This window comes from Bacillus sp. FSL P2-0099, from assembly GCF_038007445.1.
Lineage (GTDB): Bacteria > Bacillota > Bacilli > Bacillales > Bacillaceae_G > Bacillus_A > Bacillus_A mycoides.
This window is the reverse complement of record NZ_JBBOXE010000001.1, coordinates 4629623-4744162: the sequence shown is the minus strand read 5'-3', so window position 1 is coordinate 4744162 and position 114540 is coordinate 4629623. Positions and strand designations below refer to the sequence as shown.

131 protein-coding genes, 2 pseudogenes, 2 riboswitches and 1 other annotated feature (2 of these 136 only partly in view) are annotated in these 114540 nt (G+C 36.5%); of the genes and pseudogenes, 83 read left to right on the top strand and 50 right to left on the bottom strand.

The window, feature by feature from the left end:
* Positions 1-363, top strand: partial view of an ABC transporter ATP-binding protein gene (locus MKY90_RS24640; protein WP_098167647.1) — the 3' end only. It extends 399 nt beyond the left edge of the window; 363 of the gene's 762 nt are visible here — the last part of the coding sequence; its start codon lies off the left edge, out of view; it ends in the stop codon at positions 361-363.
* 15 nt (positions 364-378) lie between these two features.
* Positions 379-2226 carry an FtsX-like permease family protein gene (locus MKY90_RS24635; RefSeq protein ID WP_215551523.1) on the top strand — a complete coding sequence of 616 codons (1848 nt, stop codon included), beginning with the start codon at positions 379-381 and terminating at the stop codon, positions 2224-2226.
* A 217-nt stretch (positions 2227-2443) separates the two neighbouring features.
* Here the strand turns inward: MKY90_RS24635 and MKY90_RS24630 are convergent, their stop codons facing one another.
* The 3 genes from MKY90_RS24630 to hpt form a co-directional block, all read right to left on the bottom strand.
* The gene (locus MKY90_RS24630) at positions 2444-2623 is read right to left on the bottom strand and encodes a cold-inducible protein YdjO-related protein (protein ID WP_002015777.1); all 180 of its coding nucleotides are present in this window, start codon (positions 2621-2623) and stop codon (positions 2444-2446) included.
* 149 nt (positions 2624-2772) lie between these two features.
* Entirely contained in the window at positions 2773-3675 is a 903-nt protein-coding gene (locus tag MKY90_RS24625) for a diacylglycerol/lipid kinase family protein (protein WP_098167645.1), read from the bottom strand.
* A 150-nt stretch (positions 3676-3825) separates the two neighbouring features.
* Positions 3826-4353 carry a hypoxanthine phosphoribosyltransferase gene (gene hpt, locus MKY90_RS24620; RefSeq protein ID WP_000687586.1) on the bottom strand — a complete coding sequence of 176 codons (528 nt, stop codon included), beginning with the start codon at positions 4351-4353 and terminating at the stop codon, positions 3826-3828.
* Between the two features lie 160 nt (positions 4354-4513).
* Here hpt and MKY90_RS24615 point away from each other — a divergent pair, with 160 nt between their 5' ends.
* The 6 genes from MKY90_RS24615 to MKY90_RS24590 all read left to right on the top strand — a co-directional run bounded on the left by MKY90_RS24615 (position 4514) and on the right by MKY90_RS24590 (position 9224).
* Positions 4514-4729 carry a hypothetical protein gene (locus tag MKY90_RS24615; RefSeq protein WP_078184698.1) on the top strand — a complete coding sequence of 72 codons (216 nt, stop codon included), beginning with the start codon at positions 4514-4516 and terminating at the stop codon, positions 4727-4729.
* A gap of 184 nt (positions 4730-4913) precedes the next feature.
* On the top strand, positions 4914-5246 hold the full coding sequence (locus MKY90_RS24610; protein ID WP_000410949.1) for a hypothetical protein: 333 nt from the start codon (positions 4914-4916) through the stop codon (positions 5244-5246).
* A 186-nt stretch (positions 5247-5432) separates the two neighbouring features.
* Positions 5433-5921, top strand: a complete 489-nt coding sequence (locus MKY90_RS24605) for an LPXTG cell wall anchor domain-containing protein (RefSeq protein WP_341092789.1) — start codon at positions 5433-5435, stop codon at positions 5919-5921.
* Positions 5922-6010: 89 nt separating this feature from the next.
* The gene (locus tag MKY90_RS24600) at positions 6011-6631 is read left to right on the top strand and encodes a class D sortase (protein WP_002129602.1); all 621 of its coding nucleotides are present in this window, start codon (positions 6011-6013) and stop codon (positions 6629-6631) included.
* A 53-nt stretch (positions 6632-6684) separates the two neighbouring features.
* Positions 6685-7374: a response regulator transcription factor gene (locus tag MKY90_RS24595; RefSeq protein WP_000041840.1), complete on the top strand. Its 690-nt coding sequence runs from the start codon at positions 6685-6687 to the stop codon at positions 7372-7374.
* Positions 7371-9224: a sensor histidine kinase gene (locus tag MKY90_RS24590; protein ID WP_215599261.1), complete on the top strand. Its 1854-nt coding sequence runs from the start codon at positions 7371-7373 to the stop codon at positions 9222-9224. The genes MKY90_RS24595 and MKY90_RS24590 overlap by 4 nt, the downstream gene beginning before the upstream one ends.
* 206 nt (positions 9225-9430) lie before the next feature.
* On the opposite strand, the gene thiT is transcribed toward MKY90_RS24590, so the two are convergent.
* Complete coding sequence (gene thiT, locus MKY90_RS24585; RefSeq protein WP_098167641.1) at positions 9431-10090, bottom strand: energy-coupled thiamine transporter ThiT; 660 nt, start codon at positions 10088-10090, stop codon at positions 9431-9433.
* 86 nt (positions 10091-10176) lie between these two features.
* Positions 10177-10278, bottom strand: a riboswitch (TPP riboswitch).
* 194 nt (positions 10279-10472) lie between these two features.
* Here thiT and MKY90_RS24580 point away from each other — a divergent pair.
* From MKY90_RS24580 to MKY90_RS24570, 3 genes are read left to right on the top strand one after another with little or no spacing between them, the layout of a single operon-like run.
* On the top strand, positions 10473-10700 hold the full coding sequence (locus MKY90_RS24580) for a FeoA family protein (RefSeq protein WP_000060512.1): 228 nt from the start codon (positions 10473-10475) through the stop codon (positions 10698-10700).
* Positions 10697-12685 (top strand): ferrous iron transport protein B, encoded by a 1989-nt coding sequence (gene feoB, locus MKY90_RS24575; RefSeq protein WP_215599262.1) that lies wholly within the window; start codon positions 10697-10699, stop codon positions 12683-12685. Before MKY90_RS24580 ends, feoB begins: the two co-directional genes overlap by 4 nt.
* 16 nt (positions 12686-12701) lie before the next feature.
* Complete coding sequence (locus MKY90_RS24570; protein WP_033708410.1) at positions 12702-12869, top strand: FeoB-associated Cys-rich membrane protein; 168 nt, start codon at positions 12702-12704, stop codon at positions 12867-12869.
* A gap of 35 nt (positions 12870-12904) precedes the next feature.
* Here the strand turns inward: MKY90_RS24570 and MKY90_RS24565 are convergent, their stop codons facing one another.
* A complete protein-coding gene (locus MKY90_RS24565; protein WP_131935006.1) occupies positions 12905-13483 on the bottom strand; it encodes a lipoprotein BA_5634 family protein in 579 nt (192 codons plus the stop codon).
* Between the two features lie 402 nt (positions 13484-13885).
* Between MKY90_RS24565 and MKY90_RS24560 the strand changes: the two genes are divergently transcribed.
* The 5 genes from MKY90_RS24560 (at position 13886) to MKY90_RS24540 (ending at position 16862) form a co-directional block, all read left to right on the top strand.
* On the top strand, positions 13886-14551 hold the full coding sequence (locus MKY90_RS24560; RefSeq protein WP_002015754.1) for a PspA/IM30 family protein: 666 nt from the start codon (positions 13886-13888) through the stop codon (positions 14549-14551).
* A gap of 230 nt (positions 14552-14781) precedes the next feature.
* Complete coding sequence (locus MKY90_RS24555) at positions 14782-15186, top strand: DUF350 domain-containing protein (RefSeq protein WP_061674546.1); 405 nt, start codon at positions 14782-14784, stop codon at positions 15184-15186.
* Between the two features lie 21 nt (positions 15187-15207).
* Entirely contained in the window at positions 15208-15714 is a 507-nt protein-coding gene (locus MKY90_RS24550; RefSeq protein WP_002015752.1) for a DUF4178 domain-containing protein, read from the top strand.
* 13 nt (positions 15715-15727) lie between these two features.
* Positions 15728-16546 (top strand): DUF4247 domain-containing protein, encoded by an 819-nt coding sequence (locus tag MKY90_RS24545; protein WP_098167638.1) that lies wholly within the window; start codon positions 15728-15730, stop codon positions 16544-16546.
* A 97-nt stretch (positions 16547-16643) separates the two neighbouring features.
* The gene (locus MKY90_RS24540) at positions 16644-16862 is read left to right on the top strand and encodes a hypothetical protein (RefSeq protein ID WP_098167637.1); all 219 of its coding nucleotides are present in this window, start codon (positions 16644-16646) and stop codon (positions 16860-16862) included.
* A 138-nt stretch (positions 16863-17000) separates the two neighbouring features.
* On the opposite strand, the gene MKY90_RS24535 is transcribed toward MKY90_RS24540, so the two are convergent.
* Entirely contained in the window at positions 17001-17873 is an 873-nt protein-coding gene (locus MKY90_RS24535; protein ID WP_002138778.1) for a YitT family protein, read from the bottom strand.
* A gap of 245 nt (positions 17874-18118) precedes the next feature.
* Between MKY90_RS24535 and MKY90_RS24530 the strand changes: the two genes are divergently transcribed.
* Positions 18119-18445 (top strand): zinc ribbon domain-containing protein, encoded by a 327-nt coding sequence (locus tag MKY90_RS24530; RefSeq protein ID WP_098167636.1) that lies wholly within the window; start codon positions 18119-18121, stop codon positions 18443-18445.
* Between the two features lie 47 nt (positions 18446-18492).
* Here MKY90_RS24530 and MKY90_RS24525 read toward each other — a convergent pair whose 3' ends face one another.
* Complete coding sequence (locus MKY90_RS24525; protein WP_098167635.1) at positions 18493-19527, bottom strand: YdcF family protein; 1035 nt, start codon at positions 19525-19527, stop codon at positions 18493-18495.
* Between the two features lie 708 nt (positions 19528-20235).
* Between MKY90_RS24525 and MKY90_RS24520 the strand changes: the two genes are divergently transcribed.
* Positions 20236-20469 (top strand): spore germination protein, encoded by a 234-nt coding sequence (locus tag MKY90_RS24520; RefSeq protein WP_002015747.1) that lies wholly within the window; start codon positions 20236-20238, stop codon positions 20467-20469.
* Positions 20470-20638: 169 nt separating this feature from the next.
* Here MKY90_RS24520 and cydB read toward each other — a convergent pair whose 3' ends face one another.
* Both cydB and cydA read right to left on the bottom strand, forming a co-directional pair.
* Positions 20639-21667 (bottom strand): cytochrome d ubiquinol oxidase subunit II, encoded by a 1029-nt coding sequence (gene cydB, locus MKY90_RS24515; protein WP_215599265.1) that lies wholly within the window; start codon positions 21665-21667, stop codon positions 20639-20641.
* Positions 21657-23006 carry a cytochrome ubiquinol oxidase subunit I gene (gene cydA / locus MKY90_RS24510; RefSeq protein ID WP_341092778.1) on the bottom strand — a complete coding sequence of 450 codons (1350 nt, stop codon included), beginning with the start codon at positions 23004-23006 and terminating at the stop codon, positions 21657-21659. Before cydA ends, cydB begins: the two co-directional genes overlap by 11 nt.
* Positions 23007-23230: 224 nt before the next feature.
* Between cydA and MKY90_RS24505 the strand changes: the two genes are divergently transcribed.
* Positions 23231-23794 carry a beta-class carbonic anhydrase gene (locus MKY90_RS24505; RefSeq protein WP_002015742.1) on the top strand — a complete coding sequence of 188 codons (564 nt, stop codon included), beginning with the start codon at positions 23231-23233 and terminating at the stop codon, positions 23792-23794.
* Here the strand turns inward: MKY90_RS24505 and yidD are convergent.
* Positions 23791-24027, bottom strand: a complete 237-nt coding sequence (gene yidD, locus MKY90_RS24500; protein ID WP_002112460.1) for a membrane protein insertion efficiency factor YidD — start codon at positions 24025-24027, stop codon at positions 23791-23793. The two genes, MKY90_RS24505 and yidD, sit on opposite strands and share 4 nt — an antisense overlap.
* Before the next feature lie 128 nt (positions 24028-24155).
* Here yidD and luxS point away from each other — a divergent pair, with 128 nt between their 5' ends.
* From luxS to MKY90_RS24480, 4 genes are all read left to right on the top strand, one after another.
* Positions 24156-24629, top strand: coding sequence for an S-ribosylhomocysteine lyase LuxS (gene luxS / locus MKY90_RS24495; protein ID WP_001141371.1), 474 nt, complete (start codon positions 24156-24158; stop codon positions 24627-24629).
* Between the two features lie 236 nt (positions 24630-24865).
* The gene (locus MKY90_RS24490; RefSeq protein ID WP_002034457.1) at positions 24866-25627 is read left to right on the top strand and encodes a MerR family transcriptional regulator; all 762 of its coding nucleotides are present in this window, start codon (positions 24866-24868) and stop codon (positions 25625-25627) included.
* Positions 25624-26319, top strand: coding sequence for a DMT family transporter (locus tag MKY90_RS24485; RefSeq protein ID WP_002129582.1), 696 nt, complete (start codon positions 25624-25626; stop codon positions 26317-26319). The genes MKY90_RS24490 and MKY90_RS24485 overlap by 4 nt, the downstream gene beginning before the upstream one ends.
* Position 26320: 1 nt before the next feature.
* A complete protein-coding gene (locus tag MKY90_RS24480; protein WP_002129581.1) occupies positions 26321-26635 on the top strand; it encodes a DMT family transporter in 315 nt (104 codons plus the stop codon).
* Between the two features lie 27 nt (positions 26636-26662).
* Here the strand turns inward: MKY90_RS24480 and MKY90_RS24475 are convergent, their stop codons facing one another.
* From MKY90_RS24475 to ytzI, 6 genes and pseudogenes are all read right to left on the bottom strand, one after another.
* Positions 26663-26893: a YczI family protein gene (locus MKY90_RS24475; RefSeq protein ID WP_002129579.1), complete on the bottom strand. Its 231-nt coding sequence runs from the start codon at positions 26891-26893 to the stop codon at positions 26663-26665.
* A gap of 11 nt (positions 26894-26904) precedes the next feature.
* Positions 26905-27127: pseudogene (locus MKY90_RS24470) on the bottom strand (hypothetical protein).
* A gap of 29 nt (positions 27128-27156) precedes the next feature.
* The gene (locus MKY90_RS24465; protein ID WP_002129577.1) at positions 27157-27390 is read right to left on the bottom strand and encodes a hypothetical protein; all 234 of its coding nucleotides are present in this window, start codon (positions 27388-27390) and stop codon (positions 27157-27159) included.
* Positions 27391-27730: 340 nt separating this feature from the next.
* Complete coding sequence (locus MKY90_RS24460) at positions 27731-27961, bottom strand: DUF3953 domain-containing protein (protein ID WP_201056989.1); 231 nt, start codon at positions 27959-27961, stop codon at positions 27731-27733.
* A gap of 13 nt (positions 27962-27974) precedes the next feature.
* A complete protein-coding gene (locus tag MKY90_RS24455) occupies positions 27975-28205 on the bottom strand; it encodes a DUF3953 domain-containing protein (RefSeq protein ID WP_048517047.1) in 231 nt (76 codons plus the stop codon).
* Positions 28198-28347 carry a YtzI protein gene (ytzI, locus tag MKY90_RS24450; protein WP_002129575.1) on the bottom strand — a complete coding sequence of 50 codons (150 nt, stop codon included), beginning with the start codon at positions 28345-28347 and terminating at the stop codon, positions 28198-28200. Before ytzI ends, MKY90_RS24455 begins: the two co-directional genes overlap by 8 nt.
* Positions 28348-28429: 82 nt before the next feature.
* Here ytzI and MKY90_RS24445 point away from each other — a divergent pair, with 82 nt between their 5' ends.
* The 3 genes from MKY90_RS24445 (at position 28430) to MKY90_RS24435 (ending at position 29961) form a co-directional block, all read left to right on the top strand.
* On the top strand, positions 28430-28747 hold the full coding sequence (locus tag MKY90_RS24445) for a hypothetical protein (protein WP_002089150.1): 318 nt from the start codon (positions 28430-28432) through the stop codon (positions 28745-28747).
* Between the two features lie 84 nt (positions 28748-28831).
* Entirely contained in the window at positions 28832-29311 is a 480-nt protein-coding gene (mutTA, locus tag MKY90_RS24440) for an antimutator 8-oxo-(dGTP/GTP)ase (protein ID WP_002015736.1), read from the top strand.
* Positions 29312-29424: 113 nt separating this feature from the next.
* A complete protein-coding gene (locus MKY90_RS24435; RefSeq protein WP_098167632.1) occupies positions 29425-29961 on the top strand; it encodes a DUF3267 domain-containing protein in 537 nt (178 codons plus the stop codon).
* 108 nt (positions 29962-30069) lie between these two features.
* Here MKY90_RS24435 and MKY90_RS24430 read toward each other — a convergent pair whose 3' ends face one another.
* Positions 30070-30744 carry an HAD family hydrolase gene (locus tag MKY90_RS24430; RefSeq protein WP_341092773.1) on the bottom strand — a complete coding sequence of 225 codons (675 nt, stop codon included), beginning with the start codon at positions 30742-30744 and terminating at the stop codon, positions 30070-30072.
* Positions 30745-30837: 93 nt separating this feature from the next.
* Here MKY90_RS24430 and MKY90_RS24425 point away from each other — a divergent pair, with 93 nt between their 5' ends.
* The gene (locus tag MKY90_RS24425) at positions 30838-31956 is read left to right on the top strand and encodes a hypothetical protein (protein WP_016102904.1); all 1119 of its coding nucleotides are present in this window, start codon (positions 30838-30840) and stop codon (positions 31954-31956) included.
* Positions 31957-32182: 226 nt separating this feature from the next.
* Positions 32183-32410, top strand: a complete 228-nt coding sequence (locus MKY90_RS24420) for a hypothetical protein (RefSeq protein ID WP_002129567.1) — start codon at positions 32183-32185, stop codon at positions 32408-32410.
* 34 nt (positions 32411-32444) lie between these two features.
* Here MKY90_RS24420 and MKY90_RS24415 read toward each other — a convergent pair whose 3' ends face one another.
* From MKY90_RS24415 to MKY90_RS24405, 3 genes are read right to left on the bottom strand one after another with little or no spacing between them, the layout of a single operon-like run.
* Positions 32445-33251 (bottom strand): ABC transporter permease, encoded by an 807-nt coding sequence (locus MKY90_RS24415; RefSeq protein WP_002138764.1) that lies wholly within the window; start codon positions 33249-33251, stop codon positions 32445-32447.
* Positions 33244-34008: an ABC transporter ATP-binding protein gene (locus MKY90_RS24410; protein WP_201031953.1), complete on the bottom strand. Its 765-nt coding sequence runs from the start codon at positions 34006-34008 to the stop codon at positions 33244-33246. Before MKY90_RS24410 ends, MKY90_RS24415 begins: the two co-directional genes overlap by 8 nt.
* Positions 34009-34019: 11 nt before the next feature.
* Positions 34020-35027: an ABC transporter substrate-binding protein gene (locus MKY90_RS24405; protein WP_002089139.1), complete on the bottom strand. Its 1008-nt coding sequence runs from the start codon at positions 35025-35027 to the stop codon at positions 34020-34022.
* A 120-nt stretch (positions 35028-35147) separates the two neighbouring features.
* Here MKY90_RS24405 and MKY90_RS24400 point away from each other — a divergent pair, with 120 nt between their 5' ends.
* The 3 genes from MKY90_RS24400 (at position 35148) to MKY90_RS24390 (ending at position 36482) form a co-directional block, all read left to right on the top strand.
* A complete protein-coding gene (locus tag MKY90_RS24400; RefSeq protein ID WP_002034469.1) occupies positions 35148-35444 on the top strand; it encodes a DUF3986 family protein in 297 nt (98 codons plus the stop codon).
* Between the two features lie 11 nt (positions 35445-35455).
* Positions 35456-35686, top strand: coding sequence for a hypothetical protein (locus MKY90_RS24395; protein WP_002034470.1), 231 nt, complete (start codon positions 35456-35458; stop codon positions 35684-35686).
* 193 nt (positions 35687-35879) lie between these two features.
* Entirely contained in the window at positions 35880-36482 is a 603-nt protein-coding gene (locus MKY90_RS24390) for a YwbE family protein (RefSeq protein WP_151305078.1), read from the top strand.
* Positions 36483-36525: 43 nt separating this feature from the next.
* On the opposite strand, the gene MKY90_RS24385 is transcribed toward MKY90_RS24390, so the two are convergent.
* Positions 36526-37779, bottom strand: a complete 1254-nt coding sequence (locus MKY90_RS24385; RefSeq protein ID WP_341092768.1) for a glycosyltransferase family 39 protein — start codon at positions 37777-37779, stop codon at positions 36526-36528.
* 291 nt (positions 37780-38070) lie between these two features.
* Here MKY90_RS24385 and MKY90_RS24380 point away from each other — a divergent pair, with 291 nt between their 5' ends.
* Both MKY90_RS24380 and MKY90_RS24375 read left to right on the top strand, forming a co-directional pair.
* Positions 38071-40137, top strand: a complete 2067-nt coding sequence (locus tag MKY90_RS24380; RefSeq protein WP_341092766.1) for an LTA synthase family protein — start codon at positions 38071-38073, stop codon at positions 40135-40137.
* A gap of 152 nt (positions 40138-40289) precedes the next feature.
* On the top strand, positions 40290-40574 hold the full coding sequence (locus MKY90_RS24375; RefSeq protein ID WP_341093296.1) for an ABC transporter permease subunit: 285 nt from the start codon (positions 40290-40292) through the stop codon (positions 40572-40574).
* A 49-nt stretch (positions 40575-40623) separates the two neighbouring features.
* On the opposite strand, the pseudogene MKY90_RS24370 reads toward MKY90_RS24375, so the two are convergent.
* Together MKY90_RS24370 and MKY90_RS24365 are read right to left on the bottom strand one after the other, a co-directional pair.
* Positions 40624-41434, bottom strand: a pseudogene (locus tag MKY90_RS24370) (alpha/beta fold hydrolase).
* Between the two features lie 21 nt (positions 41435-41455).
* On the bottom strand, positions 41456-43483 hold the full coding sequence (locus MKY90_RS24365) for a catalase (RefSeq protein ID WP_341092763.1): 2028 nt from the start codon (positions 43481-43483) through the stop codon (positions 41456-41458).
* 172 nt (positions 43484-43655) lie between these two features.
* On the opposite strand from MKY90_RS24365, the gene MKY90_RS24360 reads away from it, so the two are divergent.
* From MKY90_RS24360 to MKY90_RS24345, 4 genes are all read left to right on the top strand, one after another.
* A complete protein-coding gene (locus tag MKY90_RS24360) occupies positions 43656-44885 on the top strand; it encodes an ATP-binding protein (protein WP_341092761.1) in 1230 nt (409 codons plus the stop codon).
* 25 nt (positions 44886-44910) lie between these two features.
* Complete coding sequence (locus MKY90_RS24355) at positions 44911-46128, top strand: ATP-binding protein (RefSeq protein ID WP_033731483.1); 1218 nt, start codon at positions 44911-44913, stop codon at positions 46126-46128.
* A 317-nt stretch (positions 46129-46445) separates the two neighbouring features.
* Positions 46446-46769 (top strand): iron-sulfur cluster biosynthesis family protein, encoded by a 324-nt coding sequence (locus MKY90_RS24350; RefSeq protein WP_063218861.1) that lies wholly within the window; start codon positions 46446-46448, stop codon positions 46767-46769.
* A gap of 113 nt (positions 46770-46882) precedes the next feature.
* Complete coding sequence (locus MKY90_RS24345; protein ID WP_063218862.1) at positions 46883-47788, top strand: DMT family transporter; 906 nt, start codon at positions 46883-46885, stop codon at positions 47786-47788.
* Between the two features lie 28 nt (positions 47789-47816).
* Here MKY90_RS24345 and MKY90_RS24340 read toward each other — a convergent pair whose 3' ends face one another.
* On the bottom strand, positions 47817-48038 hold the full coding sequence (locus MKY90_RS24340; RefSeq protein WP_002034446.1) for a hypothetical protein: 222 nt from the start codon (positions 48036-48038) through the stop codon (positions 47817-47819).
* A 292-nt stretch (positions 48039-48330) separates the two neighbouring features.
* On the opposite strand from MKY90_RS24340, the gene MKY90_RS24335 reads away from it, so the two are divergent.
* Positions 48331-48714: an ATP synthase subunit I gene (locus tag MKY90_RS24335; protein ID WP_002129542.1), complete on the top strand. Its 384-nt coding sequence runs from the start codon at positions 48331-48333 to the stop codon at positions 48712-48714.
* A 1042-nt stretch (positions 48715-49756) separates the two neighbouring features.
* On the opposite strand, the gene pckA is transcribed toward MKY90_RS24335, so the two are convergent.
* Positions 49757-51343, bottom strand: coding sequence for a phosphoenolpyruvate carboxykinase (ATP) (gene pckA / locus MKY90_RS24330; RefSeq protein ID WP_002034448.1), 1587 nt, complete (start codon positions 51341-51343; stop codon positions 49757-49759).
* 228 nt (positions 51344-51571) lie between these two features.
* Positions 51572-51693, top strand: a riboswitch (SAM riboswitch).
* A 169-nt stretch (positions 51694-51862) separates the two neighbouring features.
* On the opposite strand from pckA, the gene metK reads away from it, so the two are divergent.
* Positions 51863-53062 (top strand): methionine adenosyltransferase, encoded by a 1200-nt coding sequence (gene metK, locus MKY90_RS24325; RefSeq protein ID WP_002015707.1) that lies wholly within the window; start codon positions 51863-51865, stop codon positions 53060-53062.
* A 192-nt stretch (positions 53063-53254) separates the two neighbouring features.
* Here the strand turns inward: metK and MKY90_RS24320 are convergent, their stop codons facing one another.
* Positions 53255-53437: a hypothetical protein gene (locus MKY90_RS24320; RefSeq protein WP_002067721.1), complete on the bottom strand. Its 183-nt coding sequence runs from the start codon at positions 53435-53437 to the stop codon at positions 53255-53257.
* A 169-nt stretch (positions 53438-53606) separates the two neighbouring features.
* Between MKY90_RS24320 and MKY90_RS24315 the strand changes: the two genes are divergently transcribed.
* Both MKY90_RS24315 and MKY90_RS24310 read left to right on the top strand, forming a co-directional pair.
* A complete protein-coding gene (locus tag MKY90_RS24315; RefSeq protein WP_063218864.1) occupies positions 53607-54116 on the top strand; it encodes a MogA/MoaB family molybdenum cofactor biosynthesis protein in 510 nt (169 codons plus the stop codon).
* Entirely contained in the window at positions 54113-54715 is a 603-nt protein-coding gene (locus tag MKY90_RS24310; protein ID WP_063218865.1) for a molybdenum cofactor guanylyltransferase, read from the top strand. Before MKY90_RS24315 ends, MKY90_RS24310 begins: the two co-directional genes overlap by 4 nt.
* Positions 54716-54996: 281 nt before the next feature.
* Here MKY90_RS24310 and MKY90_RS24305 read toward each other — a convergent pair whose 3' ends face one another.
* The 3 genes from MKY90_RS24305 to MKY90_RS24295 form a co-directional block, all read right to left on the bottom strand.
* Complete coding sequence (locus tag MKY90_RS24305) at positions 54997-56139, bottom strand: glycosyltransferase family 4 protein (protein WP_063218866.1); 1143 nt, start codon at positions 56137-56139, stop codon at positions 54997-54999.
* 12 nt (positions 56140-56151) lie between these two features.
* On the bottom strand, positions 56152-56682 hold the full coding sequence (locus MKY90_RS24300) for a phosphatase PAP2 family protein (RefSeq protein WP_002167520.1): 531 nt from the start codon (positions 56680-56682) through the stop codon (positions 56152-56154).
* A 145-nt stretch (positions 56683-56827) separates the two neighbouring features.
* Positions 56828-57340: a gamma carbonic anhydrase gene (locus MKY90_RS24295; RefSeq protein ID WP_002015678.1), complete on the bottom strand. Its 513-nt coding sequence runs from the start codon at positions 57338-57340 to the stop codon at positions 56828-56830.
* A gap of 74 nt (positions 57341-57414) precedes the next feature.
* On the opposite strand from MKY90_RS24295, the gene MKY90_RS24290 reads away from it, so the two are divergent.
* Entirely contained in the window at positions 57415-58218 is an 804-nt protein-coding gene (locus MKY90_RS24290) for an alpha/beta hydrolase (RefSeq protein WP_002129529.1), read from the top strand.
* A gap of 37 nt (positions 58219-58255) precedes the next feature.
* Complete coding sequence (locus tag MKY90_RS24285) at positions 58256-59320, top strand: tetraprenyl-beta-curcumene synthase family protein (protein ID WP_002089107.1); 1065 nt, start codon at positions 58256-58258, stop codon at positions 59318-59320.
* Positions 59321-59354: 34 nt separating this feature from the next.
* On the opposite strand, the gene MKY90_RS24280 is transcribed toward MKY90_RS24285, so the two are convergent.
* The 6 genes from MKY90_RS24280 to MKY90_RS24255 form a co-directional block, all read right to left on the bottom strand.
* The gene (locus tag MKY90_RS24280; protein WP_078177749.1) at positions 59355-60656 is read right to left on the bottom strand and encodes a PepSY-associated TM helix domain-containing protein; all 1302 of its coding nucleotides are present in this window, start codon (positions 60654-60656) and stop codon (positions 59355-59357) included.
* A 155-nt stretch (positions 60657-60811) separates the two neighbouring features.
* Positions 60812-61486 (bottom strand): aspartate/glutamate racemase family protein, encoded by a 675-nt coding sequence (locus MKY90_RS24275; protein WP_341092757.1) that lies wholly within the window; start codon positions 61484-61486, stop codon positions 60812-60814.
* Between the two features lie 24 nt (positions 61487-61510).
* Positions 61511-62191 carry a hypothetical protein gene (locus tag MKY90_RS24270; protein WP_002067629.1) on the bottom strand — a complete coding sequence of 227 codons (681 nt, stop codon included), beginning with the start codon at positions 62189-62191 and terminating at the stop codon, positions 61511-61513.
* Between the two features lie 18 nt (positions 62192-62209).
* Positions 62210-63043 (bottom strand): ABC transporter ATP-binding protein, encoded by an 834-nt coding sequence (locus MKY90_RS24265; RefSeq protein ID WP_341092755.1) that lies wholly within the window; start codon positions 63041-63043, stop codon positions 62210-62212.
* Positions 63044-63228: 185 nt separating this feature from the next.
* The gene (locus tag MKY90_RS24260; protein ID WP_002129524.1) at positions 63229-63801 is read right to left on the bottom strand and encodes a class I SAM-dependent methyltransferase; all 573 of its coding nucleotides are present in this window, start codon (positions 63799-63801) and stop codon (positions 63229-63231) included.
* Positions 63798-64757, bottom strand: coding sequence for a TIGR01212 family radical SAM protein (locus MKY90_RS24255; RefSeq protein ID WP_002167527.1), 960 nt, complete (start codon positions 64755-64757; stop codon positions 63798-63800). The genes MKY90_RS24260 and MKY90_RS24255 overlap by 4 nt, the downstream gene beginning before the upstream one ends.
* Positions 64758-64868: 111 nt before the next feature.
* On the opposite strand from MKY90_RS24255, the gene MKY90_RS24250 reads away from it, so the two are divergent.
* The 9 genes from MKY90_RS24250 (at position 64869) to leuS (ending at position 75019) form a co-directional block, all read left to right on the top strand.
* Complete coding sequence (locus MKY90_RS24250; RefSeq protein ID WP_002089099.1) at positions 64869-65132, top strand: YtzC family protein; 264 nt, start codon at positions 64869-64871, stop codon at positions 65130-65132.
* 15 nt (positions 65133-65147) lie between these two features.
* Positions 65148-65297: a hypothetical protein gene (locus tag MKY90_RS24245; protein WP_001129345.1), complete on the top strand. Its 150-nt coding sequence runs from the start codon at positions 65148-65150 to the stop codon at positions 65295-65297.
* A 129-nt stretch (positions 65298-65426) separates the two neighbouring features.
* Entirely contained in the window at positions 65427-66188 is a 762-nt protein-coding gene (locus MKY90_RS24240; protein WP_002129519.1) for an ABC transporter ATP-binding protein, read from the top strand.
* 16 nt (positions 66189-66204) lie between these two features.
* Complete coding sequence (locus tag MKY90_RS24235; RefSeq protein ID WP_341092753.1) at positions 66205-68064, top strand: ABC transporter permease; 1860 nt, start codon at positions 66205-66207, stop codon at positions 68062-68064.
* Between the two features lie 347 nt (positions 68065-68411).
* Positions 68412-68978 (top strand): tyrosine-type recombinase/integrase, encoded by a 567-nt coding sequence (locus MKY90_RS24230; RefSeq protein ID WP_098167621.1) that lies wholly within the window; start codon positions 68412-68414, stop codon positions 68976-68978.
* Between the two features lie 41 nt (positions 68979-69019).
* Positions 69020-69517 (top strand): cation:proton antiporter regulatory subunit, encoded by a 498-nt coding sequence (locus MKY90_RS24225; RefSeq protein WP_098167620.1) that lies wholly within the window; start codon positions 69020-69022, stop codon positions 69515-69517.
* A 3-nt stretch (positions 69518-69520) separates the two neighbouring features.
* A complete protein-coding gene (locus MKY90_RS24220) occupies positions 69521-70744 on the top strand; it encodes a cation:proton antiporter (RefSeq protein ID WP_098167619.1) in 1224 nt (407 codons plus the stop codon).
* Between the two features lie 190 nt (positions 70745-70934).
* Positions 70935-72128, top strand: coding sequence for an MDR family MFS transporter (locus MKY90_RS24215; RefSeq protein ID WP_098167618.1), 1194 nt, complete (start codon positions 70935-70937; stop codon positions 72126-72128).
* Between the two features lie 198 nt (positions 72129-72326).
* Positions 72327-72545: a binding site (T-box leader), on the top strand.
* A 65-nt stretch (positions 72546-72610) separates the two neighbouring features.
* Positions 72611-75019, top strand: a complete 2409-nt coding sequence (gene leuS / locus MKY90_RS24210; protein WP_002129511.1) for a leucine--tRNA ligase — start codon at positions 72611-72613, stop codon at positions 75017-75019.
* 27 nt (positions 75020-75046) lie between these two features.
* On the opposite strand, the gene MKY90_RS24205 is transcribed toward leuS, so the two are convergent.
* The gene (locus MKY90_RS24205) at positions 75047-75475 is read right to left on the bottom strand and encodes a GNAT family N-acetyltransferase (RefSeq protein WP_215551559.1); all 429 of its coding nucleotides are present in this window, start codon (positions 75473-75475) and stop codon (positions 75047-75049) included.
* Between the two features lie 155 nt (positions 75476-75630).
* On the opposite strand from MKY90_RS24205, the gene MKY90_RS24200 reads away from it, so the two are divergent.
* On the top strand, positions 75631-76674 hold the full coding sequence (locus MKY90_RS24200) for a VrrB protein (protein ID WP_341092749.1): 1044 nt from the start codon (positions 75631-75633) through the stop codon (positions 76672-76674).
* Between the two features lie 44 nt (positions 76675-76718).
* On the opposite strand, the gene MKY90_RS24195 is transcribed toward MKY90_RS24200, so the two are convergent.
* The 5 genes from MKY90_RS24195 to MKY90_RS24175 all read right to left on the bottom strand — a co-directional run bounded on the left by MKY90_RS24195 (position 76719) and on the right by MKY90_RS24175 (position 81808).
* Positions 76719-77141 (bottom strand): HAD family hydrolase, encoded by a 423-nt coding sequence (locus MKY90_RS24195; protein WP_341092747.1) that lies wholly within the window; start codon positions 77139-77141, stop codon positions 76719-76721.
* 98 nt (positions 77142-77239) lie between these two features.
* Entirely contained in the window at positions 77240-77425 is a 186-nt protein-coding gene (locus MKY90_RS24190; protein ID WP_002129504.1) for a hypothetical protein, read from the bottom strand.
* Positions 77426-77515: 90 nt separating this feature from the next.
* Entirely contained in the window at positions 77516-78595 is a 1080-nt protein-coding gene (locus MKY90_RS24185; protein ID WP_016095960.1) for a Ger(x)C family spore germination protein, read from the bottom strand.
* Positions 78571-79665 (bottom strand): spore germination protein, encoded by a 1095-nt coding sequence (locus tag MKY90_RS24180; RefSeq protein ID WP_341092745.1) that lies wholly within the window; start codon positions 79663-79665, stop codon positions 78571-78573. The genes MKY90_RS24185 and MKY90_RS24180 overlap by 25 nt, the downstream gene beginning before the upstream one ends.
* Before the next feature lie 16 nt (positions 79666-79681).
* Positions 79682-81808 (bottom strand): spore germination protein, encoded by a 2127-nt coding sequence (locus tag MKY90_RS24175; RefSeq protein ID WP_341092743.1) that lies wholly within the window; start codon positions 81806-81808, stop codon positions 79682-79684.
* Between the two features lie 152 nt (positions 81809-81960).
* Here MKY90_RS24175 and MKY90_RS24170 point away from each other — a divergent pair, with 152 nt between their 5' ends.
* Positions 81961-83085, top strand: a complete 1125-nt coding sequence (locus MKY90_RS24170) for an alpha/beta fold hydrolase (protein WP_341092742.1) — start codon at positions 81961-81963, stop codon at positions 83083-83085.
* A 48-nt stretch (positions 83086-83133) separates the two neighbouring features.
* On the opposite strand, the gene MKY90_RS24165 is transcribed toward MKY90_RS24170, so the two are convergent.
* Complete coding sequence (locus MKY90_RS24165; protein WP_002015640.1) at positions 83134-83316, bottom strand: hypothetical protein; 183 nt, start codon at positions 83314-83316, stop codon at positions 83134-83136.
* Between the two features lie 199 nt (positions 83317-83515).
* Between MKY90_RS24165 and MKY90_RS24160 the strand changes: the two genes are divergently transcribed.
* From MKY90_RS24160 to MKY90_RS24135, 6 genes are all read left to right on the top strand, one after another.
* The gene (locus tag MKY90_RS24160) at positions 83516-83821 is read left to right on the top strand and encodes a rhodanese-like domain-containing protein (RefSeq protein WP_000141214.1); all 306 of its coding nucleotides are present in this window, start codon (positions 83516-83518) and stop codon (positions 83819-83821) included.
* Positions 83822-83897: 76 nt separating this feature from the next.
* Positions 83898-84122, top strand: coding sequence for a spore germination protein (locus MKY90_RS24155; RefSeq protein WP_000512595.1), 225 nt, complete (start codon positions 83898-83900; stop codon positions 84120-84122).
* Positions 84123-84142: 20 nt separating this feature from the next.
* Positions 84143-84466: a hypothetical protein gene (locus tag MKY90_RS24150; RefSeq protein WP_002167540.1), complete on the top strand. Its 324-nt coding sequence runs from the start codon at positions 84143-84145 to the stop codon at positions 84464-84466.
* A 121-nt stretch (positions 84467-84587) separates the two neighbouring features.
* Complete coding sequence (locus MKY90_RS24145; protein WP_341092741.1) at positions 84588-87371, top strand: BclA-related collagen-like exosporium protein; 2784 nt, start codon at positions 84588-84590, stop codon at positions 87369-87371.
* Between the two features lie 197 nt (positions 87372-87568).
* Entirely contained in the window at positions 87569-88582 is a 1014-nt protein-coding gene (gene moaA, locus MKY90_RS24140) for a GTP 3',8-cyclase MoaA (RefSeq protein WP_002138702.1), read from the top strand.
* Positions 88583-88598: 16 nt separating this feature from the next.
* Entirely contained in the window at positions 88599-89612 is a 1014-nt protein-coding gene (locus MKY90_RS24135; RefSeq protein WP_002067678.1) for a molybdopterin-synthase adenylyltransferase MoeB, read from the top strand.
* A gap of 42 nt (positions 89613-89654) precedes the next feature.
* On the opposite strand, the gene moaC is transcribed toward MKY90_RS24135, so the two are convergent.
* Positions 89655-90140: a cyclic pyranopterin monophosphate synthase MoaC gene (gene moaC, locus MKY90_RS24130; RefSeq protein WP_341092739.1), complete on the bottom strand. Its 486-nt coding sequence runs from the start codon at positions 90138-90140 to the stop codon at positions 89655-89657.
* A gap of 83 nt (positions 90141-90223) precedes the next feature.
* Between moaC and MKY90_RS24125 the strand changes: the two genes are divergently transcribed.
* The 7 genes from MKY90_RS24125 (at position 90224) to MKY90_RS24095 (ending at position 94906) form a co-directional block, all read left to right on the top strand.
* Complete coding sequence (locus MKY90_RS24125) at positions 90224-91513, top strand: molybdopterin molybdotransferase MoeA (protein WP_341092738.1); 1290 nt, start codon at positions 90224-90226, stop codon at positions 91511-91513.
* Complete coding sequence (gene mobB, locus MKY90_RS24120; RefSeq protein WP_033709510.1) at positions 91477-91998, top strand: molybdopterin-guanine dinucleotide biosynthesis protein B; 522 nt, start codon at positions 91477-91479, stop codon at positions 91996-91998. The genes MKY90_RS24125 and mobB overlap by 37 nt, the downstream gene beginning before the upstream one ends.
* Complete coding sequence (moaE, locus tag MKY90_RS24115; protein WP_341092737.1) at positions 91995-92459, top strand: molybdopterin synthase catalytic subunit MoaE; 465 nt, start codon at positions 91995-91997, stop codon at positions 92457-92459. The genes mobB and moaE overlap by 4 nt, the downstream gene beginning before the upstream one ends.
* A gap of 2 nt (positions 92460-92461) precedes the next feature.
* Entirely contained in the window at positions 92462-92695 is a 234-nt protein-coding gene (gene moaD, locus MKY90_RS24110; RefSeq protein WP_002089064.1) for a molybdopterin converting factor subunit 1, read from the top strand.
* Positions 92696-92794: 99 nt separating this feature from the next.
* Positions 92795-93217: a DUF3888 domain-containing protein gene (locus MKY90_RS24105; RefSeq protein WP_002089063.1), complete on the top strand. Its 423-nt coding sequence runs from the start codon at positions 92795-92797 to the stop codon at positions 93215-93217.
* A 33-nt stretch (positions 93218-93250) separates the two neighbouring features.
* Complete coding sequence (glcU, locus tag MKY90_RS24100) at positions 93251-94108, top strand: glucose uptake protein GlcU (protein WP_002129475.1); 858 nt, start codon at positions 93251-93253, stop codon at positions 94106-94108.
* A gap of 12 nt (positions 94109-94120) precedes the next feature.
* Positions 94121-94906, top strand: coding sequence for a glucose 1-dehydrogenase (locus MKY90_RS24095; protein WP_002015659.1), 786 nt, complete (start codon positions 94121-94123; stop codon positions 94904-94906).
* A gap of 74 nt (positions 94907-94980) precedes the next feature.
* Here MKY90_RS24095 and MKY90_RS24090 read toward each other — a convergent pair whose 3' ends face one another.
* The gene (locus MKY90_RS24090; RefSeq protein WP_002089061.1) at positions 94981-95460 is read right to left on the bottom strand and encodes a CarD family transcriptional regulator; all 480 of its coding nucleotides are present in this window, start codon (positions 95458-95460) and stop codon (positions 94981-94983) included.
* Between the two features lie 280 nt (positions 95461-95740).
* Here MKY90_RS24090 and MKY90_RS24085 point away from each other — a divergent pair, with 280 nt between their 5' ends.
* Both MKY90_RS24085 and MKY90_RS24080 read left to right on the top strand, forming a co-directional pair.
* On the top strand, positions 95741-95977 hold the full coding sequence (locus MKY90_RS24085) for a DUF2553 family protein (protein ID WP_002089059.1): 237 nt from the start codon (positions 95741-95743) through the stop codon (positions 95975-95977).
* A gap of 1 nt (position 95978) precedes the next feature.
* Positions 95979-96161 (top strand): sporulation protein Cse60, encoded by a 183-nt coding sequence (locus MKY90_RS24080; protein ID WP_000621751.1) that lies wholly within the window; start codon positions 95979-95981, stop codon positions 96159-96161.
* A gap of 34 nt (positions 96162-96195) precedes the next feature.
* Here MKY90_RS24080 and MKY90_RS24075 read toward each other — a convergent pair whose 3' ends face one another.
* Positions 96196-96423, bottom strand: a complete 228-nt coding sequence (locus MKY90_RS24075) for a DUF3973 domain-containing protein (RefSeq protein WP_002129470.1) — start codon at positions 96421-96423, stop codon at positions 96196-96198.
* A gap of 424 nt (positions 96424-96847) precedes the next feature.
* Between MKY90_RS24075 and MKY90_RS24070 the strand changes: the two genes are divergently transcribed.
* Entirely contained in the window at positions 96848-97279 is a 432-nt protein-coding gene (locus MKY90_RS24070; protein WP_002015664.1) for an SRPBCC family protein, read from the top strand.
* Positions 97280-97603, top strand: a complete 324-nt coding sequence (locus tag MKY90_RS24065; RefSeq protein WP_002015665.1) for an ArsR/SmtB family transcription factor — start codon at positions 97280-97282, stop codon at positions 97601-97603.
* A gap of 40 nt (positions 97604-97643) precedes the next feature.
* On the opposite strand, the gene MKY90_RS24060 is transcribed toward MKY90_RS24065, so the two are convergent.
* Positions 97644-99086, bottom strand: coding sequence for an MDR family MFS transporter (locus MKY90_RS24060; RefSeq protein WP_341092736.1), 1443 nt, complete (start codon positions 99084-99086; stop codon positions 97644-97646).
* A 212-nt stretch (positions 99087-99298) separates the two neighbouring features.
* On the bottom strand, positions 99299-100570 hold the full coding sequence (locus MKY90_RS24055; RefSeq protein ID WP_098167608.1) for a BaiN/RdsA family NAD(P)/FAD-dependent oxidoreductase: 1272 nt from the start codon (positions 100568-100570) through the stop codon (positions 99299-99301).
* A gap of 283 nt (positions 100571-100853) precedes the next feature.
* Between MKY90_RS24055 and MKY90_RS24050 the strand changes: the two genes are divergently transcribed.
* Complete coding sequence (locus MKY90_RS24050; RefSeq protein WP_002129465.1) at positions 100854-102506, top strand: putative polysaccharide biosynthesis protein; 1653 nt, start codon at positions 100854-100856, stop codon at positions 102504-102506.
* A gap of 41 nt (positions 102507-102547) precedes the next feature.
* Positions 102548-103276: a pseudouridine synthase gene (locus MKY90_RS24045; RefSeq protein ID WP_002034388.1), complete on the top strand. Its 729-nt coding sequence runs from the start codon at positions 102548-102550 to the stop codon at positions 103274-103276.
* A gap of 82 nt (positions 103277-103358) precedes the next feature.
* Here MKY90_RS24045 and MKY90_RS24040 read toward each other — a convergent pair whose 3' ends face one another.
* Positions 103359-103580, bottom strand: coding sequence for a DeoR family transcriptional regulator (locus MKY90_RS24040; protein WP_000805512.1), 222 nt, complete (start codon positions 103578-103580; stop codon positions 103359-103361).
* A 357-nt stretch (positions 103581-103937) separates the two neighbouring features.
* Between MKY90_RS24040 and pepV the strand changes: the two genes are divergently transcribed.
* The 4 genes from pepV to MKY90_RS24020 all read left to right on the top strand — a co-directional run bounded on the left by pepV (position 103938) and on the right by MKY90_RS24020 (position 109315).
* Positions 103938-105344 carry a dipeptidase PepV gene (gene pepV, locus MKY90_RS24035; protein ID WP_002034386.1) on the top strand — a complete coding sequence of 469 codons (1407 nt, stop codon included), beginning with the start codon at positions 103938-103940 and terminating at the stop codon, positions 105342-105344.
* Positions 105345-105447: 103 nt separating this feature from the next.
* Positions 105448-105993 (top strand): RNA 2',3'-cyclic phosphodiesterase, encoded by a 546-nt coding sequence (gene thpR / locus MKY90_RS24030; protein WP_098167606.1) that lies wholly within the window; start codon positions 105448-105450, stop codon positions 105991-105993.
* A gap of 137 nt (positions 105994-106130) precedes the next feature.
* Entirely contained in the window at positions 106131-108272 is a 2142-nt protein-coding gene (pulA, locus tag MKY90_RS24025) for a type I pullulanase (protein ID WP_098167605.1), read from the top strand.
* Between the two features lie 245 nt (positions 108273-108517).
* The gene (locus tag MKY90_RS24020; protein WP_002034382.1) at positions 108518-109315 is read left to right on the top strand and encodes a phosphotransferase family protein; all 798 of its coding nucleotides are present in this window, start codon (positions 108518-108520) and stop codon (positions 109313-109315) included.
* 3 nt (positions 109316-109318) lie between these two features.
* On the opposite strand, the gene MKY90_RS24015 is transcribed toward MKY90_RS24020, so the two are convergent.
* A complete protein-coding gene (locus tag MKY90_RS24015) occupies positions 109319-109597 on the bottom strand; it encodes a YtzH-like family protein (RefSeq protein ID WP_002015625.1) in 279 nt (92 codons plus the stop codon).
* A 232-nt stretch (positions 109598-109829) separates the two neighbouring features.
* Here MKY90_RS24015 and trmB point away from each other — a divergent pair, with 232 nt between their 5' ends.
* Together trmB and MKY90_RS24005 are read left to right on the top strand one after the other, a co-directional pair.
* Positions 109830-110483 (top strand): tRNA (guanosine(46)-N7)-methyltransferase TrmB, encoded by a 654-nt coding sequence (trmB, locus tag MKY90_RS24010; protein ID WP_002015624.1) that lies wholly within the window; start codon positions 109830-109832, stop codon positions 110481-110483.
* A gap of 70 nt (positions 110484-110553) precedes the next feature.
* Positions 110554-111408: a YtnP family quorum-quenching lactonase gene (locus MKY90_RS24005; RefSeq protein WP_445661553.1), complete on the top strand. Its 855-nt coding sequence runs from the start codon at positions 110554-110556 to the stop codon at positions 111406-111408.
* A gap of 128 nt (positions 111409-111536) precedes the next feature.
* Here the strand turns inward: MKY90_RS24005 and MKY90_RS24000 are convergent, their stop codons facing one another.
* Entirely contained in the window at positions 111537-111848 is a 312-nt protein-coding gene (locus tag MKY90_RS24000) for a PepSY domain-containing protein (RefSeq protein ID WP_002015622.1), read from the bottom strand.
* A gap of 148 nt (positions 111849-111996) precedes the next feature.
* On the opposite strand from MKY90_RS24000, the gene MKY90_RS23995 reads away from it, so the two are divergent.
* The 4 genes from MKY90_RS23995 to MKY90_RS23980 all read left to right on the top strand — a co-directional run.
* Positions 111997-113070 (top strand): M42 family metallopeptidase, encoded by a 1074-nt coding sequence (locus MKY90_RS23995; protein WP_002167551.1) that lies wholly within the window; start codon positions 111997-111999, stop codon positions 113068-113070.
* A 164-nt stretch (positions 113071-113234) separates the two neighbouring features.
* A complete protein-coding gene (locus MKY90_RS23990) occupies positions 113235-113744 on the top strand; it encodes a DUF84 family protein (protein WP_002089045.1) in 510 nt (169 codons plus the stop codon).
* Between the two features lie 83 nt (positions 113745-113827).
* On the top strand, positions 113828-114142 hold the full coding sequence (locus tag MKY90_RS23985; RefSeq protein ID WP_002015619.1) for a thioredoxin family protein: 315 nt from the start codon (positions 113828-113830) through the stop codon (positions 114140-114142).
* A 79-nt stretch (positions 114143-114221) separates the two neighbouring features.
* Positions 114222-114540, top strand: the 5' portion of a protein-coding gene (locus MKY90_RS23980) for a DUF1444 domain-containing protein (protein WP_002089043.1). The gene runs 494 nt beyond the window's last position; only the first 319 of its 813 coding nucleotides appear in the window; the start codon lies at positions 114222-114224; the stop codon falls past the right edge of the window.

Here is a 114540-nt window from a genome sequence, read left to right as displayed (position 1 = left end):
TTAGGGATTTCAGAGATTCTTCAAAAATATCCGTCCGAAGTATCTGGTGGACAAAAACAACGTTCGGCAGCGGCCCGTGCACTTGTACATGAGCCAGCCATTATTTTAGGAGATGAGCCAACAGGAGCGCTTGATTCTAAAAATGCGAAAAGTTTATTAGAGTCGATGACCAACTTAAATGAAGAACAGGATGTTTCGATTATGATGGTTACACATGATCCATTTAGTGCGAGTTACTGCCGACGTATTTTATTCATCCAAGACGGAGAACTGTATAAAGAAATTCATCGCAGAGGTACGCGTGATGAGTTCTATAAAGAAATTTTAGATGTGCTTGCGGATTTAGGCACACAAAAAGCATAAGAAAGAAGGTTCAACATGTTATTCAAACTTTCCATGTCGGGACTAAAAAGTAAACGAAAAGACTATATGGTCTTATTAGTTGGGCTTATTATGTCTATTTCAATTTTTTATATGTTTCAAACGTTAGCGTTAAATAAAACGTTTATTGAAGGGAATTCTATGGATGGGATTTTTTCCGTCTTTCAAACGGGCTCATTTTTATTAGGATTTATTACATTATTTTATATTTTATACGCCAATTCATTTTTATTATCACTTCGGCAAAAAGAATTTGGTATGTATATGGTATTAGGGGCAAAAAAGCATAAAATTACATTGCTCATGTTTATTGAAACAATTGTATTAGGAATAGTATCTCTTATAGTAGGTGTGATAGTCGGTATAATCTTGGCACAAGGTGTTGGACATTTACTGATGAAGGAGCTGGAATTTACTGGCGGTGGTTATCATGCATTTTATGTACCATCAATCGTTGTTACTTTCATCTTTTTCATTGCACTATTTATGTTGTCCGCAATTATGAATGGTATGAAACTAGTGCGTAATTCGCTATTACAACTCGTTCACTCCAATAGTAAAACAGAGCGTACGTCTACTAAAGGGAAACTAACAAGTATAGTAGCACTTTTATCAATTATTTTATTAGTAGTTGGTTATGTTTCGATGATTTATATGAAGGAGCTAAAGGAATCAGGATTTATCATTGCTACAATTACAGTAACATTAGGAACTTACATGCTATTTGCATCATTTCTGCCGATTATTATTAACAGACTGAAAGCGAATAAAAATCGTAGTAAAAAAGGAATCAATGTGTTTACGTTTGCACAGTTAAGTTTTTCTATTAATAGCTTAACGAAAGTATTAGCGACAGTTGCTATGTTAGTGGCTCTCGGCGCGGGTGCAATCTCCAGTGGTATGGCGTTTAAAAATAATGTCACAAATATGGTGGAGAGTGCAGAATACTATGATGTCGAAATTAAAAATCCCACAGCAGAAGAAAAGAAAATACTAGATAGTATTACATTTAAAGAAAAGAATGAATATCGATACAAAGTAGATGAGCAGTTTATTTATCAATTGAAAGAAGATTTGGAAAGAAATCGTCCGCTAACACGTACTGGAAAGGACGAGAATAGTAGCCGATTCGTTCCTGTTTCGAGGGAACTAATTGCGGGATCCGTTTTAAGGCATAGCCAAGAAAAAAATGAGAATAATACCAATGTAATTCCAGAAGAGTGGGGAAATGTTTTACGGTCTCTTCAAAAGACATATATGAATCCTAGTCAAAAGATACAAATTGTAGATCAAAAGATGTATGACGGGATACAAGGTAAAGAAGAAATTATAATACTGGGGAAAACGGACAATTTTATAACGTATAAAGAAGAATGGAAAAAAATCGATGAATTAGAACTAGCTAAATATAAAGATATGAAAGAAGTACATCTTTTGAGTAAATATATGCTGTATGAAGGATATTACAGTACTTACAGTGGAACAGTATTTATGGGATTTTTCTTAGGCATAGCTTTCTTAGCAATGTTGGCAAGTTGTTTAATGTTTAAAATTCTTTCTGGTGCTTCAAAAGATATTATTCGCTATCAAATGCTTCGTAAAATTGGTGTACGTTATGAGCTATTAACGAAATCAATTTATAAAGAGTTACTTTTCATTTTCTTGTTCCCAGCGATCGTAGGTATAACGCATGTATTAGTCGGAATGAACATGTTCTCGTTCTTAATAGATAATCCATATTTCCGTATTTGGCTGCCGATTATTATTTTCTTAGTCATTTATGTGTTTTATTATTTCATTACAGTTCAATTGTATAAAAAAATTGTTCTTCCGAAAGAAGTGTAGTATGTAGTGAATAAGGGGGATGATGAATCGAGCTAAATTTAGGGGAATATTATATGGAATTTATAGCGATGAAGAAGTTAAATAATGAAAGAAGCAGCTACTACGTAGAATAGCTGCTTCTTTCATTATTTATAATTAGGAAGCAACTTGTACTGTAGATAAGGAGAAATAAAATCCTCTATCTTTTCAGTATATAAAAGATAAAGAGGGAAAAGTATTATAATTTCTGTAGTAATCGTTCGCCGCTTTTCATGTCGCCTTTACACAACGGGCATTGTGGCTTATCTTCTAAAGAAAAGTTTTTACGCATCCATCCAAGGCAGTCGTCTGCTTCGCATTCCCACACAGCAATTGCTTCTGGTTCTTCTACAGGTTTATCATTTTTTCTCCAATACATGTGATCGCTCCTTTAAATTGAAAAGTTTTTTAGAAAAAACAAAAAAGGTTGTTAACGTTTTTGTTAACAACCTTTTATTTATTCATCATACTATATTTTTTTGAAAAATGCGAAGTTTAGTAATTATTAAAGTTATATTGAAATAGTGATTATAAAAGCTTAGGATTATAAATCATCGTAAAGTGTCCTTGTAATAGTTCAATATGACACGGTGTATGAAGCGAGCATTCTCCGTCTGTATCTACTTCTTTTTCTTCTTCTGTTTCAATATGAATTGATTTTGCTTTTACATGGAAGATGTCATTTTCATTTGAGTCTTCAAATAGTTTCTTTCCGATGTAATCTTTAAACGCCTGGATGCCTGTTGATTTTACAACGAAAATATCAAGTGTTCCGTCGTCACATTTTACGTTCGGAATAAAGGAAGGAATACCGCCAAGATATTCACCGTTTCCAACCATAACAAGGACAGCTTCGTCTTCATATACTTGTCCGTCGTAAGTTATTTTTACTGGGAATGTTTCAGCATTTTTAACAGTTCGAATGGTGCTTAAATAGTAACCAATTTTACCAAGCTTTGCTTTCTCTTCTGCATCAATATTGTTTGATACTTCAGATACGAGTCCAATGCCCCAAAAGTTTAAGAAGTGTTGTCCATTTGCTTTTGCGACATCGATTGGTTTTATATGTCCTTTTGTAATGAGTTTTGCTGCTTCTGCAATATTTTGCGGAACGCCGAGTGTGCGAGAGAAGTCGTTGCAAGTTCCGCCTGGAATGATTGCAAGTGTAGGTCTGGTTTCAAGAGGGGCTAAGCCGTTTGTGCATTCAAATACAGTTCCATCACCACCAAAGACGATAATTAAATCTACTTTACTAGCAAACTCCTGACAATATTTTGTTGCATCACCTTGCTTTTTCGTATGAAGGATATGTAAGTCAGGAAAAGCTGCGGCAAGTGGTGGTACGATTTTTGTTAAGTTCGTATGTAAATCGCCTTGTCCTGCTTTCGGATTTACGATGAGGAGTACTTTTTCAAATTTTGTTTTTGTCATTCTTCATCTCTCCCTTTGTTTTTATAAATTACGGTAGAAATAAAACTTCCACCAATAATGCATGGAAGCTTATTTGATCCCGCTATTTGTGGGCCAATAATCATTGGGAATGGACAAAAATCCCAATGATTAAGGTTTCACTTTATTATATTATTCCGTTACAACTGAAGCGATAAATGGTAAGTTACGATATTTTTCTGCGCAGTCGATACCGTAGCCAACGATAAATTCGTCTGGAATTTGGAAGCCAACATACTCAGCTTTTAAGTCCACTTTACGGCGTTCAGGTTTATCAAGTAACGTACAGAACTTCAATGCTTTTGGTTTATGCATGAAGAAGTGATCTTTTAAGAAGTGAAGTGTTAAACCAGAATCGATAATGTCTTCTACGACAATTACGTTTTTTCCAGTAATGTTTACATCGATATCTTTTAATAGTTTTACTTTTCCAGTTGTTTCTGTTTGATTTCCGTAGCTAGATGCAGAGATAAAGTCGATAGTTACTTCGTTTTTAATATGGCGAATTAAATCAGCAGCGAATACGAAAGATCCTTTTAATACAGCGATTACAACGATTTCTTCTCCTTCAAAATCACGTTCGATTTGAAGCGCTAGTTCTTTTACTTTTTCTTGTAATTGTTCTTCAGAAATTAAAGTGTCTTTTATTTCAATTTTCATTTGAATCCTCCTACAGTGTAAAACTTGTGAACATTTCGACTGTAAAGGATAGAAAGAAAAAAGTCAAAGAAGATATAAGGTTTTTACAGAAATCCCCACAAAATAGTCAGATGATATGATATACTGATAATATTAAGAAAACGCTTCCAAAAGGGTGATTATGATGAAAAAGAAACAGTATACAAGTGTAACATTTATAAAAGCATTGTTTTTAACAATTGTTCTTGGTATGTTGGCTTACATAATTGATGTACCTGCAATTCGCATTTCACTAATTGGAATGACTTTAGTATTAGGCGCAATTTCCCACGGTATGATGTCGCAGCTGCAAGAGGCTGGACTTGATGATATGAAAGATTCTAGAGATAAGAAATGAGAAACCTTCACGTATATAGAGTGAAGGTTTTTCGTTTCTTACAAAAATGTAAGGTGATTTGTAAGACAAATCGATAGTTGCATAGTAGTGTTTTGGATAAACTATAAGTGTAAGGTAAAGGGCAAGCATATTTTAGGTAAATTAAGTTTTAGGCACTCTATATGTGAAAAAGGAGTAGGAGGGCATGGAGAAACATTGGACGACCTTTTCTTTTTTAGCAACTAGTAACACCGTAATGCTAGCTGGAGAAATGGATTTTTTGCATACGTTTGATCGAGAAGACGATCATTCTTCTTCTAAATTTACAATGAAATGGAGTAAGTGGAGCGATAGTTGTAAATTGGAAGAAGAGGCCCCTAACGAAAGGCAAAAAATTATTTTAACAAATCCTATTAAAGCATGGGTCGTTCAATGTCGTAAGTGTAACGTCAAAAATCACTTCAAGAAAACTGAGCCGAGACAATTAGTTATCACTCCGGCCCTTTCTACTTCTCAATCACGCGAAAGTAACAAATAAATATCGAGACACACACCCGAAAAAACATCGTATATATTACGGTGTTTTTTTATTTTTCTAAAATGAAATCTTTAACAGAATTCCATTTCATCTGCATCTTATATTTACATCTCTTGTTTATTCTAATAATACATCCGGTGCGACGTGATGTGTTACTAGAATAAAGTATAAAAGGAGAGAAATAAAATGAAAAAAAAACTATTACCAATTTGTGCAATGGCACTTTTAACAGTAGGATATTCTTCAGTAGCGAGCGCTTCTACTGGAACATTAACAAAAGAGGAATCAGCGCAAATGCAGCAAGATAAAGCTAAAAAAGAAGAAGCAATTAAGGAACAGCAAAAGAGCGAAGTAGAGAAAAAAGAAGCAGCACAAGTACAAGAAAAAAGTGATATGGCTAAAAAAGAGGAAGCAATAAAAGCAGGGCAAAAGAATGATACAGCGAAAAAAGAAGTAACACCACAAGTGCAAGAAAAGGAAGCTCTTGCAAAAAAAGAAGCAGCAATTAAGGCAGGGCAAAAGAATGATGCAGCGAAACAAGCTGTACAAGCTGTACAAGGTGAAAAATTACCAAACACAGCATCAAATAATGTAGCAATGATGGCATTAAGCGCATGTCTTGTAGCGATAGGGACATTATTTGGTTTGAACCGTCGTAATAAGATTAAGGCATAAATAAAATATTGTTCTATAAAGAATGGGATAATTTCATATATTAAAAATGGTAGGTTACTCCTACCATTTTTTGCATGGAGGGATTCACAGTGACAGTTCTAAATCGTATTGGATTTACGTTAATGATAGTAGGCTTATTAATGGGAGCCTATTACGCTTTTGAATGGTATAAAGGAAAAAGTTCTGCACAAGATTTAACGACAGAAGAAATTAAAAATTTTGAACAACAAACATCCAAGCAGCATTCTAGCGAAGTACCAGTAAATGCACAAGTACCTTCTTCTCAAATACAACATAAAGAAGGAGAAAAGATAGCTATGTTAAATATACCGAAAATAAAGAAGAAATTTTCTGTTTATTGGGGAGCGAATGATGCAACATTGAAAAAAGGAGTCGGTATGTTTGTTAGTGATTTAACGACAACTCCATCTGGAGGAGGACATACTGTACTCAGTGGGCATCGAGATACTGTATTTACAGATTTAGGAGAGTTAAAAGAAAAGGATAACCTTATTTTGGAGTATGATAATAAAACTTACACATACGAAATTCAAAAGACATGGATTACACATGCGGATGATCGTACCGTTATTGTTAAAAAAGAAGAACCTACATTAACATTGACGACTTGTTATCCATTTGATTATATAGGGGATGCACCGGATCGATATATTATCGAAGCAAAGTTAATTACGAGTAATTCAAAATAAATTATAGAGCTTTGAATAGTAATTTCTTAAAGCGAGAGGGGGAGACATAGATTATGTCAAAAAACATTTTGATTGTTGAAGATGAAGATATTTTACGCGAAATATTAAAGGATTACTTTTTGAGTGAACAATATAAAGTGCTTGAAGCGAGAGATGGAAAAGAAGCTTTAGTCTTATTTGAAGAAGAAGAGGTCGATTTAGTTATACTTGATATTATGTTGCCGGAACTTGATGGATGGTCTGTTTGCCGAAGGATTCGTAAGACGTCGGGGGTTCCAATTATTATGCTGACGGCACGTGTAGATGAAGATGATACATTACTTGGGTTTGAGCTTGGGGCAGATGATTATGTTGCGAAACCATATAGTCCGCCTATTTTATTAGCGAGAGCGAAACGATTATTAGAAAGCAGACAAGCATCAAAGAAACCTTTGGAAAATGAAGATGATACGTTATCAATTCATGGCATTCACGTCCATTTTCCGTCACGTACTGTTACTGTTGATGAGGCAGACATTACTTTAACACATACAGAATTTGAAATATTAGCTTATTTCATGAAAAATCAAGGGATTGTACTAACAAGAGAACAGTTAATTTCAAGAATTTGGGGGTACGAATTTGCTGGCGATGATCGAACGGTTAATAGTCATATTCGTAATTTGCGAAATAAATTAGGAGAGAAAGCAAAGTACATTACAACTGTAGTGCGAACCGGTTATAAATTCGAGGGGAACATATGAGAAAAGGGATTGTACTTAAATTATTTACCCTTACAACAGCTCTATGTATGTTGATTTTAGCGACGATATTTATTGGTCAAACGATATTTTTTAAACAATATTATGCGAACCGAAAAGTAGAAGATATTAAAGTGAATTTAAATTCCTTTGAGAAGAATTATTTGAATTATGTAGGAAATGCAGAAGGAATTCAGAAGCTGGAGCAAGATTTTTTAAGAGAAAATAATACGTGGATTACGATATTAGATCAGAATGGGAATTTAAAACATGTGGATGATTTTTATTTTGAAGTAACGATAGACCGTAGGCAACAAAAGAGCTTTGGACAACAAATATTCAAGATTCCCTTAGGTAATCTCGTCAATATAGAGGAGATTGATAATAAATTATCAGAGAAGTTTTTAGGACAAGAAATTTATTTTTCTGGAGTGAGAAAAGAAGAAAGTTTTATTCCATTCTCTTTCTCGTTAGGTAAGCAAAATTTAAGTGGATCTAATAAACCGTTAGAAAAAGCATTTAATGAGAAAATGCTTAAATTAGATCAGGAGAAAAAGAAAGCAGCTGAGGAACAAGTTGTTAAGGAAAAGAAGCCGGCCGTTCAGGAGCAAGCTGCTCAGGAATTAGATGCTTTCATAGTAGGACGTGTTACGAAAGTACAGTTCCCCGATGTAAAAGGTCCTGTGAATCCAATTTATAAAAATAGTTTATTCTTAGATAGCATAAAGGAATTTCAAACTGATTTATTATTAAAAGAGAATAATCATATACAGTATTCAACACAAATAATGGACTATGAAAAAAATGATATAAAATATAAATTATTAATTAAACCAAAAAAAGAAAAAGACGGATCGGTAACATATATATATGCGATGGCTTCTTTACAGCCTGTAGATGAGGCTGTACAAATGGTGCAAGATTATTACATCTATATTGTTGCATTTGTAGTCATTCTAATTTTTCTAGCTTCGTTTTATTACTCAAAACAAATTGCAAAACCGCTACTAAAAATAAATGATACAACGAAGAAAATAGCTCATTTGGATTTCACAGAAAAAATTCCGATTACTTCAAAAGATGAAATTGGTGATTTATCGCAAAATATTAATACATTATCTAATAAACTACATTCACATATTGGACAGTTAGAACAAGATATTGAAAAAGAAAGAAAGTTAGAAAACACAAGGAAAGAATTTATTGCGGGTGTATCGCATGAACTAAAAACGCCGCTGAGTATTATGAAAAGCTGTATTTCCATTTTAAAAGATGGGGTAGCTGAACATAAGAAAGACTACTATTTTCAGGCGATGGAAAAAGAAGTAGACAAGATGGATATACTAATTTTGGATATGCTTGAATTAGCTAAATTTGAGTCTGGCACATATAACATGAAGATGGATTCTTTCTATATAGATGGAGTGATTGAAGAAATATGTGAACAGCTTTCAGCGGAGATAGAGAAAAAAGAACTGAGTGTGCACAAACATATATGTCCAGCAGAAGTGATTGGGAATCAAAATAGAATTGAACAAGTAATTGTGAATTTTATTACGAATGCAATACGTTATACACCAGAAAAAGAAGATATTATTATTTCCACAATAGACGGGAAGAATCATATAAAAGTGTGTATTGAAAATAAAGGTGCTCACATTGAAGAAGAACAATTAGATAAAATTTGGGATCGTTTTTATCGTGTGGATGCGGCACGGAAACGTTCACAAGGTGGAACAGGGCTTGGCCTTGCGATTTCAAAAAATATTTTAGAACTGCACAATGCTGAATATGGGGTGAAGAATACCGAAGATGGTGTGTTATTTTACTTCTATTTACCGAAAAAAGCGTAGACAATCATGTTACGCTTTTTTAATTTGTTTTCATATTATCTTTACCTAATCTTTATTTTGGAGCAGTATAATTTGGATAGAAAATGAGGTTATGTAAGGAGTCGATGAACCGTGCATAGCAATTGGCTAAGTATAATGGTATTTATTTTCTTTTGTGCATTTATTGTATTTTTAATTGATATTACGATATGAAAAAAGAGCGCTAATTAAGCGCCCTTTTTTTGTGTATTCATTTGATAAGCACCGATGCTTTTGAATAAGCGTGGTGAAGTTGTAAATAAAAGAATTAGTAATACAGTACATAGTATGAAAGAACCGATCATGGTACTGCCGTTTATAATTAATGAATATAGCACAGCTGATTGTCCTTTAGGTGCATATTGACCAAAGAAAATAATACCAGCAATAAAATGACAGAAATAGCGTGCAAAGCTGCCGACAAATGTGGCAAGGATAATGTAAACGAGTGCTTTTTTTCCTTTGTTTTGTTTTGGTTTATCTTTGCGATTACCAAAACTTGAATGCTCTGCATTACTGTTGTCTGAGGCAAGTGCTTTTTGAATTGGACGATAGAATAAACCAGCAAAGCCGATAAAGGCAAAGGCAATGAAGTACTCAATGAATGCTTGAACTGGTGTTAGAATGTAAGCATCGCCTACGACAATTTGTAAAAGCCCCCAAATTAAGCCTCCTAAGAAAGCCCTTTTGAAGCCCCAGCGGTATGCGATAATAAAAATAGGAATCATAGCAAATGAGATGGAACCGCCTGTCGGAAGTTTAATTGATAATGGTAGAATGTCGATAATCAAGGCGAAGGCTGCAAGAATAGCAGATTCGATCATCGCTTGTAAATTGGTGTTACGCATGTTGTCTCCCCCTAAATCCAAGTTGCACAAAAAAGAACATTATCATAGGAGGATACGAAATACGTAAATAAAAAAAGAGGTGTGTATTTCGGACGTTTGCACAATTCCTGCGTTAGCATTAACTAACAGGTTCAAAGGGTCGGAACGAATTGTTCCCTCTCAGCGGTAAGGCTCCCCCTGTGATAACGAGATTCTTTATTTGTTATTGTTTATTGTAAGCGAAATGGATGAGAATGGCAAATGCACTTTGTATGACAATTATTGAAATATAATTGTATTGAAATATTAATAAATATGAAGCAAAAAGATATAGTCCAAGTGAAATAGGGTGTGATATAATTTTTTTGAAAATAATTATCATTCTCTTCTGAGGGGGAAGGTTATGAGCTTAGTAGATATTAAAATTGGTGAGAAAGTGTTAGTAAAAAGTATTCAGTCGTTAGATCAATTATTGAAGCGTAGACTGGCTGCTTTCGGTCTGGCGGAAGGAAGCGAACTTCGCTTGAAACAGAAAGCGATGTTTAAAGGTCCTTGTACATTGGAGTGTCGTGGACAGTTAATTAGTATTCGTCATTGTGACGCGAAAATGATAAAGGTGGAATTAGCGTGAATAAGGTTGCTTTGCTAGGGAATCCGAATACAGGGAAAACATCATTATTTAATGCACTTACCGGTTCTTATGAATATGTAGGAAACTGGAGTGGTGTAACAGTAGAAAAGAAGGTTGGTAAATTAAAAGATAAGCAAGGAACATTAATTGATTTACCAGGCGTTTATGATTTGAATCCAGTTTCACGTGATGAAGGTGTCGTTACGAATTTTCTACTAACAGATGAATTTCATCATATGTTAAATATAGTGGATTCTTCTCAATTTGAGCGAAATATGCATTTAACATTGCAATTACTTGAATTTGGTAAGCCCGTTTCAATTGGTTTAAATATGATTGATGTGGCAAAGCAAAGAGGAATTGTGATTAATGTAAAACGGCTATCAGAAATATTAGGTGTAACAGTCGTTCCTGTCATCGCAAGAACCGGAAAAGGCTGTGAAGAATTACTTACTACTCTTCATGAAGAGAAACAAAAAGAGAAAAAGCCATTCATTATTTCATATGGTGTACAAATGGATGAAGGGATTGGAGAGGTAATCGCTCTTTTAGAGACAGCGGATTATGAGCATCCGAGATGGTTAGCCCTTCAATTTTTAAGCAATAACGAAGTAGTAGAAAAAGAAATGAAAGCATTACCAATTTATAAGGAACTTATAGCCATTCGATCTCGTTTAGATGGAAAACTTGATTGTACGTTGGAAGAGCACATTTACAAGACTCGTGAAGCGTATATTGAAAAGTTAAAAACAAATGTTATGCAACATGAGAAAGAAGGAAAAATTCCTTTTTCAGAAAAAATTGATAGGTTAATTACACATAAAATTTTAGGACTTCCAATCTTTTTAGCAGTTATGTTTTTTATTTTTCAGGTTACGTTTACGTGGATTGGTACACCTTTATCTGATATGCTTGATGGATTTTTTGGCGGACAACTTACTGATTGGGTTACAGCTGGGCTCACAAGTGTTGGGGCTTCTGACTTTATTCAAGCACTCGTTACAGAAGGTATTATTGCTGGTGTTGGTGCGGTATTAGTATTCGTTCCACAAATCTTTGCACTATTCTTCTTCATTTCATTATTAGAAGACTCAGGATATATGGCACGAATTGCAGTTGTTATGGATAGAATTATGGAGTTTTTCGGTTTAAACGGAAAAGCATTTATTCCCATGATTATCGGCTTTGGATGTAACGTTCCAGGTATTATGGCAGCGAGAACGATTGAACAAGAAAAAGAAAGGTTACTTACAGTTCTTGTAACACCATTTATGTCTTGTTCGGCACGTTTACCTGTATATGCACTATTTGCGGGAGTTTTCTTCCCTCATAGTCAGGCGACTGTTGTGTTCTCTTTATATATCGCAGGGATTGTTCTTGCATTACTCGTTACAAAAATTATGTCTCTTACTATTTTAAAAGCAGAAAAATCTATTTTTGTAATTGAACTACCACCTTACCGTGTGCCGCAAGCGAAAACGTTATGGCTCAGCACGTGGGAGAAAGGTAAAGGATTTGTTCGTAAAGCGGGTACATTCATCTTCGGTGGTTCTGTTGTCATTTGGTTATTAAACTATGCAGGTCCATCAGGATTTGGTGTTGATATGGGAGACAGTTTCTTAGCGATGATTGGTGGATTTATCGCACCACTATTTGCACCGCTCGGTTTTGGAACGTGGCAAGCTGGGGCATCCCTTCTAACAGGATTTTTAGCGAAAGAAGTTGTCGTTTCTACAATGGCAATTATTTATGCGGTTAAAGAAGATGTGCTAGGAAATGTAATGGGAGCACATTATACTGCGCTATCAGCATATGCATTTATGTTCTTTGTTTTATTATATGTTCCGTGCTTAGCGACAGTAGCTGTTATTAAACGTGAAACAGGATCGATGAAATGGACAGTTTTCTCTGTCGTTTATCCGCTCGTTGTTGCTTATGTATTAACGCTCATTATATACCAAGTTGGGTCCTTACTCGGATTCTAGAAGGAGATGTATCGCGGTGATGGTCAATATTATAATTGGAGCTATCATTTTTGGTTATGCAGCATATACGTTAGTTAATTTTGTAAAGAGAAGTAAAAAGGGAAAATGCGCAGCATGCTCTTTAAGTAAGTCATGTCAGTCGCAAACTTGTAGTCCAGATATGGAGCAAATTGCTCAGAAATAGAAAAAAGCTTTGCGAATTTCGCAAAGCTTTTTTGTTTACTTTTTAATTTTTACAAGTTGTGATGCTTCTACGCCGTTGTAGCCAGGGAATTCTTTACTAGGGTCTTTATCGAATTTTAATACCCCAACAGATTTTTCATCGCCTTTTACATTTACGTAAGTTGCATCATCAACAATCGCGAACATGTCGGCATATGCACGGCCACTTCCGATAATTGTATTGCCTTCGTATTTTAATTTTGCTCCATCAAGTGTAGCATTTTCTACTTTTTCTTTAGCAAATAATACACCTTGCTCTGCTGTTACAGCTGGTAATTTATCAAGTGGTTTCGTGTCGTCTTTTTCATTAACTTTGCTAAGTAACTCTTTCTTCACCAGTTCTTCACCAGTTTTCTTATCCATGACAAGAACTTTTTTACCCTCTAATGTTGTCATTTTCATTTTATAGAAGTCTTTTTCTTTCACTTCTTTTTTATTTTGATCTGTAATTTTCTGAACTTGCTCATCTGTTCCATATAGTACAAAGCCGTTCGCTTTCTCTCCTAATAAAGAACAACCTGATAATGCTCCGAATGAAATTGCTGCTGCTAATCCGATTCCTACTAATTTTTTCATGATGATTTCTCCTTTTATATGTTTTATAGTAAATACATTTTTGTATTAGTTCTGAAATGATGAGAAGCTTGTTCGTTGCTTCTGGTATTAGTGTATAAGAAATATTGCAACGTAACTATCGAGTTAGCTTACAGTAATATTACAATAATGTAATTTAGTGAAAGTGCATAAAAATAAGTCAATTCTGAAGAGGGTTAATGAGAATATATTAGGAATACAATGTTTTATCTAGAATGTCATATTATATTGGCTGTATTTTGGAAATAACATGTAAGGACATATTAGTTTTGTTATAATAAACACATAGGCTGTAAAAATGAATATTCTTTACTGTTAAGGGAGATTTTTCAGTTTTCCAAGTAGTGAATTTGAAATATGAGGTATATCATAGGAGGAATTTGGATGTCTGTATTTAAACGATTAAGAGATTTAACAATGTCGAATGTGTATTCATTAATTGAAAAAGCTGAAGATCCAGTTAAGATGACGGATCAATATTTACGCGATATGCAAGCGGATGTACAAGAAGCTGAGAAAAGTGTAGCAGCTCAAATCGCACTTGAGAAGAAATTCAAAATATTATTTGAAGAGCAAGAAGCACTTGTGAAAAAACGTGAAGAGCAAGCTCATATGGCTGTTCAAGCTAGCAACTTAGATCTTGCGCGCCGTGCTTTAGAAGAAAAACAAAATGCAGAGCAAAAGATGAATGAGTATAAAGCGAGCTATGAGCAAAACAAAGCAGCTGCTGATAACCTTCGTCTTAAGCTAGAAGAAATGCGTAAGCAATTAACAGAGCTGAAAAATAAACGTGAAACACTTGTTGCACGTGTAAATGCAGCGAAAGCACAAAAGAATATTAATCAGGCGATGTCTGGATTTGATTCAAATTCAGCAAAAGCTGGTTTAAGCCGTATGGAAGAGAAAGCACTTCAATTAGAGGCTGAAGCAGAAGCAAGCGGCGAAATTTACAAGAAAGAAAAGTCGTTAGATGATGAATTCGCAAGCTTAAACAAAAATTCTGTTGTTGACGATGAATTAGCTCGTATTATGAAGCAGTATGAGAAATAATATAGAATAGACAAAGAAACCGACATGTCTGAAGAGAATTCATGTCGGTTTTCTATTATCCCGCTATTTGCGGGCAAAGACTCCCACCTCAACATTTTGTGAAAGCAGAGAGGTTGGTGGGAGTCGGGCTGCCCGTAAATGCCCGATTGGTGAAGGCTAATAATCAGTAGGGGATGGAAAACTCCCCACTGATTAAAGTTTCACTTTACTTTTTTAGAGGAGGTTTTGTAATGACGTGGATGAATGTTTTAGCTATGCTTGTATGGACTGGAGCGAGTGCAGTACTTTTATTTGCAATTATGTGGGTTGATTCGATTTTTACAAAATACAATGATTTAAAAGAAATGAAAAATGGAAATACAGCAGTGACAACGCGTTTCGTTATGAAATTATTTGCGCAAGGGTACATTTTATCTCAATCTATAACGAAAGCGAATGACTTATGGCAAGCGCTTCTTGCCTCAGCAGTTTCATTCGTTATTTTATTAATTGTAGAAATGTTCATTGAGTTTGTGTTAAAGAAAGTGTCTGGTTTAGATTTAGAAGAAGGAACGAAAGAAGGCAGCGTAGCACATGCGTTGTTAGCTGGTTCATTACATATCGTTGGTGCACTTATTTTAGGTGCTTGTTTATAAAGAGAAAAGGAGGGGTAGATTGTGAGTTTATTTAAACGTATTAAAAATATAATGAAGAGTCCGGAGCCGCCGAAGCCAGAAAAGAGTCTTTTAACGTTGGCTCCTGGCGATATGATTGAAGTCTCGTTAGTCATGTACGAATTAACTGGGAAAACGAGCATGCATTCTCGCAAGGAGATTATTTTAACTTTGCAGGATGGGAAAGATATTCGTTATTTGAAAATTGAAGACCGTGAAAATACGTATTACAAATTGTATACACCGATTGATGGTCGTTTAGATTCAATCGATGAAATTCCGACGACGATTGAAATGGATGATATAGAGTATCATATGGAAGAACAATATAATGGACGTGTTGTTGTTATGGGGAAAACACCATTCGCTGCTTCAGAAGAACAGTACGTATGGGAATTCCAATCTGATAACCGCAAATTATTACGTGTTGAATGGCAAAATGGTCGCACAATGATGTATGAGGGAGAAGTAATTATTCCTGCTGATGTACAAATCATAAGAGCAACATAAGGGGGGCGTAATCATGTCAAACCGATTGTTTACCATGATTAAATCGTTCGTGATCCCTATACTTGCTATCGTTACATTACTTGTTATTGCCGGTTATGCTTTATCGGGCTGTCAAAGTGGTCAGGCGAAGTCAATTCAGGACCGTTACCCACTAGAGTCTGTCGCAAAGGATGGTAAACAAGAATCTTACGTGTATAGGGCCGCCAATCGGTCGGTTCCTGAAGTTGCAAAGGAACTTATAGCCGAAAGGAAACCGAAGCAAGCATCTAAAGAAGACGAAAATCAAATGTTCCTCGTTTATTCTGATAAAATGTATAATTTACAAAAGGATAAAGAGAAACCATCTGATACGTTAATTGAAATAAGCAATGAAGAATTTGTCCGTCAAAATTACCAACCATCCTTCTTACAAGGATATATTATGGGGAGTATAATAAACGATATATTCGGTTCACGCAAATCATCATACGGTGATTATCGCGGATATAATGACAGACAAAATCATAAACCGGTGATCCCGGAAAGACCACCTACGAAAGAGGAAAAGAAAACCCCGCCTCCAATTACGAAGGAAGGGAAAGGATCTATTATTAAGCGAGGCGATAATGTAGATCCGAAATCATCTGTAGGTGATAAAGGAAGTATTACGGAAAAAGGAAGTAAAACGACGCCACCGCCTTCTACCGGAAGCAAAGGGAAAATTACGAAAAACCCGGGTGGCTCGAGTGGATCTGATGTGAAGCCGAAATCATCCATTAAAAGCCCACCAAAGAATACGTCGCCCCCGAAAACAAGGGTTGGCGGTTCAGGGAAAATTATGAAGAGAAGATAGTATAGAGACTGAAAAGTGAAATTTGCTTTTCGGTCTTTTTATTATGGGAATTAATTCCTTATAGCTGGTACAATTAAGTTATAAGGAGGAGATTATTATGACTATATATAAAAGGTTTAGTTTGATTATGTTCCTCGTCTTATTCCTCAGTTTGTTTATTAGCACAACGATGAAATTTCACTTTATAGTAGGTATTCTATGGATACTGTGTACATGTACTCTCTTTCTATATGTTCCGCTTCGCTTTCAGCATGAAGTGCCCGCCTTTCAAAAGTACGTCGATTGGATTAAAAGCAGGGGAAGATGGGGGGAGTAAAATATATCAACGGTTTTTCGATTATATCTATCGTAGCTCAAAATATATCAACGATTCGAAAAGGAATATCGATTTACCAACTTCATAATAAAAAGAGGCTGCACCAATATTTTGGCACACCCTCTTTTTTCATAATGATTAATGAATATCACGTTTCTTAAAGTTACCGCCTTTTACTTCAGCTACGTCATAAACTGTAATAAAGGCATTAGGATCGATTTCATTAATCAGGTCCTTCATTTTACTTTCTTCTAAACGGTTAATTACACAAGAAATTTCTTTGAATTTCTCTCTTGAATAACCACCGTATACTTCGTTATACGTTGCGCTTCGGCCTAAACGATCGCGAATTGTTTCTACCATTAATTCAGGCTCTTTCGTGATGATTTTAAATGTTTTCGAACCACTTAAACCAACTTCAACGATATGAATCACTTTCGAAGCGATAAAGTAAGCAATTGCCGAAAGGATAGCCCCTTGAAGACCAAATACTGTTGAAACAAAAATAAAGACAAACATATTTAAGAATAAAATAAGGTCACTTGTTCCAAAAGGTAACTTACGAGAAAGTAATACAGCTAGCATATCGATTCCATCTAATGCGCCGCCGTTACGTAAGGCTAGTCCCATACCGAAACCGATAATAATACCACCAACAACTGTAACGAGTAGTGTATCGCCTTCAATAATAGTTGGTATTCCGTGCATGACAACGGTACCTATTGCTAATGAAGCAATCCCGATGATGGAATAAATTGCAAAGCTTTTACCGATTTGTTTATATCCTAACCAAACGAAAGGAATGTTAATAACTGCGATTAGAGCTCCTAATGGCAATCCAAATAATCTTGAACTAACGATACTTAAACCAGTCACACCACCGTCGGATACGTTATTTGGAATTAAGACAGCTTCTAATCCGTACGCTGTGATAAATGCCCCAATAATAATCATCAAAGCTTTTGAAGCAATTTTCAGCTTATTGGGCTTACTCTTGACAATTTTCTTCATGTAATTTCCTCGTTTCAAACTAGTTTCTTATTTGTTACGTAATTCACACCTAAATTCCATTTTAACATTTAATTTGAAAAAATTCTCCTTTAATGGATGTATGCAGGGGATATTATCACCATATTATTAATTTAAATACGCCTGTAGCTGATAAGTGAGTGGTCATAATTTGATATAAACAAGTGGGAATGAACAGTATGGATATGTACACTTGAGACGTTGATCTTAAGGAGGGATTCTGTGAGATACTGTACGCGAAATGTGGAAATGAAACGAACGATGGTAATAAGTTTTGTGGACAGTGTGGAGAGAGTCTTAGTTATGCAATAGTTAAGGGGAATCCAGTAAATCGTCATTCAAATAGTGATATAGAGGTGTTTTCATTAGTTGGTTTTATAACAGGATTAATATCTTGGTTTATTAATTTGTGGGGACTTGTTGGCAGTATAGCTATCGTTTTTTCTATATTAGGTTTAAATAAAAAGGTGACAGGGACTAGTAAAGTGTTTGCTATCATAGGAGTTGTTTCTGGAATTATTAATGTTCTGTATGCGTTTATGTTAATTATTTAACTAAAAAAATGCCCCTCTTTCATGAAAGAGGGGCATTTTTTTAGTTATTAAGAAACAATAAAACTAAGCACGGATACGAATAAAGCAAATCCTAAAACCGTTCCGCAAACTTTCATATGACGTTTACGTCCCATTACGACAATCGCAACATATTCACGAATCATTGCATTAGGCCAGTAATAAAATGCAGTTTTGGATCCAATTCCTTGGCTATTAAGACCAGCTTGTCTTGCATATATACCAGCACGGAAAAGGTGGAAATTATTCGTTGTAAAAATACTTTTATACTTACCTTCAGGCTTTAAAGAATCCATAATTTTTTTAGAGAACGACATATTTTGATATGTGTTTACAGAGCGATTTTCTTGCACTGTATGTTCAAGAGGAATTCCGTTTTCAACAGCGTACTTTTGCATCGCTTCTGCTTCTGGAAGGCCTTCATCCGGACCTTGTCCACCAGAGAAAATGATTGTTGGTGGTGTATTCACAGCAGCTTGTTTCCAATAAAAGTCGATTGCTTTATTAATACGACTTGCAAGTAAAGGCGGTACTTTATCATTAATTAAGCCGCTACCAAGAACGATGATGAAATCTTGATTACGTCTTGGTCTGTTGAATTGGTATAAAAAATAAGCGGTTAAGAAGTTAGATAAGTGTATAAAGAAATATAAAGTTATAAGAGAAATACCAGCGAAAATAGGCCTTAAATGTGATGAGAATAAACTTGCTGGATTTATAATAGGGAGTAACATCAAGAATAAAATCCCTAAAGCAGCAATGAGTGTTAAACAGTTAGTAAAACGTCTTCCTTCTCGTTTCATTAAAATTCTTGCGTTAAGAAATAACCCAAACATTAAAGCAACAATACCGAAAGGAATCATAATGATAAGTGCTAAAATAGGTAAAAACATGATGTAGTATAGATTAGCATTACCTGAGTCATAAGCTGCAAGCATACAAAAAATAAGGAAAAAACAGAAAAAGGCATTAAATAAAAAGCCGTTTATTATTTTTCGTGGATCCTTTAAGTAAGAGATAAGAAAAATAATAAACAATATAAGAGGAATAATTCCGAAATACATAAGTAGTGCACACCTCAATTTTTATAAAGTTTTATAATACTTTCTATATTACATGATTTTATAATTGTTTAATTAAAAAATAAGGATTTTGAATTTTCTCAATAAACGTTATAGATAAATATGGTAAAATGTATTCAAGGTGAGATGTTAAAAGTAAAATGGTTGAAGAGGCACTCTGTGGGGTGTCTTTTTTTGTATGTAATTATGCATATTATGTTTATTTTCAAGGGAAGAGGATTAAAATATAAGTTGTGGATACACGCTATAAAGCAGAATTTTATATTAATATTTACCTCTACTCTTTTTGTACCTAACAATCTTGTAACAATTCATGATTCTGTTTTCTAGTGTGTGTTTACAAAAAGCGGGATGGGGTATATATAAACAGGGGAAAGGACGTCTTCTTGAAAGGCGTCTTTTTGTTTTTTAGTATAGATAATTTCCACTATTAACGTAGTGCAAACTATCTATACTAAACATTAGCAATCTTCCGTATAAAGATTATCAATTTACTATATATTCCAGCGGTGTTAAGCTACATATGAAAGGCTTTCTTTTTCAAAATATTACCCCTAATAAAATTTTGAAGAAGTCAACTGTCTCCAAACTTGCCATTAATGCTTAGAGAAAAAGCACTCAATTTGAGTGCTTTTTCTTATTGAAACATGCTATTTTTGTAGGCGATGTTCATAAAATAAAAGTAACGAAATGAAAGTAGGTGATAAAATGCCAGCTATTGTGGAAGGGGTTATTATTGAGAACTGTAACGGGACAATTAACTTAGGTGATAAATATAACGTACATCCAATTGAAAAAACGAAAGCTTATAATGGATCGGGATCTTCAAATACCGGATTAAATGTGAGGACATTCAGTGGTATTAGTACGGCAGATGTAACGGATAACGATGTGTATGACCAAGTAATTCAATCTACGTTATAATTTTTATATGTAAAATTGCATAAAATGATGTGCTTGCCCTGTGATACAATTTAGTTGTGAGCTGTTAGTGATTCTTCTTTATCATAGTTGTTAGATTAGAAATGTAACATCTTATCGAAAATCATACGTAAAATAAAAAAGACACTTCGCTCGAAGTGTCTTTTTTATTTTAGTGATATCCTTTAGCAGAGTCTTTATGAATTTTATTTTTAAATATGCTGTAGCTCCAAAGCTGATATCCAATAACGATTGGTACCATGACGATTGCAACGAAGAACATAATTTTTAAATTTAATTGACTACCAGCTGCGTTGTATAACGTTGTACTATAAGCGTCGTTAATACGAGATGGTAACATTCTTGGGAACATACCTACAAAACCAGTTGTCATAAACATTGCGATTGTTAAGCAAACGAATGTGAATGCAAGGCCGATTTTATGTTTGTACACCATAATAAGTGTGAGTACACTCATTAACATTGCAAGTACTGGAAGAATGAATAGTACAGGATATTCCGTGAAGTTTTGGAATAAATTTGTACGATTTGCAGTTGCGACATAGAAGATAGCTAAAATGATAGCAGCTGCCATTGAAAATGGTCTTGCAATTTTATAAGCACGATCAGATACTTCGCCAGTTGTTTTAATCATAATCCAAAGGGCACCAGATACGACGAATATAGCAGTGAAGAAAAGACCGCCTAAAATACCATAATGGTTTAGTAAGCTAAGTAAAGTTCCTTCATAACCATCTTTTCCGATTTGCAGCCCGTAATACAGGTTAGCGAATGTAACACCGAATAAGAAGGCGATTAGGAAACTACCAATTGTAAATGCCCATTTACAAGTTTTTTGCCAAATTGGTGAATCGTCTTTATGCATAAATTCAAGTCCAGCGGCACGAGCAAATAGTGCAAGTAGTACTAAAAATAGTGGTGTATATAGGTAGCTAAACATATTTGCATATGTGACTGGAAAGGCAGCAAATGTTGCACCACCAGCTGTAATTAACCATACTTCATTACCACCCCAGAACGGGCCGATAGCTTCTTGTAATTGATTTCGTTCTTGTCGGTCTTTCGCAACGAATGGGAAAATCATTCCGTTACCGAGTGCGTAGCCATCAAGAATGAAGTACACTGTCCAAATTACGCCCCATAAACCGAACCAGATAATTGCAAGCATATCATGAGACATGAGCCGCACCTCCTTCAGTAGCAGGTTCTTCTAATGCAGCGGGTCCTTTTTTCGCGAACTTCAGCATTAAGTATACGTCTGCAATTAAGAGTAAAGTGTAGAACAATATTAAACTAATTAATGAGAACCAAATTTGTGGAACTGATATAGGTGACACGGATTCTGCTGTACGCATTAGTTTATAAACTGTCCACGGTTGACGACCTACTTCAGCGACAATCCAGCCAGCATTAATTGCAATATATGGAAGTAAAACAGACCAAATTGTAATTTTTAAATAACGTTTTGAGTTTTCTAGTTTTCCTTTTCGGTTTAAATAGAAACCGTACCAAGTTAATGCCATAAAGAACATGCCAAGTGCAACCATTAAGCGGAAGCTATAGTACACGAGGTTAACATTTGGACGATCTTCTTTTGGAATATCTTTTAAACCAACAATTTCTCCATCAAATGAGTTTGTATAGAAGAAACTTCCGAGCTTTGGAATAGTAAGTAGTTCAAAGTTTTTTTCATTTTTCACATCAGGAATTTGAATGATTGAGAAGCCTTGTCCTTTTCCGGTTTCCCAAACAGCTTCCATCGCAGCTCCTTTTGCTGGTTGATATTTAGCAGCTGATACACCGGATTGATGGCCCATAAATGGTGTAATTGTTGCGGCGAATAAACCTAACATTAAACCAAATTTAAATGATTTTTTGAAGAATTCCACTTCGTTTTTACGTAGTAAGTGATAGGAACTAATTGCCATAACGAAGAAAGCACCGACAATATAACAACCAATTACAGTGTGGAAGAACATATTCCATGCATATGGATTTGTAACAAGTGCCCAGAAGTCATTTAATTCAGCGCGGCCGTTACGTACTACGTACCCAACAGGATTTTGCATGAATCCGTTTGCAGTAATAATCCAAAGGGCAGAAATATTTGTTCCAAGTGCAACCATCCACATACAGAAAGCACGGAATTTTGGTGAGATTTTGTCTTTACCGAATAACCATATTCCCATGAAAGTAGATTCTAAGAAGAAGGCAACGAGTGCTTCGATTGCGAGAGGTGATCCGAAAATATCCCCCATATATTTGGAGTACTCAGACCAGTTTGTTCCAAATTGGAATTCCATCGTAATCCCAGTTATAATCCCCATTACGAAGTTAATTGTAAAAAGTTTTCCCCAGAAATTTGCCATTTTGCGGTATGTTGGATTCAATGTGCGGGCGTATTGAGTTTCCATACATGCTACTAAAATAACAAGTCCGATTGTCAAAGGTACAAATAAAAAGTGATAAAAAATAGTAATTGCAAATTGAAAACGACTTAGTAACAGAACGTCGGACATAATAAATATTCACTCCTTTTTTACATTATCTACAATCAGTTTATAGTGAAAAAACGTTTAAAGTATGTGAGACTTGTTACAAAGGTGTGTGTATATTTTGAAAGAATTATGTCGATTATCTGAAAATATCCTATTTTTACTATAAAGCAATATCCTTTTTGAGTTTTTCAAATTTTGGTACACTACATATGTAATGTAAATGAGAGAAAAGAGGGTTCTTTACTATGAAGTCATTAGAAGAGATTTTACAATACAATGAAAAGTTCGTTGAAGAGAAAAAATACGAAGAGTATGAAACAGGAAAATTTCCAAATAAAAAAATGGTAATTATCTCTTGTATGGATACTCGTCTTGTTGAATTATTACCGAAAGCAATGAATATGCGTAACGGTGATGTGAAAATTATTAAAGTAGCAGGCGCTGTTATTTCACATCCATTCGGAAGTATTATGCGTAGTATTTTAGTCGCTGTATATGAGCTTGGAGCTGATGAAGTATGTGTTGTCGGTCATCATGATTGTGGTATGGCAAAAATTCAAGCAAGCAGTACAATTGAAAAAATGAAAGAGCGCGGCGTAACAGAAGAGAAATTAGATACACTTCGTTATTCTGGAATCGATTTAGAAAGATTCTTACAAGGGTTCTCTAGTGTAGAAGAAAGTGTAGAACATAGTGTGTCAATACTCCGCAACCATCCGTTACTTCCGGAAGAAGTACCTGTTCACGGTCTTGTTATAGATCCTGACACAGGAAAATTAGATTTAGTTGTAAATGGTTACGACAATTAAGAATTTACTTTGTCATCCTTTTTATCTGGGACAGGATCAAATCCTCCTGGATGGAAAGGGTGACATTTTAATATACGCTTACATGTAAGCCAAAATCCTTTGAAGGCACCGTGTTTTTGAAACGCTTCTAATCCATAATGAGAGCAAGTCGGATGAAAGCGGCACGTTGGCGGTGTCATCGGAGAAATGAACTTTTGATAAAAGCGTATAATACCGATAAAAATCTGTTTCATAATGGTCTCCTTTTCAGCATAGTCTTAAAGTATTATAGCACGACAGTACATAATACTTTACTAATGTGCATTTCCGTTATATCATATTGGATATAACGGAATTAAATTAAAAGCGGGAGAGATGTTGTATGCCATCAGTAGAAAGCTTTGAATTAGATCATACGATTGTAAAGGCACCTTATGTAAGACATTGCGGAGTTCACAACGTAGGTAGCGACGGTATTGTAAATAAATTCGATATTCGTTTTTGCCAACCGAATAAACAAGCAATGAAACCAGATGTTATTCATACGTTAGAACATTTATTAGCATTTAATTTACGTAAATATATTGATCGTTATCCGCATTTTGATATTATCGATATTTCACCAATGGGTTGCCAAACAGGATATTATCTTGTAGTAAGCGGAACACCGACGGTTCGAGAAATCATTGATTTATTAGAACTAACATTAAAAGATGCGGTTCAAATTACAGAAATTCCAGCTGCAAATGAAACACAATGTGGCCAAGCGAAGCTTCACGACTTAGAAGGAGCACAACGCTTAATGAACTTCTGGCTAAGCCAAGATAAAGATGAACTTGAAAAAGTATTTGGATAAAGAAAAACTGCCTGTGAAAGGGCAGTTTTTTTATTTGTAAAAGAGAAAGGTACAGATTTTATATAAAAACAATGAGTTTCACTTATGAGCATTTTTAAGAAATGAAAGGCAGTAGGTGAATATATTAATGAGAGCTCCTGTTTAAAAAACAGGAGTTTTTTGTGTGAATGGAGTATTGACTTTAACGTATACGTCAAAGTTTATAGTGAAGATAAATAAGGCGTAAGGAGGAAACGATGGATAAGTATAGCATTGGTGAAATTTCAAAAGAAACGAATGTAACGACGAGAACACTTAGATATTATGAGGAAATTGGATTATTAAAACCGTCGTACGTTGCCGAGTCAGGATATCGTTACTATTCAAAAGATGATGTAATTACATTGCAACAAATAACAACGTTTAAAAAGCTTGGTTTTAAGCTTTCGGAAATAAAAAAAGTGTTAAAAGAGGAAAAGGGAAATTCAGAAGAAAGATGGAAAAGTGCAATTCAAAATGAGATTCGAACAATACAAGCAGAAGTAAAAAGATTACAGGACTTAGAAAAACTATTATATACAACATTTCATTCCATTGAATTAACAGGGGAGCTTAAAACAGAAGATTTAATGTTATTTATAAAATCCGTACAGGGAATTGATCAGAGGGAGAAATTTTGGAAAAGGTATTTTAATGAGGAAGAGCAGCAGATTATTCAGGGCTTACCAACATTTGAAGAAAACGATAAAAGAACGAAAGAGTGGTTGCAAGTATTAAGAGAAATTCGTGAGCGTATAAATGAACCAGTAGATTCACCAGAAGTTCAACAATTGGCGGAAAAAGTAGTGGATTTTTCCATGCACGTATTTCAAGAGGATGAACAATTAATAAATAAGTATTGGGAATTAATTAGACCTGAAGAGGGGGAGATTGCAAAAGTATATGGACTTGATTCGGAAACAATGGAGTATATAGATGAAATGGTAGAGTATTATTTGAAAAAGGAGGAAGATAAATGACAGCTATGCAAAAAGAGAAGCTATATGGAAAGGAGCACGCACGATTAGAGCGGCAATACTTTTATAAACATGTGAGCATTTTCATTCTTGCACAGCTTTTATTTATTTTTGTAATAGGGCTTGTACCAGCTCAAGAGTTACCAAGTGGATCTTATATTCTTCATATGAAAGAATGGATTTTGAATAAACAAATAGGCTTTTATAAAAATGAAACTATTAATACCATTGTCAGTGTTTGGACATCGGTACTTATGATTCATTTTATATGGGCGATGTCTTACATTCTTTTTCCGAAAAAGAAACGTAGCTCTTCAAAACAAGAAATGCGACAAGAGGTAAAAGAAGAAGTGAAAAAGAAAAAGGAGATTAGTACAAATAGGGCGTGGCTGTATTTAGTATTTGGAGGCTTAATCGAAATATATTGGGCAACAGGATTAAAAACAAATTCGATGAGTATTTTGACACTTATTGCAATTTTATCTAGCTTTCATCTATTAATTGAAGCAACTAAAAGAATCCCAATTGGAACGGCATATGCAGTATTTACTGGAATTGGGACAGTGGGAACGATAGTAGTAGATATTTTATATTTTAAAGAGCCATTTTCGTTTATTAAAATTTTCCTTGTTTGTTTATTAGCATTATTTATTATCGGATTGAAATTTAGTGGCGACAAGGAAGAGGTGAAATAAAATGGCATGGATGTATTTAATTATAGCTGGGCTCTTTGAAATTGTCGGTGTAATTGGGATAAAGAAAGTAGCAAAAAATAATAGTTGGACGAATAATATTATTTTAATAGGTGGTTTTATTATTAGTTTTCAATTTTTAACGATGGCGCTTCAAGAAATTCAGTTATCCATCGCATATGCAGTTTGGACTGGAATCGGAACGCTCGGGGCAGCAGTTGTCGGTATTTTATTCTTTCAAGAACCTAAAAACGCTTTTCGGATTATTTGTATCGTTGGGATTATGGGGACGATTATTGGATTGAAAGTAGTGAGTTAAAGAAGAGCAAAATCTGCTCTTCTTTTTTTATGAAAGTAGACTAGACACCCCAACATATAAAATAAAGGCAGAACCGAGAAAATAAACAAATGCTTTTGCTTTTTGCCGCTCTTTTATTTCATCAATTCCAAAAAGGATAAACATAATACTTAAAAGGATAAATACGAATGGTAAAAGCATAGAGAAGTTTGAAAAGAGGCTAAATAGGGCGAGAATAAGAGCGATAGTCGCTATTATAATTCGAATGTTTTTTAACATGAAATCCTCCTTTAGAAGAACAGTATAAATGGAATGACAAAAATAATGGTAAACATACTTAAACCGATGCTAATAGCTCCAATTTGCTTTTACTGCTTTTGAATCATCTCAATTCCTACTAAAATGCCATACAAATGGTAGGTGAAAAGATTTGTATGGCATTGTAAATGTACTGTATAAACATAGAATCAAAGTAATAAAAACGATGATTAGTTGTATTTGTTTTATGTGCATTTTAGCCCCTTTTAAGTAGAAAGAGTTAGTTACCTGGAGATAATAATTATAATAGCGACGATTAAAGTAAATACGCCAGAAAAGAAGGAGAGTGTACTATGTACTTTCTTTCCTTTCTGTTTTTCTTCTGCGCTCATGATGAAAGTCATAATAGATAAGGCAATAAGCATATAGGGCATCGTAACAAGCGGGTTTGTAGATATTCCATATAGAGCGAGAGAGATGACAATAAGAGCGGATATGATGCGAAATGTTTTTAGCATACTACCACCTATCTTCTTGTAGTTTTAAATTAGCCTTCAATGTAATAACAGTTCGTAGTTGGTATTTAAAGTTTCATTCTACATGTAACGAAGGTAGTTCGATATTACAATGAAGAGCATAAGAATAGAAACGAAAAAATGCGAGATACCCATTGATTTTCTTCCGGATTTCAGTTCATTAATTCCTAGAAGAATAAAGAAACAACTGAGAGCAAATTGCATGTATGGGAGAAGTGTGAAATTATCGGTAGCAAGAGAATAAGTGCAAAGAGAGATTGTGAGAAGCATGAAAAAATAGCGTATTCCAGTTAGCATCGAATTCCTCCTTTAAATAGACTATTTATCGAAATATTTCTGAGAAGCCAAGAAATAAAGCAACAGCTCCTGCTAACAGAGCAAGTATGCTACCACTTTTTTGCTGTTTTAAGATTTCCTCTATACTAATAATGAAAGCCATCCCCCCTAAAAAGATGAACATATAAGGCATGATTTCCCTATTACCAGTAAAAAAGCTATAGATTGCTATAGATAAAGCAATAAGTGATAAAGTAATCCGTAATCCTTTCAGCATAAAAGACCCTCCTCTATTTTATGTAGGTAATGATAAAAACAAGCCAAATGAAAGCACCAGCAACAATGCAAATAAATCCGGTTCCTGAATCCTTCTTTTTTATTTGCTCAATTGCGATGAGAAACATTAAAGCTCCTAATAGAAATTGTGAAAGTGGTAGAAAGTTATTTTGACCTGTCAGTAAACTAATAGCGGATATGATGATGACACTGAGTGCGATTAAAATGCGTAGTATATTATGAATGCTCTTTACTGTTTTTTGTATAAGGGTTATCTTCTGGTTTATCAATCGAATGTTTGTAAGAATAGCCTTTATTAATCGTCATAACGGAGAGTACTAATACGATCAGTACGATTATAATGCCGATAATTAATATTTTGAGCATGAAATCCCTCCTTTTTTTATTTTACATAATTTTGTAATTGATGAAAACAATAGAAATTAAAAGGATGAAAGAAGGGTGTTACATGGAGAATAAAAAAACATATTATATATCAGTTGGAAATGGTCAAATTTCGCAAGTGAAGACGGCGGATACGTATAATTTTGAAATTTATGCAAATGACGAAGAGATTACGGAGTTAAGAGAGTATTTTGATCAAGCGTATGAAGAGGACTTAGGTTCGTATGTACGCTCCCACGTTCCATTCGTTGAGTATCATCACGATTCGAATAATGATCGATATGATGAACAACTACAAAAAGCATATAAAATGATTTATGATCTAGGGAATCATGAAACGAAAGAATTAGTCGCACAAATGGGAATAATCAATGGATTGTAATTGGATAATATTATGCAGAAAAGCGAGAATATGCTACAATTTGTGGTAGGAAAAACTTGTAATCATCAATAGGGGAGTAATGGCATGTACAAATTTAAAGATTATTACCACAACACTGTACAATTATCGTTTGAACGTTACCCATTTTCTCCTGAGCCAAAGCATGTTTGGGTTGTATGCCGGTACGGGGATCAATGGTTATTAACGCATCATTTACGCCGTGGTCTTGAATTTCCAGGTGGTAAAGTAGAACTCGGGGAAACACCGGAAGAAGCGGCAGTTCGAGAAGTTCATGAGGAAACCGGCGGCATAGTTTCTGATTTAACTTACTTAGGGCAATACAAAGTATCCGGAAAAGACAAAATAATCATTAAAAACATTTATTTTGCAACAATTAGTGCAGTAGAGCAACATACGCATTACGAAGAAACGAAAGGGTCTGTTTTATTAAAAGACATTCCTGATAATATTAAAACTGATAGAAAATTTAGCTTTATTATGCGCGATGATGTATTAGCGCGTACGATGAAACATATAGAAGAAATCGGCTGTTTTACGAAGTAAAATGGCCGGTTTCTTTTTTTATGTGTAAGAATGAATGTAAATACATCTTCATATTGTTTTAGATATATTATACAATTTCACAAAGGTATATTTACATTTTAGGAGGTGAAAAGGTGGATAACAGAAAAGAAACAACTGTCTCTGTTTCAATGGTTAAATTAAATGTTTATTCATTTTTTATAATATTCGCTCTGGCGATTGGAATTGGTTATTTACATGCGCTTTTTTCAGGCGAGTTTCAAATTGAAATTACATTGCCGATTATGTTTCTTTTGATTATTGGAATGATTATCCTCGTTTGTATTCATGAGGCAATACATTTAATTGGATTTCGTTATATCGGAGGTGTTCCGTGGAGTGAACTAAAATGGGGCGTCAATTGGAAATTAGGTGCTGCATATGCTCATTCTAAACAGGTGATTACAGTAAAGCAAATGAAGACAGTGTTAATGCTTCCGTTTTTACCAACTGGAATTTTACCAATTGTATTGGGATTATCTATGAATTTGGAGCCACTCTCATTTTTAGGGATTCTACTAACAGCAGGTTGTATCGGTGACATTGCTTTATATAAAAAAGTTTCAAAGTTTCCAGATGATGCGCTAGTTAAAGATCATCCGAGCAAACCGCAGTTTACAGTATATGAATAATAAAGGAAGAGGAGGCGTTTTTGAAAAATGGCCTCTTTTTTGTTTGTCAGCTTTTGTCGGTAAGCCGATGTTTCTTGTTGAATCGCTGATAAAGTGAAGTTTCATTTACTATTGTCTTGTTTTTCTCTCCACCTCTAAAAACGAAAGCACCTCTAATAAATCATCCACCACACGTGAATGTTCAAAGTCACCCCAAAATGAATCTCTCTTCCAAACGCCAAGAATGCCTATTTGTTCAGCCCCTATTACGTCATTTTCTGGATGGTCTCCAACGTAAAGGCATTCTTCTGCTTTTACGTTTAGCTTTTGCAAAGCTCGTTCGAAAATCTCAGGATGTGGTTTTTTCATTCCTTCTGCTTCTGAAATGAAAATTGTGTTTGTATACGTATGTATGTTTAGTGCTCGAAGGTTGCTCATCTGAAATTTAGTAAAGCCGTTTGTAATAATACCAATTTTAATGTTTCGCTGTTTTAATTGTTGAAGTAGTTCATGCATGTTTTGGAAAGGAATACAATGATGTTGGAAGTTTGTAATGTAGTCGTGCAGCAGTTGCTCTTGCGTTAAAGTGGTAATGTTGTATGCGCAAAGGAGAGTGGAATATACCTTATCTTTCCACGTGTAACCATTATTGTCGAGTTCGAGAAAACGAGAGCAATACTCGAATTTTTTTATGTTTATCAAATGAAAGGCGAAGCGATTATATTGATCGCGAATAAATTGCTCTAGAGATTGGCGACGATCTAATAGTGTTCCATCTAAGTCAAATAAGACTGCTCGAATCATGGGAAACCTCCATACAGCTTTTATAATTAATTATCGCATATTCGTTAAAAAATGATTATGATATTTTTGTAGAATGGAATAATGGAGGTGCGTATGAAGAAACTGTATGGCAAGTTAATGTGTTTTATGATTTCAACGGGCTTAGTAGCTGGATGTGATATGTCGGAGCAAACTTCGAAAAGAGAGAAAAAAGATGTGTGCGAAACGACAGAAGAATGCACACAAATAGGTGATAAAACACTTCAAAAAGTATATAAAAAGATAGATGGACTTTCAGAACTTGAAGTACTAGAGGATTATGATTTAGAAGGACATTCAAGTAACGATATGAAAGAAGCAGAAATGAAAAAAAAGGATGATGAAAATTATTTCTTTTTAGCTTCTTATTATATCGATGGTGATGAAATTGTAGATCCTTATTTCGATAAACTAGATCGCAAACGATTGAATAAGGCTTTTGCGGAGGATAAGGACGCGAAAGAAGAAGTATTAAAGCAACGTCAAGATAGGGATTATCATGAATCGTTATGGGAGATGTATAGCACGCTTATTCCTGCTAAGTATCGCACTGACATAAAAGAGTTTGATATGGTAACAGATGGATACGATGGAATTGTGGCTCATGTTATGCCGAGTATGGAGTATCCGAAAGAGTGGACCATTAGTTTAGATACGCTTGATTCTGCAGTAAATATCGATCAAGTGATGAAAACATTAATACATGAGACGGCTCACGTATTAACGCTGGGACATAAACAAATACCAGTAAATGAAAAGTACTTAAAGGCTTTTGAAGAAGATAAAGATATTTCATCATACCAAAATAAATGTAAATCTCTTTTCTTACAAGAAGGATGTGCGAAGGAGAGCTCTTATATAAATCAATTTTATAATTCTTTCTGGAAACCAATTGACCAGGAGTGGACAGAAAAGAAAGTGGAAGAAAGCGAAGAAGCTCAAATTGAATTTTTTAAGGAAAAGCATGGTGAGTTTGTTTCACTGTATGGGACGACAAATGTGGCAGAGGATATTGCGGATACATTTACAGCGTTTATTTTACAAGATTCAAAAAAGGTGAAAGAAGGAACAGAATTAAAATATAAAAAAATTATCTTCTTCTATCAATTCCCCGAGCTTGTAAAAATGAGAGCGGAAGTGTTAGCGGGATTATATGATGTTTCGAAAACGATAGAACAACCAAGTGGACACTAATGCGAATTATGTGTTCGATATATTTTAGCCAAGGGAAAACGTGAAGAATTATAGTTCTTTGCGTTTCTTTATGTTGATAAAATTGAAAATTCTGTCTTTTTTAAAAAAAGAAGAAGGAACTGAATCATTAAAATAGAATTAGTATAAAAACGTCACAAATTAGACACAATTATAATGCGCATAGTATAGGGGCTATAAGTTTACTCTCGAGGAGGTAATGAAACGTATGAAAACGATTCTTGCTGTTGCTGGTCTCATTTGGGTAATGTCTCACGGTTTTCCGATTTTTGAAGGGGAGCAAATTCGTAGTGCATTAAATAAAGAGTTTAATGATTATCATATTATTGATCGAAAAGATAATGTCGTTACGGTGCGTGTGAAAGATTGTTTCCATACAGTTACGGTTGCTAATGGGAATATTGCAGATGATTCGAAAATGTGTGATAAAAGGTAGAAGAAAGAAGCTGACTCTAGCATATCGCTCTAAGTCAGCTTTTTTTTCGTTTTCCAATAAGGAGTTTTTCAAATGCCTCGACAAATACATACATAAGAGTTGCGAGGACGCAAGTGAGCAATACACTGAGCAAGACGAGTGTGAAGTTAAAGACTTGGAATCCGTAGCTAATTAAATAGCCAAGTCCTTGTTTAGAAACGAGGAGTTCCCCGAAAATAACACCGACCCATGATAAGCCAACATTCACTTTTAACGTTGAAATAATTGCAGGGAAAGATGAAGGGAGAATAACGTGCTTATAGCATTGCCATTTATTTGCGCCGAATGTGTCCATGACCTTAATATAGTTGGAATCGACTTCTTGAAATGCGCTGTAAATAACGAGAATGGTAATGATGATAGAGATGATTACCCCCATTGCGATAGAGGATGAAATATTTGGACCGAAAATAACAATGATGATTGGACCGAGTGCAACTTTTGGCATTGCATTTAGGACGACGAGATAAGGATCAAGTACGCGGGCCAAAAGTGGCATCCACCAAAGGAGAGTAGCAATAATAGCTCCAAGTACAGTTCCGAGAATAAAACCTACTCCTGTTTCAAGTAATGTCGTCCATATGTGGACCCAAAGTGAACCGTCAATCCATTTCGTTAAAAAGAGATCCCAAATACTTGAAGGAGAACTAAAGAGTAAAGGATCAATCCATTCTTTTTTACTAGCTATTTCCCATAGTGCAAAGAAAAGAACAAGAAGTACAAGTTGTAAAGAGCGAGCTAACCATGCATGTTGTCTTTCTTTTTTTCGAAACTGTTCATGTAGTTGTTTTATATTATCCAAGTCGTTCCAGCTCCTTCCATATTTCTTGGAAGAGGGATGGGAAGTCATGGTGGTGGCGTGCTTCTAAAGGCGATAAGGAACGGATACTTTCTGGGACGATGAATGTTTTTGCGATTTTTCCAGGGTTCGCCTGCAGTAAATAAATACGATCACTCATCGCAATTGCTTCTTCAATATCATGTGTCACAAGTAGGGATGTTTTCTTATAGTTACGTAGTAATGTGAAGACGAGATCTTCTAGTTTTAATTTTGTTTGATAATCAAGAGCGGAAAATGGTTCATCTAACAATAAAATTTTTGGGTCGGTCGCTAATGTTCGAACGAGTGCAGCACGTTGGCGCATACCACCGGATAGTTCACGAGGGTATTGCTGTTCTATATCATATAGGCCGACTTGTTTTAAAAGCTTTAATGTATGTTCTTTCGTATTTTCATCATAAACCTTCCGAATATGAAGTCCGAGCATAATATTTTCTTCAATTGTTTTCCACGGAAACAAGTAATCTTGCTGGAGCATATAGCCCATAGAGGGGGTCTTACTTGTAATCGGTTCACCATCTAAAAATACGATACCTTCAATTGGATCAAGTAGCCCTGCGATGATGGAGAGGAGCGTTGTTTTTCCGCAACCACTTGGACCAAGGATTGAAATAAATTCGCCTTCTTCTACTTGCAAACTCATATCTTCAAGAATAAGTTTGGCATTTTCTTTTGCAAAAAAGCAGTGAGAAACGTTACGTATTTGTAAAAAGCTCATACACTTCGCCTCTATTTCTTAATAACGCTTTCGGCAATTTTTGTATTGACGAGCGCTTCATGTGGAACTTCTTTTTGTAATTCACCAGATTCTTTCATAATCGTTTGGAGTTGTTTCCATTCTGCATCATCTAATAATGGATTTGTCGCATAAGAATGTTGTTTTTTGTAGCGCTCAATTACTTTTACTGAAATGTCTTTTGAAGTGTCTTTAAATAGTGGTGAAACGGCATCGGCAATCTCTTCTGGACTATGTGTATCAACCCATTGCTGCGCTTTATATAGTGCGCGCGTGAATTTTTCAGCAGCAGCTTTATCCTTCTTTAAGAAACTTTCTTTTGCCATAAACGTTGTATAAGGGACAGTACCAGATTCAGCTCCGAAAGACGCGACGATATAACCTTTTCCTTCTTTTTCAAGTATACTTGCAGTCGGTTCAAAGAGCTGTACAAATTCTCCCGTACCAGATGCAAAGGCATTTGCAATATTAGCAAACTCGATATTTTGAATTAAGTTCGTATCTTTGCGAGGGTCAATGCCATTTTTCTTTAAAACGTATTCACCAACCATTTGCGGCATGCCGCCTTTACGCTGTCCTAAAAACGTAACGCCTTTTACGTCGTTCCAATTAAAAGAGTCTAATTTTTTACGGGAAACTAAAAATGTGCCATCTGTTTGTGTAAGCTGTGCAAAATTAATGACAGGATCTTTTGCTCCTTGTTGATGAACATAAATAGACGTTTCTGAACCAACGAGAGCAATATCAATTCCGCCAGATAAAAGGGTGGTCATCGTTTTATCTCCGCCAGCTGTTGTTTGTAAGTCAATATTTAAGCCTTCATCTTTAAAAAATCCTTTTTCAATTCCAACATATAATGGTGCGTAGAAAAGAGAGTGTGTAACTTCGCCAACGCGAATTTTTTGAGCTTGTTCTTTCGTACTTTCCTTTGTACTACTACAAGCAGCGAATGTGAAAACAGCTAGTAACATGATGCAAAAAACGGTTATTAATTTTTTCACTATATGACACCTCCTAGAAGTCAATCTACAAGCATAATATGTAGGTAAGTGCCCATATGTGAGTATAGATAGCAGGAATTTTTCGGGTAATAAAGAAGTACAAATATAAGGGGTGATAAAATGGATTACGAATACGATGATAGCGTACATTTACATCTTGATTATTTCGGAACTGAATGTGATATGGAATCGATTGCTTATAAGAGGAAGCATGAAGACGTGTGGGATGTGTATTTTAATTTTGGAGTATACGGTCTTCAGAAAGAGGAGATAGAGACAGGTCGGTTTATGGACGAATATGCTGGTTATTACGTTTTTTCTGTACATGCTCGTGATTTGAGCTGGGAGTTTGGAAGTGCTCAGTTTGAGGAATGGGTTTTGAAGAACCATATAGTAGAAAGAACGCTTCAAAAATAGGGAGGAATTTTGTGTTTGAATTTCTCATCTTATTGCTTATTTGTGTAATTGGAATTTACATCATGCAAGTGCTCACTTACCGATTCGCAAAGAAAAATATTCATAAATATAAGGAAATGAAATGGATTCATATGTGGCTAGACATGACTATGAAAAAGGGTCCGAGATTAGATTTGTTTGATTTTGTACTTATAGTAATCGTAAGTATCATATGGAAAATATGGATGCTTCCTCTTGTATAGTAAACATGCTAATCATCGTATCCTAATAAATAACGAAAAGAACCTGTCATATGACAGGTTCTTTTCTATTTGTAGCATGTAGTGTTACATGGAAAATCCAATGTATACGACAAATTACGACAAAGGGGTTTATACATATTTGTTATTCTATTAAAGGTCATTATTTGTAATGTATATATAGGAGGATTTTTTAATGTTAAAGAAATTATTATTATTTTTACTTACGGGCTTATGTGTAGTGGTTTTAACAGCTTGTAAAGATGAAGAGGAAAAGCTGAAAGCATCGGAAGAACAGAAAATAGATGAGAAGAAAGTTGAAGAAGATAAGAAGGTAGAAGAGCAGCAAAAAGCAGAGGAAGAAAAACGTAAGCAAGAAGAGCAGCAAAGAGTAGAAGAAGAAAAACGTAAGCAAGAAGAGCAGCAAAGAGTAGAAGAAGAAAAACGTAAGCAAGAAGAGCAGCAAAGAGTAGAAGAAGAAAAACGTAAGCAAGAAGAGCAGCAAAGAGTAGAGCAAGAAAAACGTAAGCAAGAAGAGCAACAGAAGATTCAGCAACAACAGTCTGCACAACAAGAGAGAACACAAAAACAAGAAAAAACAACAGAAGCAACAGGTGGTAAACCGACAAGATCACAAATTTCGGTTGGTTCACATGTAGTTATTCAATTAGATAAAGATTATAGTAAAACAGTGAGCGGTGTTGTGAAAGATATTTTAACAAACACGGAAACACATACGTACGGAATTAAGGTTCGATTACAAGATGGACAAATTGGCCGTGTTCAAAGTGTTGGATAAATAAAAAAAGAGGTCGTCCATTTTTGGACGACCTCTTTTTTTATTATGCTTGGCTAGTGCGGAAAAATGGAAGCTTCTGCACAGCGTAAACTAACCCGTATGCAAGAATTAAGCACATAAGAGGGTTAATGAAAAATCCGTAGCGATTAATTGCTAAGAATAAGTTTGAGAAGATGATGTAAATAACAGAACTTGCTACTAGCATCATAACGCGCTTATGCTTAAATGAATTTAGCATGAAGCAGAAACTGCTCAAGAATGTACCGATGATAAAGACTCTATGACACATTTGTATAAAGTTATGAATACGGTATTGGTCTACAGCAGGAGCTGTTTTGAATAACTCAATTGTTTTACCGACAGTGAACCAAGAGAACCAATATGTGAAGTCCGTTTTAAATCCATTTTTGATTAAATCTTTTGCGTATGCATTTTTATCATCTAAGCCCTGGGCTTTCATTTGGTTAACTACATTTTCATAGCCAATTTTGTTAAATGGATCTGCACCGGCAATTAATGGGTCTGCACCTTGGGTTGAGAATAAGATAAATTGATTGAACGCTAAATAGTTACGAACAACCCAGGCACCGATAATAAAGAACGGGCCAATGAACCATAATAATCCAATTCGAATTGAGTCTTTAAATCCATATGTGAATAAGACGACAAGAACAGGAATGAGCATCATTGGAGCTGGATTTGGGCGGAACATAAGTAAAATGGAAACGACAATTCCAAACCATATATGGAATTTTGTTTTATTGTATTTCCATGCGAGAACAAATACATACACGCTTAACGATAATAAGAATATTGAAGGAACTTCTGTTAGTAATGTACGGAAGTATGTATAGTTACTTGGATAAATAGCATATAAAATACCCGCAACAATTCCATAAATATTCTTTTCAAATAACTCTTTCCCTATTAAGAATACTAATAACACTGTGCAAAGGTTTAGTATCATATTAATAACAGTTGCTACGTAATAGTAAGGAAGTGATGTAACATCAGAAATAATCATAGCACCAGCTAATAATAGCGGCTGACCTGGTGTGATGTATGCATTTTTTCCAGGCACTTCACTAGGTTCTAAATAAACATAGCCAAATACACCATGTTTTAATAATTGTTCAGCTGTTAACGAATAGTTGAACGCATCATTTGCACCATATGTTACTTTGACTAACTCTCCATCTAATCCTGGCTGTTTTACTAGACAAAAAACGTGCAGTAGGAAAGAAAGCGCCAAAATTGCATATACCGCTTTAGGTAGATTTTTAAACTTATTTAGCAAAAATGAGCATCTCCTTTTTTATTGTTTCTTTCGTATTTTCATGATAAAACCCTATTAGTATTAAGGTTTTCCAAAACATAGTTATTATATCATAAAGTGGAATGAAGGAATTTAGTTTTTTAAGAATGAATAGTTGGTATTCCAAAAATTAACTGTTGATTAAGGGAGAATTAAGAAACTACAGTTATAGTAGAATCCAGTGTGAAGACGAAATGCATGAAGTATGTTATCTTAATAGAAACTGTTTTTACGGTGCGGGGTGAAATTAATAAAGAGAAAAGAGGGAATGAATTGAGGTGTAATTTTTCATTTCATCAGCCAAGAAGAAATATATTAATTTCAGCGATGTTAAGTGGCCTAGTAACCCTATATGTAATACCCACACTTTTCTTGATTTTAAAATATTTTAGTTTAGATACGATGAAAGATATGTTAAATCAAAAAATTGTCTTAAGTATAATGACAATTTTGCTGTGGATTGTACTATTGTATGTTGCGCATTTGAATAAAGATATTGTTAATAAATTCAAACGGATTATTAGGATTTATATTAGAATGTTTTTAGTAGCGCATGTGGTTACTTTGCTTTTTATTTTCACGCAAAATAATATGAATCTCGTAAATACACTGAATTGGGTTTACAATTATAACGCACAGTTTATATTTAGTTTAATTGTAATTTATGCGATATATGTTTTGGTGTATAACGTGCTTGGGAAAGTTTTTTTGAGTACTATTTTGACAAGCATTTTGCTAATCATTTTGGTTATTGTAAATCACTTCAAAATTGTTTTTAGGGGAGACCCACTATATCCTTCTGATTTTACACAGATTGGACATATGCAATCTGTTATACCAATGGTGATGGATTATTTTAGTTGGGGTTATATTCTTCTCGTTATTGTAAGTGTTGTTGTCTGTATTTTGGCGGGTATGTATGTGAGGAAGTATATTCAAAATGTAAAAGTTCATGCAGGCGTACGAGTTCTATTTATAATAGGATCCGTTTTTATTTTATATGTGTATGGTAATTTTACGGATACGTTTATGAATAAATGGTTTCAAAAGTCAGGTATAGAGTTCATTTTGTGGAATCAAAATGAAAATTATGCTTCAAATGGTTTTGTGCTAGGATTTATAAGTAATTTAGATACGACAGTCATTGAAAAGCCGAAAGATTATTCAAAAGAAAATATGCTTCAAATAGCAAACGATATAAAGAAACAATATAGTAGCAATATAGGGGCGCAGAAGCAAAAAGAGAAACCGAATATTATTTTTGTAATGAGTGAATCGTTTTGGGATCCAACGAAGTTAACGAACCTGTCCTTTAGTGAAGATCCTTTACCTAATTTGCATCATTATATAGAAAGTTTTCCTGGTGGACAAACTATTTCTCCTGCATTTGGAGGAAATACTGCGAACGTTGAATTTGAGGTATTAACGAGTTATTCAATGAGTTTGTTAAAACCAGGATCTATACCGTATCAGCAAGTTGTTACAAATAAGAAAGAAATTCCATCAATTCCTCGAGCTTTGAAAAAAGAAGGGTATTACACAAGTGCAATTCATTCGTTCGGTCGCTCATTCTTTAAACGGGATGATGTATATAAAGTGTTAGGGTTTGATAAGTTTAATGCACAAGATACGATGGAAAATGTAGAAGTTGATGGAGATTATATTAGCGATTTATCTATGAGTAAAGAGATAATAGCTGAATTAGAGAAGCAAAAGAAACCTACGTTTGTTCATGCAGTTACGATGCAAAATCATTTTCCATTTACAGAAGGAAGATTTGGTGAAAATCAAATAGAGATTAGTGGATTAGAAAATGAAGAGTCGAAGGCTGAATTAGAGACTTATACAGAAGGGTTAAGACGTTCAGATGAAGCTCTTCAATATTTAATAGAGGAGCTAGATAATTTAGATAGACCTACATTATTAGTATTCTTTGGGGACCATCTTCCATCACTAGGAACAAATAAATCTCTTTATAAAGAGACTGGTTATATAACAAATGAAAAAACGCCAAGTGAACGATTAGCGATGGCGCAAACGCCGTTATTAATGTATGCAAATTTTGATATGCCAAATGACAATTTAGGTTTAGTAAGTCCAATCTATTTTTCAAATCTTGTCTTTGATTATGCTGGATTAAATAAGGTACCATTCTATCAATTTTTATCGAAGTTATATGGAGAAATTCCCGTACTTCGTGATGAATTGAAGATAGGAAAAGACGGAGAAGCAATAAAAAGTTTAACAGAAAAACAAAAAGAAATGTTAAAGCAATATGAGTTTATTCAATATGACTTACTCATCGGAAAGCAATATAGTAAGGATATATTATTTGAATAGGCGACAAAAAAGAACTTGTATACGATACAAGTTCTTTTTTCATAGTATTTAACGGGATAACCAGACAAGCTAGGTTTAGGGAGTATTACTTGTACATTTAGTATAAATTAAAATAGAGTCGTTTTAATAATTGATTTGTGAGAAGTGTGTGAATTTTTCATCTAGTATATAATTGGACAATTTGTTTAATTTTAATAGAATCAGTTCCAGATTTATTATTAATTTTTAGTCTACAATTATTTGTTGTGTGGATTGATAAACAAACAGGATTTCGAGTTGTTAGTATTTATGCGTTTAACGATGAGCGTGTTTATTTTTTATCTATTCTTTGTATGACTATTGTTCCAACTCTTCATTTTTTCCGCATTATCGTTTTATTTTTAATGGAAGAGAAGAATAAGTCATATGTGGAATTTGCTCGTGCAAAAGGTAGTTAAGAAAAAAGAATTTGCCGTAAGGGCAAATTCTTTTTTTACTGTAAAGGAACTATGAATTTAAAAATTTTATCAGTTCCTTATTTAATTCATCCGCTTGATCGATTGGAGAGCCGTGGCCACTATTTGTAAGAGGATATAGTTCAGAGTTTTTAATTCGCTCTTTTTGTTAGCTCAGCACTTTTATAAGGGATGAGTTGGTCGTGAACACCGTGGAATATTTTTGTTGGGACGTTAATTTTACTTAAGTCCTTCGTTACGTCTTCGTTTGCAGCGGCTTGCAAAATTTTGATGAGAGCATAAGAAGCGGACTGCATACCGAGATAAGAAAACCATTCTAACGTGGCAGCTCCTAAGTTTCTATTAAAAAATGATAAAGATACATCACTTAGAAACTTAGGTAAATTTACATACATTTGAGCAATCAGAGCATCTGCTTGTTCTTTCGGTACGCCGTAAGGGGATTCTTGGTTTTTCACGAAAGAAGGAGAGACAGCATCCACTAATGCAAGTTTGGAAATACGACGCCCATTATATCGTGACATATACCGAATAGAGAGAGCGCCACCGACTGAGAAGCCGACTAACGTAGCATTTTCTATTTGAAGTGCATCTAATACAATTGCGATATCATCAGCTAAACGATCATAAGTGTAACCAGTCCATGGTTTATCAGACTGTCCGTTTCCTCGTATATCCATGGCGATGCAGCGGAAACCATGTTGTGGTAAGATATTAAATTGATATTGGTACATTTGATGATTTAAAGGCCAGCCATGAACGAAGAAGACAGGTTTACTTCCAGGGCCTGGGTTAATATCCTCAACAAAAATGTGTACATCTTTTTCCACTGTAACGAACATGACGTATCCTCCTCATGTATTTTAATAGGCTCTTTCCCAAAATCGCTGTTTTGTCATTGCCTGAATAAATTCATTTGCAAGTAAGGTAGGGTTTTGTTCTGTTATAACGCCAGGTTTTCCTTCGATGTTTAAAGATTGAATAATAGTATTTCCATTTTTGAAAGCGCCAATTGGCTTAAAGTGATTATACGATTCTACGACAAATGAACTTGCTTTGTTAAGAAAATGATCATCAATATTTCCGCCAATAAGAAGTAGCCCATCATAAAGAAGCGGTGATCCTGTTAAGAAAGTATCATTCACTTCCCACTGTCCATTTTGAGAGCCTTGCACAAAACCTAATCGTTCGGAAATAATAACGGGCTGAAGACCGGCTTGTTTGAATTGATTTATAATATATTGTGCGTTTTGACCGTCATATCCGTTTGCGACAATGACGCCTACTCGTAATGTATTTGGGCTGAATGTTGTATGTTCCATACTTAGTGCTGGTGAGGATTTTGTAACATTTGATTCTTGAACATTTGGCACTGTTGCCCCGACTGCTTCAGCTACTAAAGTAGCTAATTCTGTACTTATATGACCAATCATACCTACGACTTGTTGGCGAACGGATTTACTTTTTACTTTTCCTAATTCAAAGGAAAAGGCCTGCATAATATGGATTCTTTCGACGTGGCTCATACTATTCCAAAATAAACGGGCTTGTGAGAAATGGTCTTTAAAACTAGCGGCTGTTTCTCTTGTTTTATGTCCAGAAACAGTAGAAGGATATGTAACGAAACCGCCTTTCGTACCAGGTACAGTAAAGGGAGAGTTATTAGCTAAAGAGTTATTATGGTAAGCGACTTTTCCTTTATCAATTATATATTTAGACGCACCATCTCTTTGATTGTTATGAAAAGGACATACCGGACGATTAATCGGTAACTCTTGATAGTTTGTACCGACGCGTGCTAATTGTGTATCTGTATAAGAAAATAGTCTACCTTGTAAGAGAGGATCATTTGTAAAATCGATACCGCGGACGATGCTTCCAGGGTGCAGTGCGACTTGTTCTGTTTCCGCAAATACGTTATCAACGTTTCGGTTTAACGTCATTTTTCCGATGATCTTAACAGGGAAGTCTTCTTCCGGCCAAATTTTTGTTGCATCTAATATATCGAAATCGTATTTAAATTCATCCTCTTCTTCTAAAATTTGAACGCCAAGTTCGTACTCAGGGTAGTTTCCGGCATTAATATTTTCCCATAAATCACGGCGATGATAATCTGGATCAGCGCCGCCTAGTTTTTGAGCTTCATCCCAAATTAACGAGTGAACACCAAGCTTTGGCTTCCAGTGGAATTTTACGAATCGTGACTTTCCGTGCGTATTAACTAAACGAAATGTATGAACGCCGAACCCTTGCATCATTCGAAAACTTCTCGGAATTGTGCGATCCGACATAATCCACATCATCATCGCAGCTGATTCTTGATTATTGGCGATAAAGTCCCAAAAAGTATCGTGTGCTGTTTGTCCTTGGGGAATCTCATTATGTGGCTCTGGTTTAAGAGCATGAATAAGATCCGGAAATTTAATACCATCTTGAATGAAGAAAATCGGAATGTTATTACCCACTAAATCGAAATTTCCTTCCTCTGTATAAAACTTAACAGCGAATCCTCGTACATCTCGGTTCGTTTCATTTGCACCTTTTGATCCAGCAACTTCAGAAAAACGAATAAAAATAGGTGTCTTTTTAGATGGGTCTTGTAAAAAATGAGCCATTGTTAAGTCTTCTAAAGAATCATATAGCTCAAAAACACCATGTGCTCCGTAACCGCGGGCATGAACGACTCTTTCAGGAATTCGTTCACGGTCAAAATGAGCGAGTTTTTCTCGCATCAGGAAATCTTCTAAAAGTGTAGGACCACGATCGCCGGCGGTTAAAGAGTTTTCATCATTTGAAATTTTGACACCCGTATTCGTTGTCATCTCTTTTCCTTCATTGTTTTTCGTAAAGGATTGTAACTGTTCTATCTTCTTATTTTCACGACCGTCCATATAAAGCACCTCCCATATTATACGTATTATTGTTCATGGTTTTTATGCTTACATATGGTGTGGGGAAGTATATTATCTATGGATTGATTTTCCTCATTTGTTCAATTTATCTTTGTTTGTCTATGAAAATCATTTATTATAATAAATGGTATTCTTTTGAAGGGGTGTTGAAGTGGAAGAGAGTTTTCTATCAGCTAAAGAAGAAAAGAAAAACGCTAAGATTTTCTTATGGGTAATACATGTTATTTTAATTGTATACGAGGTTGCATACGCGATTATATTAGAAGATACAATGCCTTTAGCAAATTGGCATAAAGGGATATGGAAGCTTGCATATATTATGGCTATATTAGGTATTAGTGTTTACTTATTTGAGAGAGAAAAAGCATATTTAGTTAAATATACATATTTATTTGCATACATGATCGCAGAGACTTTTAATATTGGATGGTATGCTTTTCATAATAGAATAGCATTTGATGAAGGGAATGTAATTGAATATATTTTCATTTTCTTCGTACCGATCTTTTTGAGTAAAAGATATTTATTTGTCTTAGCGCCATTCCTTATAGGGAAATATATGATATACCTATTTGTATTTGGAGAACTTAACCTGTTTATGTCTCTTGTTATAAATATGGTGTTACTTTTCGTGTCATTTATTATTTTAAATCGATTTTTACAATATCTTTCAGCAGTAAAGGGACGTATTGCAGAGGCAAGTCAGTCACAAAAATTGGCGGTTATCGGAAAAATGGCAGCGACAGTCGGACATGAAATTAAAAACCCACTTGCTTCATTAAAAGGGTTTACGCAATTACAAAAAGAGAAACACGAAAAAGATGCAACATATGAACAAATGATTCTCGAAATCGAAAATATGAATAATATGATTAGTGAATTAATGGAGGTTGCTGCATGTAAACCTTCTGTTTATGAAAAACACATTGTAAGTGATGTTTTAGTACAAGCGGTAGAAAACATGCGCGGAAAAATGAACGAGTTAAATATAAATTGCACCTTTAATGAAGAACAAAATAGAAGTGAAATTGAATGTGATAAACGCAAATTAAAAGGAGTATTTTTGTATGTTATTAAAAATGCTTTAGAGGCAATGGAACATGGCGGAACATTAAAAATACAAGTTGAAAATAAAAAAAGAGATTATGTAATAGTAAGTATAGTAGATAGTGGTTTTGGGATGAAAAAGGATAATTTAGGACGAGTTAAGGATGCTTTTTATACAACGAAGCAAGATAGAATTGGATTAGGTCTTACGGTAGCAGAGCGAATTGTGACAGAGCATCTTGGAGAATTACACATTTCTAGTGAAGTAAAGAAAGGAACGAGAGTAGAAATACTGCTCCCGAAAAAATGTGAGCGCAATGTGACACAAGATTAAGAGGTGTTGTTAAAGGAGTTATCATATGGAAAAAGGCAATATATTTGAAAAAGAAGAGATAAAGGCATTAATAATATTTTTAAGCTTATTCTTCGTTATATTTTTTGCGTATGATTTTGCTGAAAAAGTTATTGTCCTTTTATCAGATAAAAATCAAAAACTAGCAGATGCTTTTGGAGAAGGATTAGGTTTATGGCTATATAGTTTTATGGTTGGATTATTCTTTATAGGACTTTATTTTATGAAATGGAAAAAGCCGTATATTGTGAAGTATATTATTTTAATTGGCTATAATATATTGGATTTTATTAATAACTTCATTATTTATTACGGAAGTGATGCGGAATTTGATGGCGGGAATATAGTAGAAGGATTCTTTATTTTATTTGCACCGATATTTGTGAATAAGAGGTACTTTTGGTTAGTTGCCGGAACTATTGTTGGAAAATATGCACTTATGGGATTCGTTGTTCAATCCTTTATTGTTCTTATCCCAATAGCATTATATAGCGTGTTTGTTATTATATGTTGGATTATATTTTTAAGATTCCAATCTTACGTTCGTACACTTGAAATGATGGATAAAGAAATACGAAATGTAGAGAAATTAGCAATGGTTGGGAAAATGGCGACAGTAATTGGCGATAAGATTAGAAGACCGTTAGAAAAATTGAAAAAACTCGTGAATAAGCAAGCGAAAAAATATCCAGAAGATAAAATTTATAGTGAAATTATGAGACAGGAAGTAGAGCGAATTCATACAATTGCTACAGAGCTAAATGGGTTTGAGAAATCTAAATCGGTAGAATCCGAAACGCATAATATTAAAGAAATCATCTCTTATGTTATCAGGGTTATGGAAAAGCCAGCTTTAGAACAAGGGATAAAAATGCATGCTATTTATAGTAAAGATATACCATCAATTACATGTGAGGAAAAACGATTGAAACAAGTATTTTTTAATTTAATAAAAAATGCGATTGAAGCAATGTCAGTTGGCGGAACTATTACTGTAAAAGTTATAGTGGAAGATGTGATCATTGTTCAAATTATAGATGAGGGATGCGGCATTCCGAAAGATAAAATTCCGAAGCTAAATGAAGCTTTTTACACAACGAAAGAAACTGGAACAGGCTTAGGATTAGTAGTTACGGAAAAAATTATTAAAGATCACCACGGTAAATTGAACTTTGAAAGTGAAGTTGGAGTTGGAACGACTGTTGAGATTATGTTGCCGATTTAATGATAGTGTAAGAGATAAATAGAAAACATCACTTAATCAAAAGTGATGTTTTTTTAAATTGATTTATCCCGCGTTAGCAGGTAGTAAGACTCCCACCTCCAAATTAAGCTGGGACAAAGAAGTTAGGTGGAGTCGGGCTGCCCGTAAAAGCCTGATTGGCGAGGGCTAATAATCAGAGGGGGATGGATACCACCCTGATTAAAGTTTCACTTTATCACATATATTTTATAGTAGTCTTAATTTTCTGCAAATAAGATTCAAGAAAAATGGTGGTACAATATATAAATGATACGAGAAGAGAGGATGTAGGTTAACACATGTACGTTACTGTAACAGAGGCAGCATATAAAAAGATTATGGATACGATTCCAAGTGAAACGAAATATATAAAGTTATTTTATGATAATGAAGGTTGCGGTTGTGTTATGAGCGGGATTATTGATTTAGTAGCCGTTTCAGAGAAAGATGAGCGCGATGTAGATATCGAATCAAGCGTACTAAACTTTATTGCAGATCGCACAAAGCTTGTATTTATGGATGATAAATTAACAGTTGATTGGCATGAAGTTGGAGGGACTTTCCAGCTGAAGAGCCCAAGCCAGTTTTATAATCCGAATATGAAGTTACATGTTCGATTATAATGAAGAGAGAAGGAGTATATAATATGCTCCTTTTTCTTATGGATTTTTTCACATAATGAAATGTACATATAGTTGAATTTTCTGTATAATTCTCTTTGCGGAGGGGGTTGCGCATGAAAAGATGGGGAATTGAGTTATTAATTTTAAGTGTCGTTATTATTTGGGGGATTAACTATACGATTGCGAAATATGGACTTTTAGAATTTACAGCAATAGAGTTTACTGCAGTTCGAATGATGACAGCAGCACCACTACTGTTATTACTTACGTTCTTTATCGAAAAGTCACTTTATATGGAGCGAAAAGATATACCAAGATTAATCATCGTTAGCGTTGTAGGTATTGTACTGTATCAAACGTTATTTATGGAAACTGTAAAATACACATCCGCTACAAATGCTTCTTTACTCATATCTATTTCACCTATTTTTACAACTGTGTTTGCGATTTTCTTGAAACAAGAAAAATTTTCTTCTCGAAAGTTAGTTGGTTCCATGATTGCCTTTATTGGTGCTACATTAGTTTTGGTAGCGGGGCATTCACTCGCTAGTTCTTTCTACGGAAATGGGATTGGACTTATTACATCAATATGTTGGGGACTTTATCCCGTTTTAGCAGGGCCGCTTATTAAAAAATACTCAGCATTACGTGTTACTGCATGGTCGACATTAGTTGGAGCGATTCCGCTCTTATTGTTAAGTGGTCCACATGTATTTGTCATGCCATTTCACATTACACACGGAATGACACTATTTGCTTTACTATATTCTATTTTCTTTGTAACAGTATTCGGTTTAGTCATGTGGTATGTTGGTATTCAAAAAATTGGTGCGTCACATACGATGGTATATATGTATATTACGCCGCTTGTAGCTGTTTTATTTGCAGCTGTATGGGCAAATGAATATGTATCGTTTCAACAAATAATCGGTGGAATCATCATTTTCTTCGGTCTATGGTTTGTGAAATCAGAGAAAGTAGAAGCTAATTCTATCGTGCAAGAACCTATATCAAAATAGGAAAACAGATCACCTATGATCTGCTTTCCTATTTTTTTATTTTTGGTAAAAATACGAGGAATAAAATGGCAGTAATAAGTGGGATTAAATTAAGAAAAGGAATGCGGAAGAGTGTAATTAGAATAATACCTGGAAGAAGAACACCGAGGACAGCATAGAAAATACTATGTTTTTTCGTGTACCAATACAAGGAAAGTCCAATAAGTGCAGGAACAATGAGATGAATGAGAGCCATTAAAAAATAAATCATTAGACGCCCCCTTTATTTATGTGCTTATTACATCATATCCGTATGTTCATAGATTGATATCAATTTTTTCATAATTGGACGAAAATGTTTTGAAAAACGTCACATTTATGAGGGATTCTATATTAGAAATCTTGTATAATATTATTTTCTAAAAGCATTTTAACAACATAAACATACCGTTTATGTTGTTTTTAATTTGAATGAAATAGATTTTAAGTAGTATGGACTCGAAAGAAATGAGTTATACAGCTTTTGTTGGATAAATATAAAAAACATTGAAGGGGAGTACAGCATGATTAGTTTGTCATTAAAATCGTTTAAAGTTCAATCATATTATCTACTAGGTATTCTGTTATTAGGCTGGATGTTAACACCGTTTTCAGCACATTTTCTAGGTGCAGGAATTGGACTTATTGTAAGCATGTATTGTGTTTGGATTTTAGGAAGGCGTATCGAAAAGCTTGGAGATAGTATAGTAAAGAAGACGAAAGCGCCGACGCTTGGTATGTTTAATCGCTTTGCAGCTGCAATTTTGGGTGCTATTATCATGTACGAAATTGAGCATCATATGGTAATGTGGGCATTTGCAGTAGGTATTCTGGGTGGTTATTTCTTAATCGTTATTAATTTAGGGTATTATAGTATGAAGGATGAAGAAGAATTAACAAAGGGCTGAAAAAGATAAAAAGATAAAAAGATAAAAAGCCTCTTTTTAGATGGAATAGAGGATCTGGCGATGGATAGAAGCGGTCAGATCCTTTTTTAGTCCCATGCGGTGTGAAACCAGAAGGATGTAGTGAGTGGGAAAATAGTTTATATGTTCGAAGCCGTGGTTTGTATGTATGGAAATCCGAGTATGTAAATTGAAAATTGGGCTTGGGAAGTTTTAAGTTGGAATAGAGGATCTGGCGATGGATAGAAGCGGTCAGATCCTTTTTTAGTCCCATGCGGTGTGAAACCAGAAGGATGTAGTGAGTGGGAAAATAGTTTATATGTTCGAAGCCGTGGTTTGTATGTATGGAAATCCGAGTATGTAAATTGAAAATTGGGCTTGGGAAGTTTTAAGTTGGAATAGAGGATCTGGCGATGGATAGAAGCGTTCAGATCCTTTTTTAGTCCCATGCGGTGTGAAACCAGAAGGATGTAGTGAGTGGGAAAATAGTTTATATGTTCGAAGCCGTGGTTTGTATGTATGGAAATCCGAGTATGTAAATTGAAAATTGGGCTTGGGAAGTTTTAAGTTGGAATAGAGGATCTGGCGATGGATAGAAGCGTTCAGATCCTTTTTTAGTCCCATGCGGTGTGAAACCAGAAGGATGTAGTGAGTGGGAAAATAGTTTATATGTTCGAAGCCGTGGTTTGTATGTATGGAAATCCGAGTATGTAAATTGAAAATTGGGCTTGGGAAGTTTTAAGTTGGAATAGAGGATCTGGCGATGGATAGAAGCGTTCAGATCCTTTTTTAGTCCCCTGTGGTGTGAAACTAGAAGGATGTAGTAAGTGGGGAATAGTTTGTGTGTTCGAAGCTGTGATTTGTATGTGGGTAAATTAAAGAATATATAGAAAGAAGCTTACGCGGAAAACGTAAGCTTCTTTTTTATGTAAGTGTGTGTAACCGTTAAGCCGCATTGGGTTTTGTCGGTGAGTACGTGGAACTTTACGGTTACACGACACTTATTCATATGAGTAAAAGGGTTATTCCAACAGAAAATTTGTAATTAAGCGATTGGACCGCCTAAGTTAATAATAGCTTCAGAAACGCTATCGAATTTTTTGAAGTTTTCTTTAAATTCGTTTGCAAGCTCAATTGCTTTCACTTTGTAAGCATCTTTATCAGCCCAAGTTTGTTCAGGCATTAATACTTCATCAGGTACACCTGGAACATGACGAGGTACTTCAAGGCCAAAGATGTCGTGTTTTGCAGTTTCAGCTTTAGCAAGTTCACCGCTTAGTGCTGCTTGAATCATTGCACGAGTGTAACCTAAGTTCATACGTTTACCAACGCCGTATTCGCCACCAGTCCAGCCAGTGTTTACTAAGAATACTTTCGCATCATGTTTCTCGATTTTTTCACCAAGCATTTCAGCATAACGAGATGCATCAAGCGGTAAGAACGGTGAACCGAAGCAAGTAGAGAATGTAGCTTGCGGAGATGTAACACCGCGCTCTGTTCCTGCTAGCTTACTAGTGTAACCGCTTAAGAAATGGTACATAGCTTGCTCTTTTGATAACTTGCTGATTGGAGGCAATACGCCAGATGCATCAGCAGTTAAGAAAATAATTGTATTTGGATGTCCTGCAACACTTGGCAGTACGATATTGTCAATCGCATGCATAGGGTATGCAGCACGTGTATTTTCTGTTAAAGTAGTATCGTTATAGTCAGCGATGCGTGTTTGACCATCAATGACAACGTTTTCTAAAACTGAACCAAATTTGATTGCATCGAAGATTTGTGGTTCTTTTTCATGAGAAAGGTTTACACATTTTGCATAGCAACCGCCTTCAATATTGAATACGCCGTTATCAGACCAACCGTGCTCATCGTCACCGATTAATTTACGGTTTGGATCAGCAGATAATGTTGTTTTGCCTGTTCCAGATAAACCGAAGAATAGTGCTACGTCGCCTTCTTCGCCTACGTTTGAAGAGCAGTGCATAGAAAGAATGTCTTGTTCAGGTAGTAAGAAGTTCATAATAGAGAAGATTGATTTTTTCATTTCTCCAGCATATTCTGTACCACCGATTAGTACGATACGTTTTTCGAATGAAACCATAATGAATGCTTCAGAATTTGTACCGTCAATCGCTGGATCTGCTTTGAAGTTTGGTGCAGAAACAATTGTGAACTCTGATTCGTGAGTTGCTAATTCTTCTTCATTTGGACGAATAAATAATTGATGTACGAACAAATTATGCCATGCATATTCGTTAACAACTTGAATTGGTAGGCGATAGTTGCGATCAGCGCCAGCAAATCCTTTGAAGATGAATAACTCTTCTTTTTCTTTTAAGTATTCTAAAACTTTTATATATAATTTATTAAAATGTTCTTCAGAGATCGGTTGGTTCACGGCTCCCCAAGCAATTTTGTCAGCAACCGATGCTTCCTTCACAATAAATTTATCTTTAGGAGAACGTCCTGTGTATTTTCCTGTTGAAGCAGAAACGGCACCAGTAGAAGTTAATTTCCCTTCGTTTCGCATTAATACTTTTTCCACTAATTGCGGAACACTTAATTGAATCTGTGCATTGCTTCCGTTCAATAATTCATGTAAACCAATTTGGACATTCACAGTACTCATATTTATATACCATCCTTTTCATTTAATGAAATATTTCTCGTAATCCCCATCAATAGTATAACACAATTATATAAATAATGTATACTATTTATTTATTTTTGTTTGTGTGAATGTATCATTTCCCTATTAATATTTCATTCTATGGGTATTGAGAAAAACTTTCCGGAAAATGTGAATATTAATTGACAAATGAATATCATTTCTTTAGTATAGGTTGGGACGGATACTCTCTTATCCCGAGCTGGCGGAGGGACAGGCCCGATGAAGCCCAGCAACCTCACTTGTAGTGGTAAATACAGGTGAATAGGTGCTAAAACCTGTGCGAGGCTAACGGTCTCGAACGATAAGAGCAAAGGGCAAAAAGCAGTATGCAAGTAGCAAATTAAACCTTTCCTCTATGTTAAGTAGGAAAGGTTTTTCTGTATGCTTGTGTGGGAGAATAAATGTATGTCGCAGTTTGTGGCAAATTAAGGATGAGTTCCGTACAATATATACAATTACTGTAGGGAGGTTTACCACATGACAAAAAAACGTCATCTGTTCACATCTGAGTCTGTAACTGAAGGACATCCAGATAAAATTTGTGACCAAATTTCTGATTCAATTTTAGATGCGATCTTAGCAAAGGACGCAAATGCACGTGTAGCTTGTGAAACAACTGTAACAACTGGTTTAGTATTGGTAGCGGGGGAAATTACGACTTCTACTTACGTAGATATTCCAAAAATCGTTCGTGAAACAATTCAAGGCATTGGTTACACACGCGCAAAATACGGATTCGATGCAGAAACTTGTGCAGTTTTAACATCTATCGATGAGCAATCTGCTGACATCGCTATGGGTGTTGACCAAGCACTAGAAGCACGCGAAGGTCAAATGACTGACGCTGAGATTGAGGCAATTGGTGCGGGAGACCAAGGTTTAATGTTTGGCTTCGCATGTAATGAAACACAAGAATTAATGCCACTTCCAATCTCGCTTGCTCACAAATTAGCTCGTCGTTTAACTGAAGTACGTAAAGATGACACATTATCATACTTACGTCCGGATGGAAAAACGCAAGTTACAGTTGAGTATGATGAAAATGGTAAACCTGTACGTGTGGATACAATTGTAATTTCTACACAACATCATCCAGATGTTACGTGGGAAGAAATCGATCGCGATTTAAAAGAGCACGTAATTAAAGCTGTAGTTCCAGCAGAATTAATGGATGGAGAAACGAAATTCTTCATTAACCCAACTGGCCGCTTCGTAATTGGTGGACCACAAGGTGATGCTGGTTTAACAGGACGTAAAATCATCGTTGATACTTACGGTGGATACGCTCGCCATGGCGGTGGTGCATTCTCTGGTAAAGATGCAACGAAAGTTGACCGTTCTGCAGCATATGCAGCTCGTTATGTTGCGAAAAACATCGTAGCAGCTGGTCTTGCTGACAAAGCAGAAGTACAACTTGCATACGCAATTGGCGTAGCACAACCAGTATCAATTTCAGTTGATACATTAGGCACTGGTAAAGTATCTGAAGACGTATTAGTAGAACTAGTTCGTAACAACTTCGATCTTCGCCCAGCTGGTATTATTAAAATGCTAGACCTACGTCGCCCAATTTACAAACAAACAGCAGCTTACGGCCACTTCGGACGTACTGATGTAGATCTTACATGGGAACGTACAGACAAAGCAGCTACTTTAAAAGAGCAAGCTGGTCTATAATATATGAAAAAAAGCTTTGCGCTGTGTGCGCAAAGCTTTTTTTATTTGGTTTTATCAAGCATTAACGGGCAGTAAGCCTCCCACCTCAAAATTCGGCTGTAAAGCAAAAAAGTTAGGTAGGAGGCTAACTGCCCGTAAAAGCCCGATTGGTGAAGGCTAATAATCAGTGGGGAAGAACAAAATCCCCACTGATTAAAGTTTCACTTTATTTACTACTTGAATGCAAGAACTACAATAAACTTCCCCGTCTAGCTCAATATACTTCTTCATATTTGTCATACCACTTGCCGGAAATGGCATATGAATCCACGCTTTTTCATACGTTTGTATTTCCTTTTCACATGATTTACAAAGGATTGGTTTCTTACGGAACATAGACGGTCACCCTTTCAGTTGGCGTGCTTTTCCTGCGCAAAAAGCACTGCTCAGTAAAAATAGCGTTGCGAATATAATACTCACTAATGTAGCATTGGCTTCATACATAATTGTGTAAAGATATGTATGATAAAATGAAGAAAAGTCTTTAGGAAAGGAAAGATGAAAAATGAGTGTAACTGAACATAAAAAACAAGCTCCAAAAGAAGTGCGCTGCAAAATCGTGACGATTTCTGATACACGTACGGAAGAGACGGATAAGAGCGGACAACTATTACATGAATTATTAAAAGAAGCAGGACATAAAGTGACCTCTTATGAAATTGTGAAAGATGATAAAGAAAGTATCCAGCAAGCAGTGTTAGCAGGTTATCATAGGGACGACGTTGATGTCGTGTTAACGAATGGCGGAACTGGTATTACGAAACGTGATGTAACGATTGAGGCAGTGTCAGTGTTATTAGATAAAGAAATTGTTGGATTTGGTGAGTTGTTCCGTATGATAAGTTACTTAGAAGATATCGGAAGTAGTGCGATGTTAAGTAGAGCAATTGGCGGTACAATTGGGCGTAAAGTTGTCTTTTCAATGCCAGGATCTAGCGGAGCGGTTCGTCTTGCGATGAATAAGTTAATTTTACCGGAATTAGGTCATATTACATTTGAGCTGCATCGTCAATGAGTAAGTGTGCTGGAATTGTATTAGCAGGAGGTATGTCGAGCCGATTCGGTGAGCCGAAAGCGTTAGCCATTTGGAAGGGAACTACTTTTGTAGAGCATATCGTGAAAGTGATGGAAAGTATTTTGCAAGATGTTGTTGTTATTAGTCATACTGATATAAAAGAGCGAGTAGAGCAACTCGTACAAGTTCCTGTTATAGAAGATATTCCGCATTATAAAGGGAATGGACCACTTGCTGGAATCGTATCAGGAATGGAATATATAGAAGCAGATTGGTACGCTATTATGCCTTGCGATGCGCCAAATGTTTTGCAAGAATGGTTTACCATTTTACTAGAGCAAACGAGCAATGAATATGATGCGGTTGTACCTATTATTAATGGAAGAAAACAACCGTTACTTGCAGCGTATAATAACCGCGTGAAAGAAAAGATTTATGCTTTGCTTCAAGAAGAAAAAAGAAGTATGGGCCAGCTTTTATCACAATGTAATGTGAAATATATTGCTGGTGAAGATGTACAAGCGAATGTAGATTGGTTTATAAATGTGAATACGAAAGAAGAATATGTGCAGGCTCAAAAAGACCTTTCAAATGAATGAAAGGTTTTTTGGTATACAGAAATTGGGGAACAATTACTGTATAAAGGTATGTGAGTAAGTTGATTTTAAGGGGATTCTTAAAATCAACTTACAGTAAAAAATACTGTATAACCATATATTAATTTTTATGGGTTTTTATTACAAGTCTGTTTAGTTATGTATCTTTTTGTTATAATGAATATAGGAATAAAATGATATTTCACCTTATGTATCATTTATTAAACTAAAATTTATAACTGTGTAATAAACTCCCTTCGTTTTTTGGAAGGGAGTTTTTCTGTTTAAGCGAGTAATTCTGATGCAGTGTGCTGAAGGACTTCTGCATATTGGTCAAGTAAGCCACGAAGGATCTCATCCCAGCTTTTTGATTTAGCATAAGACGAAGCTGCTATGCCCATTTGCATAAGTTGATCTTCATTTTGCAATAAAGAATTGATGGAGAATAGAAAGGAATCTGTATCTTTTGGTGGACAAAGAATTCCTGTTTTTCCATCTGTAATAATATTTTTAACCCCGCCACTATTCGCACCAATAACAGGTGTACCACATGCGAGTGACTCCAGCACGACGTTCCCAAATGTTTCAGTAGTAGATGGAAATACCATTAGATGGGAGGAAGCATAGACTTCAGCTAAATCTTTACCTTGTAAATATCCAGTAAAGGTTACATTTGTTTTTGGAACATTTTCATGCAGGCCCTTGGCAAGAGGTCCATCTCCAGCGATGAGCCAATGAATATCGTCACGTTCTTTGTTTGTCGTTTGAATAAGTGTTTGAAGAGTATCGATATCTTTTTCAGGAGCAAGGCGCCCGACGTAGGAAAGAATATATTTCGCTGTAATATTATATTTTTTTCGGAATAGGTCTTTATTGTAAGTTGGATGAAAGAGAGTACAATCTACACCACGTCCCCAAATATAGAGCTGTTGAAATCCTTTTTTCTTTAATTGATGTAATGTTTCAGGAGAAGGAACAAAGTTTTTTTGCATATGACTATGAAACCAGCTTAAATAGTTCCATAGCATATTGGAGAGAAATTCGATTTTGTAATAGCGTAAATAGGCGTCAAAATCAGTATGATAAGAACCGACAACTGGGATATTTAACTTTTTGGCATAATATAACCCACAAAGTCCCATATTGAAAGGCGTAGCGATGTGAATGATATCAGGTTTAAAGGCAAGAAGTTCCCGCTTAATGCGCGGAGTAGGAAAGGCAAAGCGACATTCTGGATATAATATTGTTAACGGGATACTTCTCATTTTGTTCACATTCGCTACGAAATTATCTTCTGCCGTATGCTGAGGGGCGAAAACAGAATAGGCGATATTTTCTTTTTGAAAATATTTAGTTAAACGTTCCAAAGTTTTCGCCACACCGTTGACTTGTGGTGTAAATGTATCGGTAAATATGGCGACTCTCATCATATCGCTCCTTTACATGAGTGGAATGAGTTGATAAAAAGAGATGATGCCAGAGCAAGTGCCAAGGCACATGCCTACAAATACATCTGACGGATAATGAAGCCCTAAATAAATACGGGAAATACCGACGCATAATGCTAACGGTAATAGAAAAGCAAGCAAGTTTGGATTATAGCAAATAAATGGAATGAGGACAGAGAAAACAGCCGTTGTATGTCCGGATGGAAAAGAATGATCTTTTAAAGGCTGTACTGGATATTTCGCATCTTGAATTGTTAAATAAGGACGTTTTCGTGGATACCATCTTTTTAATATTTGCACAGGAATATGGCTAATTGTTAAAGAAATAGCAGTTGCAATTGCAGCTTGATGCAAATTCCCTGTTGCGAAAATTAAAAAGAATAGGGTAAGTGCAATGGAAAAACTTGCACCACCGATATGGGTAATATTGCTGAAAAAGATGTTTAATGTTTTTTGATCAAAGTAGCGATTAATTCCTTTGAAGATGTAACATTCTATTTTATATAGTCCACTGACCTTCATGAGATTTTTCCTCCCTCATTTACATATATATGGAGTTATTAACTTCTATTTTAATAAGATTTTATTGAGGGGATAATAAGGTTTTGTAAAGAAAAAGTTAGATTTTTTCATAAAAAAAGCTGCCAGTCTTATGGCAGCGATAAAATCACTTTTGTAACGATTTATAATATTGTCCTTTTTCAACGTATTGTGTGCGGATACGTTCCATATCTTTACGGTCTTCTTCTGTTAATTCGCGAATGACCTTCGCAGGGCGACCGAAAGCTAACGTATTAGGAGGGATTTTCTTTCCTTGTGAAACGAGACTACCAGCACCGATGAAAGCTCCTTCACCAATTTCAGCGCCATCTAATATGATAGATCCCATTCCGATTAAAGCATCTTTTTCAATTTTGCAGCTATGTAAAATAACTTGATGCCCAACGGTAACGTCATCTTCTAAAATAAGAGGATACTGGGGGCTTTGGTGAAGTGTACATTGATCTTGTACATTTACTCTATTTCCAATTATCGTTGGTGATACATCACCGCGGATGACTGTATTAAACCAAATGCTAGATTCTTCGCCAATTGTCACATCGCCTGTAATGGTAACATAGTCAGCGATAAAAGCACTACTCGCAATTTTCGGATTTTTTTCTTTGTAAGGATATATCATGTAAAGCCTTCCTTTCCTAGAGACTAGTTTTAGTGTATCAAATTATGAGAAAGAGTGAAATGGAGGAGGTCCGTATGTGGAATTATGAAGCAGAGGAAGCGAAAGCTGTAGTCGTTATCGTGCACGGCGCAATGGAATATCACGGACGTTACGAAGCTATAGCAGAAATGTGGAATCATATCGGCTACCACGTTGTGATGGGAGACCTTCCATCACATGGAACGACTTCGAGAAATAGAGGACATATTGATTCATTTGATGAATACATAGAGGAAGTTAAATTATGGGTGAAAGAGGCAAGGAAGTATCGATTACCTATTTTTATATTTGGTCATAGTATGGGTGGTCTTATTGTCATTCGTATGATGCAAGAAACGAAGAGAGAAGATGTAGATGGTATTATTTTAAGTTCACCATGTTTAGGTGTATTAACTGGACCTTCTGCTCCGCTTCGAGCTGCCTCAAAAATATTAAATGTTGTTGCTCCAAAATTGCAATTTGCAACGAACCTTACAGTGGAAATGTCAACTCGTAATCATGAAGTGAGAGATGCGATGGAGAATGATTCATTGTTCTTGCGCAAAGTATCAGTACGTTGGTATAGTGAATTGATTAAGTCTATCGAAATTGCGCATAAAAAAATAGGCGATTTTCCAGACGTTCCACTCTTGCTAATGCAGGCTTGTGAGGATAAACTTGTAGATAAAACACGTGTCCGTACTTGGTTTGATAATGTTAAAATAAGTGATAAGGCTTTTAAAGAATGGCCGAATTGTTATCATGAGTTATTAAATGAGTATGAGCGTGATGAAATTTTGAATTATATTCAGTCATTTACTGAAATACGCATCAATAACATAATAGAAACAAATAAGTAAATTATTTGTACATTGAATAGAGGAGATGAAGGAAGAAGTGAACGTACCGAGTAATCCCATAACGCTCATGGCGAAAGTATACCGTGATGTGTTTCCGGTAGTACACCATGAGCTAGCGATGTGGAAAGAGCGTGCCTACCATATTCCGAATGACGAGCTTCATAGTCAGGCAATCGCAAGTATTGAGAATAAAACGTTTCATTGCGAGGGCGGTGGCATTTTAGCGCTACTAGCAAATGAACATCGTGAGGAATGTATTCGTTTTATCGTAGCTTATCAAACGATTAGCGACTATTTAGATAATTTATGTGATCGTAGTACATCACTTGACCCGAAAGACTTTGCGGCTCTTCATGAGTCGATGGTAATGGCATTAAGCCCTGAAGTTGAAGGGGGCGGTAACTATTATCGTTATCGTGATGATCAAGATGATGGTGGTTATTTAGATGAGCTTGTTGAAACATGTCAGGATGTTTTAAAGAAAACGAAGCATTATGATAAAATTGCTCCAATTCTTCATGAACTTGCTTGTTATTATTGTGATTTGCAAATTCATAAACACGTGAAGTTAGAAGAAAGAGAACCACGCTTAAAAACATGGTTTGAAGCGCATAAAGAAAATTTACCACCGATGAGTTGGTTTGAGTTTTCAGCATGTGCAGGTTCTACGCTTGGAATTTTCTGTCTTGTAGCATATGCATTTCATGATGAGTTACATGAAGAAGATATTGTGAAAATTAGACAAGGGTATTTTCCATACGTACAAGGACTTCACATTTTACTTGATTATTTCATCGATCAAGAAGAAGACCGTATCGGCGGAGATTTGAATTTCTGTAGTTATTATGAAAACGAGCAAGCTATATTAGATCGTATGAAACATTTTGTAGAAGAAGCAGAGAAGAGCATTGGTGATTTGCCTCATGCGAAGTTTCATCGTCTCATAAGCCGAGGATTACTTGGTATTTATTTATCAGATCAAAAAGTATCAGCGCAAAAGAATATGCACAAAATGGCACGGCGCATTGTAAAATACGGAGGGCTCACTTCACGATTCTTCTACTGGAACGGGAAGATGTACCGAAAGAAAATGGCGCAGTGATGAAGAAAACCACTCTTGTAGAGTGGTTTTCTTATTATGATTGTATTTTTGAAAATACATATATGAGAAGTTCAATTGCGAAAATAACTAAAACAGATAGTCCGAATAAAGGCATGACAGCGCCTAGTATAACCATCATGATAAAGAAAACGATTATGCTTTTCTTATCTCTTTGCTTTGGCGGTGCTGCTAATTTTCCTTTTGGCTTTCTTGCTAACCACATTTTTATTCCGTAATAAATGAGAAGTAATAAAGATAATGTCGTTAGTAAGCATAATATTTTATTTGGCCATCCGAATAAATGTCCTTCGTGAAGCGGGATACCGTAAGTAAACCATTGTGCAAATAATCCATAATCACGATAGTCCGTTTTGGAAATAAGTTCTCCGCTATATTGATCAAAATAAGCTGTTATTTCTTCATTTGGTGCGACATGCATACCCGTAATACCGGAACCGCTTGATTTCGAAACGGTGAATACACCTTTCGGATCAGCCGGTAGTGAGATAACATATGGCTTCTTTATTTCAATTCCTTTTTGTAATTCATCGACAGAAATTGCTTTTGGCTCATTTGAATTCGATTCAGGAGGAGCTTCTTTTCTAGTTGCCCACGGTAATTCTTTTACCTTCGATTCAGGCGGTGCCATATACAATGTCGGATATCCAATCGATTCATTCGACGATGCGATTTTATAAATTTGGTTCCCCATAAATCCTGACCATGGTAATCCAGATGCGACTAACAAAACGAGTGGAATTGTAAATATAATACCGATAATAGAATGACGTCGTTTTGCTTTTTCTCGCTTAGTGGATGCGGGTGTGTTTTTGAATTGGCGTATACTCATATACAATCCAGTCACAATTAAAAAGATTGTCCAGCATGCCGCAAGCTCTACAGTATAGTTGACGACAGTGCCACCAACTAAAAGAGAACTATGTAATTCCCGCATTATATTGGCAAAAGTTTCACTTGCATTTTGATCTCCAACAATTTGATTATTGCTATCTAAATACACATATTTTTGCTTTCCTGTATATTCATTTGCAATAGTAAGTCTCGTATTATAATCCCCATTAAACTCACTAATTTTCGCCACACTATAATGTGGATATTTTTTCTCTGTTAAGAAAAGCGAATCAGCCATCGAAATAGACTCTGTTTGGGCGCTCTTCCCAAAATATAAATCTTTATAGATGAAATCTTCAACTTCCTCCCGAAATAAATACCCAATTCCGCTCAGTGACAATGTAATAAGAAGCGGCGTAATAAAAAGCCCGGCGTAAAAATGCCACCTCCAAAAAATATAATGAAGCGAACGATTTACTTTCATACTTCAGTTCCCCTAACCTTCCCTATATGAATAAACTACTTATTTAATATAGCGAGATTAAGTGTGATTACTTTGAAATAATTGTGAAAAAAGTTAAAAGTTTTGGTTATTTTTATCAAACATAAAACACATTTTAAAAAGGATGTGTTCTATGTTTATGAAGACTTTTTTATATTTGATGCATAGATCCTAACAACTGCTTTCGCAAGACATTGAGCGGAATCAACAAAGTCCTCACTCACCACCACATTCAAATCGGTACATGCGATAATAGCGGTATCTACTTCGTCTTTTAACTGTAAAACGAGCAGACTCCATAATTTACGAGCTTCCTCAATTTCTCCGCCTTTAATACAAGTAATAATTTGATTAATCATTTCTTGCCATTGTTCATTATGAATGTACTCTATATCACGTTTTGTAATTCCATCTTGGTAAATACTTGCTTGAACAGTCGCTTCTGTTGCAAGAAGAGCGACTCTTTTTGTATTTTCAGGAATTGCTTTTAACGTCTCATCGACTATATTCAAAATAGGAATGGTAATAGAACGCTGTAATTCCTCGAAATAAAGATGCGCTGTATTACATGGCATTGCGATGAAATCTACACCAGTACTTTCAAGTTTTTGCGCTCCTTCAATAATCGCTTTTTTCATCGCCGCATGATCAATAGGGCGATCCATATAAAACGGTGTTGGGCACGAATAAATCATCATATGAGGAAAGTCCATATCATGCTTTGCTCCATAAATTGTTTGGCACTTTGCTACAACTGTATCGACGAATGGTCCGGTTGATTTTGGACCCATTCCTGCTAGTATTCCAATCATTGTTTAGTCCCCTTTAATATGTAATCAAAAACGTTTTCTGCGAACGAGAAAAAGAAATAAAGTAAGTAATAAAAATGAATATACGATAGCCCAAGCTGTAAGCCATAGAGTATGAGTAAGTATATTATATTTGTATTGTCCAAGCATTATAAAGCTTTCGACAGGTGGTAAAAACCATAGTAACTCTTTTTTTAACCGGATTGAGGCAATCGTCATAAGTAATATAAATGTAAGACTAAGCCAAGCGGTGCTTGCTTTTTGAATAATATTTCTAGTAAATAATGTTGCGATTGAAATTCCTAGTATAGATAAAGACATGTGAGCGAGAAATCCGACTAGAAATAAAGAAGCTGTCATTTTTTCATTAAACATTTGCAAAATAATTGGATAGATTACGGATATAAAAGATAAAACAGTACAAATAAGAAGAGCCGTAATATATTTACCAACGTATAATGCCGAAATATTATTTGTATGTGAAATAGTGATTTGTTCTTGTACAGGATCTTCAGTATGAAAAATTGTGACTGTAATCCAGGCAGATAATAAATAAAGTGCGAGTGCTGTTTCTAAGTATGTTGGTACAATGGGAGTTGGTTTATATGTATATACAAAAAGTAAGCTTATGCAGTACATCGCAATAGGAGGAATGTACTTATACGATTTCGTGTAGTCGAGAAAATGGTAACGAATAAGCGCAAACATAATAAACCTTCTTTCGATTTAAAAATTAGGCTGTAGCAGTGTGATAGATGCTTTTTTATGTAATAAAAACTGAAGCATTTCGTTTGCATATTCCTTTTCGATTTGTAATTGAATGAGGCTTTGATTTGAATTGTGTGTAACTTGTATAAATCCTGATTGCTTTTGTAGTTCTATAGCTGAAAATGTTTCGTGAACAATTGCCTCAATATAGACCTGTTCTGTTGATTTTTGCACAGAGGTATCTTCCGCAATTGTATGATTTGCTAATGTCACAATTCTATCGGCGAAGTTTTCTAGTAGTTGTTTTTCGTGACATGTGAAGAGTATAGATATGCCTTGTTGTTTTAATGAGAGTAAAATATGCTCTAATTCTTGCTGAGAGTTAGGGTCGAGTCCAGAAAGAGGTTCATCTAGAATTAATAAATGGACGTCCGTAAGTAATGCTTGCATAATGCCTGTTTTTTGTTTCATACCTTTTGAAAAGTTTCGTACAACGTAATGCTTTGCATGATGTAGATGAAAAGATTCAAGGAGCATCGGAATTTTATTTCTTAAATATTTTGTTGATAAACCGTGAATGTGGCCGAGATGATATAAATAATCCTCTAATGTAAAACGAATTCCTTCAGGAAAATGTTCAGGGACATAACTGATTTGTATATGTTCTTTTCTTTGAAGTGTCCCTGCCGTAGGTGGAATAAAGCCTGCAATTATTTTGAGTAAAGTACTTTTTCCAGTCCCGTTCCCACCAATAATAGCGAGTGCTTCTCCTTCTGGAATGGATAAATCGATGTTGTCTAGTATAAGTGATTTGCCATACTTCTTTTGAATTCCCCTTAGTTCTACTAGCAAAGTTCTATCCTTCTTTCTTCAAATATTGTATACATCCATTATATAGGAGAATAAGAAAAAGACGTGCAATGAATGCACGTCTTTTTTTGTTATGTTTTGTCGAATGATCGATATATCTGAAAAATCGTTGATATAATTATCCTGCTATTTGCCGGACAGTAAACCTCACTGATTAAAGTTTCACTTTATCGCTTCTCAATCGCCACAATAAATGGCGGGTTATTTTGCTGGTTAATGAAGCCGTATCGCAAAACGTGAGCTTCTTTTTGATCTAGTTCTTCTGCAAATTTAAGTACAGCGTCGCGTTCTACTTGTCCTTCTGGATGTCCGTGGTAAATGACAAGGACGATGATACCTTCAGGTGCCATTACTTCTAATAATTGCTCGATCGCCGAGATTGTTGAGTTCGGTTTTGTGACGATATGCTTGTCACCGCCTGGAAGGTAACCTAAGTTGAAGATAGCGCCTGTTACTTTTCCTTTTGCATCTTCTGGTAGTACGGATAGAAGCGTATCGTGACTATCGTGAACTAAAACAGTACGTTCAAAAAGCTCTTTTTCTTTTAGGCGGATAGTAGAGCTTTCAATTGCTTCTTTTTGAATATCAAATCCAAATACTTTTCCGTTATCTCCAACGATTTCAGCTAGGAAGCAAGTGTCATGTCCATTTCCTAAAGTTGCATCTACAGCGTAATCGCCTTCTTTAACAGCCGTTTGCAGCAGCGAGCGAGCAAACGGTAATACACGTTCTAATTTCATTTTTGTTTCTCCTCATTTGCATATTTTCCTTGCCAGCTTCCGCGGCGTACAAATTCTGCATCGATGGAATTTAATACTTCCCATTTATTTAAGCTCCACATTGGGCCAATCATTAAATCAGGCGGACCGTCACCTGTGATGCGGTGCACAATTACATCTTCTGGAATAATTTCAAGTTGGTCAACAACGAGACTTACGTAATCTTCAAGAGAAAGGAACTCGAGTTGTCCTTTTTCATATTGCTTCACCATTGGCGTTCCTTTTAATAAATGAAGTAAATGAATTTTAATTCCTTGTACGTCAAGCTTCGCTACTTCACGAGTTGTTTCCATCATCATGTCGTAATCTTCAAGTGGAAGACCGTTAATAATATGAGAGCAAACTCTAATGCCATGTTTGCGTAATTTATTTACGCCTTCCACATAAGATGGATAATCGTGAGCACGGTTAATAAGATTTGCAGTACGTTCATGAACAGTTTGTAGTCCGAGTTCAACCCAAAGGTACGTACGTTTATTTAAGTCCGCTAAATATTCAACGACATCGTCTGGTAAACAATCTGGACGAGTTGCGATAGAAAGACCGACAACGTCTTTTTCTGCTAGAAGCGGTTCGAATTTTTCTTTTAACACTTCAAGTGGTGCATGTGTATTTGTGTAAGCCTGAAAATAAGCGATACATTTTCCGTCTTTCCACTTTGAGTGCATTTTTTCTTTCATTTCATGATATTGCGTTATAACATCATCGCGGCGATCGCCAGCGAAGTCACCAGATCCAGCAGCACTACAAAACGTGCAACCACCGTAAGCAACTGTACCGTCACGGTTCGGGCAATCGAAGCCAGCATCTAATGAAACTTTAAAGATTTTTTCACCAAATTCATTTCGTAAGTGGTAATTCCATGTATGATAACGTTTATTGTCATTTGTATATGGAAAAGGGTTTTGAACCTTCATTATTTTCCCTCCTAAGACGAGTCAAAATGAAACAAAATCCATTATAACATACTCATAAGGTTCATATGGAAGGGACACACTAAAGGGGAATTGAAGCAAGGAGGGACAATTATGGCAGAGCGTCAATCACTTGAAGAGTATATTACACAGGCAGAACAAGCGGTGGAATATGCGAAAGAACAATTAGACCAAGGCATGAGACAAGAGCATTACAATACGATGGAGTATTCGGATGCTCAGTTACAATTAGAACAAGCATATAACGACTTACAAACTATGCAGCAACATGCGAATGATGAGCAACGTGAGCAATTAAATAGAGCACGTATGGCAATTCGCCAATTGCAACATCAAATGATTATTACACCGCACTAATAAGGAGTGAATGTAATGGCGAAACGTTCAGATCAAAATAATCCAGAGCAAAAAACGCAAAATGGACATAACGCTGAATTTTCAAATGAACTTGATCCAGTTGTTCAAGTGAAACAGCGTAACAGTAAAAAAGGACAACCTCAAAGATCGAAGCAATCAGAGTAAACCAGGTCGAAATACGACCTGGTTTTATTTTATTACAAAAGTGTAAGGTAATTGTAATGTTAACAAATAGCAGTTCACCTCCAAAAGGCGCAAAATAGGTAATGGAAAAACAAGTGTAGGAGGATATATATGACGAAACCAGTTGTAGACGTGAAAAACGTTCAAAAAGTGTACGGTAAAAAAGGTGAGAACCAATCACACGCGTTAAAAGGTGTTTCATTCTCAATTCAAGAGGGTGAGTTTGTTGGAATTATGGGACCATCTGGTTCTGGTAAAACGACATTGTTAAATGTAATTTCAACGCTTGATAAAGCAACGGGCGGCGTTGTTGAAATTGCGGGTACGGACATTACGAAAATGAAGCAAGGTGAGCTTTCTGATTTCCGTTCGCAAAAGTTAGGATTCATTTTCCAAGACTTCAACTTATTAGAGAACTTATCTATTTATGAGAACATTGCACTTCCACTTTCACTTCAAGGTGTTTCATCACGTAATATTGGACCGAAAGTAGAGAAAGTAGCGGATATGTTAGGGATTACAGAAATTCTTCAAAAGTATCCAACTGAAGTATCCGGTGGACAGAAACAGCGTTCAGCAGCAGCACGCGCACTAGTGCATGAGCCGGCAATTATTTTAGGAGACGAGCCAACAGGAGCTCTTGATTCGAAAAATGCAGCAAGTTTACTTGATGCGATGACAAACTTAAATGAAGAACAAGGCGTATCTATTATGATGGTTACGCATGATCCATATAGTGCAAGTTACTGTCAGCGTATTTTATTCATTCAAGATGGTGAGCTATATAAAGAAATTCATCGCGGTGGTACGCGTGAAGAGTTCTACAAAGAAATTTTAGATGTACTTGCAGATTTAGGTACACAAAAAGCGTAAGAAAGGAGGTTTCAGTATGTTATTTAAACTTTCCATGTCAGGGCTAAAGAGTAAGCTGAAAGATTATATTGTCTTACTTGTTGGTCTTGTCATGTCGATTTCAATTTTTTATATGTTCCAAACGTTAGCGCTGAATAAAGCGTTTATCGAATCCAATTCTGTTATTAAGTCTATTGGTTTCGTATTCCAAGCAGGTTCATTTTTATTAGCAATTATAACGTTCTTCTACATTTTATATGCAAACTCTTTCTTATTATCTCTTCGTCAAAAAGAGTTTGGTATGTACATGATGTTAGGTGCAAAAAAGCATAAAGTTACATTACTTATGTTTATTGAAACGATTGTATTAGGTGCTGCGTCTCTTGCGATTGGACTTACAGTTGGTGTAGGACTTGCAGAAGGTATCGGACAGTTATTAATGAAACAATTAGAATTTGCTGGTGAAGGCTATAAGGCATTTTATCTACCATCTATGACTGTTACTTGCATTTTCTTCTTTGCATTATTTGTATTATCAGCAATTATGAACAGTATTAAGTTATCACGTATTTCAGTACTGCAACTTGTACATGCAGATGCACAAACAGAACGTGTTGCGGTAAAAGGAAAAATGACAGGTGTCGTTGCAATCCTTGCTGTTATTTTATTAGGAATTGGCTATGCATCAATGATTTACATGGAAAGACTAAGAGAAATGGGAATCCTTATTGCATTAATTACAACAACAACTGGTACTTACATGCTATTTGGATCACTTCTCCCAGTTATCATTAGAAAGTTAAAGAGTAATAAAAAGCGTAGTGAAAAAGGACTTAATGCTTTTACGTTTGCACAATTAAATTTCCGTATTAATAGCTTAACGAAAGTACTTGCAACGGTAGCGATGTTAGTTGCTCTTGGAGCGGGTGCAATTTCAGGTGGTATGGCGTTTAAAAATAACGTTATAAAAATGGTTGATGGTTTAGTAATATATGATTCAGTTATTCATAACCCAACAGCTGAAGAAAAGAAAATTTTAGATGGTATTACATTTAAAGAGAAAAATGAATATCGTTACAAAGTTGATAATAAATACGTTTATTATGTAAAAGAAGATTTAGAGAAAAAACCTCCTTTCGTACAAGATACAAAACAGATGGAAAGTATGAAGGATTTAGGAAAAATAAAGAAAGTTTCAGAGGAACTACCAGTAGGTGCAGTTTCTAGAGAAATGAATGAAAAAGATGCGAGTGCTAAAGAACTTCCAGAAGAATGGAACGAGGCTTTCAGAACAATTCAGCCATTTTATCTATATGAAGATCATGCAATTAAAATTGTAGATCAGAAAATGTACGATACTGTAAATGGTAAAGAAGGAATCGCAGTTACTGGAAAAACAGACGATTTTGTAGCATACACAAAAGAATGGAAAAAACTTGACGAGTTGCAGCTAGTTAAATATAAAAATGTAAAAGCTGAAAGATTAGATAGTAAATATCAATCTTACAATGGATTCTACGGCATTGCGAGTGGAACAGTATTTATGGGATTCTTCCTTGGAATTGCGTTCTTAGCAATGATGGCAAGTTGTTTAATGTTTAAAATTCTTTCTGGTGCATCAAAAGATATTACGCGTTATCAAATGCTTCGCAAAATCGGTGTGCGTCGTGAGTTATTAACGAAATCGATTTATAAAGAATTATTCTTAGTATTCTTATTCCCAGCAATTGTGGGGATCGCTCACGTATTAGTTGGTATGAATATTTTCGGATTTATTTTAATGGATCCTTACTTCCGTATTTGGGTACCAATCGTAATTTTCGTAGTTATTTATGCGATTTATTACTTCATTACAGTTCAATTGTATAAAGGAATTGTTCTTCCAAAAGAAGATTAATAGGTAAAAAGCCGAGTGAAAGTGCTCGGCTTTTTGTATTTTCAGAAAAAACACTTTAATGTTACTGAAATATATAATATAATGTAAATAAGTAACATAATATGAAAGTATCAGCAACCGAAAAATGAAAGGAGGAATCCGATCTGTAGAAAGAAGCTGAACTTGTATCCCCTATTTTTCTACCCACACCGTATTTGTACAATCATAACTTTCCAAATGAAAAATTGTCAGACTTAAGTCGTATATTGTGAAAATAATGGATAATACATGGAAATCTCATAGCATGATAAGGTAAAATGAACAGGATAATGAGAAAATTACCGTTCATAAGATGAGGAGATACATGTATGGAAGTTGTAGAGGCATTAAAAGATATAAGCCAAATTGAGGCTATGAAAAAGTATTTAAAAGAGCACTCGCAGCGAGATTATCTTTTATTTGTTATTGGAATTAACACTGGATTAAAGATCACTGAGCTACTTAGTATGAAATTTGAAGAGGTATTAAATGAAGATAAGACTGTTAAAGAGTTTTATTCTCTTCCTGTGAAAGATGAAAAGTTTAAACAAGATATTTATTTAAATACAAAAGTAAAAGAGGCGCTTTTAGCGTACGTACAATCTTTTGATATTCAAAGAGAAAACTACGTATTTCAATCTAACAAAACAACAAATTCAATCTCACGCCAACAAGCGTATCGTGTTATCCATAGCGCAGCTGAAGCGGTCGGAATACTTGGTAAGATTGGAACGAACTCAATGCGAAAAACATTTGGATTTCATGCATATAAAAGAGGAATAGCAATCGCACTGTTGCAAAAACATTTTCATCACGCGACTCCTTCAGAAACGTTAAAGTATTTAGGGATATCAAAAGACGAGAAGTTTAAAACAGAGATTGATGTAGATTTGTAAAAGGGAAGAGCCGTAACTAAAAAAATTTAGGAGGCGGGAATATGAATATTAGAGAGAGTGAACTACCGGGCATTGGATGTAAATTTGAAGTGATAACAAAGGGTAATGAAAAAATGGTTATTGTTATTCACGATGATGGACGAAGGGAAATGTATCATTTTGATGAGGATCATGATGAGAGTATTTCAAGCATTTCTCTTCGCGATTCTGAGGCGAGACAAATTGCGGCTATATTAGGCGGGATGGTATATAGACCACAAGCTTTAGACACGATTGAGATGGCTTTTGAAGGATTATCAATTGAATGGTTTAAAGTAGAAAATAACGCACCAGTGGTACAAAAAACAATTGGTAGCTTACACGTTAGAAAAACATATAACGTAACAATCATTGCTATTTTGAAAAAGAATATGAAGAAGTTCTTTAATCCAGGCCCAGATTCTATCATTGAAGCTGGCGATATGCTCGTATTATCGGGCGAAAGACATGAAGTGAAAAGAATTATTAATGAGTTGCTTTCAGCAGGAGGTGATTCGTAATCGATGGATACTTTAATTTTTGAAGTTGGAACTGCGTTAGTATTAGTAGCTTTTGCAGCTATCCTCGCTGCGAAGTTAAAGTTCTCGATTATTCCGTTTCTCATTATACTCGGTATGTTAGTGGGGCCTCATGCCCCAGATTTAGGACTTATCGATTTAAGGTTTATTGAAAGCGGAGAAGTTATTTCCTTCCTCGGCCGTGTAGGCGTCATATTCCTCCTATTCTATTTAGGCTTAGAATTCTCAATAAAAAAATTAATTAAATCAGGAAAGTCGATTGCTTTTGGAGGTAGTGTTCATATATCGCTTAATTTCATATTAGGTTTACTTTATGGATATATAATGGGCTTCCCCTTACTAGAAACATTAATTATTGCTGGAATTATTACAATCTCATCGAGTGCAATTGTAGCGAAAGTAATCGTTGATTTAAGAAGATCTGGTAATAAAGAGACAGAGCTAATTTTAGGAATCATTATGTTTGATGATATCTTTTTAGCTGTATATTTATCAGTTGTTTCAGGATTAGTACTCGGAGGTGCAACATCATTTGTAGGTGCTCTTACATCGGTGTTAATCGCAGTAGGGTATATGCTCCTATTCTTTGTAATCGCTAGAAAAGCTACGTCGTTCCTAAATAAAGTATTAGATATTTCGTCAAACGAAATTTTTATTATCGTGATATTTGCTATTTTATTCTTTGTAGCAGGATTTTCAGAAACAATTCATGTTGCGGAAGCGATTGGGGCTTTATTGTTAGGACTCGTCTTTTCAGAAACAGAGCATAGTGATCGAATCGAGCATCTCGTCGTCCCGTTTCGTGATTTCTTTGGAGCTATATTTTTCTTCAGCTTCGGTTTAAGTATAGATCCGTTTTCGCTTGGAGGAGCAGTATGGTTGGCATTAGGAGCAGTTTTCATTACTCTCATCGGCAATTTTACAGCTGGAATGATTGCAGGACGTAAAGCCGGGTTATCGCATAAGGCTTCTACGAATATCGGTTTAACACTTATATCACGCGGGGAATTCTCCATTATTGTCGCGAATCTCGGAATAGCGGGTGGCTTAATGGCAACGATTAAACCGTTCTCAGCTTTATATGTTTTAATATTGGCGTCGTTAGGGCCATTATTAACGAAGGAGTCTGGGAGAATATACTCTCTACTAGACAAAATATTTAAATGGAGTGCGAAAGAAAGTGCAAAACGTAAAAAGGAAGTTGGATAACTTTTCGCGAGGGAACGATTCCATTATTTATAGATTAATATTTTACAAAGACGATTAGAATACATTCTGATCGTCTTTGTGCTATTATCTGAATTTCATCAACTATTAATCAGTTGCCTTCCTATTTAAAAACGACTACAATTTTACTGTTATATATATGAACGAAAAAAAGAGAATAGGAGGGGAAACTATGCCAAGGAAAGTATGGCTATTAGTAGCTGGGATGATTATTAATGTCACGGGTGCTTCTTTTTTATGGCCTTTTAATACAATTTACTTACATGATAGTTTAGGGAAATCTTTATCAGTAGCCGGAATGGTATTAATGATCAACTCGCTTACTGGTGTAATCGGAAACTTGCTCGGCGGTGTTTTATTTGATAAATGGGGCGGTTATAAATCAATTTTAGTAGGGATCGTCATTACACTTGTATCGATTTTAGGTCTTGTATTCTTCCACGGTTGGCCGTTATATGTTGTATGGCTAGCATTAATTGGCTTTGGTTCTGGAATGGTCTTTCCATCGATGTATGCGATGGTTGGTACGGTTTGGCCAGAGGGCGGAAGACGAGCATTTAATGCGATGTATGTTGGACAAAACGTTGGTATTGCGATTGGAACAGCGTGCGGTGGTTTAGTTGCGTCGTATCGTTTTGATTATATTTTCTTAGCGAACTTTATTTTATACTTTGTTTTCTTCTTAATTGCTTTTATTGGATTCCGTGGTATGGAAGACAAAAAAGAGCAAGGAATGCAAAAAGAAGTCGAAACGAAAAAAGGGTGGTCATTTACACCTGGATTCAAAGCACTTCTTATTGTGTGTGTAGCATATGCTTTATGCTGGGTTACATACGTACAGTGGCAAGGGGCGATTGCAACACATATGCAAGAATTAAATATTAGCCTTCGTCACTATAGTTTATTATGGACGATAAACGGAGCGATGATTGTTTGTGCGCAGCCGCTCGTTAGTATGCTAATTCGCTGGATGAAGCGCTCTTTAAAACAGCAAATTATGATTGGAATCATCATTTTTGCGGCGTCGTTTATTGTTTTAAGTCAAGCGCAGCAATTTACGATGTTTCTCATTGCGATGGTGACATTAACAATTGGTGAATTATTCGTATGGCCGGCAGTTCCGACCATCGCAAATATACTTGCACCGAAAGATAAGCTAGGATTTTATCAAGGTGTTGTAAATAGCGCAGCGACTGTAGGGAAAATGTTCGGACCGGTCGTTGGCGGAGCGATTGTTGACTTATACAATATGGAAGTATTGTTTATTGCGATCATGGTAATGCTTGTAGTAGCGCTTATAGCAACGAGTATTTATGATAGACGAGTAAAAGTAGAAGAAACAGTTGAAGAAAAAATTGCAGTTTAGTTTGACGGAACATGCAACATGTTTTAGAATATATTTAAATAAATAGTAATAAAATATCCTTTGGAACAAGGGAGTTAGCTCGGCTGTCCTAAGACGAATTCGTTAGTTAGCAAGAGTAACGATTAACCGAGAAGCCCTCGCTTCAAGTAAGCTCTTAAGAGATACTAAGTGGTGGGTAGTTCACATTAACTCATATTTGTAATAACAGTGAGAAGGAGTAGTAGTAATAGAAGCTGGTTTAGAGAGTTGACGGTCGGTGCAAGTCAATCCACGTTTCGTTATGAACTCGCCTTTGAGTTGCAGTTGTGAAATCATTAGTAGCAATTGCCGTTAATCCACGTTACGGATCTAAGCGAATGTATTTATTACATTAATTTAGGGTGGTACCGCGGGAATCTATAACCTCTCGTCCCTTTCTAGGGATGAGAGGTTTTTTGTATTTTGGGCGGTGAAAATAAATAGAATTTCAAGGAGGGTATCTCATGAGCTTTAATCATCAAGAAATTGAGAAGAAGTGGCAAGGGCATTGGGAAGAGAATAAAACATTCCGTACGCCAGATGAAACAGAAAAACCAAAATTTTATGCACTAGATATGTTCCCATATCCATCAGGTGCAGGCTTACACGTAGGTCATCCAGAAGGTTATACAGCGACAGATATTTTATCTCGTATGAAGCGTATGCAAGGATATAACGTTCTTCATCCAATGGGATGGGATGCATTCGGTCTTCCAGCAGAGCAATATGCACTTGATACTGGGAACAGCCCGGCTGAATTTACAGAGCTTAATATTAATACGTTCCGTAATCAAATTAAAGCATTAGGCTTCTCTTACGATTGGGATCGTGAAGTAAATACAACAGATCCAACCTACTACAAGTGGACACAATGGATCTTCCTAAAACTATTTGAAAAAGGTTTAGCTTACGTTGATGAAGTACCTGTAAACTGGTGCCCAGCACTTGGTACAGTACTTGCAAACGAAGAAATCATTGACGGTAAGAGTGAGCGCGGTGGACATCCAGTTGAGCGTCGTCCGATGAGACAGTGGATGTTAAAAATTACAGCTTACGGAGATCGTCTATTAGAAGATCTAGATGAGCTTAATTGGCCAGAAAGCTTAAAAGACATGCAACGTAACTGGATTGGTCGTTCTGAAGGTGCAGAAGTACACTTCAACATCGACGGTACAGATGAGAAGTTCACAGTTTTCACAACGCGTCCTGATACACTATTTGGAGCAAGCTACTGTGTACTGGCTCCAGAGCATGCACTTGTTGCTAACATTACAACACCAGAACAAAAAGAAGCTGTAGAAGCTTACATTAACTCTGTTAAAATGAAGAGCGATTTAGAGCGTACAGAACTTGCGAAAGAAAAAACGGGTGTATTCACTGGTGCTTACGCAGTTAACCCAGTAAACGGTGAGAAATTACCAATCTGGATCGCTGATTATGTTCTTGCAACTTACGGAACAGGTGCTGTAATGGCAGTTCCAGCTCACGATGAGCGTGACTATGAATTCGCATCAACGTTCAATCTTCCAATGAAGGAAGTTGTAAAAGGCGGAGACATTTCGAAAGAAGCATATACAGGTGATGGTGCGCACGTAAACTCAGCATTCCTTGATGGTTTAAATAAAGAAGAAGCAATTGTAAAAATGATTGAGTGGCTTGAAGTAACAAGCGCAGGAAATCAAAAAGTAACGTACCGTCTACGTGACTGGTTATTTAGTCGCCAACGTTACTGGGGTGAGCCAATTCCAGTAATCCATTGGGAAGATGGTACAATGACAGCTGTGAAAGAAGAAGAATTACCATTAGTTCTTCCGAAAACAGAGAATATTCGTCCTTCAGGTACAGGTGAATCACCACTTGCAAACATTGAAGAGTGGGTAAATGTTGTTGATCCTGAAACTGGTAAAAAAGGTCGTCGTGAAACGAATACAATGCCGCAATGGGCTGGTAGCTGCTGGTACTACCTACGCTACATCGATCCAAACAACAGCGAAGCACTTGTAGACCCTGAAAAAGTAAAACAATGGCTTCCAGTTGATATTTATATCGGTGGAGCAGAGCACGCTGTACTTCACTTACTATATGCTCGTTTCTGGCATAAAGTATTATATGATATCGGTGTAGTTCCAACGAAAGAACCGTTCCAACAATTATTCAACCAAGGTATGATCTTAGGTGAAAACAACGAGAAAATGAGTAAATCAAAAGGTAACGTTGTAAATCCTGATGATATCGTAGCAAGCCACGGTGCAGATACACTTCGTCTATACGAAATGTTCATGGGACCATTAGATGCTTCAATCGCTTGGTCTGAAAATGGTCTTGACGGAGCTCGTCGCTTCCTAGACCGCGTATGGCGCCTATTCATTCAAGAGAACGGTGAATTGAGTGAGAAAATTACTGATGCACCAAACAAAGATCTTGAAAAAGCTTACCACCAAACAGTGAAGAAAGTAACAGAAGACTATGCAGAGCTTCGCTTCAACACAGCGATTTCTCAAATGATGGTATTCATCAACGATGCATACAAAGCTGAAACACTTCCGAAAGAATATGTAGAAGGTTTCGTAAAAATGATTGCACCAGTTGCACCTCACATCGGAGAAGAACTATGGAGCAAACTTGGATACAGTGAAACAATCACATATGCAAGCTGGCCAACATTTGATGAGTCTAAACTTGTAGAAGATGAAGTCGAAATCGTTGTTCAAATTATGGGCAAAGTTCGCACAAAACTAACAATGAGTAAAGACGCATCAAAAGAAGAAATGGAACAACTTGCACTTGAGGCAATCAAAGAACAAATTGAAGGAAAAACAGTTCGTAAAGTAATTGTTGTTCCTGGAAAACTTGTTAACGTTGTTGCAAACTAATTAATTATTAATAAAAGCTCAGAGCGTTTATGCTCTGAGCTTTTTTGCGTGAAAAATAAGCTCAGGATCACCTTCATCTAAGTTTTCGATCATTCCACTACGCATAAATCCATTTGCTTTAAAAACTTTTTGCATATTTGTATTCGATTTGTTCGTTGAAGAAAATATTTTTTGAGTAGGAGAATGTCTTAACATATATGAGATTAATGAGCTTGCATGACCTTGTCTTCTTTTCGATGGCGAAACAATGATTAATGAGAGGAAAGTATAACCAAAGAAATTTGTATCGTATGTTAGAAAACCAGAAATGGAATTGTCCTCTTTTGCAATGATGCAGGTTCCTTCATCAATAGCGTGTTTAATATAATCTCGTCTACTATCGTCTCCGATTACATCAACATCTATATGTAAGATTGAATCTAAATCGTCGATGGAAGCTTTTGCTACGTTCTCCAACGAAAACGCCTCCTTTGGAAAAATCAGTTAATTCAGTTTATCATGAATGAAGAACGAAGAAAAAGGCGCGGAATTCCCATATAGACAAACACCTATTCTTCTATAGAAAATATGATAAAAAAGGTAGGTTAAATTGAACAGAAGAGGTGAAAGGAATGAAAGGGATGGACAATAATGCACCACATGGCTTCTTCGGAGGTGGATCGGATAGTTATGGACAAATGATGTTCATGGGAGGAGATGGTCAACACGGATATGGCGGAATCCCAAGTTGGATGGGAGGAGCAGCTGGAGGATTTCCGACGTCAGTGGCGGGTGTACAAACAGGATTTCCAACGTCAGTAGCTGGAGCGCAAACAGGATTTCCGGCACTAGTAGGAGGTGCACAAGGAGGAGTTCCTGTAGGTATGCCAACTACATTCCCATCTTTCGTTGGCGGTGTACAAACAGGATTTCCTGTACCTGGCGTTGGTGTTGTAACTGGTGGGATCGGCGGATTCCCTCAAGGTGTTCACGGTCATCATGTGCATCATGAGCATCACGGCCATCACGGTCAGCATGTACATCATGAGCATCACGGCCATCACGGTCATCATCAACAACACGGCCATCATCAACACCACGGCCATCATCAACACCACAGCCATCATCAACAACAAGTACATCATCATGGTCATCATCAAATTCATCCGCAGGCTGTCCTTTATCAAACACACCAAGGTCAACATCAACACCATGGTCACCAAGGCCAGCATCAACACCATGGTCATCATGGTCACCAAGGCCAGCATCAACACCACGGTCATCATGGTCATCATCAACACCACGGCCACCATCAGCAACAAGTACATCACCAAGGTCATCATCAAATTCACCCGCAGGCTGTCCTTTATCAAACTCATCAAGGTCAACATCATCACCAAGGCCAACAGCATCACCAAGGCCAACAGCATCACCAAGGTCAACACCATCACCAAGGTCAACACCATCATCAAGGCCAACACCATCACCAAGGCCAACAGCATCATCAAGGCCAACAGCATCATCAAGGTCAACAACAGCATCAGGGTCAACAACAATACCAACAGTATCAGCAGCAACAACAGCCTTGGGCAGGTGGAATTGGAGCAGGGACGGCAGCAGGAGCAGCAGCTGGTACTGCAGGAGCAGCAGGACACGCGGGACACGTGGGTCATTAATAGACCAAAGGAAAAAAGACATAATAAAAAACTGCTAGGAGATCCTAGCAGTTTTTTTCTGCCTCTTGACGTTGGCGTTCGATTTCCGCACGAAGTTGTGGTTCCGGTGCTTGCCATCCTTCTGGTTTCATAATTTTGCTGTCGCCCTCGCGGAATCGAGGCTTTCCATCAGGGAATAGTTTTGCCATGTTAGCATTGTTTACAATTTCGAATCCTTTATCTGGACGTACGCCCATTTCTGCAAACGTTCCGAATGCAAAGTAAATAAGGTCAATAAGTGCATCATATTGATCTTCAACAGTTGTTGCTTCTAGAAATTCTTCTAGCTCTTCTTGCATAAAGCTAGCACGAATTTTTGCACGCTCTTCTGTTAGTTTTGTTGGAGTACTTGTCACAGGATGTCCGAATTCTTCATGCATTTTTGCAACAAGTTCGTATCCTTTATCTAAACCTTTTTCGTTTGTCATGTTGTTTCATCCTTTCTTACGTTATGCCGAATTTTATTGTAACATAAGGTAGTTATTAAATAAAAAGAACATCTTATGAGAAATAAGATGTTCGCTCGTTATTCTTCTTTCTTAATTAAAACGGATAAAATAAGATCGATGCCAAACATTCCGATGAGTAGCATTGGTATAACTACAAGTAAATAACGTGTGAAAGAAACATTTTTTAAGTATGTATGAGCAAATAAAAAGACGCCGAGAAATAAAATACCATTTAAAATAGGTTTTACTAATTTTTTAGACATAAGCTCCCCCGTAAATATCCCTTTTCTCTATTTAAAAATAAAAACTCCTCTTTCCGTTGTATCATGCTGGAGAGAGGAGTTCAATCATTATCATTCAATTACACCAGAATTTGTAATGTTGACAGTATATTTCACTTGAATTGGAACATCTTTATACATTCTTCGCCACTCTTCTAATTTGAATGAGCGATAATGTTGTCTATATTTTGCCCCCAGTCCAAGGGGATCAACATTTAGAGATTTAAATTGTTTAATAAGTTTTGTAGCTTTCACGTCTAATTGCTTTTCGACTGACTTAGCTATTTTTGTTGTATTTTTTTTGTTTTCTAAATTAAATTTTCTAGAGAGCTCCTGAATACGAGCTTCCATTTTCACATGAATATAGAAAGAAGGTTTTCCGTTTTTTATGTTTACTTCGTAGGTAGGGACGGAACGGATATTATTAATCATTGCATAGCCAGGATTGGTTTTAAATTCATGTGAGTCTAAGCGGTGCTTTTCTAGTAGTCCTTTGAAAACAAACATATCTTGGTACTTGATTGTTCCAACTAACTTATCCTTTTTTAAGAGACCGATACCAGTAATTTTTATTTTATCTCCATGTTTTTTCAGGATAGGCATATAAGAATCTTGTCCTTCACGGTAGTACCGAAAAGCACCTAAATATAAATTGTCAGTTGGTAAAGGGCCGGTTTCCATATTATGTTCTAACATTTTTTTTATATAAATTGCAACATTATAAGATGTACTGTATTTTCCTTTAAATAGTTCAGTACCACTTCCTTCTAATAGTCCCACATACAGTGAATTACCAATATTCACATCACGAATTAATGTGTCAAAGGAGGTGGATAATCCTTTTTTAGCAACCTTTGTTGTGAATAAGGCAACACGCATTTGACCGCTTGCGAACGGTTGCGAAGATTCTAAAGATGTATCTGCCTTTACTTGTTTTACTGCGTTTCCTGTTCCCTCATAAACTTGAACTTTATTGCCCTTTTTTTGTATAGGACAAACAAATGTAACTTTTACTTTATTATCTTTTGCTGTATCGAAGACAGTTCCTTGAATGAGTTGAACATCATCAATAATATTTTTTTGTAAGCAACCAGTTAGACTGAAGATACTGATGCAAATAAGAAGTATTAATTTTCTTTTGGTTTTTTCCATTTTCTTTTCACCCACACAATAATAAATAGAATTGGGATGTATACATATATAAGCCAAAAACTAACTTTAGATGTATTGCTAATAAAATCATTAATATCATGCCTGTTCGTTAAAAGTTGTGAAACAACTAAGGTGATAAGCATAAAGGCGATTAAAATGCTACGTTGCTTAACACGAAAGATTTCATGAGTTCCTCTAGTAGCAGCCCATAAAGGTAGAATAAAGCTCGTAACAATAACGAGAGCATAAGCGGAAATAGCAATATACTCAAGTCGCTCTATAAAAGGAAGCTTAATAACTTGTGTCATTGAAAGTTGAGACCAAATTGTTTTGAGTAGTTGTTTTTCACTAAAGAAAGTAAAAGCGAGAATAGTACTAAACAAATATAAGCAGTTAGAGAATAATGCCCCATATTGTGCGAATTTATGGGACTTCTCTGGCTCTTTAACAAACGGATAAACCATAAGAAAAATTTCAAACCCTGTCATACTATAAATAGATAGTTTGGCCGCTTTCAAAATATCGGTAAAAGAATGTGAAAACATCGGAAGTAAATTATCCCAATGTGCGAATTTCAAAATAAAAAGACTTAGAAAAAGATATCCTAAGGTCCCGCCAACAGAAATGACACAAATGCCTGTAATGACGCGGAAGCCTGATGAAATAATGTAATAACTTATTAAGCATAAAAAGAATGTGAGCATCCAGGTGGATGCACTAGGAAACATCCATACTTGAATAATTTCGACATATGTTCTAACTACAGAAATACTTACAATAAAAAAATAAGCCATAAAGATGATACTAATGCCGTTTCCTAGCCATTTCCCAAATGTTTGCCGATGTAAATCAATTAAATTTCCGTTTGTTTCTTTTAATAAGAAATACATCACCCATATAAGAATATGGATACCGATTCCTGTAATTAAAACTCCCATCCAGCCGTCGTATCCAGCTGCCTTTGCAATGATTCGAGCGAATCCGAGAACACCAGCACCAAATTGTGCACCGTGAATTAAAAAGAAAACGAAGACGGGTGATATTTGGTGTTCTGCTTTAATTTTACTCATCGATGCACCTCATTTCTTAATCATCAAAATCTGACGTATGTTTTGTAGAAATTCCATTAGTTGCTTTCTTTACGTGTTGCGGTCTTGCTTGAACATCTCGAGTATCAATCATTGTTAATGGAAAACGAATCCAAGAATCTTTAAAGGATTGTTGTCTCGTTGGATAAAAGAGAGCGTACGGCTTACGTAAAGAAGTAAGTCTAAACAAATGGGTAAATAAAAAGATAAATCCAAGAGATATACCGAAGAGCCCACCTATTTCTGCAAAGGCGAGAAATGGGAAACGCAGTAAACGAACGGCGTTACCCATTTTATAAATGGGCGTAATAAAGGAAGCTAACGCTGATAAGGCAACGATAATTAATAAAATATTACTCGTTAAACCAGCTTGCACGGACGCTTGTCCGATTACGATACCGCCTACAATACCGAGCGTTTGTCCGACCTTCATAGGTAATCGCGCGCCAGCTTCTCTTAATAAATCAATCGCAAGTTCCAAGAAAAGTGCTTCTATTAAAGGGGGGAATGGTACTTGAGCCCTTGATAAAATCAATGTTTCAAGTAAGTCACTCGGAACTAATTCATAATGATAATTCAAAACTGCAACGTATAATGGTGTCGCGCAAATTGAGAATAAAACAGCGATTAGCCGTAAAATCCTTGAGAATGTAGCATATAACCAAGAAACGTTATAGTCTTCTGGTGAAATGAAAAAATCGAAATATGATACAGGCGTTAATAGGACACTAGGAGAACCATCAACAAAAATAGCAATTTTTCCATCAATAAGTGCTTTTGTGACTCTATCAGTGCGTTCTGTATTTATATAGAGAGGAAAAATTGACTTTTCACCCATTAATTCCTGTATATAAGCACTATCGTTAATTTGATCATATTCAAGAGCTCGAAGTGATTCTTCTAGAAAGTCTACATTATCTTTTTCGGCAAGGTTGTCTAAATACATCATGATAACCTTTGTTTTTGAAAACTCTCCGATAATCATCTCTTTTGTGTGTAAATCTAAAACAGGAAGACGTTTTCGTACTAAATTAATATTCGTATCAATATCTTCAACGAATCCTTCTTGTGGCCCGATAACGGTGGATTCATTTAATGGAGGAGTTGGTGCACGATAATTATCAATTGCAATGTTTGCAAGCATACATTTTTGATCTTGCTGATTTAATTGAATAATTGCATGTCCCTTTAAAACCATGTCCTCAATTTTTTGTAAGTCGTTCGTAATCGTTATACCACTCATTGGAATATGTTCTTTTAATTCTTCTAATGGAGCGCAAGGACGTTCCATTAGAGTAGGCATTAAATACTTTTGCAATTTCTCACCGTCAAGTGAAGGGCGATAGTAAGAAATCCAATAAGGCATCGTTTCATCGTCAGATGTATGGTAATTAACAAAATCACTAGACTGTTTCAGCTTCTTTATTAAATCTTGTAGAGAATGAATATGGTCACTTTCTGGTTTGCTAAAGTCATAAATGCTGTTACTTCCTGAACTTTGCTGTTTGTTTTGAGAATTATCATCTTGCTTAGAATTTTGCTGCTTGTTTTGAGAAGTATCATCTTGCTTAGAATTTTGCTGCTTGTTTTGAGAAGTATCATCTTGCTTAGAATTTTGCTGTTTGTCTTGAGAAGAGTCCTCTTGTTTAGAACCTTGCTGTTTGTTTTGAGAATTATCATCTTGCTTAGAACTTTGTTGTTTGTTTTGAGAATTATCCTCTTGTTTAGAGTTTTGCTGTTTGTCTTGAGAAGAATCCTCTTGTTTAGAACTTTGCTGTTTGTCTTGAGAAGAGTCCTCTTTTTTAGAACCTTGCTGTTTGTTTTGAGAATTATCCTCTTGTTTAGAACTTTGTTGCTTGTTTTGACAATTATCCTCTTGCTTAGAATTTTGCTGCTTACCTTGAGAATTATCCTCTTGTTTAGAACTTTGCTGCTTGTTTTGAGAATTATCCTCTTGTTTAGAGTTTTGCTGTTTGTCTTGAGAAGAATCATCAGTTTGTTCCGTACTTTTTGGCTCGTCATTCTTATCTTTGTTATGTTCCTTTTGATCATCAGATTGTTGTTTCGAATCATTTGTCTCTTTTGTACTTGAATTTTTTTTCTTACGTAACCAATTCCAAATCATATGTATGCCCTCTTTGATCTTGTAATATAGTGCTATTTTGTGGCTATTTTTGTATATTATTCATTTATTTATGAAAAGAAGAAGGAGAATGCTTTCCGTAGAAAAAATCCTTTAGTAAGGAGTTTATAATATGACGGGAAGAAGGCGAGTCTGTGCAAATTGTAAAAAAGGAGAAGTTTGTTTTAAAAGAATTTGTGTTTGAAAATGGTAGGGAAATTCCTGTTCAAATGGGGTATGAGACGTATGGCACTTTAAATAGAGAAAGATCAAATGCGATTTTGGTTTGTCACTATTTTAGTGCAACAAGTCATGCGGCAGGAAAATATACAGAGCATGATGAGGAAGCTGGTTGGTGGGATGGATTAATTGGACCTGGAAAAGCAATTGATACAAATAAATATTTCGTTATATGCACTGATAACCTTTGTAATGTACAGGTGAAGAATCCCTACGTAATTACAACGGGACCAAAATCGATAAATCCGATGACTGGTTTTGAGTATGCGATGGATTTTCCAGTTTTCACATTTTTAGATGTAGCACGTATGCAATATGAGTTAATAAAAGATATGGGGATTGCTAGGCTACATGCTGTAATGGGACCGTCGGCAGGTGGGATGATTGCGCAGCAATGGGCTGTTCACTATCCTCATATGGTAGAGCGAGTGATTGGAGTTATTACGAATCCACAAAATCCAATTATAACGTCGGGAAATGTAGCGCAAAATGCGATTGAAGCAATTCAGCTTGATCCAAACTGGAAAGGTGGAAAGTATGGAGAAGAGCAGCCGACGAAGGGTCTTCATTTAGCAAATCGAATGATGTTTATGAATGCGTTTGATGAACATTTTTATGAAATGGTATTCCCGCGGAACAGTATAGAAATGGCACCTTATCAGGAATTTTCTGCATTAACATCATTTGAGAAAGAGATTAATAAAGTGACATGCAAAAGTATAGATTTAGTAGATGCAAATTCGTGGATGTACACTGCGAAAGCAGTCTTATTACATGATATTGCGCATGGATTTTCTTCTTTAGAAGAGGCTCTTTCTAATATAGAAGCGAATGTACTCATGATTCCGTGCAAACAAGATTTACTTCAGCCACCTCGTTATAATTATAAAATGGTAGACATTTTGCAAAAACAAGGGAAGTACGCAGAAGTGTATGAGATAGAAAGTATAAATGGGCATATGGCTGGGGCATTAGATGTTCATTTGTTTGAAAAGAAAGTTTACGAGTTTTTAAACCGGAAAGTATCTAGTTTTGTGTAGGAAATAATTAATGTGGAAAGGTGCATGATTTATAGTAGGCACCTTTTTTTACATGATTTGCAGACGGAAAATATATGAAGCGACTGATAAACCGAAGAAAGCTATACTAAGTAATAGAAATAAGAATGACATTTCTTGAGGGGATTTTATCTTTTTATTATTTTTCATACTAAGAGCAATAACTGCAAAAACTAAGAAAATGATGCCCATAATGAAAAGAAAAAGTGTCATTTTAACTGGCTCCTTTCATCAAACAAGTATATTGAGGATACAATGCGTCAGTTATGTTTGTAAAGAATAAGTTTTGCTGGAAAATTGAGAAATAAATGTTCCATTCTTTGCGTTCCTTCCTTCGCGTGCTAAAATTGATGAGAAATGATTGTTTAAAGAAGAAACTGAAGGTTTTATTGTATATAAGGAGGAACTACATATGACAGAAGTAAAAACAATTACTACAGAAGAAGTGCAAGAGCGTTTAGAAAATGGAGAAACATTATTTTTAGTAGATGTAAGAGAAGATGAAGAAGTAGCGGCAGGGAAAATTCCGGAAGCTGTACATATTAAAATGGGCGATATTCCAAATAAAGTAGATTTCTTTGAGAAAGAGAATGAATATATCTTTATTTGCCGTTCGGGAATGCGTAGTGAAAATGTATGCCATTATTTAAATGAGCAAGGATTTAAAACAGTGAATATGGTTGGCGGTATGCTTCAATATGAAGGCGAAACTAAATAAGTAGCTGCAAAAACTTGAAACGAGTCTGTTTCAAGTTTTTTTCTTTTGCATACAGTATACAAAAGGGGGAGGGGAAATGGGAATTAACATGCGTAAAGTAAAAATTATTAATAATACAGGAGCTGTTAATGTCGGCGACTGTTATGATATCTCACCTTTAGCTGTGGCAAAAATATATGCTGGTGCTGGAGGATCGAGTGCGGCTGTTTTTTTAAATGGGAAACGACAGCCAGAAGCTGTGATTAGAACATCAGTGTTTCTTCCGCCATTAGCGACGAGTACACGTACATTAGGTGCATAAAGGAAAGGTAGAGTGTAAGTATGCCTGCACGTATTAAAGAATTTATTATCGTTAATAACACTGGGAATATATTTACAGGGGATAATTTGAGTGATACTTCATTTACTGCTACGAAATCGTATAGTGGTTCAATGGGTTGCACTTGGATTGATGTTGTTACAGTAATAGGGACGGAGACGAAGCTTTGTTTACAGCCAGGCGATTCTGTGACGACAACATATACACGAGGAACTCCTGCTGGTACTTTAACAGGAACAAATATGGGGCAAAGTGTAAATGCATCGGGTATAGCGCAAGCTGTCCCGAATACAGATAATATGGATTCAATTGCGGGACTCCCTTAAGGAATTAAGGGAGTTTTTATTATTTAAAATAAAAATAGTCTTTGAGATTGTTTTTGTAAATACATATTAAGAAGAAGAGGTTTGTTTAAAGTAAAAAAGATGGTGTGTAGGTGGTGAAAGTGTGAAAGAGCGCGATAGACAAAATTCATTAAACTCTAATTTCAGAATTTCACCGAATCTTATTGGACCTACCTTTCCTCCCGTTCCAACGGGATTTACTGGCATTGGGATTACTGGTCCAACCGGTCCACAAGGCCCGACTGGCCCACAAGGACCAAGGGGATTTCAAGGTCCGATGGGGGAGAGGGGCCCGACAGGACCTCAAGGAGTGCAAGGGATTCAAGGACCAGCTGGACAAATGGGTGCAACAGGACCAGAAGGAAAGCAGGGACCACAAGGATTAAGGGGACCACAGGGAGAAACTGGAGCGACAGGACCTCAAGGAGTGCAAGGGTTACAAGGTCCAATTGGTCCAATCGGAGCGACTGGGGCACAAGGCATACAGGGCATACAGGGATTACAAGGACCGATTGGGGCAACAGGACCTGAGGGGCCTCAAGGAATTCAAGGTGTGCAAGGGTTACCAGGGGCAACTGGTCCACAAGGGATACAAGGAGCTCAAGGGTTTCAAGGACCACAAGGACCGAGTGGAAGTACGGGTCCGACTGGAGCAACAGGTCAGGGGCTAACCGGCCCGACAGGAATAACAGGTTCAACAGGGATAACAGGTCCATCAGGAGGACCTCCTGGTCCAACCGGGCCGACTGGAGCAACAGGTCCTGGAGGTGGACCGAGTGGAAGTACAGGGGTGACTGGAGCAACAGGAAATACTGGAGCAACAGGTCAGGGGCTAACCGGTCCGACTGGAAGTACAGGAGAAACCGGTGCACAGGGCCCGCAAGGAATACAAGGAATACAAGGAATTCAAGGGTCAATTGGTCCAACCGGTCCAGAAGGCCCACAGGGCATTCAAGGTATTCCTGGTCCGACAGGATTGACGGGTGAACAAGGAATCCAAGGTATTCAGGGGATCCAAGGGATAACGGGAGCAACAGGAGATCAAGGTCCTCAAGGTATACAGGGAGTTATAGGACCTCAAGGTGTAACAGGAGAAACAGGAGATCAAGGTCCACAAGGAATACAAGGGGTACCAGGTCCATCAGGAGCAACGGGACCACAAGGAGTTCAAGGGATTCAAGGTCCGATGGGGGATATAGGACCAACAGGTCCAGAAGGTCCAGAAGGACTTCAGGGCCCGCAAGGAATACAAGGAGTGCCAGGACCAGCTGGAGCAACAGGTCCAGAGGGCCCACAAGGAATTCAGGGAATTCAAGGGCCAGTAGGAGCGACAGGTCCAGAAGGTTCACAAGGAATACAGGGAATTCAAGGGGTTCAGGGGGTAACTGGAGCAACAGGAGTACAAGGAGCAACCGGAATTCAAGGGGTACAAGGGGAAATAGGCGCAACTGGTCCAGAGGGTCCCCAAGGAGTGCAAGGTGCTCAAGGAGCGATCGGTCCAACAGGTCCGATGGGGCCACAGGGAGTGCAAGGAATCCAAGGAATTCAAGGACCAACGGGTGCACAAGGAGTGCAAGGTCCTCAAGGAATTCAAGGAATCCAAGGTCCGACCGGAGTAACAGGAGATGCGGGAGCAACAGGGGAAGGAACTACAGGCCCAACGGGTGTAACAGGCTCAACAGGGGTAACAGGACCTTCCGGAGGGCCAGCAGGGCCGAGTGGCCCAACAGGTCCATCAGGTCCGACGGGAGTGACAGGTCCATCCGGTGGACCACCTGGTCCGACAGGAGCGACAGGTGTAACGGGAGGAGTAGGAGATACGGGAGCAACAGGGGCGACGGGTGTGACTGGAGCAACTGGAGTAACTGGTGCAACCGGAGCAACGGGGCTGCAGGGTCCACAAGGAATACAAGGAGTACAAGGAGACATAGGCCCAACCGGTCCGCAAGGTGTTCAAGGTCCACAAGGGATCCAAGGTGTAACAGGAGCAACCGGAGATCAAGGTCCTCAAGGGATACAAGGTCCCCAAGGAATTCAAGGGCCAACCGGTCCACAAGGAATTCAAGGAGCACAAGGCCCGCAAGGGATACAAGGGGCAACAGGTGCAACTGGAGCACAAGGTCCACAGGGAATTCAAGGGATACAAGGAGTGCAAGGTCCGACCGGTCCACAAGGCCCAACTGGCATTCAAGGTGTGCAAGGGGAAATAGGTCCAACAGGTCCACAAGGTGTGCAAGGCTTGCAAGGCCCACAAGGACCAACCGGAGCACAAGGTCCGCAAGGAATTCAAGGTCCAACGGGAGTAACGGGAGTAACGGGAGCGACAGGTCCCCAAGGGATTCAAGGCCCGCAAGGAATCCAAGGTCCAACGGGAGCCACTGGAGCAACGGGTTCACAAGGTCCAACCGGGGACACGGGTCCAACAGGTTCACAAGGAATCCAAGGTCCAACTGGCCCAACAGGAGCAACCGGAGTTAGTACAACCGCGACGTATTCATTTGCAAATAATACTTCAGGAAGTGCTATTTCCGTGTTGTTAGGCGGTACGAATATACCATTACCGAACAATCAAAATATTGGACCCGGAATAACAGTGAACGGTACGAATACTATATTTACGGTTGCGAATGCAGGTAATTATTATATAGCCTACACAATTAATATAACAGCAGCTTTACTTGTAAGTTCGCGTATAACTGTAAATGGAAGTCCGCTAGCAGGAACAATAAATTCACCGGCAGTGGCTACAGGTTCATTTAATGCGACAATTATTAGTAATTTAGCTGTGGGCTCTGCTATTAGTTTACAGTTATTTGGATTACTTGCAGTGGCTACATTATCTACGACAACGCCAGGAGCTACTCTAACTATTATTAGATTAAGTTAATAAGCAAAAAAACCTTGGAACTTTTATGTTTCAAGGTTTTTTATCCCTCTATTTGTGGGCTAATAATCAGTGGGGATGGACAAAACCCCCACTGATTAAAGTTTCACTTTATTCACTTGAGCAAAAACATCGCGGTTCAAAAATATATTATAATAGAATGAAGAGAGGTATAAATTTGGCAGAAAGGGAGAGTGGCGATGCAGGAGAAGGTTAAAGATTTTTTCGGACGCCCACTTCAAGATTTACGCATCTCTGTCATTGATCGTTGTAATTTACGGTGTACGTATTGTATGCCAGCGGAAGTGTTTGGTCCTGATTATGCTTTTTTGAAAGATGAGTTTTTACTGACATTTGATGAAATAGAGCGATTAGCAAAAGTATTTGTTAGCATCGGTGTACGGAAAATTAGACTTACTGGTGGCGAACCCTTGCTCCGTAAGGACTTAACAAAACTTATCGAACGTCTCGTGAAAATTGACGGTTTAGTAGATATAGGATTAACGACAAATGCGATTCATTTAACGAAGCAAGCGAAGGCGTTAAAAGAAGCTGGGTTACACCGAGTAAATGTTAGTTTGGATGCGATAGATGATAATGTGTTCCGCGCAATTAATGGCCGGAATATGAATACGAAGCCAGTGTTAAAAGGAATTATGGCAGCGAAAGAAGCAGGCCTTGAAGTGAAAGTAAATATGGTTGTGAAAAAAGGAATGAATGATCATCAAGTACTTCCGGTTGCTACGTATTTTAAAGAACAAGGAATCACGCTTAGATTTATTGAGTTTATGGATGTTGGCAGTACGAATGGATGGAATTTTGATCAAGTTATTACGAAACGAGAATTAATTGATATGATTCATGGGGTGTATCCAATTGAGCCAGCTGAAGCTCATTATTTTGGTGAGGTTGCGAAGCGGTATCGATACGTTGGAACGAATGTAGAGGTTGGTTTTATTACCTCCGTTTCTGAGTCATTTTGTTCTTCTTGTACGAGAGCAAGAATTTCGGCAGATGGAAAGTTTTATACTTGCTTGTTTGCAACAGAAGGAATGGATTTAAGGAAACTTCTGAGGGAGAACCTTTCGGATAATGAGTTATTAAAAGCTATACAATATGTATGGGAGAATAGAAAAGATCGATATTCAGATGAACGGACAGAAGAAAGTGCGAAAAATCGTCCGAAAATTGAAATGTCTTATATAGGAGGATAAGAAAGGGGGATGTCGTATGCAAGAGCGATATTCAAGACAAATGTTATTTTCTGGTGTTGGGGAAGAAGGGCAACGGAAAATAAGAGGGAAGCATGTACTCGTTATCGGTGCTGGTGCGCTCGGAGCAGCGAATGCAGAAGCAATTGTTAGAGCAGGTGTTGGAAAAATTACAATTGCGGATCGTGATTATGTAGAATGGAGTAATTTACAAAGGCAACAATTATATACAGAAGAAGATGCGAAGCATTATAAGCCGAAAGCGATAGCGGCAGCAGAACATTTAAAGGCAATTAATTCCGAAGTAGAAATTGTACCGGTTGTGACTGATGTAACGGTGCAAGAAATGGAAGAGTTAATTAAAGGTGTAGATTTAATATTAGATGCGACAGACAATTTTGAAACGCGCCTTCTTATTAATGATATATCCCAGATGTATAACGTTCCGTGGATATACGGAGGATGTGTTGGAAGTTACGGAGTAACTTATACAATCTTGCCAGGAAAAACGCCGTGTTTTCGATGTTTAATGGAACATCCGGCGAGCGGAGCGACATGTGATACGGCCGGTATTATACAGCCAGCAGTGCAATTAGTAGTTGCACATCAAATAACGGAAGCCTTGAAAATATTAGTAGAAGATTTTGAGGCACTTCGTGAAACGATGCTATCATTTGATCTTTGGAATAATCAACAGATGGCATTTAAAGTGAATAGGCAGAAAAAGGATACATGTTTATCCTGTGGAAAGTTACGTACATATCCGAGTTTAACATTTGAAGCACAAACGAAAACAGAAGTATTATGTGGGCGAAATACAGTTCAAATCCGTCCAGGTGTGCGTCAGGGTTTTAATTTAGAAGAAATTAAAAAGCGCTTACAAAAAAGTGTGGATGTAAAAGCAACGCCATATTTATTGTCATTTCCGGTGGAAGAATATCGTTTTGTTTTATTTACAGATGGTAGGGCGTTTATTCATGGTACGAATGATATGAATGTTGCAAAACGACTATATGCAAGATATATAGGTTGAACCTAAAGGAGAGTCCTTTAGGTTCAAATGGAAAAGATAGGATTAAGAATTTCTAATATAATCTCCATTTTTTCCGCCCGTTTTTTCAAGTAAGTACGTTTCGCCAATAATCATACCCTTATCAACGGCTTTACACATGTCATATACAGTAAGAGCGGTAGCGGAAGCAGCTGTTAAAGCTTCCATCTCAACGCCGGTACTACCTTCTGTTTTAACTTTTACTTCAATAAGTAGCCGATATTGTTCTTCTGACTGTTTCCAATCGAAAGAGACGTCAACACCTTTTAATAATAAAGGATGGCACATTGGGATAATATCAGAAGTACGTTTTGCAGCCATAATACCTGCGATTTGTGCGACGGCTAATACGTCACCTTTACCAATTTCGTTGCGTGAGATTTTATCAAAAATTTCTTTTGTAACGAGAATGTTAGAGCATGCTATTGCTGTTCGAACGGTTATTTTTTTGTCACTTATATCAACCATTTTAGCGCGCCCTTGGTCGTTGAAATGTGTGAATGAAGACATGGAATTCCTCCTTGAAGTAATTGCGATTTAATATATAAAGTGTAATCGAGATTAGATATTTTGCAAATATGAGGTGAGAAACAATGGTAGAAAAACGAATCCCGATTCAAGTTGCTGAGGCTGTAGAGCGGGTTATGAAATATGCTAAGCATGGTGAAGTAGAAGAAGTTTCTATTACAGAAAGTTATGGGAGGATTCTTGGAGAGGATGTTGTCTCAGATCACGACGTTCCTCACTTTGATCGTTCTCCTTACGATGGTTTCGCAATTCGAGCAGAAGACACGAAGGAAGCGAGTCAAGAGCAGCCGATTGAATTTGAAGTAATAGGAGAGATCGGAGCAGGATCTGTTTTTACAGAAGAAGTAGGGGCTTTTCAGGCGGTTCGTATTATGACAGGAGCAGCTATTCCAGAAGATTGCAATGCAGTCGTAATGCTAGAACTGACGGAAGGATTCGAGAGGAACGAAAGTACATATATGAAGTTAAAACGTCCTTTCCAAAACGGTGACAATGTGTCATTTAAAGGAGAAGATATAAAACAAAATCAAGTCCTCGTTAAGAAAGGTGTCGTAATCAATCCAGGTGTTGCCGCATTATTAGCGACGTTTGGATATAGCACTGTGAAAGTTGTAAAACAGCCTGTTGTCGGTATTGTAACGACAGGAAGTGAATTACTAGAAGTGCATGAGGCGTTAGAGCCAGGGAAAATTAGAAATAGTAACTCTTACATGATTGCCGCTCAAATTATGAAAGCTGGCGGGAAAGTGAGTTACTATGGACAACTTGCCGATGAGTTAGATGCATGTTTTACAGCTGTTAAATCAGCGATGGATGAGGTTGATATTTTAATTACAACGGGCGGTGTTTCAGTAGGGGATTACGACTATTTGCCAGCTATTTATGAAAGGTTACAGGCGAATGTACTCTTTAATAAAATAGCGATGAGACCGGGGAGTGTAACGACAGTAGCTGAAGTTGATGGAAAGCTACTCTTTGGTTTATCAGGTAATCCGTCAGCTTGTTATGTAGGTTTCGAATTATTTGTGCATCCAATTATGAAAACGTATTTGCATGTGAAGGAGCCTCACGTATATAGAACTGATGCTATTTTACAAAAAGATTTCCCGAAACCAAATCCGTTTACTCGTTTTGTAAGAGCGAAAGCGAGTATTGTTAATGGGGCACTACAAGCGATGCCAGTCGGTTTAGATAAATCGAGTGCGGTCTCTTCACTTGCGGATGTAAATGCTTTTATCGTGCTGCCTGGAGGAACGAGAGGATTTGAAGCAGGAATGAAAGTGTCTGTATTATTGTTAGAATGCTCTGAGGGAAGTGATTGGCCGTGGACAAATCCTCTTCAATCTTACAAATAGTAGGGTATCAAAATAGCGGGAAAACAACACTTGTAGAGAAGATGGTGCATGCATTAACTGAAAGAGAAATGAAGGTTGCTACAATTAAACATCATGGTCACGGGGGCTTTCCTGAAGTAGCGCAAAAAGATAGTGAAAGACACAGAAAAGCTGGTGCTGTAGTAAGTAGTGTAGAAGGTGCCGGATTACTATCTTTGTCCTCTTTGCGAGATGAATGGTCCTTGCAAGAAATTATCCGCTTGTACGAATTTTTTGAAGTAGATACGATTTTAATAGAGGGCTATAAAGCTGAGAACTATCCGAAAGTAGTGTTACTTCGTTCTGCGGAAGACGCTGAACTTTTACATAAAGTAGAAAATATAGCGGCAGTTATTACGTGGTATGATGCTTCGTCAAATGTACGAGAAGAATATAAAGTATTTCATATAACAGAAGAAAAATTGTATATAGACTGGTTTTTACAAACGGCTAGGGGTGCAAAATGATAAATACGTATTATGAAGTAATTGATACAGAAATCTCGATTGAAGAGGTGACAAAGAAAGTAGTTCGCCGTGAATGTGGTGCTGTTACAACATTTATCGGGACAGTTAGGGAGTTTACGAAAGGGCGTCGTACACTATACTTAGAGTATGTAGCTTATAAGACGATGGCAGAAAAGATGCTACAGAAAATTGGGTCAGAAGTGAAGGAGAAGTGGCCCGGTACACATGTTGCGATTACGCATCGCATCGGCACGCTGCAAATTTCTGATATAGCGGTTGTTGTTGCTGTATCAACACCTCATCGCAAAGAGGCTTATGAAGCGAATGAATATATTATGGAGCGTATTAAGAAAATTGTTCCAATTTGGAAAAAGGAGTTTTGGGAAGATGGTGACTCATGGATTGGTGACCAATTAGAAAAAACACCATATCCAGCAGGAGAGCCTGGGAAGGGGTTATAAATATGATTCGAGTATTGTTATTTGCGAACTTGCAAGAAGAAGCAGGAACGAGTGAATTACAAATAGAGAAAGAAAATATTACTGTTGCAGAGTTAAAAGATATTGTTGCGAAAGAATATAATGTACCAGTGTCAGCGCCAATTATGGTTGCGATTAATGAAGAGTACGCAAATGAAGATGACACGATACACACTGGTGATGTAGTTGCACTAATACCACCAGTGAGTGGTGGTTAATATTGGATTTATGCTATAAAAAACGACTTTCCTAAATAGGGAAAGTCGTTTTTTTATGGCATTTTGGAGAACACTATCTTATAGGAAAAGGAGGAAGTTATGAAAAAGATATGTGTAATGATTGCAATGATATGTTCTGTTTTTTTCTTTTCTCCAAGCAATTCTTTGGCAAAGGAATCGACGGAACAGCTTTTAGAAAGTGCGTTACTGAATCGATATTACTCGGTTATAAGGCAAGTGACAGAAGATCAATATGAATGTGACTCAGTTACAAATATAAAGCGTCTAGGCAAGAAAGATGAGTTTGTTCCTAGGTTTGAAGTTACGATACAATTTCTTACATTTCAAGGGGCACATAATCCGCCGAATGATAAAGTTACACTTACTTTGGAAGACAATTTAGATCACATAAAGATAAAGAAAGTGGAGCGAGAAAAGAATGTTTCTGGTGCTATTGTAGAAAAGATTTGTGCACGAAAAAACGAAAAAATAAAAGCTCACTCTAATGATTTAGAGCGATAACCTATGACATTTTGTAGAGAAAGGTAATGAGCGATGGATATACTTCTAGCAATTTTACCAGCTATATTTTGGGGGAGTATTGTGCTATTTAACGTGAAACTGGGCGGGGGACCGTATAGTCAAACGCTCGGTACAACGTTCGGTGCACTTATCTTCTCAATTGTCGTTTATATTTTTATGAAGCCGGTATTAACTCCGACCGTTATTGGAGTTGGAATTGTATCTGGCTTATTTTGGGCACTTGGTCAAGCGAATCAATTAAAAAGTATTGATTTAATGGGTGTTTCTAGAACGATGCCGATTTCAACAGGGCTTCAATTAGTCGCAACAACATTATTTGGGGTTATCGTGTTTCATGAATGGTCAACGACGATATCGGTCGTTCTTGGAGTTTTGGCGCTCGTTTGTATTATTATCGGGGTTATTTTAACATCGCTTCAAAGTAAAGAAGAGAAGAATGCAGAGCAAGCAGGAAATTTTAAAAAAGGAATTATTATTTTATTAATTTCAACAGTCGGTTATTTAGTTTACGTAGTAGTTATCCGGTTATTTAACGTGAACGGTTGGTCGGCTTTATTACCACAAGCGGTCGGTATGGTATTAGGCGGGATTTTACTCACATTTAAACATCATCCATTCAATAAATATGCGATTCGAAATATTCTTCCAGGATTGATTTGGGCAGCTGGAAATATGTTTTTATTCATTTCACAGCCAAGAGTTGGGGTCGCAACAAGCTTTTCCCTTTCACAAATGGGAATTATTATTTCGACGCTTGGCGGGATTTTTATATTAGGTGAAAGGAAAACGAAGCGTCAATTAATTGGGATTGTTATTGGTATCGTTTTTATCATTGCAGCTGGAATTATGCTGGGGATTGCGAAAGGTTAAGGAGGTATTAAAATGTATAGCGATTTAGAAGGGAAAGTCGTCGTTATTACAGGATCAGCAACTGGTCTTGGAAGAGCCATGGGAGTAAGATTTGCTAAAGAGAAGGCGAAAGTTGTTATTAACTATCGCTCAAGAGAGTCAGAAGCGAACGATGTATTAGAAGAAATAAAAAAGGTAGGTGGAGAAGCGATTGCTGTAAAAGGTGATGTGACGGTCGAGGCAGATGTTGTGAATCTCATTCAATCTGCTGTGAAAGAGTTTGGTACGCTCGACGTTATGATTAATAATGCAGGGATAGAAAACGCGGTACCGTCGCATGAAATGCCGTTAGAGGATTGGAATAAAGTAATTCATACAAATTTAACAGGTGCTTTTTTAGGAAGTCGTGAAGCGATTAAATATTTTGTGGAACACGATATTAAAGGTTCGGTTATTAATATGTCTAGTGTTCATGAGAAAATCCCGTGGCCATTATTTGTGCATTATGCGGCTAGTAAGGGAGGGATTAAGCTTATGACAGAAACGTTAGCGTTAGAATATGCACCAAAAGGTATTCGGGTAAATAATATTGGTCCTGGTGCAATTAATACGCCAATTAATGCTGAAAAATTTGCTGACCCGAAAAAACGTGACGACGTAGAAAGTATGATTCCAATGGGGTACATTGGAAAACCTGAAGAAATCGCAGCAGTAGCAACGTGGCTCGCTTCAGCAGAGGCAAGTTACGTAACTGGAATTACGTTATTTGCAGATGGTGGAATGACTCTATACCCATCGTTTCAAGCGGGGCGTGGGTAATATGAAAGGCCAAAGAGATTTAACTCTTTGGCCTTTTTTACGCAAAAAAAAATAGCGGTCGGCTATTTTTAAAATTAATGATTGATTGTATCTTGAAGAAATTCTGTTGCTTGATGTTCTGAAACATTCTGTACGAGCGCAACTTCACTAATAACCATTTTACGCGCATTATCTAGCATTTGTTTTTCGCTCGCATTTAATGCTCTTTCTTTATTGCGACGAAGTAAATCACGAACAACTTCTGCACTATCTTGAAGATTGCCGTTCTTCATTTTTTCCATATTCATTGTATATCTTTGTTTCCAAGAGAGTGAGGGGTCTGATTCCCCATGATGAAATTCAAGAAGTATACCATCTAACGTACCTTTATCGACGATATAACGTATACCTGATTTTTGTAATTGATTCATCGGAAGCATTACTTGCATATCTTTACTAATGATGCGTATAACACAATATTGACGCGTAGTGCCTAATATTTCTTTCTCTTCAATTGCTTCGATGATTCCTGCACCGTGCATTGGATAAACGATTTTATCACCAATTTGAAACAAATCATCCACCTCCGTATGTGGTAACTACTTTTAATGATAACATACTAGGATAAAAATGTCAAATTTTATATAATATCACATCTGATATGCTGTAGTCAATATATAAAAGTCGTTTTTTTGTTTGTTTTTTTGCTCTTATAAGTTGAATAAATAGGGGGGATTTTTTTAGAAAAATAGTACAGGCGCAGAAAGAGGGCATATCCACTTATTTTTAAGCATAAAATATAAAATCGCTAATACAATATACCTAAATCCGTTCTTTGCAAGGGAGGGAGAGAAGGTGGGGCGCACAATTAGAATTGATATTACAAATAAAGTTGTAGCTAAATTTAGGCAAGATTATTTGGAATTATATACGAGTAAGTTTATGATAGGTAAGTTTTATGTCTATACTGAAGATAAACAATATGTGTTAGAAGACGGATATATATATGAAGATGGAAAGTTCTATCGCATCATAGATACGCACCGTGGCAATAAACAAGCGGCGGAGGGCTGCGATCTAGGATGGTGTTAACATGATTCGTGTGAAAGTGTTTGATGAAAGTCATGAAAAAGACTTAGAAGACGCTGTAAATGTATTTTTGAAAAAAATTGATGATAGTAACTTTGTAGATATTAAGTACCAAGTCGGTGTTTCTATTAACGATGACGAAAACCAAATTTATTGTTTTTCAGCAATGATCGTTTATAAAGCATAAAAAAGAGCTGGGTGAGCCAGCTCTTTTTTATGTTTTATGTTGGGACAACATGTGTCGGTAATACGTTCATAATAGATTGAGTTGTGCCTAATTTCTTTGTCGCTAAAAGAGGCGCCCCTGTTTCATGGTTTTGGGCATCTGTACACATACCAAGGTGATAACGATCACCTAAAAATGGATCAATATAAAAACCGTTTTTAAAAACTTTATCATTCGGGTGTTTTTCATGGTGAATTTCAGAACAGTTAATGCAATAGAACATAGCTTTCATCTCCTTTTTATTTTTGTTTAAAAAAGTGGGGAGGTAGTCATTTCGCTCCTAAGGAAATGTTGAGGAGAAGAGAAATAACTACCTACCCAAATGGCGGGCATACTCCTTCTGATTTTTACATATCTCGCGTATTGTCCCCGAGGGAAGGAGGAGAGACGAAGTACAGATGAGATAAGTTAGGCGCTTCTCTCAATAGGAGTGATAGAGTTTCATATTGAGGGAATTTTCTATTTTTCATTGCCTTTGTGAGTATATTATGAAGGAATGGTGAGAGGGTGTTTGTCCTGTTGAAAAAATGTTGAGAATTTCTCAACAGTGAAAAAGAGTCTTTCTTGACATGAAACCAAAAGGTGTTATATTGTTAATGTGAAACTAAAAGGTGTTATATTTTAATGCCGAATAAAGGAGATATAAAATGGAACAACAAAATACATTAAATGATATTAAACAAACAATCGTTTTTAACGCACCTATTCAAAAAGTATGGAATGTAGTATCGACTGCAGAAGGAATTGCGTCATGGTTTATGCCAAATGATTTCGAATTGGCGGTAGGACATGAGTTTCATGTGCAATCACCTTTCGGACCATCACCATGTAAAGTGTTAGAGATTGATGAGCCGAATTATTTATCTTTCTCATGGGACACAGATGGCTGGGTTGTTTCATTTAATTTGAAAGACCTAGGAGATAATAAAACAGAATTTACGTTAATTCACGGCGGCTGGAAACATCCTGATGAAATCCTTCCGAAAGCGAATGCGAAGAGCTCTATTATTCGCGATAGAATGAATGGTGGCTGGGTAGCGATTGTAAATGAAAAACTGAAAAAGGTTGTTGAAGGTTAAGTGTCCTCGTCAGCAGCGAAATATGATGTATTTCAAGCAATTGCTGATCCAACCCGCCGAGAAGTGTTACGGTTATTAAGTGATAAAGAGTTACCAATTTCAAAAATAACGGATCATTTTCCGATGAGCCGTACTGCAGTTGTAAAGCACCTTCATATTCTTTCAGAAGCGAATTTAGTGAGTGGAAGAAAGAGCGGAAGAGAGAAGATATATCGTTTGCATCCAGAACCATTAGAGGAATTACAGCAGTGGCTCTCGTACTATGAACGATTTTGGGATAATAAATTGTCCGTGCTTAAACATATTGTGGAGAATGAAGAGTAGATTTTATGCAAAAAGGATGACCAAAATGGTCATCCTTTTTTTATTGTTCACTTGTTTGTTTACCTGGCTTTAATAGGATCCAAGCGATAATTAATGTGAATACCGCTAATACGAAAGTGCTCATATAAATGACGTGTACACTTGATGCTAATGCAGATTGTGACTCGGTTGCTACGTTTGCTGTAGCCCCTCCATGTCCGCCAGAAGAAACAAGATCAAGGTTTTTAATGCCACGTGCATGAATCATCGTATTGAAGATCGTTCCGAAGATTGCAGCTCCTAGTGTTTGACTAAATGTATTAATAAATGTATTTAAACCAACTGCCGTTCCGCGCGTATGGGCCGGTACAGCTGCTTGAATTGTTACCATGTAAATTGGTGTAACAAGCCCCATTCCTAAGCCGAATAATCCGACTGCAACATAAATAAGGAATGATGGTGAATCTGTTGATAATGTAAATAATAAGAAAGTAGCAACTGATAAAATGCTAGCTCCAAGTAAAATAATTTGTTTCGTTTGTAACTTGCCAACTAAGTTGCCGGAGAACATAGCACCGAATGTCCACATAACAGGAATCGGCATTAAAATGAGTCCAGCCTCTGTCGCATTTTTTCCTAAAACACCTTGGCTCCAAATTGGAAGATACACTGTAATACTAATAATCATTGCGCCAGCAATAAGTGTTAGTATGTTTATTGTAGATAATGTACGATTAGAGAAAAGTGCTAGCGGAATTAATGGTTCCGGAGACTTTTTCTCGATGTATAAGAAAATAATGAATGAAACAGCGGCAAAGATTAATAGGCCGATAATTGAAATGTCTCCCCAGTTTTGCTTACTGCTACCTGTTAATAATGCGTATAGTAAAGCAATTGTACTTAATGAGAAAACTGTCGCACCAAGATAGTCGATATGTTGCTTAGCGGCGGACTTAACAGATTCCTTATAAGAAGTGGCAAACATTAAGCAAGCGATAATTCCAAAAGGAACGTTTAAGAAGAAAATATAGCGCCAAGAAAGAGAATCAACTAAAAATCCACCTACTAACGGCCCAATAACACCAGATACACCCCAAACGGCACTCATCCAGCCTTGTGCTTTCGCGCGGTCTTTAGCTTCGCTATATAGATCTCCAATAATCGTCATTGTGATCGGCATAACAGCACCAGCCCCTATACCTTGAAGAGCACGGAAGAAGATTAATTGTTCCATTGATGTAACGACTCCGCAAAGTGCAGAACCGATTAAGAAGATTGTTGCTCCGATGAGCAGAACTTTTTTACGGCCGAATAAATCAGCTAGCTTTCCGTATATTGGAGTCGAAACAGCTGTTGCAAGCATATAGATTGCATATACCCAACTAACAAGTTCGACACCTGACAAATCACTCGTTATACGAGGGATCGCTGTACTAACAATCGTTCCTTCTACCGCAGAAAGAAACGTCATTAGCATTAAAGACATCATGACTTTTTTTCTCATTTGTTTTCCCCTTACCCTTTTTCGAATATTCAACAATATAAAATATAAAGGTACTAAGGTATATAAAGCAACAAAAAAGCAATGGGAAGTTAGGAGGAAGGGATATTTTTGAAGAAACGGTCGATATATTTAAAGTATCGCCAATATAATTTCGTGTACTGCTTTGCTATTTCAACATACTAAAAAAAGAAACAGGAGTCCCTGTTTCTTTTTTAGTATTGCATTTTCGCATTTTGTCCTGCTGTTGTTCCGGCAATTCGGCCAGTAACAAGGGCAGATGTAATGTTATAGCCGCCAGTATAACCGTGAATATCAAGAACTTCTCCGCAGAAGTATAAACCATTCGTGAATTTCGAAGCCATTTCTTTCGGGTTAATTTCTTTAACGGATACCCCTCCGCCAGTAACGAATGCTTTTTCAATTGACTGCGTACCATTTACATGGACGGTAAATTCTTTAAAGTCTTTCACAAGCGCGCGAATCTTCTCATGAGAAACTTGTCCAGCTTGTTCGCTACCGTCAATTTCATTTTTTTCTAATAAGAATAGGAAGTAACGCTCAGGTACATAACCTTTTAAAACGTTTTTAATTCCTTTTTTCGGGTCTTCTTTCATTTGTTTCAGCATGCGCTGGAACAGTTGCTCACTATTTTCTTCTGGCAATGCATCGATGCTCATTTGTACTGTATTCGTTTTAAACTTTTTTAGTGCTTTCACGACGAATTGGCTACAGCGAAGAGCAGCAGGACCAGATAGACCGAAGTGAGTGAAAAGCATGTCCATTTTATGAGAAATGATAACTTTTCCTTTCGGGTTTAATACACTTAAGTTTACATCTCGTAAAGCAAGACCTTGTAATGTGCGGTCACGAATAAACGGTTCGTTTGAAAGAATTGGTACTTCTGTTGGGAAAAGTTCTGTAATTGTATGCCCAGCTTTTTCAGCCCAAGCGTATCCGTCTCCAGTAGAACCAGTTTGAGGAACAGATTTTCCGCCAACAGCGATAACGACGTGATGCGTTTCTAACACTTCACCTGTTTGCAGAATAACAGCCTTCGTTTGACCGTTTTCATACTCAATCGTTTCGACAGGCGTATTCGTACGTATTTTCACACCTAAGTCTTTTAATCGTGTTAACAGTGCATCTACAACAGATTGCGCTTTATTTGATACTGGGAACATGCGGCCATGATCCTCTTCTTTCAGTTGTACACCGAGATTTTCGAAGAATGTAATAATATCTTCATTACTGAAAATAGAAAAAGCACTGTATAAGAAGCGACCATTTCCAGGTATATGTTTAACGATTTCATCAAGTGGTAGACGGTTCGTTACGTTACAACGACCACCACCAGAAATCGCAAGTTTACGTCCTAGTTTATTTCCTTTATCAAGAAGTAAGACGCTTGCGCCTTCTTCAGCAGCACCGATTGCAGCCATTAGCCCTGAAGGACCGCCGCCGATGACAATAACATCATAATGCATAATATATCGACCTCATTTTCTACATTTCCTGCCTAAAAGAATAGCATGTTTTCCCTTAAAAGAAAAATAGAGTGAAGTACTGCTTAAGAGGAGAATTGTGGTACAATACAAAAGTTAGAGTTCAGCATTATCCTGCTATTTATGGGCAATAAGACTACTATCTTAAGATTTATGAGAAGTAAAGAGGGAGTTAAAGCAGCCTGTAAATGCTTGAATGGTTAGTAGGAGGAGAGTCTCCCACTAATTATAGTTTCACTTTATGTAGATGTAGGAGGATTTTCGTATGTCCGATTCAAAATTTCTGCGCGGAACGCTTATTGTGACGTTAGGGACATTTTTAGTAAAGTTCTTAGGCATGATTTACGTTTTTCCGTTTCATGCATTAGTAGGCACAGAAGGCGGAACGCTCTATACATATGGATACATTCCATATACGATATTTTTAAGTATCGCAACGGCAGGAGTGCCGCTTGCTGTTTCTAAGTTTGTTTCCAAATATAATGCACTTGGAGATTATAAAACGAGCCGGAGAATGTTCCGCTCGGGAATGGTTATGATGATAGTAACAGGAGTTCTTTCCTTCTTAGTACTGTACATGACCGCACCATTATTTGCAGAAGCAATGCTTGGTAAACAAAGTTTACAAAATAAGATAGAAGAAGTTACGACGATTATTCGCCTCGTAAGTTTTGCGCTTATTGTTGTGCCGGCAGCAAGTTTGATTCGTGGTTATTTCCAAGGCCACCAATCGATGGGACCGACTACGGTTTCACAAATTATTGAGCAAATTATTCGTATCGTCTTTTTATTAGCGGGTAGTTTCATCGTTATTAAAGTACTTGGCGGTACAGTAGCAACGGCAGTTGGAGTTGCGACATTCGCTGCGTTCGTTTCAGCAGTTGGAGCACTCGGCGTATTAATTTGGTACTGGTTAAAACGTAAAAAATATTTGGATCAATATTTAATTGAGCAAACTGTACCAGAATCGACGGTAAGTACCGCTCAATTGTTTAAAGAGTTGTTTGCATATGCAATCCCTTACGTTGTAATTGGATTAACAATTCCTTTATATCAACAAATTGATACATTGACATTTAACTCTATTATGCAGGCGATTGGTCAAGGAGATATCGCAGAGCGAGCACTCGGTATTTTCACGATGTGGACGCATAAATTAATTATGATTCCAGTATCACTTGCAACAGCGTTTAGTTTAACGCTCGTGCCAGCGATTACAAAGTCGTTTACTGAAAAGCAATACCGTTATTTGAAATTACAAATTACACAAACATTCCAGGCGAATATGTTTTTAACATTGCCAGCAGTTGTCGGTATTTCTACACTTGCATATCCGATTTACACTGCTTTCTACGATTCAGACCCACTAGGTGGACAAGTATTAATGTGGTATGCGCCAGTTGCATTGTTATTCGCTTTATTCACAGTAACAGCAGCAATTCTGCAAGGGATTAACCAGCAGAAACATGCGATTGTTGCGCTTGTGATGGGTGTTATTTTGAAATTTGCATGTAACGTAATCTTTATTCGTTATTTCGGTACAGTTGGGGCGATTTTGGCTACTGCAGTCGGCTTCTTAGCTTCCGTATGGTATACGAATAGACAAATTAAAAAACACGCACACTATTCATTTGGTGTTGTATATAAGAGAACATTCCAAATTGCAGTCTTAACACTTGTAATGGTTATTGCTGTAAAACTATCACAATGGCTTCTATCCTTCATGATTTCGCCTGATGGCCGTATTGGTGCTCTTATTACAGTTGCGATTTGTGCAGGTATTGGTGGTCTTGTTTACGGATTGTTAGCGATTCGCACAGGAGTACTAGAAAGAGTATTTGGCGGAGAAGCTTTAGAGAAAATCCAGCGTAAACTTGGTAGTAGATTCAAAATAAAGTTGAAATCAAAAGGGGCGTAAATACGTCCCCTTTTCTATGATAAATAAAGAAGGTGAAGAACATGAGATTAGATAAATTATTAGCGAATATGGGACACGGAAGTAGAAAAGAAGTAAAGAAATTACTGAAAGACGGCGTTGTGAAGATTGATGGAACGCCAGTGAAAGATGCGAAGTTTCATGTGAATGTAGAAGAGCAAGAGGTTATGATTCACGGTGAAGTTGTGGAATATAAAGAGTTTGTTTATTTAATGATGCATAAACCACAAGGTGTTATTTCAGCGACAGAAGATGATAACCACGAAACAGTAATAGATTTATTAGAATTAGAAGATGCGATTTTCGATCCATTCCCTGTTGGAAGGCTCGATATTGATACAGAAGGTTTCTTATTAATCACAAATGATGGGAAGTTAACGCATCAACTATTATCTCCGAAAAAGCATGTGCCGAAAAAATATTATGCACACATTTCAGGTGTTGTAACGGAAGAGGATGTAATAGAATTCGCTAAAGGTGTTATTTTAGAAGATGGCTATGAAACGAAGCCAGGCGAACTTACAATTTTAAAAAGTGATGATATTTCTGAGATTGAACTCGTTATTACAGAAGGAAAATTCCATCAAGTGAAGCGTATGTTTGAAGCGGTAGGGAAAAAAGTAGTTTATTTAAAGAGAACAGAGATGGGACCTTTAATGTTAGATGAAGAGTTAGAACTTGGGCAATATCGTGAATTAACAGATGAAGAAGTAGAAATGTTAAAGACGTATCAAGTAGATAACGAAAAGTAACGCCAATTTCAGAGCATAGAAAAGACCCCTTTCTAATGAGTTAGAAAGGGGTATGTATTTATTTACATACAATTATTTTTTATTATGAGGTCATTCTCACTTTCTTTCCTGTCGTTGTCCACTTGCCGCGGCAAGGGCTATACACGAGTTCATTAAACTGCAACACATTTAGATCACGTTGTATTGTTCGCGGTGTGATCCCGAACTCATCTACAAGGTCTTTCGTTGTTACCGTACCGTTTTCATTGATGTACATATAAATCGATTTAATGCGTGTTAGCATACGAGTAGTTGTAGGTTTCAAGAGAAAACCGCTCCTCTACTAGTTTTTTTGACCCCATTCAGGAAAGAAGGTCGTTACTATCATTGTACTCTACATGATAAAATTCATGCTTTAACTTACTTAAATTTTACAAAAGTTTAACAAATATTCATATAGAAAAATATTGGTAGTTGACATTGTATGTCTGGTCAGTCAACTAACTCATAAATTTCTACGTAAAACGCCAAATTCCTGCAAATTTTTTTAAAAAAACAAAAGAAAAACTAATAAGAAATATCTGAAATATTACAATTGTCCGTTATTAGGTTTTCATGTATGGCATAAGAGATTTTCGTTTGCTATGATGAAAGAGACAATATAGTGAAGGATGGATGCGTGATGTCGACGATTAATTGGACAGAAGAAGTTACAAAACGAAAAGATGATTTAATTCGTGATACACAAAAATTTTTACAAATCAAAAGTGTATGGGAAGAAGAATCTGCGAAAGAGGGCGCACCATTTGGTGAAGGTGTAGAAAAAGCCTTATCTTTCATGTTACATAAAGGAGAAGCAGAAGGTTTCTGTTCTAAAAATTTAGAAGGATATGCAGGTCATCTTGAAATGGGACAAGGAGAAGAATTAGTAGGTATTCTTTGTCACGTTGATGTTGTACCAGAAGGAGATGGCTGGACAACTCCTGCGTATAGTGCGGATATTCGCGACGGGAAGATTTTTGCACGCGGTGCAATTGATGATAAAGGGCCGACGATGGCAGCTTATTATGCGATGAAAATCGTTAAAGAATTAGGCTTACCTCTTTCAAAACGTGTTCGTATGATTTTAGGAACAGATGAGGAAAGTAATTGGAAGTGTGTAGATCATTATTTTAAAAATGAAGAAATGCCAACAATCGGTTTTGCGCCGGATGCAGATTTTCCGATTATTAATGCGGAAAAAGGAATTTCTGACATACAAGTTGTGCAAAGTGGTGGCGAAGAGAAAGAAGGCACATTTAAGCTTATTTCATTTGAGTCAGGTCGTCGTTTAAATATGGTTCCTGATTTTGCAGAAGCAGTTATTACAGGAGAAGATGTAAATACACTTACAGTAGCGTATGAAGAGTATTTACAAACTGCTAAAAAAATAGGTAAAGCAATTGTAGAAGGAAAGACGGTGACGTTGCAAATCAAAGGGATTTCAGCTCACGGATCTACTCCGGAAAAGGGAGAAAATGCAGGTTTATTATTGGTAAACTTCTTAACGAAAGTTTCTCTTGATGGAAAAGGGGCTTCATTTGCCTCGTTTGTAACAGAAACATTTACAGGTGATATTATGGGAGAAAAAGCTGGTATTTCTTATAAAGACGATATTAGCGGGCCGTTAACAGTGAATGTTGGTCGCCTGTCTTACTCGCAAGAAAACGGTGGTAATTTAGGATTAAATGTACGCTATCCAGTTACAACTAACTTTGAAGAAACAATTGCAAAGTTAAAAGAATATGTTGGTACTCATGGATTTGAAGTAGCGGATTATTCTAACTCTCGCCCGCATCACGTTGACAAAGATCATACGTTAATTCGTACTTTGCAACGTGTATATGAAGAACAAACTGGTGAAAAAGCTGAATTGTTAGCAATTGGCGGTGGTACTTATGCTCGTTCATTGAAAGCTGGTGTTGCATTTGGCCCGTTATTCCCAGGAAAAGAAGAACTTGCGCATCAAAAAGACGAGTACATTGAAATTGAAGATTTATTAAAAGCGACAGCGATTTATGCTCAGGCAATTCATGAATTAGCGAAATAAAAGATATTTAAATAATGACCGCTCTCTACTTTAGAGGGCGGATTCTTTTTAGCTGAATGAGATAAGGAAGAAAAGCAACAATAACATAAAGGAGACGATGTAGATGGTGCCGCATTATTTTGTCGCAGTAACTTTACCACGTCATATAAAAGAAATTCTTTCTAATTATAAAGAGGAAATGAAGGATGAATTACCATTTCGCTCGTGGGTACATGAAGAAGACTATCATATTACCCTTTCATTTTTAGGAAGTGCGACAGAGGAACAGTTAGAAGGAATAAAGAATGGATTACAAACACTTACAGAAAAAACGGAATTATCGTTCACGTTACAAGGACTTTCTACATTCGGACAGGTGGACCAGCCGCGTATATTTTGGGCGGGGATAAGTGATAATCAAGATTTGTTTACTTTACAAAAGCAAGTGCATATAATTTGTGAAGAAAATGGCTTCTCTCTAGATACACGTCCTTATCATCCACATATTACTGTTGCGCGTAAATGGGTAGGAGAAAAAGTGTTTGATCTGACAAATGTAAAAGAGTTACCTGTAACATCATTTCAAGCAGATACGATTACTTTGTATGAATCTCACGTTAAGGAAACGCCGAAGTATAAATCGATTACTGAAATAAAACTACAAAAATAGAATGTATGAAAACGTTTTTTATACAGGTGAATATACTATAGGGAATAATGTGTTACTGTATAGAGCTTCGCTGATAAGAAAACCCTTATCATTTGCAGCTCGTTTCATTTTAACTTTAAGAATGATGGTGATTTTTTATGTTGAAAGTAAAACGTCCATTTGATGCCTATTTAGATGAAATGAATAAAATTACAATTTTGCTCCCGCATGCGTATGGAACAAGCCGGACATTTCGTTTACAAGAAGGAAGCAATGTGAAAGAGTTACCGATTGTTCATACTATTGCTCTTCCAGATGCAACGAAGTATGAATGTTTTATAGAAGAGCCGATAGATGTGGGGAAGTATTATACAGTACGGGATGAACGGAATGAAGAAACAGATTTACAAATAGGCGCTGTGATTCGAACAGTAGTTTTCGATGAAAAATATTATTACGAAGGTACCGACTTAGGTGCTGTGTATACAAAAGAAGAAACAATATTTAAAGTATGGGCTCCGACTGCAAGGCTTGCGAAAGTACGGATTTATAAAAGTGATAAAGAATATATTGATTATGAAATGTACAGAGAAGAAAACGGAGTGTGGATTCATACATTACAAGGTGATCATGATGGAGCACGATATACATTCCTTGTTTGTATTAATTTAATATGGAACGAAGCGGTTGACCCTTATGCAAAGTCTGCGACGATAAATGGAAAATACGGCGTCGTTATCGATTTGGAAAAAACGAATGTGACAAAACGAGTAGAATTATCACCATTACAGTCAATGACAGATGCCATATTGTATGAACTGCATATTCGTGACGCTACTATTCACCCAAACAGTGGGGTGAATAAGAAAGGAACATATAAAGGGCTAATGGAAGAGGAGACAGTAGGGCGAAATGGGACATTAACAGGATTGTCTCATATAAAAGATTTAGGCGTTACACATGTTGAACTATTACCTTTACATTGTTTTGGTGGTATAGATGAAGTGAATCCTGCTTCCGCATATAATTGGGGCTACAATCCGTTATATTACAATATACCAACAGGATTTTATGTTACAAACCTTTCTGATCCATATAACAGGATAGTAGAGTGTAAACAACTAATTGAAACATTTCATGATCACGGCATTCGAGTGATTATAGATGTTGTATATAATCATGTTTATGAAAGAGAATTATCATCATTTGAGAAGCTTGTCCCGGGATATTATTTTCGTCATGGGGAAGACGGTATGCCTTCTAATGGGACGGGAGTTGGAAATGATATAGCATCTGAACGGAAAATGATGAGGAAATTTATTATAGAATCTGTTTTATATTGGCTTACTGAATACAATGTTGATGGATTTCGATTTGATTTAATGGGAATTTTAGATGTTGAAACGATGAATGAATTAGAAAAAGAAGTACGAAAAATAAAGCAGGATGCGCTGTTATTAGGTGAAGGATGGGATTTGCAAACACCGCTTCCTCTTGAAGAGAAAGCGACGTTAAATAATGCGAATAAAATGCCATGTATCGCACAGTTTAATGATCAATTTCGTGATGGAATAAAAGGAAGTACTTTTAATATAAATAAACGTGGCTTTGCATTTGGTGGGCATGTAGACTGTAATCATTTGCAGTATATAGTAGCTGGTAGCCTTTTAAGTATGAAAGAAACAGGATTGTTCCTAGAGCCAGTACAAAGCATCAACTATGTAGAATGTCATGACAATATGACGATGTGGGATAAACTAGTGCAAAGTAATCCAGAATCAGAAGAAATTTTGAAAAGGCGTCATCGTTTAGCAACCGCAATGGTTATTCTTTCACAAGGGATTCCTTTCTTACATGCGGGGCAAGAGTTTTATCGTACGAAGCAAGGGAACGAAAATAGCTATAATGCAAATGATGAAATTAATCAATTAGATTGGGATCAAAAAGAGAAAGAGATGGAGACCATTAACTATATAAAAGGGTTAATTGCGATTCGCAAAGGGCACGGGGCATTCCGATTACAAAATGCGGACCTTATAAAAAAGCATATGACTTTTTTGCAAACATCTACAGAAGTACTGGCATACCACCTAGAGCATGTAGAATTATTTGGACCGTGGAAAGAGATTGTAGTTTTATTTAATAGCGGTTTAGAAGCTAAAACGGTGCAGCTTCCAAAAGAAGAAACGTGGCATGTGTTAGTAAACGAAAAGCAAGCGAAAATAGAGCCAATTTCTTCATTTAGAGGAAAGGAACTTCAATTGGCTCCAATTAGCACGTATATATTGACGATAATGTGACAAATCGCTACTTGACGATGAGAATGTAATAAATGTAGAATTGACAAAGGTGACGATTTTCATAAGTTGTCATTCTATGATTGATTTTGTAAAATAAACTAGAAGAACAGGTGATTTATCCTGTTTTCGGCTTATGCCAAGTTTTTTCATTCAAATACAGTAAAATATATGAATCCACAACATGCGTAGAAATGTTGCGGTTTTTCTTTTCATAACTATAAAAGATAAGGATTTGTTAACGGGTAATGAATATGGAATGGTTGGAACAATTATTAGGAAAAGAGTGGAGTCTTATACCGGCTGGTGGAGTAACGGGCGATGCATATATTGCGCAAAACGGACAACAAAAGTTATTTTTAAAGCGGAATACATCGCCCTTTTTAGCGGTATTGTCAGCAGAAGGAATTGTTCCAAAATTACTTTGGACAAGAAGGGTAACGAACGGTGATGTAATTTCTGCTCAAAAATGGCTTCCGGGACAGAAGTTAGAGCCAGAGGATATGAAACTAGAACGTGTTGCGAAACTTTTGAAGAAAATACACTCCTCTAAAGCGCTTGTGCAGATGATTCAAAGGCTAGGAAAGCAGCCGCTTCATGCGCAAGAGTTATTACAACAATTACAGCTCGTTTTAAGAGGAGATATAAGAGTTGATGAAACAATTCAGCAAGGTCTTCAATATTTAACGGAGTCATTAAAAGATATTGAGTACAATGAATTCGTTGTATGCCATTGTGATGTAAACCATAACAATTGGATATTGTCGGACGAAGATGAATTGTTTTTAATTGATTGGGATGGGGCTGTTATTGCTGACCCAGCTTTAGATCTTGGTATGTTATTATATTGGTATGTTCCGCGCCATGAATGGAGTGAGTGGCTCGGATATTATGAGATTGAACTAGATGAATCATTGCTTAGGCGTATGAGATGGTATGTGATAGCACAAACGATTTTATCTATGCAATGGCACACAACAAAAAAGCAGCAAGCAGAAGCTAAATATTGGCATCAATATTTACAGCAACTACTTGCTTCAGAATAATACTTAAGAAAAATTGTCCATTCCAGCAATCCACTGAGTAAGTTGTTCTTGATTATTGGAAATATGGTTGTCCAAATTAGAGGAAGATTTACCCGATTGACTATAAGAATATACATCGTTTAGCATTACTTTAGTGTCACTACTTATACTATCGTTTGCGAGTAACGATTGAATGAGTCGCTCTAATTGCTCGCATTCAGAAACTGTCCCGCAGCAATCACTTTGATGGTTGATTAAAATATCTTTTAACACTTCTAATTGATGCTGTTGATTAATTGGCATGAACGGATCATCCTTTCGAGTGTTTTTCTCTCCCTAGAAATGTAAGAGAAAAAGCTGTTTCGTCATGGAATGTTTAATGCTTTATGTAGTTTTTATCAAAATGGTACATCTTATACTTGAAAGAAACGGACCGAGTGCTCGTACGTACTTGGTTTTTTGTTTGATAGATTGATTAAAACAGAAAGAAGGAATTTTTCCTTTAAAATAGTTTTGTAAAGAGAGGGAGACATCTATGCGTTTAAGACATAAGCCTTATGCAATGGATCGAATTAATGAGTATTCACATATCGTAATTGGAAACCCAGAGGAGAGCGCTGGTAACTGGAAAGAAATATTTGGAAATGAACAGCCAATTCATATTGAAGTAGGTACAGGACGTGGCCGCTTCATGTATGATATGGCAAAAGCAAATCCGCATATTAACTATATTGGAATTGAAAAATTCACAAGTGTTGTTGTAGATGCACTTGATAAATTAATTGAAGAAGAAGTACCGAACTTAAAGTTAATTAATAAAGATGCTGAAGATTTAACAGTTTTCTTTGCGAAAGGTGAAATTGACCGCGTTTATTTAAACTTCTCAGATCCATGGCCGAAGAATCGTCATACGAAGCGTCGTTTAACGTATAAAACATTTTTACGCAATTATGAAGAAGTGTTAGTAGATGGCGGAGAAATTCATTTCAAAACTGATAACCAAGGTTTATTTGAATATTCTATTATGAGTATGGCTGAGTATGGTATGTTATTAACTTACCTTAGCCTAGATCTTCATAATAGTGATTATGAAGGAAACATTATGACAGAATACGAAGAGAAATTTTCTAGTAAAGGTCATCGTATTTATCGAGTTGAAGCAAAATATCGTACGGAGCCTATGCAGTAATGCATAGGTTTTTTATATGAAAAATAATCGGAATATTATGTTAAAATTAAATGGAAAAGGGGGATGGGATATGGAACAGTTACAAATTGGAAATATAAAAGTGACGTGGCTAAAAGGTGGGAATACACATTTAGATGGAGGCGCGATGTTTGGAGTTGTGCCAAAAATACTTTGGTCACGAAAATATAAACATAATGATACAAATCATATTTATTTACGAACAGATCCGTTACTCTTACAAACGAAAGAAGGAAACATACTTATTGATTCAGGGATAGGGAATGGTAAATTGAATGGGAAAATGAAGCGAAATCAAGGTGTAACTGAAGAATCATCAGTTAAGGAATCTTTGGAAAAATTGGGACTGCATACTGAAGATATTCATTACGTCTTAATGACGCATCTTCATTTTGACCATGCATCTGGTTTAACAAAATGGGAGGGAAATCACCTTGTTCCGGCGTTTCCGAACGCAACGATTTATGTAAGTGAGACTGAATGGAATGAAATGAAAAATCCGAATGTTAGATCGCGTAATACATATTGGAAGGAAAATTGGGAGCCAATCGTTGATAAGATTGTTACGTTCAGGAAAGAAATAGAAATTACGGATGAAATAAAGATGGTGCATACGGGTGGTCATAGCGATGGACATGCCGTTGTCGTCCTTGAAAGTCAGGGTGAAACGATGCTTCATTTAGCGGACATTTTACCGACGCATGCACATCAAAATGTATTATGGGTAATGGCATACGATGACTATCCAATGACATCGATTGAACATAAACAAAAGTGGATGAAGTATGGTGCTGAAAAAGAGGCGTGGTTTACTTTTTATCATGATGCATATTACCGTGCAGTAAAGTGGAATGAGGAAGGGCATATAGTGGAGAAAATAGAGAGACAAACAAATATAGAAGCTTAATATTAATAAGAGGAAGGTGTCCAAAAATATTTATTGGAACAATCTCCACTTATTATGTATTGCTGTTATTATCAGCTTTTGTTGGTAATTCTAAAAAAAAAGAGGTTCACCTAATGGGAAACCTCTTTTTATGCTGCTATAACCTCTAAAACAGTACCTGTTTTAGCATCAACTAAAAATTCAAATCGTTCTTGTATTTCATCTAACATCGTTGTAAGACCGCCGCGATAAACTTCATACGCGACATCATATTTTTCAAATGCCTCTGGAACCATATGTACCCAAGAGCCAGTAATTTCACCTTTATGACTTAATGCTTGTTTCACCATTTTCAATGCTTTTTCTGAAGAAATATGGGATTGTTCTTGTACTTTGTTTGCAACGAAATAACCAGCTGCGAATCCAACGCCAAGACCTGTGACTAAACCTTTCCAGCTCATATATTCACCTCAATTCTGTAAAATAAAAATAGTGTACCAATAATAATTATAATGCAAATGCAACTAAAAAAGAAGAAACTAGAAACATTTCGAAAATTTCGTTACAATAAAAGAGGTATTCTACTAAGGTTTGAAAGAAGGGGACTTCGTGAATAAAGAGACATTACAATTATTTCGTACGTTAACAGAATTACAAGGTGCATCAGGTTTTGAACATGATGTGCGCAGTTTTATGAAGCAAGAATTAAGCAAATATGCTGATGAGATTGTGCAAGACGGTTTAGGTAGCGTATTTGGTCTGAAAAAAGGGGACGAAACTGGCCCGCGCGTTCTTGTAGCAGGTCATATGGATGAAGTAGGTTTCATGGTTACGCAAATTACGAAAAATGGGATGCTTCGTTTTCAAACGTTAGGTGGCTGGTGGAGCCAAGTACTATTAGCTCAGCGTGTACAAGTTATGACGAAGAATGGTCCTGTTATTGGGGTTGTTGGTTCCATTCCTCCTCATTTATTAAGTGATGCGCAACGTGCAAAACCGATGGATATAAAAAATATGTTAATTGATATAGGTGCAGATAGTTATGAAGATGCGATTGAAATTGGCATAAAGCCAGGGCAACAAATCGTTCCAATCTGCCCATTCACGCCAATGGCAAATGAAAAGAAAATTATGGCGAAAGCTTGGGACAACCGCTATGGATGTGGCCTTGCTATCGAATTGCTAAAGGAATTAAAAGATGAAACATTACCAAACACATTATACTCTGGTGCGACTGTACAAGAAGAAGTAGGTCTTCGCGGAGCACAAACTGCTGCAAATATGATTCAACCAGATATTTTCTATGCGCTTGATGCAAGTCCAGCAAATGATGCATCTGGTGATAAGACGCAGTTCGGTCAATTAGGAAAAGGCGCTCTTCTTCGTATTTATGACCGTACAATGGTAACACATAGAGGAATGCGTGAATTCATTTTAGATACAGCAGAAACACATAACATTCCGTACCAATACTTTATTTCACAAGGTGGTACAGATGCGGGCCGTGTGCATACAAGTAACTCTGGTATCCCATCAGCAGTAATTGGTGTTTGTGCACGCTACGTTCATACACATGCTTCTATTTTACATGTTGATGATTATGCGGCAGCGAAGGAATTAATTACGAAGCTTGTGAGAGCAACGGACAAAACGACGTTAGAGACAATTAAGAATAACGCGTAAAGAGGAAGGGTGAAAAACCCTTCTTTTTTTAGGTTGAATAGATGACCCAGCGATGAGTGAGAGCGGTCAGGCGCACTACGGTATAAATCTCAGTCATGAAGACTGATTTGGTGTTCGAGGCTAGTATTAGGATAGAGTGATGAATTTATATAGAGGTGAATGAAATGAAGGTAGTAGTTGGATCGAAGAATAAGACGAAGGTTGGGGCTGTGGAGAAGGTTTGGGAAGATGCTGAAATTACATCTCTTTCTGTTCCATCAGGAGTAGCAAATCAGCCTTTTTCAGATGAAGAGACGATGCAAGGAGCAGTAAATAGAGCGAAGAGAGCATTGCAGGAAGGTGCAGCTCATATCGGCATTGGGCTAGAAGGCGGCGTTATGAAAACGGAGCATGGGTTATTTATGTGTAACTGGGGTGCTTTAGCGACGATTGAAGGTAAAACATTTGTTGCGGGAGGGGCGCGTATTAAGTTACCAGACGATTTTTTAGCACCGCTTGAAGAAGGAAAAGAGCTAAGTGAAGTGATGGAAGAGTTTGTAGAGCGAAAAGATATTCGTAGTCACGAAGGTGCTATCGGTATTTTTACAGATGATTATGTCGACCGAACGGAATTATTTGTACACGTTGTTAAGTTACTTGTTGGGCAATATAAGTATGATGAAAAGCAAGCATAAACCTTGCACCATGCGCGATGTATGGTAGTATAAAGAAAAGATTATAGTGTGAAAAAGTGCACTCGTTAGAGGAGGAAATATAGATGAAATCATTAGAAAGCATGGAACAATTCCAAGAATTAAAAAATGAAGAGAATGTAGTCTTCATGTTCTCAGCGGAATGGTGCCCAGATTGCCGTTTCGTTGATCCATTTATGCCAGAAGTGGAAGAGAAGTATAGTGACTTCTCATTTTACTATGTAGATCGTGATGAATTTATTGATTTATGCGTGAAAGTAGACGTATTTGGCATTCCAAGCTTTGTAGCGTACAATAAAGGTGAAGAAACTGGACGCTATGTAAATAAAGATCGTAAAACACAAGAGCAAATCGAAGAGTTTATTGAAGGTTTAAAATAAGACAATTAGCCAATTGAATTGTAAAAACAACCTCTACCTTCGCGGGGGAGGTTATTTTTTTGGAAGGGAGGAAAAAGAGATGAAAATGACAAGTAAAAAGATGAAAGACGAGTTAATGAAGAAATTATCTCGACCAGAATGGGACTGTCATTATGATAGCGAGAAAGAAGTTCTTCGTATTGAACAAACAGACTCGAAAAAAGGTATTAACGTATCACTTCCAGGAGTAGTTGCAAAATGGGAAGTGAACAAAGAAAAAGCAATTGAAGAGGTCGCTTATTACGTACAAGAAGCGCTAATTGCAATGCATAAAGAAGAAAATAGCACGGCGAAAATTTTACCTGTTATTCGCTCTACTTCTTTCCCGAAACAATCAGAAGAAGGAAATCCGTTTATTA

Coding starts and splice junctions, on each gene's coding strand:
- MKY90_RS24635 (WP_215551523.1), top strand. CDS start 379: ATGTTATTCAAACTTTCCATGTCGGGACTAAAAAGTAAACGAAAAGAC.
- MKY90_RS24630 (WP_002015777.1), bottom strand. CDS start 2,623: ATGTATTGGAGAAAAAATGATAAACCTGTAGAAGAACCAGAAGCAATT.
- MKY90_RS24625 (WP_098167645.1), bottom strand. CDS start 3,675: ATGACAAAAACAAAATTTGAAAAAGTACTCCTCATCGTAAATCCGAAA.
- hpt (WP_000687586.1), bottom strand. CDS start 4,353: ATGAAAATTGAAATAAAAGACACTTTAATTTCTGAAGAACAATTACAA.
- MKY90_RS24615 (WP_078184698.1), top strand. CDS start 4,514: ATGATGAAAAAGAAACAGTATACAAGTGTAACATTTATAAAAGCATTG.
- MKY90_RS24610 (WP_000410949.1), top strand. CDS start 4,914: ATGGAGAAACATTGGACGACCTTTTCTTTTTTAGCAACTAGTAACACC.
- MKY90_RS24605 (WP_341092789.1), top strand. CDS start 5,433: ATGAAAAAAAAACTATTACCAATTTGTGCAATGGCACTTTTAACAGTA.
- MKY90_RS24595 (WP_000041840.1), top strand. CDS start 6,685: ATGTCAAAAAACATTTTGATTGTTGAAGATGAAGATATTTTACGCGAA.
- MKY90_RS24590 (WP_215599261.1), top strand. CDS start 7,371: ATGAGAAAAGGGATTGTACTTAAATTATTTACCCTTACAACAGCTCTA.
- thiT (WP_098167641.1), bottom strand. CDS start 10,090: ATGCGTAACACCAATTTACAAGCGATGATCGAATCTGCTATTCTTGCA.
- MKY90_RS24580 (WP_000060512.1), top strand. CDS start 10,473: ATGAGCTTAGTAGATATTAAAATTGGTGAGAAAGTGTTAGTAAAAAGT.
- MKY90_RS24565 (WP_131935006.1), bottom strand. CDS start 13,483: ATGAAAAAATTAGTAGGAATCGGATTAGCAGCAGCAATTTCATTCGGA.
- MKY90_RS24560 (WP_002015754.1), top strand. CDS start 13,886: ATGTCTGTATTTAAACGATTAAGAGATTTAACAATGTCGAATGTGTAT.
- MKY90_RS24555 (WP_061674546.1), top strand. CDS start 14,782: ATGACGTGGATGAATGTTTTAGCTATGCTTGTATGGACTGGAGCGAGT.
- MKY90_RS24545 (WP_098167638.1), top strand. CDS start 15,728: ATGTCAAACCGATTGTTTACCATGATTAAATCGTTCGTGATCCCTATA.
- MKY90_RS24540 (WP_098167637.1), top strand. CDS start 16,644: ATGACTATATATAAAAGGTTTAGTTTGATTATGTTCCTCGTCTTATTC.
- MKY90_RS24535 (WP_002138778.1), bottom strand. CDS start 17,873: ATGAAGAAAATTGTCAAGAGTAAGCCCAATAAGCTGAAAATTGCTTCA.
- MKY90_RS24525 (WP_098167635.1), bottom strand. CDS start 19,527: ATGTATTTCGGAATTATTCCTCTTATATTGTTTATTATTTTTCTTATC.
- MKY90_RS24520 (WP_002015747.1), top strand. CDS start 20,236: ATGAAAGTAGGTGATAAAATGCCAGCTATTGTGGAAGGGGTTATTATT.
- cydB (WP_215599265.1), bottom strand. CDS start 21,667: ATGTCTCATGATATGCTTGCAATTATCTGGTTCGGTTTATGGGGCGTA.
- cydA (WP_341092778.1), bottom strand. CDS start 23,006: ATGTCCGACGTTCTGTTACTAAGTCGTTTTCAATTTGCAATTACTATT.
- MKY90_RS24505 (WP_002015742.1), top strand. CDS start 23,231: ATGAAGTCATTAGAAGAGATTTTACAATACAATGAAAAGTTCGTTGAA.
- yidD (WP_002112460.1), bottom strand. CDS start 24,027: ATGAAACAGATTTTTATCGGTATTATACGCTTTTATCAAAAGTTCATT.
- luxS (WP_001141371.1), top strand. CDS start 24,156: ATGCCATCAGTAGAAAGCTTTGAATTAGATCATACGATTGTAAAGGCA.
- MKY90_RS24490 (WP_002034457.1), top strand. CDS start 24,866: ATGGATAAGTATAGCATTGGTGAAATTTCAAAAGAAACGAATGTAACG.
- MKY90_RS24485 (WP_002129582.1), top strand. CDS start 25,624: ATGACAGCTATGCAAAAAGAGAAGCTATATGGAAAGGAGCACGCACGA.
- MKY90_RS24480 (WP_002129581.1), top strand. CDS start 26,321: ATGGCATGGATGTATTTAATTATAGCTGGGCTCTTTGAAATTGTCGGT.
- MKY90_RS24475 (WP_002129579.1), bottom strand. CDS start 26,893: ATGTTAAAAAACATTCGAATTATAATAGCGACTATCGCTCTTATTCTC.
- MKY90_RS24465 (WP_002129577.1), bottom strand. CDS start 27,390: ATGCTAAAAACATTTCGCATCATATCCGCTCTTATTGTCATCTCTCTC.
- MKY90_RS24460 (WP_201056989.1), bottom strand. CDS start 27,961: ATGCTGAAAGGATTACGGATTACTTTATCACTTATTGCTTTATCTATA.
- ytzI (WP_002129575.1), bottom strand. CDS start 28,347: ATGCTCAAAATATTAATTATCGGCATTATAATCGTACTGATCGTATTA.
- MKY90_RS24445 (WP_002089150.1), top strand. CDS start 28,430: ATGGAGAATAAAAAAACATATTATATATCAGTTGGAAATGGTCAAATT.
- mutTA (WP_002015736.1), top strand. CDS start 28,832: ATGTACAAATTTAAAGATTATTACCACAACACTGTACAATTATCGTTT.
- MKY90_RS24430 (WP_341092773.1), bottom strand. CDS start 30,744: ATGATTCGAGCAGTCTTATTTGACTTAGATGGAACACTATTAGATCGT.
- MKY90_RS24425 (WP_016102904.1), top strand. CDS start 30,838: ATGAAGAAACTGTATGGCAAGTTAATGTGTTTTATGATTTCAACGGGC.
- MKY90_RS24420 (WP_002129567.1), top strand. CDS start 32,183: ATGAAAACGATTCTTGCTGTTGCTGGTCTCATTTGGGTAATGTCTCAC.
- MKY90_RS24410 (WP_201031953.1), bottom strand. CDS start 34,008: ATGAGCTTTTTACAAATACGTAACGTTTCTCACTGCTTTTTTGCAAAA.
- MKY90_RS24400 (WP_002034469.1), top strand. CDS start 35,148: ATGGATTACGAATACGATGATAGCGTACATTTACATCTTGATTATTTC.
- MKY90_RS24390 (WP_151305078.1), top strand. CDS start 35,880: ATGTTAAAGAAATTATTATTATTTTTACTTACGGGCTTATGTGTAGTG.
- MKY90_RS24365 (WP_341092763.1), bottom strand. CDS start 43,483: ATGGACGGTCGTGAAAATAAGAAGATAGAACAGTTACAATCCTTTACG.
- MKY90_RS24355 (WP_033731483.1), top strand. CDS start 44,911: ATGGAAAAAGGCAATATATTTGAAAAAGAAGAGATAAAGGCATTAATA.
- MKY90_RS24350 (WP_063218861.1), top strand. CDS start 46,446: ATGTACGTTACTGTAACAGAGGCAGCATATAAAAAGATTATGGATACG.
- MKY90_RS24345 (WP_063218862.1), top strand. CDS start 46,883: ATGAAAAGATGGGGAATTGAGTTATTAATTTTAAGTGTCGTTATTATT.
- MKY90_RS24340 (WP_002034446.1), bottom strand. CDS start 48,038: ATGATTTATTTTTTAATGGCTCTCATTCATCTCATTGTTCCTGCACTT.
- MKY90_RS24335 (WP_002129542.1), top strand. CDS start 48,331: ATGATTAGTTTGTCATTAAAATCGTTTAAAGTTCAATCATATTATCTA.
- pckA (WP_002034448.1), bottom strand. CDS start 51,343: ATGAGTACTGTGAATGTCCAAATTGGTTTACATGAATTATTGAACGGA.
- metK (WP_002015707.1), top strand. CDS start 51,863: ATGACAAAAAAACGTCATCTGTTCACATCTGAGTCTGTAACTGAAGGA.
- MKY90_RS24320 (WP_002067721.1), bottom strand. CDS start 53,437: ATGTTCCGTAAGAAACCAATCCTTTGTAAATCATGTGAAAAGGAAATA.
- MKY90_RS24315 (WP_063218864.1), top strand. CDS start 53,607: ATGAGTGTAACTGAACATAAAAAACAAGCTCCAAAAGAAGTGCGCTGC.
- MKY90_RS24310 (WP_063218865.1), top strand. CDS start 54,113: ATGAGTAAGTGTGCTGGAATTGTATTAGCAGGAGGTATGTCGAGCCGA.
- MKY90_RS24305 (WP_063218866.1), bottom strand. CDS start 56,139: ATGAGAGTCGCCATATTTACCGATACATTTACACCACAAGTCAACGGT.
- MKY90_RS24300 (WP_002167520.1), bottom strand. CDS start 56,682: ATGAAGGTCAGTGGACTATATAAAATAGAATGTTACATCTTCAAAGGA.
- MKY90_RS24295 (WP_002015678.1), bottom strand. CDS start 57,340: ATGATATATCCTTACAAAGAAAAAAATCCGAAAATTGCGAGTAGTGCT.
- MKY90_RS24290 (WP_002129529.1), top strand. CDS start 57,415: ATGTGGAATTATGAAGCAGAGGAAGCGAAAGCTGTAGTCGTTATCGTG.
- MKY90_RS24280 (WP_078177749.1), bottom strand. CDS start 60,656: ATGAAAGTAAATCGTTCGCTTCATTATATTTTTTGGAGGTGGCATTTT.
- MKY90_RS24275 (WP_341092757.1), bottom strand. CDS start 61,486: ATGATTGGAATACTAGCAGGAATGGGTCCAAAATCAACCGGACCATTC.
- MKY90_RS24270 (WP_002067629.1), bottom strand. CDS start 62,191: ATGTTTGCGCTTATTCGTTACCATTTTCTCGACTACACGAAATCGTAT.
- MKY90_RS24260 (WP_002129524.1), bottom strand. CDS start 63,801: ATGAAATTAGAACGTGTATTACCGTTTGCTCGCTCGCTGCTGCAAACG.
- MKY90_RS24255 (WP_002167527.1), bottom strand. CDS start 64,757: ATGAAGGTTCAAAACCCTTTTCCATATACAAATGACAATAAACGTTAT.
- MKY90_RS24250 (WP_002089099.1), top strand. CDS start 64,869: ATGGCAGAGCGTCAATCACTTGAAGAGTATATTACACAGGCAGAACAA.
- MKY90_RS24245 (WP_001129345.1), top strand. CDS start 65,148: ATGGCGAAACGTTCAGATCAAAATAATCCAGAGCAAAAAACGCAAAAT.
- MKY90_RS24240 (WP_002129519.1), top strand. CDS start 65,427: ATGACGAAACCAGTTGTAGACGTGAAAAACGTTCAAAAAGTGTACGGT.
- MKY90_RS24235 (WP_341092753.1), top strand. CDS start 66,205: ATGTTATTTAAACTTTCCATGTCAGGGCTAAAGAGTAAGCTGAAAGAT.
- MKY90_RS24230 (WP_098167621.1), top strand. CDS start 68,412: ATGGAAGTTGTAGAGGCATTAAAAGATATAAGCCAAATTGAGGCTATG.
- MKY90_RS24225 (WP_098167620.1), top strand. CDS start 69,020: ATGAATATTAGAGAGAGTGAACTACCGGGCATTGGATGTAAATTTGAA.
- MKY90_RS24220 (WP_098167619.1), top strand. CDS start 69,521: ATGGATACTTTAATTTTTGAAGTTGGAACTGCGTTAGTATTAGTAGCT.
- MKY90_RS24215 (WP_098167618.1), top strand. CDS start 70,935: ATGCCAAGGAAAGTATGGCTATTAGTAGCTGGGATGATTATTAATGTC.
- leuS (WP_002129511.1), top strand. CDS start 72,611: ATGAGCTTTAATCATCAAGAAATTGAGAAGAAGTGGCAAGGGCATTGG.
- MKY90_RS24200 (WP_341092749.1), top strand. CDS start 75,631: ATGAAAGGGATGGACAATAATGCACCACATGGCTTCTTCGGAGGTGGA.
- MKY90_RS24195 (WP_341092747.1), bottom strand. CDS start 77,141: ATGACAAACGAAAAAGGTTTAGATAAAGGATACGAACTTGTTGCAAAA.
- MKY90_RS24190 (WP_002129504.1), bottom strand. CDS start 77,425: ATGTCTAAAAAATTAGTAAAACCTATTTTAAATGGTATTTTATTTCTC.
- MKY90_RS24185 (WP_016095960.1), bottom strand. CDS start 78,595: ATGGAAAAAACCAAAAGAAAATTAATACTTCTTATTTGCATCAGTATC.
- MKY90_RS24180 (WP_341092745.1), bottom strand. CDS start 79,665: ATGAGTAAAATTAAAGCAGAACACCAAATATCACCCGTCTTCGTTTTC.
- MKY90_RS24175 (WP_341092743.1), bottom strand. CDS start 81,808: ATGATTTGGAATTGGTTACGTAAGAAAAAAAATTCAAGTACAAAAGAG.
- MKY90_RS24165 (WP_002015640.1), bottom strand. CDS start 83,316: ATGACACTTTTTCTTTTCATTATGGGCATCATTTTCTTAGTTTTTGCA.
- MKY90_RS24160 (WP_000141214.1), top strand. CDS start 83,516: ATGACAGAAGTAAAAACAATTACTACAGAAGAAGTGCAAGAGCGTTTA.
- MKY90_RS24155 (WP_000512595.1), top strand. CDS start 83,898: ATGGGAATTAACATGCGTAAAGTAAAAATTATTAATAATACAGGAGCT.
- MKY90_RS24150 (WP_002167540.1), top strand. CDS start 84,143: ATGCCTGCACGTATTAAAGAATTTATTATCGTTAATAACACTGGGAAT.
- moaA (WP_002138702.1), top strand. CDS start 87,569: ATGCAGGAGAAGGTTAAAGATTTTTTCGGACGCCCACTTCAAGATTTA.
- MKY90_RS24135 (WP_002067678.1), top strand. CDS start 88,599: ATGCAAGAGCGATATTCAAGACAAATGTTATTTTCTGGTGTTGGGGAA.
- moaC (WP_341092739.1), bottom strand. CDS start 90,140: ATGTCTTCATTCACACATTTCAACGACCAAGGGCGCGCTAAAATGGTT.
- MKY90_RS24125 (WP_341092738.1), top strand. CDS start 90,224: ATGGTAGAAAAACGAATCCCGATTCAAGTTGCTGAGGCTGTAGAGCGG.
- moaE (WP_341092737.1), top strand. CDS start 91,995: ATGATAAATACGTATTATGAAGTAATTGATACAGAAATCTCGATTGAA.
- moaD (WP_002089064.1), top strand. CDS start 92,462: ATGATTCGAGTATTGTTATTTGCGAACTTGCAAGAAGAAGCAGGAACG.
- MKY90_RS24105 (WP_002089063.1), top strand. CDS start 92,795: ATGAAAAAGATATGTGTAATGATTGCAATGATATGTTCTGTTTTTTTC.
- glcU (WP_002129475.1), top strand. CDS start 93,251: ATGGATATACTTCTAGCAATTTTACCAGCTATATTTTGGGGGAGTATT.
- MKY90_RS24095 (WP_002015659.1), top strand. CDS start 94,121: ATGTATAGCGATTTAGAAGGGAAAGTCGTCGTTATTACAGGATCAGCA.
- MKY90_RS24080 (WP_000621751.1), top strand. CDS start 95,979: ATGATTCGTGTGAAAGTGTTTGATGAAAGTCATGAAAAAGACTTAGAA.
- MKY90_RS24075 (WP_002129470.1), bottom strand. CDS start 96,423: ATGTTCTATTGCATTAACTGTTCTGAAATTCACCATGAAAAACACCCG.
- MKY90_RS24070 (WP_002015664.1), top strand. CDS start 96,848: ATGGAACAACAAAATACATTAAATGATATTAAACAAACAATCGTTTTT.
- MKY90_RS24060 (WP_341092736.1), bottom strand. CDS start 99,086: ATGAGAAAAAAAGTCATGATGTCTTTAATGCTAATGACGTTTCTTTCT.
- MKY90_RS24055 (WP_098167608.1), bottom strand. CDS start 100,570: ATGCATTATGATGTTATTGTCATCGGCGGCGGTCCTTCAGGGCTAATG.
- MKY90_RS24050 (WP_002129465.1), top strand. CDS start 100,854: ATGTCCGATTCAAAATTTCTGCGCGGAACGCTTATTGTGACGTTAGGG.
- MKY90_RS24045 (WP_002034388.1), top strand. CDS start 102,548: ATGAGATTAGATAAATTATTAGCGAATATGGGACACGGAAGTAGAAAA.
- pepV (WP_002034386.1), top strand. CDS start 103,938: ATGTCGACGATTAATTGGACAGAAGAAGTTACAAAACGAAAAGATGAT.
- thpR (WP_098167606.1), top strand. CDS start 105,448: ATGGTGCCGCATTATTTTGTCGCAGTAACTTTACCACGTCATATAAAA.
- pulA (WP_098167605.1), top strand. CDS start 106,131: ATGTTGAAAGTAAAACGTCCATTTGATGCCTATTTAGATGAAATGAAT.
- MKY90_RS24020 (WP_002034382.1), top strand. CDS start 108,518: ATGAATATGGAATGGTTGGAACAATTATTAGGAAAAGAGTGGAGTCTT.
- MKY90_RS24015 (WP_002015625.1), bottom strand. CDS start 109,597: ATGCCAATTAATCAACAGCATCAATTAGAAGTGTTAAAAGATATTTTA.
- trmB (WP_002015624.1), top strand. CDS start 109,830: ATGCGTTTAAGACATAAGCCTTATGCAATGGATCGAATTAATGAGTAT.
- MKY90_RS24005 (WP_445661553.1), top strand. CDS start 110,554: ATGGAACAGTTACAAATTGGAAATATAAAAGTGACGTGGCTAAAAGGT.
- MKY90_RS24000 (WP_002015622.1), bottom strand. CDS start 111,848: ATGAGCTGGAAAGGTTTAGTCACAGGTCTTGGCGTTGGATTCGCAGCT.
- MKY90_RS23990 (WP_002089045.1), top strand. CDS start 113,235: ATGAAGGTAGTAGTTGGATCGAAGAATAAGACGAAGGTTGGGGCTGTG.
- MKY90_RS23985 (WP_002015619.1), top strand. CDS start 113,828: ATGAAATCATTAGAAAGCATGGAACAATTCCAAGAATTAAAAAATGAA.